Genomic DNA, 112874 nt, shown 5'->3' on the forward strand with positions numbered 1-112874 from the left:
CCCAGTCGACCCAGTCGACCCAGTCGACCCAGTCGACCCAGTCGACCCAGTCGACCCGGTCGACCCGGTCGACCCAGTCGACTCAGCCGGGGCGTCTGGGTCTGCCGGGTCAGCTGGATTGGCTGGACTGGCTGGGGCAGCTGGACTGGCTGGGTCAGCTGGATTGGCTGGGTTTGTGAGGTTCTCGATTGCCGTGCTGAAGGCGAGTTCGGCGCGGGTCGGCTGTTGGCGTTCGAGCTTCTCGGCGGTTGCGCGCCGTACGGGGAGATCGTTCGCCGCAGCCGACAACTCGGTCAACGTGTCGAGCAGGCCGACCGCGGTCTCGACCTCACCCGGATGATTCACCAACCACCAGACAGCTGCCGACCCGGGCGTCGCGAACACGTCATCCTTCAGGTACGCGCGTTTGTCCTGCTCCATCCGCCGTTCGAGCAGTGTCGTCTGCTCCCGTCGATGCAGAGCGGCCAGATGGTGCAAATGCTTCTGATCCGCGTCAGGCAACCGCAGCCGCACCTCGGTCGCCCAGCTCCGTACCTGACCCTTCTCATCCAGCGCAGGCTCACCAAGAATCGCGGCCAACCGGTGCTGGTTGAGCGACTCCTCGGTCACCTGCTGCCGGGCGGTCAACGATCGCGCCCGGTCAAGCAGCGCATCCACAGCCACCGCACCCAGATCCGCATGCCGCGACCCCGACAACACCGTCGACCACTGAACAATCGCCGAAAAACTGAACTGAAAGTCCGGCGACGCAGACGGCAACCGTACGTCGGCAACAGTCCGCGACGGCGGACCGGAGAACACCGGCTCCGGCTCAGGCAGTACGACGGACGGCGCCGGCTTCGGTGCCGGCCGCACCACGGGCCGAGGCACTTCCGGCTGCTGCCAAACCACGGCCAGCAACACGAGCAGTACGACGGCCATCACCACCGCGGCCCACGCGGGCAACCCAACTACCAGCGTCACCAGGTACAGCACCAGCACAATCCCAGCAGCCGCCAGGAGCGAATTCCGATGGAGCTTCATGGTGGCGTTCCTTACCGAGACCACAGACCACGCCACACGAGACGAGTCCAAGAAAAAGTCTCACATGCGCCACCGGAACCAGCCCTTGGAAGCGTGTCGGCTGGACAGCGGTGATGCGGCCGCCCGCGTCGGCTGTTTCCTCGCGAAAGCCACGCGGCGCAAACTTCGGGACGTCGCCGCGAATGAGGGTGCTGGTGGCGGGCGGCCGCATCACCGGTAAAGGGGTGGTCGAAAAGGTCGGTTACACACCTCCCGTACGGACTCGATGGTGATCTGGTTCGTCAGTCGGTCGCGGGCCGCGGAGGGCCTCGCTCACGGCTGTGAGGCCGCTGCCGCGGCGCACGACCGAGCCTGGTGCGATGCCGGGATGACCACCGCGACAGTGGCCGCGCCGCCCAGCCGCCGGCCGGCACGCACAGCCTGTCGCTGGGTGGCTCGCACGGCGATTCCCAGCCGGCGGCGATGAGCGCGTCGAACTCGGCCCGCATCAGGTCGTCGTCGGCGAGCACGAGGTCGACGAAAACCTCAGCCTCGGCAGCGATCTGCTGGTGGGTCGTGGTCATTCGATCTCACTCCATCGACAAGACTTCTCGTCGAGTGACGACTCCGGCCGCCGGTTCAGGCGTTGATCTGCTTGCGGCCGTCACCGGCGGTCGTGACCGAGATCTTGCGTGGCTTGGCCTGCTCGGCGATCGGGATCTTCAGCGTCAGCACGCCGGCCTCGTACCCGGCCTCGATCCGGTCGGCGTCGAGGGTGTCGCCGAGGAACAGTTGCCGCGAGAACACGCCGAGGGGCCGTTCGGAGACCTGCAGTTCCACGCCCTCACCGGTGTCGAGCGGGCGGCGTTCGGCCTTCACGGTGAGTACGTTGCGCTCGACATCCAGCTCGATGGCGTCCGGCGAAACCCCTGGCAGATCGAACGCAACCACGTACTCATCGCCTTGCCGGTAGGCATCCATCGGCATCGGCGTCGGACGGGTCCAGGTACCCGGCGTCTGGCTTCCGAAGAACTGCTGCGCGAACCGGTCCAGCTCGCGGAACGGATCAGTGCGCATCAACATCGTTCCTGCACCTCCTGTTGTCGTTTCACGGTGGTGTCAACACGCATCTCTGGTATAGCATGTCATCGAAACGATGACAAGAAGCTTGTGTCAACTAGCCGATGACACGAGCGCGGTTGAGAGGACGGAGGTGACCAATGGCAGCCGCAGACGTGCCGGAAGACCTGCCAAAAGCAGATCAGCCGGCTTCGGTCTCGGCGGTGTTCGCGGCCGTGGAGGAGACAGTTCGGCAGCTCACACCGCCCGTACCGGCCGACGCCGACCCGGCCCAGGACAGCTCGGGCAATGACAGCTCCGGCAATGACAGTTCGGCCCAGGACGGCTCGATGGAGGCCGGGTCGAGCGATTTGCTCGCCGCGCTGGCCGGACTGCGCCTCGTACAGGAGCGACTCGCTGCCTGGGAACCCTTGCTGATCGGTGCGGCCCGGACCCACGGCGCCAGCTGGGCCGCGATCGCCCCCGCGCTCGGCCTGGCCAGCCGGCAAGCCGCCGAACGGCGCTACCTGCGACTCAACTCGCACGCCACCGACCCCGAAGGGATGACCGGCGAGCAGCGAGTCCAAGCAGCCAGGAACCGGCGGGCCGGCGATCGCGCGGTCAACCAATGGGCGCGGGCCAACGCGGCCATGCTGCGCCAACTGGCCGCCCGGATCACTGCACTCGACGGCCTCGACCGGGCCAGTCAGCAAACCGTTGACCGGGTCCTGCTCGCGCTCGGCGACAACGACAGCGCCAAGCTCCTCTCCCCGCTCTCCGCAGCCGGAGCGGAACTCGAGGACACGCATCCGGCGCTGGCAGGCGAAGTCGCCGACATCAACACCACCACCGACCAGCTACGAACCGGGAACACTGCCCGGACACCATGAGCCCAGGTGTACGTGCGGCAGGCAGGCCCACCCGCCCCGACGTACCCGCGTGACGAGCTGCTCCTACCGGGCGATCAGCCAGCGCGGATCGGTTGGCCGACGCGGATCGGTTGCTCGACGCGGACCGGTCAGCCGGTCAAGGAGCGGAGGGCTCGGCGGGACGGGGTCAGGAGGACCGGTTTGTAGGGGCAGCGTTGGTCGGTGAGGGTTTCGTAGGCCCGGATGGCTCGGTTGGCGGCGTCCCAGCCTTGTTCGGCGGGGGTGCGGCCCAGGCCGCGGTTGCGGACCAGGGCGCCGTAGAACGCGGAGCAGAAGACGGTCGCCTCGTACCAACCGATGACCGTGCTGGTGCCGATGTACGTGATGTCGTCCTGGAGGCAGTCGCGGATGGCGCGTTGCCACTTGCCGATGCCGGTTTTGCAGCCGTCGGCGATCACGACGCCGCTGGAGATGCCCCACTGGCGGTCCAGGAACCACTCGGCCAGGGATTTGAGCGACACCTGGGTCTCGCCGTCGGTGGACAGAAAGGACGGCTCCTCACTGTGGTCACCGTGTGCCATCACGTGCAGGACGGTCGACGGGGTGGTGAGCGCGGAGAACGCGGTCTCGTGGTCGCGGGTCCGGACGAAGTTCACGTCGATGACGGGCTGGTCCCAGCCGGCGTTGATGTTGCCGGTGATGCCCTGGACGAACGTCATCGAGGCATCGAACGAGCTGTCCAGCCCGAGGTCCACCAGAGTGATCAGCCGGTTCTTCATTCGCCCACCCCTCCACCGCGATTCGTGCCCCGCTGGACCATGATGAACCACAGATCCGACAGTTCGCGCCCGGGTGGGCAGGCGATGAGACGTACACCGGCGGCCGTACAACGTACGCCGGACGCACCTCGGCCCCCGGGGGAAGTGGGAAGTTCCCGGGGGCCGTGGTGCTTTCAGTCGCGGCGGAGGCCGCCCTCCATCAGCTGCAGCCGGAGGTGCTGCCGCAGCCTTCGCAGACGTAGCAGGAGCCGCTCGGGCGCATCTTGGTGCCGCAGGTGAAGCAGAGCGGGGCGTCGACCGACGTGCCGGTGATCAGCTCCAGCATCTCCGCGGTGGTGTGCGCCTCGCCGCGGATCGGCTTGACCGACGCCGCCTCGACCGACTTGGCGCCGGTCTCGGTGCTCTCGGCCGGCTCGACCGTCTTCAGCGACTCGGCCTCGGAGACCTCCGGGACCGGCTCGTACGAGCCGGTGTCCAGCTGCCGGGACCGCTCCTCCGCGGAGTAGATGCCCAGCGCGGCCCGCTCGTCGAACGGCAGGTAGTCCAGCGCCAGCCGGCGGAAGATGTAGTCCATGATCGACTGCGCCATCCGGACGTCCGGGTCGTCGGTCAGACCGGCCGGCTCGAACTTCAGGTTGGTGAACTTCTGGACGTACGTCTCCAGCGGCACACCGTGCTGCAGCGCGATCGAGATCGCGATCGAGAAGGCGTCCATCACCCCGGCCAGGGTCGAACCCTGCTTGCCCATCTTCAGGAAGACCTCGCCCAGCCCGTCGTCCGGGTAGGAGCCGGCGGTCATGTAGCCCTCGGCGCCACCGACGGTGAACGAGGTGGTCCGCGACGGGCGCGACTTCGGCAGCCGCTGCCGGGTCGGCCGGTACTCGATCACCTTCTCGACGATCTTCTCCGCCGTCGCCGCCTCGGCCGCGACCGCGTCGGCGGCCTTCTTCGCCTTCGCGTCCGCCAGCGGCTGACCGACCTTGCAGTTGTCGCGGTACACCGCGAGCGCCTTCAGGCCGAGCTTCCAGCCCTGGAAGTAGACGTCGGCGATCTCTTCGACCGTCGCGGTCTCCGGCAGGTTCACCGTCTTCGAGATCGCGCCGGACAGGAACGGCTGCGCCGCGGCCATCATCCGGACGTGGCCCATCGGCTTGATCGCGCGCTCACCCATCGCGGTGTCGAAGATCTCGTAGTGCTCCGGCTTCAGGCCCGGGGCGTCGACGACGTGACCGTTCTCGGCGATGTACTCGACGATCGCCTCGATCGTCTCCTCGGTGTACCCGTACTGGCGCAGCGCCCGAGGGACGGTCTGGTTGACGATCTGCATCGAGCCGCCGCCGACCAGCTTCTTGAACTTGACCAGCGAGAAGTCCGGCTCGATCCCGGTGGTGTCGCAGTCCATCATGAAGCCGATGGTGCCGGTCGGCGCGAGCACCGAGGCCTGCGCGTTCCGCCAGCCGTTCTTGGCGCCGATCTTCAGTACGCCGTCCCAGGCCGCCGCCGCGTGCTGGTGCACGTCCTTGTCGATCTCGTGCATGGTCCGGATCGCGTCGTTGGCCGCGGCGTGCTTGCGCATCACCCGGGTGTGGGCGTCCTTGTTCCGCTCGAAACCGTCGTACGCGCCGACGATGCCGGCCAGCTCCGCGGAGCGCTTGTACGAGGTGCCGGTCATCAGCGAGGTGATAGCGCCCGCCAGTGCGCGACCACCGTCGGAGTCGTACGCGTGCCCGGTCGCCATCAGCAGCGCGCCGAGGTTCGCGTACCCGATGCCCAGCTGCCGGTACGCCCGCGTGGTGACGCCGATCGCCTCGGTCGGGAAGTCGGCGAAGCAGATCGAGATGTCCATCGCGGTGATGATCAGCTCGACGGCCTTGACGAACTTCTCCGAGTCGAACAGGTCGTCGTCGCGGAGGAACTTCAGCAGGTTCAGCGACGCCAGGTTGCAGGACGAGTTGTCCAGGTGCATGTACTCCGAGCACGGGTTGGACGCGGTGATCCGGCCCGTCTCCGGCGTGGTGTGCCAGTCGTTGATGGTGTCGTCGTACTGCAGGCCCGGGTCGGCGCAGGCCCACGCCGCCTGGGAGATCTTGTCGAACAGCTTCCGCGCGTCGACGGTCTCGATCACCGAGTTGTCCAGCCGCGCCCGCAGCCCGAACTCGCCCTTCTCCTCGACCGCGCGCATGAACTCGTCCGAGACCCGGACCGAGTTGTTCGCGTTCTGGTACTGCACCGAGGTGATGTCGCGACCGCCGAGGTCCATGTCGAAGCCCGCGTCCCGGAGGATGCGGATCTTCTCCTCCTCGCGCATCTTGGTGTCGACGAACTCCTCGATGTCCGGGTGGTCGATGTCCAGCACGACCATCTTCGCCGCCCGCCGGGTGGCGCCGCCGGACTTGATCGTGCCGGCCGACGCGTCCGCGCCGCGCATGAAGCTGACCGGGCCGGACGCGGTCCCGCCGGAGGACTGCAGCAGTTCCTTGGAGGAACGGATCCGGGACAGGTTCAGCCCGGCGCCGGAGCCGCCCTTGAAGATCAGGCCCTCTTCCTTGTACCAGTTCAGGATCGACTCCATCGAGTCGTCCACGGCGAGGATGAAGCAGGCCGACACCTGCTGCGGCGAGGACGTACCGACGTTGAACCAGACCGGCGAGTTGAAGCTGAAGTACTGGTGCAGCAGCAGCCAGGTGAGCTCCTGCTCGAAGACCTCGGCGTCGTGGGGCGAGGTGAAGTACCCGTGCTCCTCACCGGCCTTGCGGTACGTCTTCACCACCCGGTCGAGCAACTGCTTGAGGCTCCACTCCCGGTTGTCGTGGGCGAGCGCGCCACGGAAGTACTTGGTGGTGACGATGGTCGAGGCGTTCACGCTCCAGAAGTCGGGGAACTCGACTCCGCGCTGCTCGAAGACGGTCTCGCCGGTCTTCCAGTTCTGCTGCACGACGTCGCGACGCTCCCACGTCACCTCGTCGTACGGGTGTACTCCTTCGGTGCTGAAAACCCGCTCGATGGTGAGTCCCGCGGGCGCGTTCTTGCGCCCCCGGAACCCGGCCGCCGACCGCTTGGTCGACCCCGAGTGGCCGGTCACCGTCTCTGTCATGGCTGCTCCTCGCCCTGTGTCTGTACTGCTGCGGTCTGTCGGGACCGCCCCGTTGAGGTACCGCTTGCTGCGTTTTCTTCGAATTGCCACTACTTGGAACTTCCGTTCCCCCGGTTTACGTCTACTGGGTCGGCTTCAGCTGGCCCGGTTCGGTGCCGCGCGGCTCCTTCTCGGCGCGCAGCAGCGCGATCTCGGTCTCGAAGTCGTCGGCCGACTCGAACTGCCGGTACACGCTCGCGAACCGCAGGTACGCGACCTCGTCCAGCTCCCGCAGCGGCCCGAGGATCGCTAGTCCGACCTCGTGCGCGGGAATCTCCGGCGAGCCGCTGCCCTTCAGCGCGTCCTCGACCTTCTGCCCGAGCCGGGCGAGCTGGTCGGCGTTCACCGGCCGGCCCTTGCACGCCTTCCCGACCCCGCTGATGACCTTCTCCCGGCTGAACGGCTCGGTCGCGCCGGAGCGCTTCACCACGGTCAGCTGCATCTGCTCGACAGTGGTGAATCGCTTCTCGCAGACCGGGCACTGGCGCCGGCGGCGGATCGCTCCGCCGTCCTCGGCCACCCGGCTGTCGACCACTCGGGAGTCGGCGTGCCGGCAATACGGACAGTGCATGACGGATCACTCCTCCCGTGGCCGTCCGAGTGGACGGCTGTGGATCAGCCTGGGGACAACTTGTGTAGAACCTGTGGGCAACCAACCACAACCTGTGGAAAATTACACCCGTGTAACCACTACATCTAGCGATCCTAGAACTCTGCTCCCCCAGTTGCAAGAACGCCCCGATCTCCCGCGCGTGTCTGAAGTTTCAACATTCGCGCGGCCCGATGTACTCCCGCGTGGCGCCCTCCGGATGACCCTTTCGGGGCGCAAACTACGTCCTCGCCGCAGCCCCTGGGCGGTGGCCGAGCGGGGCCTCGGGCGGGTCGTCGCGGAGCTGTTCCGGGCCCTGACGCGGGGTGACTTCCGCGGGCCGGACCGGGTGTGCCGACCCGGAATCGGATAAGTGAGGATGTGCACATGAAGCCGGTGATTCTCGATGTCGACACGGGTCTCGACGACGCGTGCGCGCTGCTGCTGGCCGCCCAGCACCCCGAGCTCGATCTGAAGGCCGTGACGTGCGCCGGCGGCAACGTCGGGCTGGACGATGTGGTGATCAACACGCTCACCGTGCTGGATGCCGCGGGGCGTCCGGATGTGCCGGTCGCCGCGGGCGCCGCCGCGCCGCTGATCCAGGCCGTGCGGCCGGCGCCGCACATTCACGGCGTGGACGGGCTCGGCGATCTCGCTTGGCCGCGCTCGACCCGTACGACCGATCCGCGCCATGCCATCGAGCTGCTGCGGGACGTACTGCGTGCGGCCGCGGCGAGTGGTGAGCTGATCACGCTCATCCCGCTCGCACCGTTGACGAACATCGCGCTGCTGCTGCGTACGTACCCGGACGCGGCTGCCGGTTTGCGGGAGATCGTATTCATGGGCGGGTCGGCCGGAATCGGGAACGTGACTGCCGCCGCCGAGTTCAATACCTGGGCGGACCCGGAGGCGGCGGCGATTGTGCTGGCGGCTGCTGATGAGCTCGAGGTGCCGGTGACGATGTACGGGCTGGATGTGTTCTACGACGTGGTCGTGACACTCGAGCAGGCGCGTACGTTGGGCGGGTCGCAATCCGCCGATCTCGCGCGGGCCGTGATCGAGAAGCGGAGCGAGCTGTACCAGGCCGATGGGGCGACGATCGGCGACGGTGGTGCGGTCTGTGCGGTGATCGATCCGGCGGGGCTGGAGACGGAGTCGTACCCGGTGCGCATCGAGCTGTCCGGGAGCTGGTCGCGGGGACGGACGATCGTTGATACGCGAGTTCGGCCCGGGGATCTGAGCGGAGATCCGCTGGGGCAGGCGGCGAGGAGCGTGCAGGTCGCGACGGCGGTGGACGGCAAACGGTACGCCGAGCTGTGGCTCACGACAGTAGGGATGGGGTTATGAGTGGATTTCGTCCTGGGTATCCGTTGCGGACCGAGCGGTTGGAGTTGCGGCCGCATCGGAGGGACGACCTGGATGATCTGTTCGCGTTCCACTCGCTGCCCGAGGTGGTGCGGTACACGCCGTGGCCGGTGCGGGATCGGGAGCAGACGCGGGCCGCGCTGGAGAAGAAGCTCTCCCAGGGTGAGCTGACGGAGCCCGGCCAGTGGCTGGTACTCGCGATCGAACTGCGCGAGACGGGCACGGTGATCGGCGAGGTGCTGCTCAAGTGGGCGAGCGAGGCCGATCGTCAGGGCGAGATCGGGTTCGCGCTGCATTCGGCGTACCAGGGCAAGGGACTGGCGGCGGAGGCGGCTCGCGAGGCACTGCGGCTGGGCTTCGAGGAGCTCGGTCTGCATCGGATCGTGGCCGTGCTCGACGACCGGAATGCGGCCTCGGCGCAGCTGCTCGAACGCCTGGGGATGCGCCGGGAGGCACATCACCTCCACGCCTCGCAGTTCAAGGGCGAGTGGGCCAACGAGTACGTGTACGCGCTCCTGGACGACGAGTGGCGAGCTTCCAGGCCCTAATCGGCGGCCTGCTGGTCGGTTGGCGCGCGCGGAGCCGGCGGTGGGTGTGTCAGCCGACGCGTGGAGAGCTGACGCTGCGTTTGTCAGCCTGCGCGTGCGGAACTGACGGTGCGTTAGTCAGCCTGCGCGTGCGGAACTGACGGTGCGTTTGTCAGCCTGCGACGGGGATTTGGAGGGTTTGGCCGGGGGTGACGTCCGCGGGGGTGCGGAGGTTGTTCAGGTTGGCGATCTTCTCGACGACCACGGTCGGGTCCTGGCCGGGGTTGGTGTCCTGGGCGATCGACCACAGGCTCTGACCGGGGGCGACCTGGACCGGAACGGTGTGGGTGAAGCGCGGACCGGGCTCGAGCACGCCGCTGACCCGCAGGCCGAGCACGACGATCGCCGCCCCGAACACCAGCACGGACAGCGTCGTCACCAGCATCCGCCCACGCCGGGTCAACCGAAGCGCGACCGGTTCACTGTCAGTCAGCCGACGAGCGGTCGGCGCCGAACGGCCCAGCACCTCCCCCGAGCAACCCCGCACCGGCATCGGCTCGGTCGTCGCCCCATGAATCCGCTGGCGACGCACCGGAGCAACCGTCGGCGACGGAACCGACTCCACCCGCCGTGCAACCGGGACGGAAGCACCCTCCGCCGAGCGGCGAGTGGTCGGCGTGGGAACCACCCGGAGCAGGCGGCGTGCCGGGGATTGGGCAGGGGGTGTCGGCGGGTGGGGTTGGTGGTGCGGGGTGAGTGCGTCGGCCGTGAGAGCTGGTGTGCTCATCGGTTCCTCCAGACCTCGGTCAGTCCACGTCCTGCGGTGCTGGTTCCTGTCTACCGGCCGCCTCCGACAGTTTTCGGAGGGCGGCCCGTTCGATCAACCCGAACACCTGTTCGATCGAACGTCTGTACGAATGATTAACCGACAGCCGCCCGTCGCGCAACCATCTCCAACCAGGACACGCCCAGGAAATTCCCTGCCGCGGAAGCACCCCGCGTACGCCCTATAACCCGACACACGAACAAACGTGCGAACCGACACGCCTTCGAACAGATGTTTGAAGAATCTCAGAATTCGGTCTACGGTCATCACAGTCAGCAAGCTTCGGCCGGTGCGGTGATCGCCGGCCCGCACCCGAGGAGCACCAGCGATGGCCAGGACGCCGAGCGGTTCCAGCAAGGACGAGCGCACAGGCGTGGAGAAGGCGGCGGGCAAGGCAGCGGAGAAGTCTTCGGCCAAGTCCGCGGACCGGACCGTCAGCGAGCTGCCGGACGGGCCGGCCGACGCGACCGGGCTGACCCCGCGGCAGCGCCGCGTGCTGGACGTGATTCGGGACTCGGTGGACAGCCGCGGCTACCCGCCGTCGATGCGCGAGATCGGTGAGCGGGTCGGCCTGACCAGCTCCTCCTCGGTGTCGCACCAGCTCCGCGTGCTGGAGCAGAAGGGCCTGCTCCGCCGCGACCCGAACCGGCCCCGCGCGATCGAGGTCCGCTACCCGGGCGAGGTGGACGCCGCGGCCCGCCGGTCCGCGCTCGGCCCAGTTCGGCAGACTGCGTACGACGAGACCGGGGCCGGCGACGCGCACCCGGACGCGGCGTACGTGCCGGTGGTCGGCCGGATCGCCGCCGGTGGCCCGATCCTCGCCGAGCAGGAGATCGAGGAGGTCTTCCCGTTGCCGAAGGCAATGGTCGGCGAGGGCACGCTGTTCATGCTCCGGGTCAAAGGTGAGTCGATGATCGAGGCGGCCATCTGCGACGGCGACTGGGTGGTCGTCCGGCAGCAGCCGACCGCGGAGAACGGTGACATCGTGGCCGCGATGATCGACGGCGAGGCGACCGTGAAGACGTTCAAGAAGACCAAGACGGAGATCCTGCTGCTGCCGCACAACCCGGCTTTCGAGCCGATCGACGGCACCGACGCGACCATTCTCGGAAAGGTCGTTACAGTTCTGCGTCGCGTCTGACATGGGAGACGGCCTGCGAAGTCCGGCGGGTCATGTCAGCATTGAGTCATGACGACTGTCTATGACTTCAGCGCGGCGCGGATCGAAGGCAATGAACAGTCTCTTGCCGATTTCCGCGACCAGGTGCTCCTGGTGGTGAACACGGCGTCGCAGTGTGCCCAAACCCCGCAGTACACGGGGCTGCAGAAGCTCTACAAGACCTACCGTCGGCAGGGCTTCTCCGTGCTCGGGTTTCCCTGCGACCAGTTCGGCCATCAGGAGCCCGGTGACGAGAACGAGATCGCGAACTTCTGCTCGACGATCTACCACGTCACGTTCCCGATGTTCGCCAAGGTCGAGGTGAACGGTTCGCGGACGATTCCCTTGTACAACTGGCTGAAACGCGAGCAGGGCGGCCTGCTCGGCGGCCGGATCAAGTGGAACTTCACCAAGTTCCTGGTCGGCCGGGACGGCGCGGTGATCGCCCGGTACGCGCCGACCGCGACGCCGGAGAAACTGGCCGACAAGATCGAGGCCGCGCTGGCGGTGCCGGCGCCGTCGCGGGAAACGAACGACTGACCCAACCGGCGGTTTCGGGGCCGTGCGCAACTGTTGTCCGGCGCCAATTCTGCGACAACTGAACAGAAAGCGTCGCAGCGACGCAGCGCATTCACCTCGCATTCACCGCATTTCGAACACTTCTGCCGATGATCTGCATGTCGCGAATACCGGCAATTTCAGCTTTCCGGGCAGGTTCCCGGCCGGCGAAACACTCAGCCGGCGTCCACCAGGACCGATTCCGGGTCGATGTCGAGGCGTAAACCGCGCCAGACCGGATGCCGGAGCCGCCCGTCGCCGCCCCAGCCCGAGTACGTCACCTCGGCGACCAGGACCGGGTCCAGCCAGTGCGCCCGGCGCCGGTCGGTGGCCGGGATGCTCGCCGGGTCGAACGCTGGGCGGTCGATCTCCAGGCCCGCGAGCTCGGCGCTGAGCATTTCCAGCGTGGCGAAGTCGAGGCCCGATCCGACCTTGCCGATCAGTACCAGCGCGCCGCCCGGCTCGTCGTACGCGCCGCAGTAGAAGGAGCCGATCCGGCCTTCCCGGTTGCCCTCCCCCGGGTGCCAGCCGAGCAGCACTACGTCCCGGGTCCGGACCGGTTTGATCTTGATCCAGTCGGAGCTGCGCCGGCCCGGGAGGTACCTGGACTTGCGGCGTTTGGCGACCACGCCCTCGAGCCCCTGCGCCGCGGACAGGTCGAGCGCCTCGTGACCGTCCCGGAACGCCGGCGGGGTCTCCCAGAACGGGTCGCCGATGTCGAGCGATTCGAGCAGCCCACGCCGGTCGTCGTACGTTGCCTCAAGCAACCATTCGCCGTCGAACCGGAGCAGGTCGAAGAGCCGTACCGAGACCGGCACCTCGGTGATCAGATGCCGTAGCTGGCGCGGGTCGCGGACGTGCATCCGCCGCTGCAGCAGGCCGAACGACGGCGCGCCGTGTTCGTCCAGCGTGACGATCTCGCCGTCCAGCACGGCCGGCATCCGCAGGCCCGGCGCCTCGGCCAGGCCGATCAGCTCCGGGTACCCGCCGGACACGTCGTGGCTGTTCCGCGACCACAAGCGGCAGACACCCTCGTCGACTTCGGCGATCACGCGGATGCCGTCCCACTTCAGTTCGTACGACCAGCCCGCGCCCGAGGGCAGCTCACCCAGCGCCGCCATCATCGGCAGCACCGGCGGACCGGCCACCGGACTCATGTGGACTGCAACCGTTTCAGGGCACCAAGCACCTTCTCACGATCGGCTGTCGGCCACATCGGAGGCAAGGAGGCGCGCAGGAACGCGCCGTAGCGCTGGGTGACGATGCGCGGGTCGAGGATCGCGACCACCCCGCGGTCCGAGCTGCGGCGGATCAGCCGGCCGGTGCCCTGCGCGAGAAGCAGCCCGGCGTGGGTCGCGGCGACCGACATGAACCCGTTGCCGCCCGCTTCGTCGACCGCGCGCTGCCGGGCCGCCATCAGCGGCTCGTCCGGGCGCGGGAACGGAATCCGGTCGATGATCACCAGGTTGCAGGTCGAGCCGGGTACGTCGATGCCCTGCCACAGCGACAACGTCCCGAACAGGGATGTCTCGGGGTCGTCGACGAACTCGCGGGCCAGCTCGCCGAGCTGCGCGTCGCCCTGGCAGAGCACCTTGAGGTCGGTCCCCTCCCGAACCGCCGCGGTCGCCGCCTCCGCGGCCCGGCGGGACGAGAACAGCCCGAGCGTACGTCCACCGGCTGCCGTGATCAGGTCGATGATCTCCTCGAACTGCTTCTTGCCCAGACCATCGCGGTGCGGCGGCGGAAGGTGCTTCGCGACATAGAGGATCGCCTGCTTCTCGTACTCGAACGGGGAACCGACGTCGAGGCCGCGCCACGGCAGCGGGCCCTTCTCGGCGTCCGGGTCGAGCTCGGGCATCTCATCGTCGTCGTCGAGCTTGTCGGCGGGCCGGAGGCCGACCTGCCGGGCGATCGCGTCGAAGTCGCCGCCGAGGGTCAGTGTCGCGGAGGTGAGTACGGCCGTCCGGTCCCGGAGCACGAGCTCGCGGAGCAGGCCGGCCACGGTCAGCGGGGCGATCCGGAGCTCGCGGCCGAACCGGTCGCGGTCGATCATCCAGACCACGTCGGCGTCACTGAGCGCGGCGACCCGCTCGGCGACGTCGAAGATCTCCTTGACCGCGCCCTTGGATTGCCGCTTGGCGCCGTCCGGATCATCGTCCTTGTCGTCGGACTTCTTGTTCAGGTCGGAGTACAGCCCACGGGCCGCGTCCCGGATCAAGCCGGCCGCCTCCAGAACCGGGCCGTTGGACGGCTCGATCCGGCCCTCCCGGGTGGCGTCCAGGGCGGCGCGCAACGCGTCCGACGCGTCGATCAGGTCGTCGGCCTTGTCGTCGTCGACGAACCGGCGGGCCCGCTTGGCGGCGCGCTCGACCATCTGCGGCGAGAGCTCGTCACCGGCCGCGCCGGTGACCCGGGCGGGCAGCTCGTGCGCCTCGTCGACGATGATCACATCGTGCTCGGGCAGGACCGTACGGTTCTCGAAGGCGTCGATCGAGAGCAGCGCGTGGTTGGTGATCACGATGTCGGCCTTGCGGGCGTGCTCCTTGGCCTTCTCGGCGAAGCATTCCTCCCCGTACGGGCACTTCTGCGCGCCGAGGCATTCGCGCGCGGAGATCGCGATCTGCTGCCAGGCCTGGTACTGGTGCGAGGGCGCGTGGTCGCGGTCACCGGCCGCGCCGTCGGCGAGCTGCTGCTCGGCCCAGTCGCGGAGCTCGACGACCTGTCGGCCGACCTCACCCGCGGGCGGTACGTCGACGAGCATGCCGTCCTCGTCCGGCGCGCCCTCCCGGATCCGGTGCAGGCAGGCGTAGTTGTTCCGGCCCTTCTGGATCGCGTACTTCGGCCGGCGCGGCAGCAGCTTCTCGGTCGCGTCGAGCAAGGCCGGTACGTCGCGGTCGACGAGCTGGGATTGCAGCGCGAGCGTCGCGGTGGAGACGACGACCCGGCGGTCCTCGATCGCGTGCAGCAACGCGGGCACCAAGTACCCGAGAGATTTACCGGTACCAGTGCCGGCCTGGACCAGGAGATGCGAACCGTCATGCATCGCGGTGTCCACGGCCTGCGCCATCTCCACCTGCCCCGGCCGTGTCTGTCCCGCGATCCCGGCCACGGCCGCTTCCAGCAGCTCCCGCACATCAACACCCACCGCCATACCCTAGCCCGCGCGGCGGACAGTTTTCCGTCCGGCGGGCGAGGGTGTGGATAACTCGGCGGACTAGACGACCGCACCCCGGTCGGGTTGGGCGTCGCGGTCGACCTGGGCGCGCTTCGGGCGGGGCGGCGGCGCCGGGAAACGGCGTTCCAGCTCGAGCAGCAGCGGCGCCGCGGTCAGGTTCGACGAGTAGGTGCCGACGACGATGCCGAGCAGCAGCGCGAGCGCGAAGTCGGACAGCGAGTCGCCGCCCAGGAACAGCAGCGCGCTGAGGATGAACAGCGTCGAGATCCCGGTGTTGATGGTCCGTGGCAGTACGTTCACGATCGCCGTGTCGATGATCTTGCCGAGCCCGTCGGTGGCCCGGGCGTTCCGGGTCTCGCGGATCCGGTCGAAGACGACCACCGAGTCGTTCACCGTGTAACCGATGATGGTCAGGACCGCGGCCAGGAAGATGCCGTCGATCGGCTTCCCGGTCCAGGCGAACACGCCGACCACGACCGCGACGTTCTGCAGTAGTGCCAGGACCGCGCCGGCGCCGAACGTCCAGCGGAAGCGCGCGGCCAAGTACGCCAATTGGGCCAAGAGTGCGATTCCGAGTGCGATCAGGCCCTTGTTGCGGAGCTCCTCACCGAGCGACGGGCCGATGCTCTCGTTCCGCAGTACGTCGGTGTCGCCGCCGATCCGGGACAGCGATTCGCGGATCTTCTCCGCCTCGTCATCACTGATCGTCCCGGTCCGTACGGTGATGTCGTCGGTGCCGGACGCTTGCACGACGGCGGTCGGGTACCCGGCCTCGGCGACCGCGGCGCGGGCCTGGTCCGGCGTGATCGACTGCGCCGTACTCACCTCGAGCAGCCGGCCGCCGGTGAACTCGATCCCGAGGTTCAGCCCGCGTACGGCGACGCCCGCGACGCTGACGATGATCGCCACCGCCGTGATCACCAGCCAGCGCCGGCTGTGCTTCATCAACGCCGGCTGCCGCGACTCCAGCCAGATCCGGACCCGCCCGTGGCCGGCGATCCCGCTCAACTTCGGGCGACGCAGGACGAAACCACGTGACACCGCGAACTCCGCCAGCACCCGGGTCACGACCAGCGCGGACAGCATTGACGCGATCACACCGATCGACAGCGTGACGCCGAAGCCGCGGACCGGACCGGCGGCCAGGAAGAACAGCAGGCCGGCGGCGAGGATCGTGGTGATGTTCGAGTCGGCGATCGCGGACAGTGCGTTCTGGAAGCCGCTGCGCAGGGAGCGGCGCAGTCCGTCCGTACGCCCGGCGATGTAGTCCTCGCGGGCACGCTCGAAGACAAGGACGTTCGCGTCCACCGCCATCCCGATCGCCAGCACGAAGCCGGCCAGGCCAGGCAAGGTGAGGGTCGCTCCCAGGGCGGTCAGCGCGGCGTACGACATCGCGGCGTACCCGATCAGGCCGAGTACCGCCATCAGGCCGACCAGGCGGTAGACCATGATGATGAACAGCGCGGTCAGCGCGAGACCGATGATCGCGGCCAGCGCACTGGCCTGGATCGCGTCCTGGCCGAGCGACGGGCCGACCGTACGCTGATCGATCACCTCGACCGGCACCGGCAGCGCGCCACCCGAGATCAGCGCGGCCAGATCCTTCGCGCCCGCCTCGTCGAACGACCCGGAGATCGTCGTCGAACCGCCGGCGATACCGATGTTGCAGAGCTGATTGCCACCGTTCGGATCGACCTGCGGCGAGCTGATCACCTCGTTGTCGAGCACGATCGCGATCAGCCGCTGCGGCGTACCGACCGGCTGACAGGCCGCCTTGCCGGTGATGTTCGCCCAGATCTTGCCGCCGTCGCCCTTGAACTTCATCTCCACGAACCAGCCCTGCGCGACCTGCTGCGGATCGAGCAGGCCGTCGGCGCTGCTGACCAGCTCACCGGTCATCGCCGGCTTCGCCAGCCGCAGGAACCCCTGACCACCCTCGGGCGCGAGGTACGTCTCCCCCGCCGCGGGTTTGGCCGGTTTGGTCGCGACCTGGTCGAGGACCTCGTGGAAGGTGAGCTGCGCGGTCTTGCCGATCACCTTCGCGGCTTCGCGCGGATCCTGCACACCCGGCAGCTCGACGATGATCCGGTTCTCACCTTGGCGGGTGACGTTCGGCTCGCTCACTCCGAGCGCGTCGATCCGCCGGTGCAGCACCTGGGTCGCCTTGTCGGTGGTCTCCTTGGTCGCCTTCACCGTCGGCGAATCCTTCGCCTCCAAGACGATCTGCGTCCCCCCACGCAGGTCGAGACCAAGTTGGGGTTTCGCGGTCAACGTGACGTACGTCGACGCGGCGAGCACCAGAAGCGCGAGCAGAGCACGGACAAGGGACGACCGGTTCACCGAAGATCCTCCGGAGGTGGGCACCCAGCGTATGGGTGTCGTGACAGAGAGCATCCACAGACATGTGGAACGCACAGTGTACGGAGGCCATTCAACCGGTACCCCCACAACCGCACAAGCGACGGGGTCGCAGGGGTGGGGTGTACTGACGGTGATGGGGACTGTGCTTCGAACCGCCCTCGCGCGCTCCGCAGGCGCTACCTTCGTCACTCCACTCCTCAACCCACCCGCTACGCCCGCCCCACCCACCCCCAGCTCAGCGCTGCACACCCCTTCCCGGCTACCGCCCGAGGTCCGGGCGTACCGCCCGAGCGCTTGGCCGTCAACGTGATCCGCGGCCGGTGGCTGTGGGCTACTGTCCGGGGGGACCGCCCGGGCTCCGGGGCACCGCCGGGCTCCGGAGTAGCGCCACAGTTCCCGGGCTGTCGCTACCGCGTGGACCACCGCACTCGCCGGACGTTCCCGGTGCCGCCGGAGAGCCCGGCCTTCACCTGACGCCTCGTGGTGTCGCCGGAGGACGCTAGCGCTCCTCGTACTGCCTCTTCGCTGGCCTTATCCACTAGGTTGCCCCCTCAAGTGGAGGGTTGGCCCCTGGGATTTTCGTGGTGCAACCCTCCATTTTAGGGGCCAACCCCCGAGCGGGTCAGGGGGTGAGGGCTTACTCAGGTCGGGAAACCAACCAGCCGAGGAGGACCGTTCCGGCATGAGCGTTTCCAGCTGACACTGCCCCTCCCCGTACGGCGCGGTCCACGGCGAACTGCAGCATCTCTGCATCGTTACCCACGCTCTTGCCGTCGACGACGGCTTATCCACCCGTCTTGTGGGTTATCCGCCCTTACAACAGTGGAGAACCCACAACATCGGTGGATAACCAGACAGCAGCGGAAGAACATTGCCGGCGGCAAACATTTCCAGCTGGCGCCGTGGTCACGGACAGCGCGCACGGGCGGAGCCCGCTCGCTACGCCGGGGGCTCACAACACGGGCCGCCTGGAGTTCACAACACCGAACCCGTGGAGTTCAAGACACGCAGCAGCGTGGAGTCAACGGCAGGGAGCAGCGTGGAGTCAACGGCATGGAGCAGCGTGCAGCAGCGGCATGGAGCAGCGTGAACCCGTCATCACAGGTCGGCTGGGCGGGCGCCCGGATGGTGGAGGGCTGATCGCAGCGTGCAACAACTTGAACTATGGTACAAATAGTACTTTCGTTCAACTATTTGTGGTGAGGGCGGTGGGCATGGGACGGCGGGCTGGGTGGCGGGAGTGGGGTGGGCTTGGGTTGTTGGCGTTGCCGACGTTGTTGCTGGGGCTGGATGTGACGGCGCTTTATCTGGTCGCGCCGAGCTTGGCCGCCGAGCTGAATCCGAGTGCTGCCGAGATGCTCTGGATCATGGATGCCTACGGCTTCTTCATTGCGGGATTTCTGATCACGATGGGGACGCTGGGCGATCGGGTCGGGCGCCGGCGGTTGCTGATGATCGGGGTGACGGCGTTCGCGGCAGCCTCGGTGTTTGCGGCCTTCGCGCCGAGTGCGCTGTGGTTGATCGTGGCGCGGGCGCTGCTCGGGGTGGCCGGCGCGACGTTGATGCCCTCGACGTTGTCGTTGATCAGCAACATGTTCACCGACGTTCGGCAGCGGGCGTTGGCGATTGGCGTGTGGGCAACGATGTTCGCGCTGGGGATGGCTGCCGGGCCGGTCGTGGGTGGGGCGCTGGTTGCGGGTTTCTGGTGGGGTGCGGTCTTCCTGATCGCCGTGCCGGTCGCGGTGCTGGTACTGGCTGGTGCGCCGGCGCTGCTGCCGGAGTATCGGACGCCGGCCGGCCGTATCGATCTGCCGAGCGCCGCACTGTCGCTCGCCGCGTTGCTGCCGATCGTCTACGCGATCAAGCATGCGGCCGCCCACGGCGTCGATCTCCAGGCCTCCGCCGCCCTGCTCGTCGGTGGCGGCGCCGCGGTCGCGTTCGTACGTCGCCAATTGCGTCTCAGCGAACCGCTGCTGGACGTGAAACTCTTCGCGAGCCGGACGTTCTCCGCGGCGCTGTCCGTCTTGCTGATCGGCCTGGCCGGGTTTGGCGGCGTGATGTTCCTGGTCACTCAGTACCTGCAGCTTGTTGAGGGCCTGTCGCCTACGACAGCCGGGCTGTGGATGGGGCCGCCCGCGCTGGCCATGCTGATCGGAGCTATTGGAGCGCCGCTCCTGGCTGGTCGGGTGGCACCTGGTGTGGTCATGTCGGGCGCTTTGGCGTTGTCGCTGTCTGGGTACGTGCTGCTCGCGCTCGCGGGGACCGACAGCAAGGTGAGCGTGGTCGCTGGGTTCGCCTTCGTTTACCTCGGGCTTGGGGTCATCGCCGCACTCGGTACCGATATCGTTGTGGGAGCGGCGCCGGCAGAGAAGTCCGGATCGGCGGCCGCGCTCTCGGAAACCGTTCAAGAACTCGGTATCGCGGCAGGAGTCGCGCTCCTGGGCAGCCTCACCACCGTGATCTACCGGGGCAAGGCCGAGGCCCCGGCCAGGCTGTCCGCGGCTGCGGCCGATGCCTACCGTGACAGCCTCTCCGGAGCCGCGTCGCTCGCGCATCAGTTGCCCGCGCCGGCTCTCGAGCATGCACGAGTTGCGTTCACCAGTGGACTCAACACCGCCGCTGTGGTGGCCGGCATCGGCGTACTGGCTGCGGCGCTGACCTGCTTTACAACGCTGCGACACCTTCGGCCGCTCGGCGACGCCGACCGTGTGACAGAGCCGGTAGCCTCGACCAGCACGAGCGGCGACGACCGGTGAGCAGGAAGATGACAGCCAAACACGACCTTGCCAAGCAAGACGCCAAGGACTCTGACACAAAGCACCCTGGTGCAAAGGACTCTGGCGCAAAGCACGCTGGCGCAAAGCACGCTGGTACGCAGGACACTGGTTCACAGCACGCTGGTGCGCGGGACGGTGGTGATGGGCGCAGGTTGCGCGGTGAGCGGCGTCGGTTGCAGATCATTGAGGCGACGCTTGCGATCGTTCACCGGGACGGCGCCACCGGGGTCACCCACCGCACTGTCGCCAAGGAAGCGGGAATCACCACCAGTCTGACCCTGTACTACTTCGCCACCCTGGATGATCTGCTCGTCGCCGCCCTGACCAGCGTCACGGACGAGTACACCCGCCGTATCCGCGAGCTCATCGAGGCCGACGACGAGCCGCTCGACGGTCTCGCCCAGCTGATCGCCGAATCCGCCGGCCCGGGCCGGGAGCGGGCGCTTGCCGAGCGGGAACTGTCGACCTTGGCGGCCCGCCGCCCCGCCCTGCGCCCGATAGCGCGACGCTGGCGAGACAACGTCGCGGAGCTTGCCCGGACGCAGACCGACGACCCGGATGCGGTCCAAGCCGTCGTCGCCCTGTCAGACGGCCTGTGCACGGCCATCCTCCTGGACGACGAAGAAGCCGACCCCGCCCGCATCCGCGCAGTCCTCGCTAAAGCACTCCAGCGAACTCGCCCCTAGGTCCGGCACCGGGCCGCGCCTGATCGAGGTGTCGGTGGAGCCTTTTCCTGGAATAGCGCCAGAAAGGCTCCTGGGACGGTGCAGTGATGTGTTGTGGGCTGGAGGTGATATGCAGGTGGACTGGAGGTGTGGGTTGGGCGGGTAGTGCACTTGAGCGCGAACGCGTCGGGGGAACGTGACCTCGGGGAACCGTCGGGATGGGTGGTTCAGCAGGGGTTGTGGTTTGCCGCGCAGGGTCAGGTCGAAGAAGGCGCGTACGTACGCGCGGGTGATGTCCAGTGAACGAGCCCCAGGAAGCTGGCTCCCGAGGTCGACGTTGATCTGCTGGGTCAGCGTGTCGTAGTCGGTGAAGGATGCGTGCACCGCGCCGGTGACCGCGAGGCGTCGTTTCCAGCCGGTCAGGTGTTGCCAGTTGCGGTCCCAGCTGGGATCGGGCGCGTTCTGGCCGAGCATCAGGAACGGGCGCGACAGGCCGCTCGCCGGCAGGTCCTTGAACATGGTCCCGTCCAGGTTGATCCCAGCCCGTACGCGCGGATCGATCAGCATCGTCTCGCCGACGCTCGCACCACCGATCGACATCCCGGCCATCGCGATCCGGGACCGATCAATCAACGCCGGCCCGAGCAACGACCGCCAGCTTCGATCGGCTCGGCTAGCGCGTGGAGCGGTCAGTTCGCCGAGTACGAAGGAGACGTCGCGGGCGCGGCCCTCGATGACGGTTTGCTCGAAGTTGGGCAGGTCCTGGAAATCGCAGGCCGTACATCCCACGACTCGCCCGTCCGGGAAGGTCATGGCCGCGTTCTCGTAGGCATGGTCGATTGCCGCCACCACGTACCCCCAACTCGCGAGGTCCTCGGCCAGCGCGGTCAGCGAACTCCGCGGCCAGTTGAACCCCGGCGACAACACCACCAGCGGAAGGCGCCGTCCGGCCGCGCGCGCATCGGCGTACGCGTGGGTGCGCGTCTTGCTCAAAATGTCCAACGGGACGGTCGTGATCCCCGCGCTCTTCAGCAGCAGCTCGGACTCCTTGGCTGTCATGTACGGCGCGACGCGCGCACCGGGCAACCGAGCTGGATACCAGAGCGAAACCATCAGCTCCCGCGCCCCGGCCGATGGAACCCACGGATCCGGGCGCGACGCGTCCTTGAGATACAGCGACGTGGTGCCGACCGGATGCGGTCCAGTCGGCGCGGGCAGGTACGGCGTAGCGCGCTCCACCGCCGAGCTGCTGGACACGGCGACCGTACCGGAAACGAGCACGGCAAGAGCGACCAGTACGCACCGGAGCGCGAACGCCCTTCTGTACAAGGAGAATCGAGATGCCATAGCCCCGACCCTCTCACCGATCGCAACCGCCCAACACCGACCGAAAGACCTGTTCGCACCCGTACTTTCGACCCGTAGCCGGCCAACTGTGCCACCAGCTGATTCACGACTTGCAGAATTCTTCAATTCACTACATCATCAAGCTGACGGGGTTGCATCGAGGGCAGGAGTGCTGGTGGAGACAAGTGAGCTTGCCGCGGACCTGGACCGATGACGGCGCCGGTCCCGCTGTACCAGGCCAAGGCGGAGTTCTTCAGGCTGCTGGGTCATCCGGTCCGGATCCGCGTACTGGAGCTGCTCCAAGACGGCCCGCGACCAGTACGCGACCTGCTGGCCGAGATCGGCATCGAACCGTCCAGTCTGTCCCAGCAGCTGGCGGTCCTGCGCAGGTACGGCATCGTGACCTCGCGGCGTGAGGGATCGACCGTGGTGTACGAGCTCGCGGGCGGCGACGTCGCCGAACTGCTGCGGATCGCGCGCCGGATCCTGACCGAACTACTGACGGGCCAAAGCGAACTGCTCGCCGAACTGCGTGACGCCGAGTCGGCCAATCGGTGAGTGCCGGGTTCGGCGGCTGGCAACGGACGCGGTCACTGCTTCCCGCACGTACCGATCTCGCCGCGATGCTGCATCAGCCCCGCCGCGACCTGATCGCCGGGCTCACCGTGGCGATCGTCGCGCTTCCGCTAGCACTCGGATTCGGCATCTCGTCCGGACTCGGCGCGGCAGCCGGGCTCACCACGGCGGTGGTGGCCGGTGCGCTCGCGGCGGTCTTCGGCGGCTCCGGCCTGCAGGTGTCCGGGCCGACCGGCGCGATGACCGTTGTGCTCGTACCGATCACGCATGTACACGGCGCCGCCGGCGTGCTCGCGGTCGGTCTGATGGCCGGCGTCATCCTGATCGGCCTGGCGTACGCCCGCGCCGGGCGCTACATGGCATTCGTACCCGCGTCTGTCGTTGAAGGCTTCACGCTTGGTATCGCCTGCGTCATCGGCCTGCAGCAACTCCCCGCCGCGCTCGGCGTCGCGACACCGGACGGCGACCAGATCATCGTCGTCGCGGCCCGCTCGATCGCCAGTTTCGCGGCGCACCCGGACTGGACCGCCGTCATGATCGCCGTCGTCGTCGCGGCGAGCATCCTCGTCGGCGGTCGGCTGCGGCCGGTCGTACCCTTCTCGATCCTCGCCGTCGCGGCCGCGGCCGTTGTCGTCGAAGTCGCCGGTCTGAACGTCACCAGGATCGGAGCACTGCCCACCGGCCTCGCCGCGCCCTCCTTGTCGTTCATCGATCCCGCGACGCTCGGGTCGCTGACCGGCGCGGCGCTGGCGGTGGCGGCGCTCGCCGCGCTGGAGTCGCTGCTGTCCGCGGCCGTTGCCGACGGCATGGGAGTCAACCACCGGCACGACCCGGACCGCGAACTGTTCGGCCAAGGTCTGGCCAACCTCATCACACCGCTGTTCGGAGGCGTACCTGCCACCGGGGCGATCGCCCGGACCGCGGTCAACGTACGTTCCGGTGCAGGTTCGCGCCTTGCCGCGCTGGTCCACGCCGCTCTGCTCGCCGCGATCATCTACACCGCGGCGCCCCTGGTCGGGAAGATCCCGCTCGCGGCACTCGCCGGGGTCCTGCTCGCCACCTCGGTACGGATGGTGGAGGTCGGCTCCATTCGCGCCATGACCCGCGCCACCCGATCAGACGCGATCGTCCTGACCCTCACCGCGGTCGCTACCCTCGCGCTGGACCTGGTCAAGGCCGTACTCCTCGGTCTTGTCGTCGCCGGAGCGCTCGCGCTCCGAGCCGTCGCCCGGAGTGCCCGCATTCGGCAGATGCCACTTCACCCCGACCTGCCTGGCGATCATTCGGCGGAAGAGCGGGAGCTGCTGGACGAGCACATCGTCGCGTACCGGATCGACGGGCCGCTGCTGTTCGCGGCGCACCGGTTCCTGCTGGAACTGTCCGAGGTCGCGAATGTCTCGATTGTCATCCTGCGCATGTCAGTCGTCAGCGCGATCGACGCCAGCGGCGCACTCGTCCTCAAAGACGCCATCGAGAAACTCCAGCATCGCGGCATCACCGTCTTCATGTCCGGCATCCGCCCCGGCCATCACCGCACCCTCGACGCCCTCGACGCCATCAACAACCTCCGCCTCGCCGGGCATGTCTTCCCCAGTACGCCAGAGGCAATCGCCGCCGCCCGATCCCATCTCCACCACACCGGCGTCCTCCAGCCCACTACACCCCCAGCCACCGACAAGACTCCGCCGGTCGCGTAGCTCCTCCCCCCAACGCTGCGGCCTGGTTGTTCGTCTAGAACGCAAGTGGCGTACTCCAAGGACCTGCCCGTGACTGCAAAGCCTGCCGAGCCTGGCTGCACGTACACGCCACCCAGCTCGTTGTGAACCTCAGCATCTCCGAGGAGACCACCTGATGACGGACAACCGCAGCAGACGCACCTACACTCCGCCCAAGGCGCAGCTCAACCTTGTTATCCGCAGCAGGCGATTGGCTGCAGGAGGAGCAGCCCTCGCCACTGCCACAGCTTTAGCCGGCTGCACCTGGTCGCTGCACCTCACCCACAACCAACCCCCAACAGCCAGCAGCGCGCCACCCGCAACCGTGATAGCAACCGGTGCCACCCCGCGGATCGTCAGGTCGGACTCAGCCAGCCCAAGCGGAGCAGAAGCCGCTCTGACCACCACCCTGACAACCGACCCAAACGGCTGCGTCCAGGCAGCCAACGGCAAGATCACCCTGATCTGGCCCCGCACCTATTCCATCCAGGGAACCCCCGACTCCTTCAAGATCCTGGACGCGGATGACCATGTCGTAGCACGCTCCGGCACACCCCTCACCATCGGCGGCGGCGGCGCAACCACCATCAACCCCACCTGGACAACCCAATCCTGCCCAACAGCCACCCAACTCTGGCTAGTCGGAACCATCACTCCCACCCGCTGAACATCAATCACACGTCGACTCGCAACTCCCGGCGGCAGCCGGAAGACCATGCGATAGCTGCAGAGGATGCTCCGACGCTGGGCCGGGGGTGGGTAACGCGCGGAGCACGCGAGGGGTACGGGTCACCTCAGTTCGCTGGTCGCGGGCGTTGGGTTGGTGGTCGCCCGCGCGATGAGCGCGGAACCGCGGGTGGCAGCCCGCAGCACCTGGCGCGAGCCGGAAGATCCGGCGACAGCCCGGAGGACCCCGGCGACAGCCAGAAGATCCCGCGGCAGCCGGGAAGATCCAGCGATAGCTGGGAAGGGTGTTCCGGCGCTTAGCCGGGGTCGGTGGGTAGCGGGCGGAGGGGGCGCGTTGAGGAGCGGAGCGACGAAGGGAGCGGTCGAGGAGCTCGCGAGGGGTTACCCGTACGCGCGCGGTCGAAGTAGCTAGTTGGTTGTGTCCAGGCCGTTTTCTATGGCATAGCGGACCAGTTCGGCTCTGTTGTGGAGTTGGAGTTTTCGGAGGGTGTTTTGGACGTGGTTTTCTACTGTGCGGTGGGAGAGGACGAGGCGGGTGGCTATTTGTTTGGCGGTCAGGCCTCGGGCTACCAGGCGGAGGATTTCGGTTTCGCGGGTGGTGAGGTGGGGGACTTCGGGGCCGGGGCCTAGGCGGTGGTATTCGCCGAGGAGGAGGCCGGCGAGGCCTGGGGTGAAGACGGCGTCGCCTTCGGCGGTGCGGCGGACGGCGTCGTCGAACTCGTCCAGGGAGGCGGATTTGACCAGGTAGCCGGAGGCGCCGTTCTTGACGGCGGCCAGTACGTCTTCTTGTTCGGCGCTGGCGGACAGTACGAGGACGCGGGTGTCGGGCAGTGCGGCCGTGATCTCGCGGGTCGCTTCCACACCTGAACCTGTGCCCAGCTGGAGGTCCATGATGATGACGTCGGGCTGGGTGGCGAGGGCTATTTTGACGGCGCTCGGGGCGTCGGCGGCGGTTGCGCAGACGTCGTAGCCGCGGGTGGTGAGGTCTCGGGCTACGCCTTCGCGCCACATGGGGTGGTCGTCGACGATCATGACGCGGGTCATCTGCTGATCACCAGTTCCCATTCGGTTCCTTCGCCGGGTGCGGTGCGTACGGTGACGGTGCCGCCGAGGTCCGTGATGCGGCCGCGGATGGACTGGCTGGCGCCGAGGTGGCCGTCGGTGTGGGCCTGTTCGAGGCGGGCGGGTGTTGTACCGACTCCGTCGTCGCGGACCGACAGTACGATCTCCGCGCCGATGTCCTCGACGGTCACCCAGCTCCGCGCGTCCGGGCCGGCGTGCTTCGAGACGTTGCTCAGGGCTTCCTTGACCGCGGCAACCAGTTCGAGAGCGGTGGATGCGGGCAGCAGGACCTGGGTGGCGGGTACGACGACGTCGACCCGGGTCGTGGCCAACGGCAACAACAGGCTGCACAGGTCGACCTGGTTGTCTTCGGCAACGGCTGGGCGGGTCGACATCAGGGTGCGTAGGGCAACTTCCTGTTCGGCGGCGAGGGCGGCGAGTTCGGTTGCTTCGCCGCCGATCGCGGTGCCGCGGCGTTGGACCTGGGCGAGTACTTGGAGTACGCCGTCGTGGATCGAACGGCTCAAGCGCAGGCGCTCCGCGGTCGCGCTCTCGGTGGCGATCGCCTCGCGCAAGCGCGCGCCTGCTTGGCGCATGGTCGTCGCCGCGTACCCGACGACCAGACCGGCTACCAGGAGCAGCTGCACGTTGCTGAGGATCTTGGATGGATGTTCGAGGCCGCGCAGGGACAGGAGGGCGAGACTGATCGTTGCCGCGCCGACCAGGCCGCCGTCGCGGCCGCGGGCGATCGCCAGCGCGAGGACCGGGCCGGCTGCCCAGACTGAGGTGAGTACGGAGGCGCCGGCGCGGATGTCGAGGAGGGGCTGGGCCCAGAGGGTGGCGTACATGCAGGCGGCCGTGATGACGAGATCGGCGAGTGCGAGGCGGGTGTTCCGGCGGCCCCAGCGGCGGCTGTAGCCGTAGGACGAGATCAGGGTCCAGACTCCCATCACCGCCATTTGGGCGACCGCGCCCGACGGGTGGGCGATGCCGGTCCAGCGCGTCCAGACGCCGACGCAGGCGAACGCCCAGGTGATCGCGCGGAACGCGACCAGCGCCCGCCACAACGGCTGCAACAGGTCGACGTCATCACGCTCCACCCGGGACAGTCTGCCAAGGACCGGCCCGGGGCGGCGTGAGCACTTCTACTCAGTCGACAGCTCGACAGTACGTATACGTCCACTGCAAGAGCGCGCGAGCGGGATTACGGCTGGCGGACGGGAGCAGTGGCCACATACGTACAGTCGAGCCGCCGCTGAACAGGGCGGCGGAGGTGATTACTGGGCGGTAGCTACCTGGTAGGGGGTCAGGTCGCCGGCTAGGTCGGGGTGGACGTGGGCGGTGATGCGGGTGCCTTCGGCCGTGTGTTCGAGTTGGTCGACGGCGCCTTCGGAGTGGATCCGGGAGACCAGGTCGCCGCGCTCGTACGGCAGCAGGACGTCCAGCGCCACGTGCGGCTGCGGCAGGGCGCCCTCGAGCAGTTCGCGGAGCTTGTCGATGCCTTCGCCGGTGCGGGCCGAGACGACGATCGCGGTCGGCTCGCGGTGCAGGATCGGGGCCAGTGCGAGCGGGTCGGCGGCGTCGGCCTTGTTGATCACGATGATCTCGGGGACGTCACTCGCCTCGATCTCGGCCAGTACCTCGCGGACGGCCTGGATCTGCGCCATCGGGTCGGGGTGTGAACCGTCGACCACGTGCAGCAGCAGGTCCGCGTCCGCGACCTCCTCCAGCGTGGAACGGAACGCCTCGACGATGTCGTGCGGCAGGTGCCGGACGAAACCGACGGTGTCGGTCAGCGTGTACACGCGGCCGTCCGCGGTCGTGGTCCGCCGGGTGGTCGGGTCCAGGGTCGCGAACAGCGCGTCCTCGACCAGCACGCCGGCACCGGTGATCCGGTTCAGCAGGGACGACTTGCCGGCGTTGGTGTACCCGGCGATCGCCACTGACGGAACCGCGTTCCGGCGGCGTTCCTGGCGCATGGTCGAGCGGGTGCTCTTCATCGCCTTCAGCTCGCGGCGGAGCTTGGAGATCTTGGTGTTGATCCGGCGCCGGTCAGTCTCGATCTTGGTTTCACCGGGACCACGGCCACCGATACCGCCACCGGCCGCACCGACCCGGCCACCGGCCTGGCGGGACAGGTTCCCACCCCAACCACGCAGCCGCTGCTTCATGTACTGCAGCTGGGCCAGCTCGACCTGCGCCTTGCCTTCCTTGCTCTTCGCGTGCTGCGCGAAGATGTCCAGGATCAGCGCGGTCCGGTCGACCACCTTCACCTTGAGGCGGTCCTCGAGGTTACGCAGTTGCGCGGGCGCCAGCTCGCCGTCCGCGATCACCGTGTCGGCGCCGAGCGACGCGACCAGGTTGCGCAGGTCGGTGACCTTTCCGGAGCCGATGAAGGTCGCCGGGTCCGGCTTCTTCCGGCGCTGGATGACGCCGTCCAGGACCTCGGAACCGGCGGTCTCGGCGAGCAGCTTCAGCTCGGCCAGCGAGTTCTCCGCGTCTTCGGCGCTGCCCTCGGTCCAGACGCCGACCAGCAGCACCCGCTCGAGCAGCAGCTTGCGGTACTCGACCTCGCTGATGTCGGTCAGCTCGGTCGACATGCCGACGATCCGGCGGAGCGCCTGGCGCTCTTCCAGCTCGAGGCCTTCGGTGGTCTGTTCGGCGGCGTACGTGTCGTGACCCGTCAACGAAGCGCCGGAGTCATCGCCCTCGATGAGGTCGGTTTCGACGTCGGTGGTCTCGTCGTAAGCATGTGATTGGGTCGTCATATACCTTCCATGGTGGCACGGGCCTCAAGTACAAGCGACCCGTTTACGTACGTCAACGCCCTGGGCCATCAACGGATTCCCAGCCACGCTCGATCGAACTCACCCCGCGCGTGCAGTACGGCAGGCCCGGTCAGCTCCAGGTGGTTGTCCGTACGCCAGGTCACCTGCACTTCACCGCCCGGAACCCCCACGCGATACGTCACCGGCAACTCGTCCCGGGCCGCCCGCGCCGCCGCGACCGTCACCGCGCACGTACCGGTCCCACACGACCGCGTCTCGCCGGAACCACGTTCGTGAACCCGCATCTGCACATCCCGCGGACCGCGCCGGACGACGAACTCCACGTTCACGCCGTGCGGAAACGCCTCGTCCGGTGACCAGGTCGGCTGATCGCACAGGTTGCCCGGCTCGTCCAGGCTGTCGACGAACGCGACCGCATGCGGGTTCCCCATGTCGACGTGTACGGCCGGCCACTGGTGACCGTTGGCCTCGACCACGATCCCGGCCGGACCGGGCAGCGCCGGCTCGCCCATGTCGACGGTCAGTGAGCCGTCGTCGTTCTGGGCGACTTCCTTGATCCCGGCGCGCGTACCGACCCGGACCGGTTTGCCGTCGATCAGCCCCGCGTCGGCGAGGTACTTCACGAAGACCCGCACCCCGTTGCCGCACATCTCGGCGATCGAACCGTCCGCGTTCCGGTAGTCCATGAACCAGTCGCCGCCATCCTCGACGTACGCCTGTTTGCCGCCCTGGATGACCCGCAGCACACCGTCGGCGCCGAGGCCCGCGTGCCGGTCGCAGAGGAACCGCACCAGCGACGCGTCCAGCTCGCCGTGCACCGAACCGTCCGGGTCGGGCAGGATCACGAAGTCGTTCTCCGTCCCATGCCCCTTCAACCAGGGAAACAGACTCATCCACGTCCTCGCTTCGCTCCGGGCGCGGATGAGGCACAAGGTACACAGTGTTCGATGATGAACTCGCTCCGCTCGCTCATAGGCACAGCGTACGGTGTGCGCATGGAGTTGATCGCCTACTTCTGGGAGCAGGAGGATGCGGACGCCGTCGCCGCGGAACTGGGCGGCGAGGTACGGCGGGGGCGCTTCCACGGCGAGGACGACGACGAGGACCACCCGTGGACCGTGCTGCTCCACGACGTCGATCAGGTACGAGCCGAAAGGCTGATCGCACAACACGACGGCTGGCTCGAAACCGAGGCCGACGAGCCGGTCAACGCTCCTCCCCCACTCCCAACCGCCCCGAAGCGCTTCAAGCGATAACCCGGCCCGGCCGCAGCCCAGTCGGTACGCCGTCCGTCAGCACCCGCTGACCAGCCACCAAAACGTGCTCGACCCCCACCGACAACTGCCAAGGATCCGCGTACGTAGACCTGTCCGCGACCCGCCCCGGATCGAACACCACCACATCCGCGATCGCACCCGCCTTGATCACCCCACGATCGGCAAACCCGAGCCGGGACGCCGGAAGCGCGGTCATCCGCCGAACCGCATCCCCCAGACTCAGTACGCCAAGATCCCGCGCGTACCGGCCGAGCACGCGCGGAAACGTACCGAAGTTGCGCGGATGCGGATGCCCCGGCCCGCTCGCGGCCAGGATCCAGCCGTCACTGGCAACCGCTGTCCGCGGATCTTCGAGGACCGCCGCCACGTCCTCCTCGCGCATCGCGTGATTGACCACGCTGACCGCGGCCTCATGATTCTCCAGAATCCGGAGCACTATCTCGGCGGCGTCCACGCCGTCAGCGCGGGCAATCTCGGCCAGGCTGAGCCCGCGACTGTCCTGGTACCGTCCGGGCGGCAGCGACGCGATCACCACCGAGTCCGGCGAGAGCAGCGTGTCGGCACGGAGCGCCGAGGCGATCCGGGCGCGCTCGGCCGAGTCTCCGAGCCGGTCGAGCAGCGCGCCGCCGGCCAGCGCCCAGGTCGGCAGGCGGGTGGTCAGGGTCGTGCTGGTCGCGGTGTACGGGTACGCGTCCCACCCGAGATCGACGTCATCGACCGTGCCGAGCTGTTCCAGCGCGGCGGCGGCCAAACCATGATTTGCCTTGCCGACTGCTTTGAGATGCGAGATCTCCAGCCGCGCGCCGCCCGCACGTGCCGCCGTGATCGCCTCGTCCAGCGCGGCGAGCAGGCCGGCGCCTTCGTTGCGGATGTGCGTCGAGTACAACAGTCCGCATTCGGCAGCGGTCGCGACCAAGGCGGCGACCTCCTCCGGCGACGCGTATGCACCGGGCGCGTAGATCAGTCCGGTCGAGAAGCCGACCGCGCCCTGGTCGGCGGCCGTACGCAGCAGGTCCTGCATCCGGCGCAGCTCCGCAGGCGTCGGCCGGCGTTGCGCGCTTCCCATCGCGGCGATCCGCAAGGTGCAGTGGCCGACTTGGAGAGCCACGTTCACAGCAGGTTCCAACGTTGCAGCGAAGCCGGTGAGGTCGGTCCAGGACCAGTCGAGCCGCGAGTCGAGGAACGCGGTGCCGGCGCGCAGAGTCTCCAGGTCGGAGACCGGGAACGGCGACCAGCCGCAGTTGCCGGTGACGAGCGTGGTGACGCCCTGCGCCAATTGGGTTTCCGCGGCCGGAGTCGAGCCGAGACTGAAATCCGCGTGCGAGTGCAGATCGATGAATCCCGGTGCGACAATGTTGCCTGTGGCATCGATAACCTCGGCTCCGGCGAGCACGTCTTCGGAAACCGCACCCGGAAGTACGCCGCTGATGCGGTCGTCGTCGATCAGTACGGTGCCGGGGACCGGGTCCGCGCCGGTGCCGTCGGCGATCAGGCCGCCGGTGAGTGCGATCCGCATCGAGTCACTCCTGTTCTGGCCGGAGGGTCAGCTCAACGTCTCGGAGAGTCAGCTCGGCGACCGTCCGCGCCTTGATCCACTCCCGGTCCACGACAGCCCCGAGACCGGTTGCCGTGGGCACCTGAACGATCCCCCCGACCGCCACCACGGCGGGTACGACGACGTCCCGGGCGTAGTACTTCTCCGAGCCGGACACATCCGATGGGAGGGTGAACCCGGTGAGACTGGAGAGCGCGACATTCGCCAGCCGGCCCACACCGAACTCGTGCATCCCCCCGCACCAGACCCCGAGCCCGGCCTCCTGCGCCCGATCGTGCGCCGCGCGCGCCGCGCTCAGACCGCCCATCCGGGACACCTTGATATTGAGGATCTGCAGCGCTTCTAGCGCGATCGCGGTCTCCAGCTCGGCCAGCGTCTCCACGCTCTCGTCAAGACAGACCGGCGTACGGATCGTCCGCTGCAACTCCGCATGAGGCAGCAGCTCCCGCGGACCGAACGGCTGCTCGATCATCGTCAGCCCGAACTCGTCCAGCTGTTGCAGGTGCTTCACGTCCCCGGCGGTATAGATGCCGTTGGCATCGACATGCAGATCGAGCTTCGGGTACGCGGCGCGCACCGCCCGCACCGGCTCGATGTCCCAGCCCGGCGCGATCTTCAGCTTGACCCGCGGGTACCCGGCGTCAACCTGGCGCTGCACTTCGACGAGCAACGCGTCGATCGTCGGCTCGATACCGAGTGAAACGCCGGCCACCACTTCGGTACGCGTTCCGCCCAAGGTTGTTGCCAACGGCAGCGATTCGGCTTCGGCATGAAGTACCCATGCCGCCATGTCGACACCGGCCTTGGCAAAATAGTTGCCGCGTACCTTCGACCACACGCTCTGCAGCTGATCCGGATGAGTCCAGGATCGGCCCAGTACGGCAGGCAGCAGGTACTGCGAGGCGATGTGCCAGCACGATTCGACTGTCTCGGGCGCGTAGTACGGGTCCGAGGACGACGCGATCTCGCCCCAGCCGACCGCACCGGACGCGTCCTCGAGTTCGACCAGGATGTGATCCAGGAACGCCTTGCGATGCGAGCTGGTCTGGAACGCGTGCACCAGCGGCATCCGCACCCGGTGCAGCCGGGCCGCGACGATCTTCAGTTCAGTTGACATACATCCCCAGCTCCGTGTTCAACCGGTCCCGCTCGATCAGCCGCCGGCGCGCGCCCTTCGCGCTCGCGGTCGTCAACGTCGCGAGGACGTGCAGCACCGAGGCGACGACGGTCGGCGAGTCGACGTACGACGCGCTGCCGGTCGCCACGTAGATGCTCTGATCCGCGATCTTCGCCAGCGGGGCGTCCTCGAAGTCCGTCACCGCAACCAATTCACCACCGGCTTCGACGAATCGGCGCGCGATGTCGACGGTGTCCCGCCGATAGCGGCGGAACGAGAACGCGACCATCAGATCGTTCGCCCGGACGTCGGCGAGGACGTCGATGCCACGCACCACGGTCCCGTCGACCAGCGTCACCTGGGACAGCCCGGCGCCCAGATCGAACGCCAGCAAGGACGCGTACGAGTACGACTTGGCCGAGCCGATGATGAAACGCCGGCGCGCCGCGACGATCCGGGCCGCCGCCTGCGCGATCGACTCGTCGGTCAGGATCTGATCCAGCGCCTCGTCGATCGAGGCGCGCTCTTGCTCGACCACCCGGCGCTGCAGCAGGGTCGACGAACGACGTTGCAGGCGGGCGTCGTACCGCTCCTGCGGGCTCGCGAGCTCACGGTTGCGCGGATCGTCAGGCATCGTCGACCGGCCCGAAGTAGTAGGCGCCGGTCCCGTCCGCGAGCCGCCGGCAGGACACCGCGGCCAAACCCTGGCCCAGCAGCTCTTCGAACGCACTCCGGAGCTCAGCCGGATCGGTTGGTACCACCAACTGTGTCAATGCCGTTTCGTCAAGCGCGGCGGGCTGTTCGCGGGTCAGGTCCCACTCGACCACGACCCGGTCGGTGCCCGGACCGTACATGTCCGGGGCGTACCAGCGGCCGCGCGCGCCGAGCACGTCCAGGTTGAAGTGCGCGTTCCGAATCTGCGTCGGGTCGTAGGTCCAGCGCATCCGGGACATTCCGTGGCTGAGGGCAACTTCCTTCTGGGCGTGCTTGAGCATCCGGCCGAGGCCGCGGCCCTGCTGCTCGGCGGCCACCACGGCGGACTGCGAGTAGTGGTAGAACCCGCGCCGATCGGTGCCACAGAAGCCGTACGCGAATGCGACCAGCTGATCGCTCTCGTCGAGGATGCCGACCACCGAACCGCCGTTGCTCGCCAGCGCGCCGAGCAGCCGCGGATTCAGCCCGTACACCGGGTCGAGGTAGCCGAAGACCGCGCGGTACAGCTCGGACGCCTCGGCGAACCGGGACGCCGTGGTGAGCGAGACAGCGCGGAAGCTCACCTCAGAGATACGATTCATATCCTGATGCTATCCGCATTGTTCAGCGCTGGCCATTCGTCGGCCGGATGATGATACGTTGACTATCCATGATCATCGAGCGACTTCGGGAGTACGTCGGCGCGGAGACCCCGACCGGCGACGCGGCCGCGCTGAACGCGTTCGCGGACCGGCTCGCGGCCCGGTACGCCGAGCTCGGCGCGACCGTCCGCCGGGAGGCGGCGCCAACCGGCGACCACCTGGTCGCGGACTTCCCCGGGCGCGGGCCGCGGGCCGCCGATGCGCCGCTGCTCTTCCTCGCGCACCACGACACGGTCTGGCCGGTCGGGCAGCTCGCGGACGCGATGCCGTGGCGCGAGGCGGACGGCGTGATCCACGGTCCCGGCGTGTTCGACATGAAGGGCGGGCTGGTCATTCTCGAGACCGCGCTGGAGCGGGTCGCCGAGCGTGACCATCGGCCCGTGCGCGTTGTCGTGGTCGCGGACGAGGAGATCGGCTCGCCGTCCGCGCGCGCACTGGTGACCGCCGCGTCGGCCGGGGTGTACGCGGCGTTCGGTCTGGAACCGCCGCATCCGAATGGGGATCTGAAGACGTCGCGCTGGGGCAGTACTCGGGTTCGCATCGAGGTCACCGGTCGCGAGGCGCATGCCGCGCTCGATCCGGCGAGTGGGATCTCGGCGATTGATGAACTCGTCGACCAGTTGATCGCGGTCCGGGAGTTGGTCGCGGGGTACGGCAACGTGTTGTGCAATGTCGGCACGATCACGGGCGGTGGGCGGACGAATGTCGTACCAGGATCGGCGGCGGCGGACATCGGGTTCCGCTTTGTCGATCCGGAGACAGAGCGGGCCGTACTGGACGCGGTTGCTGGGCTGACGGCGGTGCGTACGGGGGCTGAGCTTGACGTACGGGTGATGTCGAACCGTCCGGCTTGGCAGCCGTCGCCGGCGACTGACGCGCTGCTGGTGCAGGTCGCGGCGGCTGGGCGGTCTGTTGGTCAGACGGTTGGTGGTGCGGCTGCGTCGGGGGCCGCGGATACCAATCTGACGGGTTGGCTTGGGGTGCCGACGTTGGACGGGTTGGGGCCGGTGGGGAAGGGCGCGCACGCTGTGCACGAACAGGTGATCGCGGCGACCCTGGCCGAACGAGTCGACCTGGTCGCCGCGATCATCACCGCGCTCTAAGAGCTCCGTCTGGCTCAGCGCGGTGGTTTCAGCGTGAAAGCGACGCCGGCTGCTCCCCCACCCCGGCGGGCCGGTTCGGCGGCGGCGAGGATTGCTCCACCTGGCAAGAACTCCAGTGCCGCGACCGCACCGATCTCGGCCGCCGAGCTCCCCGGCGCACCCGCCGGTGTGAACGTGTGACCGTACTTCCCCAACGCCGCGCCGTACTTGTCGATGAACGCCTGCTCCGCCGTCACCGACGCGGTGTTGCGCTGCGACGCCCGCGGTGCCGCGATGGCTGCCGGCAGCGTCATGCCCCGATCAAGCCGGTTCGTCAACGTCTGCAGCACCGTCGTGATGATCGTCGACCCACCCGGCGACCCGAGCGCGAGGTACGGCTTGTTGCCGCGCAGCACGATCGTCGGCGACATGGAGGACCGCGGCCGCTTCCCGGCCTCGATGATGTTCGGGTCCTTCGGGTCAGGCACCGCCGAGAAGTCGGTCAGCTCGTTGTTCAGCAGGAAGCCACGACCCGGCACGGTGATCCCGCTCCCGCCGGTCTGCTCGATGGTCAGCGTGTACGACACCACGTTGCCCCACTTGTCCGCGGCAACCAGATGCGTCGTCGAACGGCCCTCGGTATCCGGCCGCTGCTCCACCGCACTGCCCTTCCCGCAGCGCGAGTACTTGCCGTCCGGTGAACCAGCAGGCACCGGCTTGGTCGCCGCGTGCTTCGGATCGATCAAGCACGACCGCTCCGCGCCGAATCCCTTCGAGAGCAGTTCCTTCAGCGGTACGTCAACGTACGCCGGGTCGCCGACGTACGCGCCGCGGTCCGCGAAGGCCAGTGCGGACGCCTCGAGGTACGTGTGCAGTGCCTGCGTGGTGGACATCCGGTCGATGTGCTGCGGCTGCAGGATGTTCAGCGCCTCGCCGACCGTGCTTCCACCGGAAGACGACGGCGGCATCCCGTACACGTCCAGTCCGTCGTAGCGGACCTTGGTGGGTTTGCGATCGATCGCCTTGTACGCGGCGAGGTCGCTTGCCTGCAGGTACCCCGGGAAGAACGGCAGCGTCGCACCAGGCGTCTTCGGTGGGTTCTTAGCGGCCGCAGCCATCTCACCGGCTAGCGGACCGCGGTAGAACGCCGACGGGCCCTGCTGGCCGAGCAGCTTGTACGTAGCGGCCAGGTCAGGGTTCTTGAACAGCGAGCCGACCTGTGGCGCATCACCGTTCGGCAAGAACAGCTTGGCAGTCGGTACGACCTGCGCAAACCGGTCCTTGTTCTCCAACGTCTGCAAGCGGAACGTCGGGTCCACGACGAAACCACGCTCCGCCAGCGCGGCAGCAGGCTGCAGCGCTCCGCCCAAGGACAGCGAGCCCCACTGCTTCAGTGCACTGTCCCAGGTCGCCAGCGTGCCTGGCACACCGATCGACACGCCGGATGTCACCAACTGGGCGAACGGGTACGGCTGTCCGGTCTTCGGGTCCATGAACGCGTTCGACGGCATCGTCGCCGGTGCGGTCTCCCGGCCGTCGATCGTGTACACCTTGTGCTTCTTGGCGTTGTAGTACACGAAGTAGCCACCACCGCCGACACCGGCCGAGTACGGCTCGGTGACGCCCAGTGCGGCCGCTGTGGCGACTGCCGCGTCAACAGCGTTGCCGCCACGGCGCAGGACGTCCAGGCCGATGTTCGTCGCATCCGGGTCGACCGAGGAGACCGCACCGCCGTACCCGATCGCTGTGGGCGTCCGGTCCGGTGCTTTGACCTGTGGTCGGGCAACTGCTGTGGATAGGGCAGTCGAACTGGCACCTGACAGGACCAGGGCACCAGCGGACAGTGCTGCAACCAGCTTCTTCACGTAGCTCCCCCACACGGGCTCGGCGGGACAAGGGACATGCCCCTGCCTATCTCACCCGAGCGGTGGGCGCCAGTTCTGGCGTGTGGCTACTTCGCAGTGCAGGAGGCAAGGAACCGCTGCAAGATGTCATCGGACCACTCGACCGTGCCGGTGGGGAGCTCAACCAACAACCACTTGCCGGCAACGTGTACCTGACCGGTCAGCCGACCGTTCAGTGTGCCGATCCGGAAGGACTTGCCGTCCACCTGACTGACCCGGGGCTTCGACAGGGTGATGGCCTCCGGAGCTGTCTGCAGCACCACCTTCGTTGCCGTGTCAGCGGTCCGCATCTCTGGCTGGGACAACACCACCCGGTTCGCGGCGATGGGGGTCTCAGGCGTCAGGCCGCGCGGCGTCAGGCCGCAGGAGATGGTCCGCCAGGCCTGCTTGTTCGCGACCAGCTCGACCACCGGTGCGCCGAAGTTCGAGATCGTCTCCTTGCTCCGCGGCGTGGCCGAGGCGGCCGCGGGCTTCGAAGGCTCGGACGCCACCTGCGGTGTGGCCGTGGTGCTCGCGACGTTGGTGCCGCCGCTCCCCCACCACTTCACCTGGTTGCCGACCACAAGCACCAGCGCCGACGCGGCGGCAACGCACAGCACCCCGGTGGTCCGGCGGCGGCGCTTGATCCGGCGCAACGCGACCCGTCCGCGGGTCACATCCGCCTCGATGTCCGGGTCCGGCAACCCATCGGCGGCGCGGTCCGCGAACCCCTCCAACAACCTCTTGACGTCGTCCATCGGCGTTCTCAGCTACTCCCCGTCTTTCTGTCCATCTCCTCGGTCATCAGGTCCTTCAGCCGCTTCAGCGCCTTCGCCGTCTGACTCTTCACTGTTCCTTCGGTGCAGGCCAGGATCCGCGCGCAGGTGGCGACGTCGAGATCCTGGAAGTACCGCAGCACCAGCACGGCCCGTTGCCGCGGCGCGAGCTCCAGCAGCGCGTCCCGTACCGCGAGCGTGTCCGCCTGGTCCGGCACGTCGGTCAGCCGCGGCTCGACGGTCTCCGCGGTGACCACCTCCGGATGGCGGCCGGCCCGGCGGCGTTCGTCCAGGAACGCGTTCACCAGAATGCGATGCGCGTACGGTCCGGCGCCTTCGTGCTTGATCCGGTGCCAGTGCACGTACACCCGGGTGCAGGCGGTCTGAACCAGGTCCTCGGCGGTGTGTGCGTCCCCGGCGGTCAGCAGCAGCGCCGTCCTCATCAGCCTGGTGCGGTCCGCGAGCAAGTACTCACGGAACTCGGCCTCACGGTCACCCCCTCGCATCGACAGCCCCTGAGTGGTGTCCGGGGCCTTCCACCTCGACTACGCCGCCGGCGGCGTCACGGTTGCCTTCAACTATCACTTGGAGTGCTTTCTCCACCAGATCGGGGGCGTCGTAGCTCAGCCAGCTGATCCGGTCGTCCTTCCGGAACCACGAATCCTGCCGGCGCGCGAACCGGCGGGTGGCCTGAGCGGTCCGGTCCCGGGCCTGCGCCTCGTCGAGCTCACCGTTCAGCAACGCGATCACCTGCGAGTATCCGAGCGCGCGGTTGGCTGTCTTACCCTCAATCAAACCCTTGTTCAGCAGACCTCGCACCTCGGCGACGAATCCCGCGTCGAACATCCGGTCCACCCGGCGGTCGATCCGCTCGTCCAGTACGGGCCGCGGCACGTCCAGCCCGAGCTGCACCGCGCCGGGGTACACGTACCGATGCTCGGGCAAGGTCGCGACGTACGCGCCGCCGGTGATCTCGATGACCTCCAGCGCCCGGACGATCCGCCGGCCGTTGCTCGGCAGGATCTGCTCCGCCGCCTTCGGGTCCTTCGCGGCCAGCTGCTGATGCAGTACGCCGGACCCGTGCCGCTCCAGCTCCGCCTCGAGCCGGGCGCGGACGACCGGATCGGTCCCCGGGAAGACGAAGTCGTCGAGGATCGCGCGGACGTACAACGCGGAGCCCCCGGCCAGCACCGGCACCACGCCGCGCCCGAGGCAGTCGTCGATCGCGGCGCGGGCCAGCTCCTGGAACTCGGCGACGGTCGCGGTCTCGGTGACGTCCAGGAGGTCGAGCAGATGGTGGCGTACGCCCTGGCGCTCCGGCTCGGTGATCTTCGCGGTCCCGATGTCCATCCCGCGGTACACCTGCATGGCGTCCACGTTCACGACTTCGCCGCCCAGCCGCAGGGACAGGGCGACGGCGAGATCGGATTTGCCGGCCGCGGTGGGACCCACGACCGCGACGACGAGTGGAGCAGGCATCGCTCCAGTTTGGCAGCTCGGCTCTGAAGACTTCGCCAAGAGGTCTCTACCAGCCTTGTGGTTGACCCGGAATGTTCGGTAGGAACCTGGGAGTTGGTAACAAAGCTACGGGAGGAACCAAGTGACGAATTCGTTCGAGGAAGAGTCCGCCGCCGCCAAGGACGCGGCCGGACTGGGGGAAGGCACCGAGGACGTCGCGGCCGCGAAGAAGAGCGGTGGGGACGTGGAGGCGCGCCGCAGCGGCGGTGACGTGGAGGCGAAGAGCGGCGGCGACGTCGAGTCCGGTGGTGACGTCGAATCCGGCGGCGGCAGCACCGACGGCAGCGGCGGCGACGTAGAGTCGGGTCCGAAGGACGGCGTCTGAGCCACGGTTCGGACGGCCCGTCGCTGAGCGTTTCAGCATGGCGCTCGCGGAGATCCCACAGTTCCGGCGTTGCAGGTGCGAAGATCACCGCTAGCTGTCTGTAAGCACTCAACTACGCAGGAATGGGAGCCCCGAGATGGGCATCTTCGACAAGTTCAAGGGCACGGCCGAGAACCTGAAGGACAAGGCCACCGACCTGGTCAACGAGCACGGCGACAAGGTCGGCGAGGGTCTTGACAAGGCCGGCGACTTCGTCGACGAGAAAACGGGCGGCAAGTACGGCGACAAGATCGACACCGGTGTCGAGAAGGCCAAGGACGGGTTGGACAACCTGGACGGCCAGAACGACGACATCCCGGACAAGCCGAACCAGTCCGCCTGATCGAACCCCCGAAGGGCCGCAAGCATCCAGCTTGCGGCCCTTTGTCATGCCTGTTGTCATGCCTGTTGTCATGCCTGTTGTCATGCCTGTTGTCATGTCTGTTGTCATGTCTGGTCCGGCAGTGCTCCGGCCGCGCCTGGTCCTGCCGGTTCGTAGGATCGCCGGTGTGAGTGATGGAGCTTTGCGGCTGACAGTGCTCGGCTGCGCGACGCCGTACCCGGCGGTGGACAACCCCTGTTCCGGGTACCTGGTGACGTCCGGTGACACCAAGATCTGGGTCGATGCCGGTACCGGCACGCTCGGACCGCTGCAGCGTCATGCACGGCTCGACGAGCTGGACGCGATCTGGATCTCGCATCTGCACGCTGATCACGCCGCTGACCTACTGACGGCGTACTACGGCGCGCTGTACGCGGATGTCAGTTTGGCCGCACCGATCTCGCTGTACGGTCCGCCGGGCATTGCTGATCGGCTAGCCGGCTTCCTGACGAACACGGCGACCCGCAGCCCGATCGAGTCCGCTTTTGCCGTCACTGAATTGCACGACAAGCACGAGGCGGCTGTCGGCTCCATCGACCTGACAACGCGGGCCGTGGAGCACGGTATGGCTGCGTTTGCGGTGCGCATGTCGTCCGGTGGTCGGTCACTGGTGTACTCGGGTGACACAGCGCCCTGCGAAAACCTCACTGCTCTGGCGGCTGATTGCGACGTACTGCTCTGTGAAGCGGATGTAGTTGACGGCTCCGACGTACACCACACAGCTGAACAGGCTGGTGACACCGCAGCAGCGGCCCAGGCCGGTCGACTGATCGTCACGCATGTTGGCCGGGCACTGACGTTTGCTGAGGCTGCTGGGCGCGCAGCGACGCGGTTCGATGGTGAGGTGGACTACGCGTCGCCCGGGACCACGTACGTGATCTGACGGTTGTCGGTCCGGTTGTCTAGGGTTCCGGGTATGGATCGGTTTCGGGTGGTGCCTGCGGCTTACGTGTTGGTTCGGCGGGGCAATGAGGTGTTGTTGTTGCTGCGGGCCAATACCGGGTACATGGACGGGCACTGGGCGATGCCGGCGGGTCATGTCGAGCAGGGTGAGTCCGCGATCGCTGCGGCGGTGCGTGAATTGCGCGAAGAGGTCGGGCTGGAGGTGCAGCCCGCTGATCTCGTACCCCTGACGGCCATGCACCGGACGGGCGGGAACGGCGAGCCGATCGATGAGCGGGTGGACTTCTTCTTCGAGGTGTCGACGTGGAGCGGTGAGCCGCGGTTGATGGAGCCCGAGAAGGCGGCCGGGCTGGAGTGGTACGCGCTCGATGCCCTGCCGGAGCCGTTGGTCGTGCAGGAGGCCCGAGTACTCGAGGCGCTGGCGAAAGGCGAGGAGCTTCCCGCGGTGATCGTCCAGGGTTTCGCGTGAGTTCACCGTCCTTTCCCCCGGCCCGCTCTACTGTTCGCTGCGGTGTCAGCGAGCTTGGGAGCGTGGGGCAATGGACGAGCGGCATGACGGAACCAGCCGGCGGCGGCTGCTGCAGACGGGAGTCGGCGCCGGTGCGGTGATCGCCTCCGGGGCACTCGGCGCCGGGACCGCCGACGCCACAACCGGCACGGCTGGGGTCGCTGCGACGGGCCGGCACGGCGGGCGGGTCGACACCGAGCATCCGCGGTTCACGCTGGCCGTGGTGCCGGACACGCAGTACCAGTTCGACCAGGACCGGGGCGACGCGGCGCCGTTGACCGCCACCTTCAAGTGGCTGATCGACCAGCGTGGCGCGGAGAACATCGTCTTCGTCGCGCATCTCGGCGACGTGGTGGAGAACGGGCTGGCGATGGAGTTCGCCCAGGCCGATCCGGTGTTCAAGCTCCTCGACCGGGCGCGCTTCCCGTACTCGGTGCTGGCCGGGAATCACGACATCGACGGCTCGAAGGACGACACCCGCGGCGCGTCCGCGTACCTGGACACGTTCAATCCGCGCCGGTTCCGGTGGATGCCGACGTACGGCGGGTCGACGCCGAACGGGTACAACTCGTACCACGTGTTCCGCGCGGCCGGCCGGCAATGGTTGCTGCTGGCAATGGACTGGCGGCCGTCGGACGCGAGCTTCGCCTGGGCGCGCGGCGTGATCGCGGCGCACCCGAAGCTGCCGGTCATCCTCACCACGCACGAACTGGTCAACGCCGACGCCGGCAACCCGGTCGCGTACCTGACCGATCATGGCAATCGGGTGTGGGATCAGTTGGTCGACGGCAACGACCAGATCTTCCTGACTTTGAACGGTCACTACTGGCCGCCGGGGCGGGTCACCCGGAAGAACGCCGCCGGCAACGACGTACACCTCCACATCACGAACTACCAGGACCGCTACTACGGCGGCTCCGGGATGGTCCGGCTGTATCACTTCGATCTGGCCCGGAACACGATCGACGTCGAGACCGTCGCGCCGTGGATTCTCGGGCAGGACCCCGGCCGGCGCAGTGAGCTGGCGGCGGCCGAGGTCGAGCTGACCGATGACACCAACCGGTTCAGCATCCCGGTCGACTTCGCCAAGCGGTTCGCCGGGTTCGCGCCGGAGCCCGTACGCCCGGCCCGTCCGGCGAAGCAGCTCGTGATTCCGGGGACGGCGGCGTACTGGCGCTTCGATGGACCGGTCGGTGGCACGGTGGTCGATCAGTCGGGGAACGGGAACGAGCTGACGCGGGTGCAGCTCAGTGGTGATGTACCGACGGCGTCAGCGGAGTACCACGCGGATCAGCCGGGGCATGGGAGCTGGCTGTTTCCGGGCGGTAAGAATCCGGCGCGTGGGGCGTACCTGAAGACGGCCGATGGTGCGCCGCTGAACGCGATGACGTTCACCGACGGGTACACGATCGAGGCGTTCGTGAAGCTTGCGGATGACGGGCAGGATCACTCGTGGGAGGGTCTGCTCGCGCGGCTCGGCACCGGACGCGACGCCGGGAAGACCGGGAGCGACCCGGACGAGCCGGTGGTCAAGCTCGGCTTTTCGGGCGGGTTGCAGGTGCAGTGGGCGGTTTATCCGCTGGACCGCAACGACACCTTCACCAACTGGGGCCATGAACAGCGCGCCGGCGAATGGTTCCACCTCGCGATCGTCAACGACGGCCGGCACAGCATCGTGTACGTCAACTCGTCGGAGCTGCTCCGCAACCCTTCCACCCGGTCAAACGGCCTGGCCACAGCCGGCAAACCCTGGCTGGTCGGCGCCGGTCACTACGCCAACACCATCGACCAGTCCTTCGCAGGCCACCTCGGCGAACTCCGCATCGTCACCCGCCCCCTCAAACCCTCCCAATTCCTCACCGCCTGACCCGGTACCGAAGAACGGGTAGTGGTCCCCCGTCGGCGGCCGGACCTGGGTGCTGCACGCTCAGCATCCGGCGAAGTCGGCTAGGACTACCCGTCCTTCGGTACCCAATGCGGTGGGTGGGGCAGTCGGCGGGCGCGGCGTTGAGGGCGGGCGCGTGACGAACGCGGGGGATGTCCCGATCGGCTCATAAAGCGGCTGTTAGCCACCCCAAACCGGTTTGGGGTAGTTGTCTACGTGGTGCGGGGAGGGTGGTACTCCTCGAATGGAGGGCAAAGCACCCCAAACCGGTTTGGGGTGCTTTGCGGCAGAGGGGGTAGTGGGCTAGAGGAGGGAGCGGATCAGGGCTTCTTGGGTGGGGAGGAGGGCTTTTTCGGCCTGGGTGAGGGTGGGGTTGTTGGCCCGGGTGTGGAGGGCGGCGGGGAGTTGGGGGGTGGGGTCGATCGAGTTGGCGAGGTAGACGGCCAGGGCTTCGCGGAGGATGGGGGATGCTTCGGCCCACTCGGGGTCCAGGGCGATCTGGGCGAAGATGATCGCGGTTTTGGCGATGTCCAGCTCGGCGGGGGCTTCGGAGGCGTCGCGCCAGTCGATGACTGTCAGGCCGTTGGCGGACGAGATCACGTTCTGCGGGTGCAGGTCGCCGTGGACGACGGTCAGACCTGGAGTGCCGCTGGGGGCGGGGATGGCGTGCAGGCGGTGGTGCAGGTCGGCGTGCAGCTCGCCTAGCTGTGTAGCGCTGAGGTCACCAGCGATGGCTGCTTCGGCGAGAGTTGGGCCGGTGATCCGTTGCATCACCAGGTCCGGCCCGCTGATCTCGCGAACCGCGGGCACGGGGTAGCCGTAGCTGGCGACGTGCCGCATGTAGTCGGCCTCGTCGCGGACCGGATGCCCGTCCCGGTACCGCCGCAACACCCAGTCCTCGTCGATCGCGAAAACATCCGCATCCCGCCCCGCCGCAAACGGCTCAGCACCCGCAGGCAGCAGCGCGGACAACCCGACAGCTTCCGCCCCGGAGGGGACTGGTGCGCCCGAGGCAGCGCCGGGTGGTGCGGGCGGAGCGACGGTGCCTGGTGTGGTTGGGAGCTCGGTCATCCGGCTTGGCAGCCGCCGGTGGTTGGTTCCAGGGGCTTGGCGCCGAGGGTGGGCATGCCGAGCATCACGCCGGGCGTGGCGGCCGGCGCGTCCTGCGTACGGGCCCAGGCGTCGCCGGCGCGCGTCCGGCGAAGATCACCGAACGTGTCGGCGACCAGGTGATGCGGCGCGGCGTACGTGACCTCGACCGTCGCCAGGTCACCCGGCCGCGGCGTCTCCACCCCTTCGGGCACCGCGAAGTGTACGAGGCGGTTGTCCCGCGCCCGGCCGCTCAGCCGCCGGGTACTGGCGTCCTTCCGCCCCTCGCCCTCCGCGACGAGCACCTCGACGGACCGCCCGACGAGCTGCTTGTTCTCCGCCCAGGCCATGTCGTCCTGCAGCGCGACCAACCGCTCGTACCGCTCCTGGACGACCTCGCGCGGTACCTGGTTCTCCATCGTCTCGGCCGGCGTACCAGGACGCTTCGAGTACTGGAACGTGAACGCCCCGGCGAACCGTGCCTGCCGGACCACGTCGAGCGTGCCCTGGAAGTCCTCCTCGGTCTCCCCCGGGAACCCGACGATGATGTCGGTGGTGATCGCCGCATCGGGCATCGCGGCGCGTACGTCCTCGATGATCCGCAGATACCGATCCCGCCGGTACGAGCGGCGCATCGCCTTCAGCACGGCGTCCGACCCGGACTGCAGCGGCATGTGCAGCGAAGGCATCACGTTCGGCGTCTCGGCCATCGCCTCGATCACGTCCGCGGTGAAGTCGCGGGGATGCGGCGACGTGAACCGGACCCGCTCCAGACCTTCCACGGAACCGCATGCGCGGAGCAGCTTCGAGAACGCGTACCGGTCGCCGAACTCGACGCCGTACGAGTTCACGTTCTGCCCGAGCAGCGTCACCTCGAGGACACCCTCGGCGGCCAGCGCCTCGACCTCGGCCAGGATCTCCCCCGGCCGCCGGTCCTTCTCCCGGCCGCGCAGCGCAGGCACGATGCAGAACGTGCAGGTGTTGTTGCACCCGACACTGACCGAAACCCAGGCCGAGTACGGCGACTCGCGCCGGGTCGGGAGTGTGGACGGGAACACGTCCAGCGACTCGAGGATCTCGACCTGCGACTCCTGCTCGACCCGGGCACGCTCCAGCAGCACCGGCAGCGAACCGATGTTGTGGGTGCCGAAGACCACGTCCACCCACGGAGCCTTGCGGGTGATCGACGCCTTGTCCTTCTGCGCCAGGCACCCGCCGACGGCGATCTGCATGCCGGGTTTGCGGGCCTTCACCGGCGCCAGGTGACCGAGGTTGCCGTACAGCTTGTTGTCGGCGTTCTCGCGGACCGCGCAGGTGTTGAAGACGACCACGTCGGCGTCACCCTCGGGCGCGCGGACATAACCCGCGTCCTCCAGCAGCCCGCGCAGGCGCTCGGAGTCGTGGACATTCATTTGACACCCGTAGGTGCGGACCTCATAAGTACGCATGACAGCCACCAAGAGTACGTGCCGGGGTAGACAAAGACCTACCTGGCTCTGGCGGCTTGCGACCCCTGACCGGAGTGGCCGCGCAGACAATAGTGATGGGTATGAACAGTTCTCGCCGTCAGTTTCTCGCCCGTACCGCCGCCGGTGCCGCCGTGCTCGCGGGTGGGACCTTCGCGACCACGACCGCCGCCGCCGGCCCCGCACTCGCCTCCCGGAGAATCACCGCGCTCACCAACGTGACCGTGATCGACGTCCACACCGGCCGCCGCGACCGGAACCAGACGGTACTGATCAGCGACGACCGGATCATCGGCGTCGGCCGCATCCCGGTCCCCCGCGGCGCCGTCGAGCTCGACCTGACCGGCAAGTACGTGATCCCCGGCCTGGCCGACATGCACGTCCACAGCCTCGGCGACGAGCGCGTATCGCCACCGCTCTACCTGGCGAACGGCCTGACCACGGTCCGCGAAATGTCCGGCACCGACCCGAACCTCTACAACTGGCGGGACCGGATCGCCGCCGGCAAGCTGCTCGGCCCGCGGATGATCGTCGCCAGCAACATCCTGGACGGCGACCCGACGCTCTGGGACCCGAACCTGATCAAGGTGATCGTCGTCGACGACCCCGCCGCGGCCCGGGCCGCGGTCCGCCGGGTGAAGGGTGAGGGCGCGGACTTCGTCAAGGTGTACTCCCGGCTGAGCCGCGAGTCGTGGCGCGCGGTGATCGACGAGGCCCGCAGAGTCGGCCTGACCGTGCACGGCCACGGCCCGGACGAGGTCCCGATCAAGGAAGTCAGCAAGGCCGGTCAGCGCAGCATCGAGCACATCCACTCGCTCGGCCTGTCGGTCTCCACCCGGGAGGCCGAGGTACGGCGGATGCTGCTCGCGATCAAGGTCAAGAACGGTGACTACAACGCGTGGTTCCGGCAACTGCACCCGATCGAGTGGATCGCCGCGAACACGTACAGCCCGGCCCGCGCCGCCGATGTGTTCGGCACGCTCCGCCGGAACCGCACTCGCGTCACGCCGACGCTGACCATGCACTACGTACTCGACCAGATCGACTACACACGCCTCGACCCGGCGCTGGCGAAGTACCTGAGTGAAGACTCGATCGGCACGTACGACTACGTCATCCAGACCATGTACGCGGCCAATCGCACCGCCGAGGAGATCTCCCATCAGCGCCAGATGTGGGCGTGGCGCCAGCGGTTCGTCCGCGAACTGATCGAGCACGACGTCCCGTTGATGGCCGGTACGGACACCGGCACGCCGTACTCGGTCCCGGGATTCGCGCTGCACGACGAGCTGGAGCACCTCGTGAACGCCGGTGCGAGTACGCGGCAGGCGCTGTACGCGGCGACGGTCGAGCCGGCCAAGTTCCTCGGGATGGACGCCGACCTGGGCGCGGTCGCGGCCCGGAAGATCGCCGACCTGGTCGTACTGGACGCCGATCCGCTGACCGATATCCGGAACACGCGGAAAATCCACTCCGTCGTCACCCGCGGCAGGGTGATCTCCCCCACTGACCGGCAGCGGCTGCTGGCCGGGGTCGAGGCCGCGGTCAAGGAACCGCCGACGGCCGCAAGCATCGCCGCTGGTGGCTGCTGCGGCACGGGGCCGCGCGCCCACTGAGGCAAACGAACACTGAAGCGCAATCCAGAGCGGGCTGTGATCAACCGATCACAGTCCGCTCGAGTTTATTGCAGATCGTTACCACGGTGGAACCACCCGGGCCTGCGACCGCACCCCGCCCTCCGCTAGGTTCTGGCCATGAGCGATTCCGGCACCCTGGCACAGGACACACGGAAAGCGGCCGGACTGGTGACGCTGACCGGTGTGAACAAGCACTTCGGCGAACTGCACGTTCTCAAGGACATCAACCTGTCCATCGACGAGGGCGAGGTCGTGGTCGTGATCGGCCCGTCCGGGTCCGGCAAGTCGACGCTCTGCCGCGCGATCAACCGGCTGGAGCCGATCGACTCCGGCACCATCACGCTGGACAGCCAGCCGCTGCCGAGCGAGGGCAAGGCGCTGGCCAAGCTGCGGGCCGACGTCGGCATGGTGTTCCAGTCGTTCAACCTGTTCGCGCACAAGACGATCCTGCAGAACGTCACCCTCGGCCCGTGCAAGGTCCGGAAGGCGGACCCGAAGAAGGCCGAGCAGCGGGCGATGGAGCTGCTGGAGCGGGTCGGGGTGGCGACCCAGGCGCAGAAGTACCCGGCCCAGCTGTCCGGTGGGCAGCAGCAGCGGGTCGCGATCGCCCGGGCGCTGGCCATGGACCCGAAGGTGATCCTCTTCGACGAGCCCACCTCGGCGCTCGACCCGGAGATGATCCAGGAGGTCCTCGAGGTGATGGTCGACCTGGCCAAGCAGGGCATGACGATGGTCGTCGTCACGCACGAGATGGGCTTCGCCCGGACCGCGGCGAACCGGGTGGTGTTCATGGCCGACGGCGAGATCGTCGAGCAGGCCGACCCGGAGACCTTCTTCACCAACCCGTCCTCCCGGCGGGCCCAGGACTTCCTCGGCAAGATCCTGAAGCACTGAGCTCCCGCCCGCAGCAGTACCCAGTAACGAAACGAAGGGGAATCCTGATCATGAGAATGCGCAACCTCGTCGAAGTCGGAGGCCAAGCGGTCTTAGGAAGACAACTCACAAGACCAACTCCTTGGCTCACAGAACGACATGGCTACGATCCGACTTAGGCGTCCGACTCCTGTGGCGAGCTGCACAAGTTCACCACCGCGACCGGCGTCGACGTGGCCGGCAGCCCGGCCTTCACCAAGGCGAAGGCCCGCGGCAACGTGGTCGTCGGCGTCAAGGCCGACCAGCCGAACCTCGGGTACAAGGACGCCAGCGGCAAGCGCTGCGGGTTCGACATCGAGATCGCCCGGATGGTCTCGGCCGGCCTGGGCCTCGACCCGGACAAGATCGAGTACAAGGAGATCCCGTCCGCGAACCGCGAGACGGCGATCGCCGGTGGTGAGATCGACTACTACGTCGGCACCTACTCGATCACCGACAAGCGCAAGAAGCAGGTCTCGTTCGCGGGCCCGTACTTCATCGCCGGCCAGGACCTGCTGGTCCGCAAGAGCGACAGCTCGATGGACGCCGGCAAGACCGCGCTGAAGGGCAAGAAGGTCTGCTCGGCGACCGGCTCGACCCCGATCCAGCGGGTCAAGGACGAGCAGCTGACCGAGGCCAGCAACATCTCCGAGTTCAAGACCTACTCGGAGTGCGTCTCCCAGCTGCTGGACAAGAAGACCGACGCCGTCACCACCGACGACGCGATCCTGAAGGGCTACGCGGCGAACGCGCCGGAGGACCTGAAGGTCGTCGGCAAGCCGTTCAGCGTGGAGAAGTACGGCATCGGCCTGCCGCTGGCCGACAAGGCGCTCCGGGACAAGGTGAACGCGATCCTGGCGGCCGGCGAGGCCGACGGCACCTGGAAGGCGCTCTACGACGAGACGCTCGGCAAGTCGGGTTCGGACTCGACCCCGCCGCCGCTCGAGAAGTACTGATCCACCACCCGGCCGCGGCGGCTGTGCAAGATCTTGGCGCGCAGCCGCCGCGGCCGAGCCGTGGCAACGGCTGGATCTTGACGAGATCCACAGAAGGGCAAGAGGAAGGTCGCGATGTTCTCGGTCCTCACCGACAACTGGGATCTGTTCGGACAAGGCTTCTGGACCACGATCAAGTTGTTCCTGATCTCCGGCGTACTCAGCCTGGTGATCGGCACTCTGCTGGGCACGTTCCGGGTCTCCCCGGTACCGGCCCTGCGCGGCGTCGGCACCGGGTACGTGAACGTACTCCGGAACACCCCATTGACCCTGGTGTTCGCGTTCCTGGTCTTCGGTGCGCCGAAGATGAACATCGAGCTGCCGTCGTTCTTCTGGTCCGCGGTGGTCGCGCTGACGATCTACACGTCGGCGTTCATCTGCGAGGTGGTCCGGTCCGGCATCAACACGGTCCCGCCCGGGCAGACCGAGGCGGGTCGCGCGGTCGGCATGTCGTTCGTCCAGGTACTGACCGTGATCGTGCTGCCGCAGGCGTTCCGGGTGGTCGTACCGCCGCTGATGAGCGTGCTGATCGCGTTGCTGAAGAACACCACCATCGCGGCCGGCTTCTCGGTCGCGGAGGCGGGCGCGATTCCGGCGGCGATGTCCGAGCGCGGTGAGAACCAGCTGCTGACGCTGACCTGGATCGCGATCGGCTTCCTGATCCTGATCGTGCCGCTGATGTTCCTGCAGCGGTGGGCCGAGCGACGGACGGCGGTGGCCTGATGAGCGCCTTGTACGACGTACCGGGACCGCGGGCGAAGGTCCGCAACCGGACGCTCAACGTAGTGGTCCTGCTGCTGGTGATCGGCGCGGTTGCCTGGGTCATCTACCGGCTGAACGCGACCGGTCAGTTCGAGAGCCGGCGCTGGATTCAGTTCCAGTACACGTCGATCCAGAACCAGCTGCTGGACGGTCTGCTCGCCACCCTCAAGGCGGCCGGGCTGGCGGCGGTGCTCGCGCTGGTGTTCGGCTCGGTGTTCGCCGCGGCGCGGATCAGTGACCACAAGTGGGTACGGACACCGGCGACCTTCGTCGTCGAGCTGTTCCGGGCCGTACCGCTGCTGATCCTGATGTTCTTCTTCTACTACGGCAGCCTGCAGTTCCAGCTCGGCCTGACGCCGTTCTGGGCGGTCGTACTCGGTCTGACATTGTACAACGGCTCGGTGCTCGCGGAGATCTTCCGCGCCGGCATCGCCGCTGTACCGAAGGGTCAGCGGGAGGCCTCGTACGCGCTCGGTCTGCGGAAGAACCAGGTGGTACGGCTCGTGCTGCTGCCGCAGGCGATCAGTGCGATGCTGCCCGCGATCGTCAGCCAGCTGGTCGTCCTGCTCAAGGACACCGCGCTCGGGTTCATCATCACGTACCCGGAGCTGCTCTACGTCGGCAAGCAGATGGGTGGCCGGCTGAACTACGGCTTCCCGTACATCCCGACGTACATCGTGATCGCGATCATCTACATCGGACTGTGTTCGCTGCTGTCCGTGCTGGCCCGGTACCTCGAGGGCCGTTCGCGGCGCCGCCGCAAGATCACCGGCGCACCGCCGGCCTCAGCGGCCGAGTCCGCCACCTCAGTGGAAGCTCCACTCTGACAGCCAGTAGGCCCCTCTCCGGAGGGGCCTACTGCTTTTCCGGGCCGGTCGTAGCGCTGATCCCGGCCAGGATGACGTGCAGGCCGTACTCGAACTCCGCGTCGTTGTCGGACCCGAACACCGTGCCGACCATCTCAGCCGTGAGCGGATAGCGCGCGGCATCCACCGCCGCACTCAGCCGGTCCACCGTGTACGGGTTCCCGTCCGGGTACTCCACGCCGGATCGTGCTTGTTCCTCGATCACGAAGCCGATCGTGTAGTGCAGCAGGATCGGGAACACCCGTACCGCATCGGCTGCCGAGAAGCCGGCGTCCTCCAACGTACGCAGCGTCAGCTCGGTCACCCGCCACAGTGACTCCCCCGCCACGTTCGTGCCGGCCAGGACGCGGGCGCCGTCGCGGTGCCGCAGCAGCGTCGACCGCAGGCGTCCGGCCAGGTCCAGGAGCCAGTCCTGCCAGCCGGTATCCCGGCGCGGCGCCTCGATGCCGTCGACTGCGCTGACGAACAGCGCGTTCGCCATCACGTCGAGCAGCTCGCGCTTGTTCTTCACGTGCCAGTAGAGCGCCGGCGCCTGGACGCCGAGCCCCGCGGCCACCTTGCGCATGGTCAGGCCGTCGATCCCGCCGTCGTCGAGCAGCCGCAGCGCCGCCGCGGCGATGCTCGCGGTCTCCACCTTCGTTCCGGTCTCCGGCTTCATGTTGACAACCTTAACAGCGTTCTGTTCTCCTTAACATCGTTAAAGAGGATCAAACATCGTTAAGGAGCAGAGCTGATGGAAACCACCCAGGTAGTGATCGCCGGGGCCGGGCCGACCGGGCTGATGCTGACCGCCGAGCTGCGGCTGGCCGGCATCGACGTCGTGCTGCTGGACGCGCTGCCGGCCCGCAGTGGCGAGTCCCGGGCCGGCGGCGTGCACGCCCGGACGATGGAGCTGTTCGATCAGCGCGGTCTGCTGGACCGGATGCTCGAACGCGGGCGGCCGATCCAGGCCGGCCATTTCGCGGGCATCAAACTCGACTGTGCCGACTTCCCGACGCGCTTTCCGTACACACTGGCGATCGTGCAGGCGGAGATCGAGCGCGAGCTGGACGCGTACGCAGCGACGCTCGGCGTAGCGGTGCGTTGGGGTTCGCCGGTGTGCGGCATCCGGCCGGATGCGGATGGCATCGAGGTGGAGATCGGCGACGGGAACCGGATTCGGTGTGAGTACCTGGTTGGTTGCGACGGGGGCCGCAGCACCGTACGCAAGCTGACCGGTATCGCCTTCGACGGGACCGAGTCGACTATGCAGGGGATGATTGCCGACGTGGAGCTGGCCGAGCCGCCGGCAGGTCCGGTCTTCTCGGTGCGCCGCGGGCCGGGCGACTACTCGGCGCTGAACTTCCAGCCCGGTTGGTACCGCTTGCTGGTGCAGCGGCATGACCGGGTCATCGACCGCACTGCCGAGCCGACCTTCGAGGACTTCCGGGAGTCGTTCCGCGAGGTCGCGGGCACTGACTACGGGATGCACAGTCCGCGCTGGGTCTCCCAGTACGGCGACGCTGCCCGGCAGGCCGACCGCTACCGCGCGGGACGCGTTCTGCTGGCTGGAGACGCGGCGCACATCCACTACCCGGCTGGTGGGCAAGGATTGAACACTGGCGTGCAGGACGCGGTGAATCTGGGCTGGAAGCTCGCCGCGGTGCTCCGGGGCGAGGCGCCCGACCTGCTACTCGACACCTACGAGAGCGAGCGGCACCCCGTCGCGGCCCGGGTGCTGCAGAACACCCGGGCACAGACCGCGCTCGCCCGTCCCGGCGCGCACAGCGACGCACTGCGCGAAACCTTCACCGGGCTGGTGGAGATCGACGAAGTACGCCGGCGGCTCGGTCTGATGATCACCGGGCTCGACATCACGTACGACCTGCCGGGCGACCATCCGCTGCTCGGCCGGCGGGTTCCCGACGCGGAGCTGTCGACGACGCGCGTACATCAACTGCTCCGCTCGGGCCGACCGATCCTGCTGTCCTTGAACGGCTCTGAGGCGCCGGCGATCGCGGACAGCTGGGCTGACCGGCTGGACTGCGTCGCCGCCGACACCGTCGCCCAGGAGTGGACGGTTCCTGGTGCCGGCGACGTCCGCGTACCCGCCACGGTCCTGATCCGTCCGGACGGTCACGTCGCCTGGGCGACGGATGGACAGACGGAGACAGGACTCGAGGAGGCGCTCACGACCTGGTTTGGACCGGCCGCGGTCAGCGCAGGGTGCCGAACGAGTCTCGGATGATCTCCAGGGCCTCGGTGGCCTCCTCCTCGGTCAGCGTCATCGGCGGCGCCATCCGGAGTACGTTGCCGTAGAGACCGCCCTTGCCGACCAGGAGACCACGGTTCTTGGTCTCCTGCTGGAGCTTGGTGGTCGTTGCCGGGTCCGGGCTGTTGTCGTCCGGCTTGACGATCTCCGCGGCCAGCATCAGGCCTTTGCCGCGGACGTCGCCCAGCTCCGGGTACTCGTCGGAGATGCCCCGCAGACCGTCGACCAGCTGGGCGCCGCGCTTGGCCGCGTTCGCCTGCAGGTCCTTGTCCAGCAGGTAGTCGATCGTCGCCTTCGCCGCGGTGGTCGAGATCGGGTTGCCGCCGAAGGTGGACAGCGAGTTCGCCTTGATGCTGTCCATCAACTCGGCCGTCGCGACCACGCCACCGATCGCGAACCCGTTGCCGAGCCCCTTCGCGAACGTCATCGCGTCCGGTACGACACCGTGCGCCTGGATGCCCCAGAAGTGATCACCGGTCCGGCCCCATCCGGTCTGCACCTCGTCGGAGATGAACAGGATGCCGTACTCGTCCAGCACCTCCTTGAAGGCGGCGTACAACCCGTCCGGCGGCGACGAGAAGCCACCGACGCCCTGGATCGGCTCCGCGATCAGACAGGCGACATCACCCGAGGTCGTGGTCTCGATGACGTTGCGCAGGTCGTCGACGCACACCTTCACGTACTCCGCGTCCGGCAGATCGCGGAACGGGCTGCGATACCGGTACGCGCCTTGCAGGTACTGCACGTTCACCGGCGACAGGCTGCTCGCGGACCAGCCGCGGTTGCCGGTGATCGCCACCGTGCCGAACGCGCGGCCGTGGTACGAGTTGCGCATCGCCAGCACCTGGTTGGAGCGGCGGGCCTGGGTGGCCAGCAGGAGAGCCGTCTCGTTCGCCTCGGTGCCGGAGTTGGCGAAGAACACCTTGGCGTCGGGAATCCCGGACAGCTCGGCGATCTGCTCGGCCAGCTCGATCTGCTTCCGGATCAAGTACACCGTCGAGGTGTGCGCGATCCCGGAGCCGAGCTGCTCGCGGACCGCATCGGAGATCTCCGCGATGTCGTAGCCGATCGCGTTCGTCAGGATGCCGGCGAAGAAGTCCAGGTAGGTCGTCCCCTCGCCGTCGGTCACCCGGCGGCCGGACCCCTGCACGATCTCGATCGGCTCTTCGTAGTACAACGCGAGCCAAGCCGGCATGACTGCCTTGTGACGTTCCCAGAGCTCCGCATGTGTCATGTGCCAACCATTACCCGAACTCGTGGTGTGCGTCTATTACCGTTCTGTCCCGTGACGTTGCCGAGCATCCCGCATGTGGACATCGAGTCCTTGGAACACTTCGACCGGCTGCTGGCGGCGGGAGCCAGCGCGATGGCCGGGTGGCGGGTGCAGTCCGTCGACCTGACCGGGCGTACGGCGGAACTGCTCGGGCTGCAGCCGACCGGATCGGTGTTCCTGGGCTGCGCGTTGGAGGAGAAGGCGGACACCTGGGTACGCGAAGGTGGCGGGCTGGTCTTTCCGACGATCCCGGCACTGCCGTTCGACGCGTACCGCGGGCGGTTGTACGACGCCGACGAACTGTTCGCCGGGCTCGAAGGCGGCTACGACGCGACTCCGGACGCCCAGATCTACGCGTGGTCACGGCAACATGACGAGAAGGGCGACACCAGCCGTACGCTGGCCGCCGCGCTGCACGACCACGCGATCGCGGACGCGCTGACCGAACTGCCTGACGACAAACCGTGGGTCGGCGTCATGGGTGGTCATGGCGTACTGCGGGACTCGGCGGACTATCGCGCGGCGGTTCTGTTGGGGCGTACGCTCGCTCGGCGGGACCGGGTGGTGGTCACGGGCGGCGGTCCGGGCGCGATGGAGGCGGCCAACTTGGGCGCTTCGCTCGCTTCGTACGACGATGCCGCTCTCGAAGCCGTGCTGACCGAGCTGGGTGCCGTGCCGTCGTTCCGGCCGTCCATTGGTGCCTGGGCGGCGGCGGGGCTCAGTGTGCGTTCGCGGTTCCCTGGCGACGGTGGCGTGTCGGTTCCGACCTGGTTCTACGGGCACGAGCCGCCGAACGTGTTTGCATCAGCGATCGCGAAGTACTTCTCCAATGCGCAGCGTGAGGACGTGCTGCTCGGGCGTGCCCGCGGCGGGATCATCTATCTTCCGGGCGCCGCGGGCACTGTGCAGGAGGTGTTCCAGGCGGTGACACCCAACTACTACGGCGACGCGGCTACGCAGATCCCACTCGTCCTCGTGGACGTCAACCACTGGACTGTGGAGCTGCCGGTCTGGCCGCTGCTGCAGTCGCTGGCTGCGGACCGGCCCATGCAAACATCGATCCGCTTGGTCGACACAATCGACGAGGCGGCTGGGCTGGTGGGTTAGCCGACCTTGGTCGGGGTGAACTGCATCCGCGGGTTGGCGTACGCCTCCTGCGACTCGACCAGCTGCAACTCGCGCTCCCCCGACTCGTGGGTGCGCGTCAGCAGGTCGAACACGCTCGACGTCGTACGAGCCAGTGCCTCCGCAAGATCGCCCGTACGCCGGTAATGCGCCGTGAAGAGCGCGGCCGTCACGTCGCCGGAACCGTTCGCCTTCATCGGGATGTACGGCGTCTGCACGAGCCACGCACCGCTGTCGTCGACGGCCAGCATCTCGATCGTCCCGTCCTCGCGGTCGGGGCGCTCGACGCTGGTGACAAGCACCGTACGCGGACCGGTCGCGCGGACCAGCTTCACCGACTCCAGCGTGGACTCCAGTGTGTCCGGCTCGGTGTTGGTCAGGAAGCCCAGCTCGAACTGGTTGGGCGTGATGATGTCGGCCGCCGGCACCACCCGATCGCGCAGCAGCACCGGAATCGCGGGCGCCACGAAGCAGCCGGACTTCGCGTTCCCCATCACCGGGTCACACGAGTACACCGCCGCCGGATTGGCCGCCTTCACCCGCTGCACGGTCTCGAGAATCACGTCCGCGATCCCCTCACCGCCCTGATACCCGGACAGCACCACGTCGATCTGCGAAAGCACGCCCCGATCCTCGATCCCGAGCAGCACCTCGCGTACGTCGTCCGGACTGATCATCGGCCCGCGCCACGCCCCGTACCCGGTGTGATTGGAGAAGTTCACCGTGTACACGGGAAGCACTTCCACCCCGATACGCTGCAGCGGAAAGACAGCCGCCGAGTTCCCCACATGCCCGTACGCAACCGCAGACTGAATCGAAAGAATCTTCACTGCCCGATCATCCCATCCAGCCGGGCGGCGGCTTCGTCGAGGAACTGGTCGACCTCGGTGATGTCGTAGCCCTCGGTCAGGCGGACGGTCCGGAACTGGGTGTTCAGGATCTCTTGTGCGGTCACCGGCCGGTCCACCGGCAGCCCGTTGACCGTCGCCAGGACCCGATCGACCAAGGCGTCCACCTCGTCCTGCGCATAACCTTCGCGCAGACGCACGCGCGCGAAGCTCGGCTGTGTCAGCCCACCCTGGACCACACTTTGCTGAGCCACTGTCCGGCCGGCCGCGCTGTGGGGACCGGTCAGCAGCCGCTCCGCCTCTGCCAGGAAGTTGTCGACTTCCTCGACCGCGTAGCCAGGCCCGAACATCGGCGTCCGGAACTGCGCCGTGCGGAGGTCGGCCACGGTCAGGTCCGGACCGACGGAGCGGCGCTCGACCGTCGCGACGAGGCGCTCCACCAGCGCGTCGACCGCCTCGCAGTCGTACCGCTGGCCGGACCGGCGCACGGTGAAACTGGCTTCCAGCATCAGGACTCGCTGGCGGCGAGTTGGCCGCAGGCGCCGTCGATCTCCTGGCCGCGGGTGTCGCGAACGGTCACCGGAATGCCACCGGCCTCCAAGCGGCGCACGAACTCGCGCTCGTCGGCCGGGTCGGACGCGGTCCACTTCGAGCCGGGTGTCGGGTTCAGCGGGATCAGGTTGACGTGCACCCAGCCCCAGTCGCCGCGCGCGGACAGCTTCTCCGCGAGCAGATCGGCCCGCCAGGCGTGATCGTTGATGTCGCGGATCATCGCGTACTCGATCGAGACCCGGCGCTTGGTCTGGCGCGCGTACTCCCACGCGGCGTCCAGCACCTCGTCGACCTTCCAGCGGTTGTTGATCGGGACCAGCTCGTCGCGCAGCTCGTCGTCCGGCGCGTGCAGCGACAGCGCCAGCGTGACCGGGATGCCCTCGGTCGCGAGCTGGTTGATCCGCGGCACCAGACCGACCGTCGACACGGTCACGCCGCGCGCGGAGATGCCCAGACCCTCCGGCGACGGATCGGTGAACCGGCGGACCGCGCCGATCACCGCCTTGTAGTTCGCCATCGGCTCGCCCATGCCCATGAACACGATGTTCGAGACCCGGCCCGGACCGCCGGCGATCTCACCGCGAGCCAGCGCGCGGGCACCGTCGACTACCTGCTCGACGATCTCCGCGGTGGTCATGTTCCTGGTCAGACCACCTTGGCCGGTCGCACAGAACGGGCACGCCATCCCACAGCCGGCCTGGGAGGACACGCACATCGTCACGCGGCCCGGGTAGCGCATCAGCACCGACTCGACCAGCGAGCCGTCGAGCAGCTTCCACAGCGTCTTCCGGGTCTCGCCGTTGTCGCACTCCAGATCCCGGACCCGGGTCAGCAGCGGCGGCATCAGGTCGGCGACCAGCTTGTCGCGGGACGCGGCCGGCAGATCGGTCATCTCGGCCGGGTCGGACACCAGCCGGGAGAAGTAGTGATTGGACAGCTGGTTGGCGCGGAACGCCGGCTCACCCAGCGCGGCCACCGCCGTACGCCGCTCCTCCCCGGAGAGATCGGCGAGGTGCCGCGGCGGCTTCTTGGCACGGCGCGGCTCATCGAAGACAAGGGGAAGCGAGGTAGTCATAACCGGCCTATTGTCGCAAGCCGCCCGGACGATTCACAAATTCACATCCCATGACCCTCGTCACCGCTTGGTTCCGAGCGCCTGGCCACGGCGACATCCGGGTCGCCGTGGCCAGGGCCTGGTTCACGCCGAGTAGCCCTTGGGCGGAATCAGCGTGGCCAACTGGTTGAAGGTCAGCCAGTACGTGGCGGTCGGGGCGAAACCGGCCGGGTCGGCGATGAGTACGGTCTGGTCGCTCGCGTCGTACCCGATCACCGTGAAGTAGTGGTAGATGGTGTAGTTCGGGTAGCCCGGCGGGTGGTTGTTGGCCGGGGCAACGATGTTCGCGACGATCGGATAGTTGTTGTCGATGTCGAGGACGATGTCCCGCCAGAGCAGATCCCGCTGCGCCTGGGTGGGCGGGTCGTTGGGCATCTCCTTCGTCTCGTACCAGCCGGTGCCGACGTGGTTGTTGAGGACCCGGGTCACCTGGCCGATCCAGTCGGTGCCGTTCGTGGTGGTCGGCAGCTCATTGGCCAGCTGCTGCTGACTCGGCGGCGAGATCCTTGCCGACAAGGCGATCCGGGTAGCGGCCGGGCCGCACCAGTAGCTGGTCTGCTGGTACTGGAAGTCGATCGCCAGCGTCTTTGCGGACTGCGTCGAGTACCCGAGCTTGGGCACCGGCTTGGACGTCGCGACCGCTTCGGCTGAGCTCTCTGGTGCCGAAATACCGGCTGGGGCGGCGGCAGCGCCGGCGGCGGGGGCGGCCGCCATCGGAACCGCCGCGGCGGCGATCAGGGCGAGACCACCGAGGGCGGCCTTGAATTTCGTCGTGGGGGTCATGTCAGCTCCTCACACGCGATGGACGACCGGGGCGGATCGTCCTGCGTTTGATACTGACACAACAAGTTCAGTTGCGGTGAAAAAATCACCGGAGGCTTCGATCTGGGTGGAAAGGCCGGGAATCAGGCCGGTGCCGAGCCCGTTGAACTGACACATGCGCCCCGTTCCGCTGTCAGTTCTGGACCGTTCCCGGACGCGTACCGGCGAGACGGAAGCCGAGACGCTCCGCGCGACTGTCGAGCTCGCGCGGCAGGTGGAAGAGCTTGGCTACAAGCGGTTCTGGGTGTCGGAGCACCACAGCGTGCCCGGGGTTGTCGGTTCGGCGCCGACCGTGCTGGCGGCAGCTGTCGGCGCCCGCACCGAGAAGATCCGGGTCGGTACGGGCGGGGTGATGCTGCCGAACCACAAACCGCTTGTCGTCGCGGAGCAGTTCGGCGTCCTGGAATCGCTGTATCCGGGCCGGATCGACATGGGTCTGGGGCGATCGGTCGGCTTCACGAACGGCGTCCGCCGGGCGCTCGGGGTGGAGAAGGACGCGGCTGACGACTTCGCTGCTCAGGTGCGGGAACTCCTCGGGTACTTGAGCGGCGACTACGACGTTCATGCCCGGCCCGGCGAAGGGCTGCGCATCCCGCCGTTCATCCTGGCGGTCGGCGAAGGGGCCGCGATCGCCGCGTCCCTGGGGCTGCCGGTGGTGCTCGCCGCACGTTCCGATTCAGCGGCGCTGGTGGAGCAGTATCGCGAGGCGTTTCGGCCGTCGGTGTGGGCGCCAGAGCCGTACGTCATCCTCGCCGTCACCGCGGCGGTGGCTGATTCCACCGAGGCGGCGCGGGAGCTCTTGCTGCCCGAGGCCTGGGCGAGTGCGTACTCGCGGACCCGTGGCGTGTTTCCACCGCTCCAGCCGGCTGTGCCGGACGAGCTGACAGCGCGCGAGCGGGAGTTCTTCGACAACGCCCTGCGCGGGCAGATCTACGGCACGGCTGACGAAGTCGATGCGGCACTGGGCGAGCTGGTCGACCGTACCGAGGCCGACGAAATCCTGATCACCACGAACACGTACGATCGCGCCGCGCTGCTGGCGTCGTACGCTGCGCTGGCGAAGCTCACCGGCTGATTCGGTCCTCGAGCCGCTTTCGTACGTCCGGCCATTCATCGGCCAGGATCGAGAACACCACCGTGTCGCGGAACGATCCGTCCGCCTGGCGCATATGCCGGCGCAGTACGCCCTCACGCGTCGCCCCGAGTTTCGCGATCGCGGCCTGGGAGCGCGTGTTCTTCGTACCCGTCTGGATCTTGACCCGGCCGAACCCACAGACCTCGAAGGCATGCTCGAGGAGCAGCAGCTTGGTCGCGGGATTCACCGCAGTCCCCCACACCGCTGGCGTGTAGCCGGTGAAGCCGACGTGGGCTCGCTCGTTCGGTACGTCGATGTCGGCGAGGCTGGACGTACCGACCACGGTGCCGGCTGTACCGAGCGGTCCGTCGGAGGCCAGGCGTACCACGTACGCGAACCGTTTCGCCGCCGCGGGGATCCACGACGTACGCATCGCGTCCGCACTCGCGGGCAATGCGGCGGGACCACCGCCGAACCCGCCCGCGTACACCTCCGGCCGGGCGATCGCCGCGTACAACTCGTCGATGTCGGACTCCTGCAGGCGATCCAGGCGTACGACCTCGCCGACCAGCGAGCGCCCGTCCGGAGCCGTCGTCATGCCTTCACCAGCAAGTGCAGCAGCAGCCAGACCACCGGTGCGGTCGCCAGCAGCGAGTCCAGCCGGTCCATCACGCCGCCGTGGCCGGGCAGCAGGTTCGACATGTCCTTGATGCCCAGGTCGCGCTTGATCATCGACTCGCCCAGGTCACCGACCGTCGCGGTCAGCACCGCGACCGCACCGACGATCGCGCCGACCCACCAGTTGCCGTCCAGCAACAGGACGACGGAACCGATGCCGGCCCCGATACAGGCCAGCGCGGAGCCGGTGAAGCCCTCCCAGGACTTCTTCGGGCTGATCGTCGGCGCCATCGGATGCTTGCCGAACAGCACCCCCGCGACGTACCCGCCGACGTCACTCGCGACCACGACCAGGAAGAACGTCACCACTCGCCCAGGCCCGTCCGCGTCCGGCTGCACCAGCAGGATCGCGAACCCGGCCAGCAACGGGACGTAGCCGATCAGGAACACCCCGGCGCTGACGTCCCGGACGAACCCGACCGAGCCGCCCGGCATCCGCCAGAAGATCGTGCCCAGAACGGTGACGCCCAACGCCACCAGCAAGGCCATCGGGCCACCGAAGTACGCCGCCGCCAGCATCGCTGTCGTACCGACGAACAACGGGATCCGCGGAATCTCCGCCCCACCGGTCCGCAGCGCCTTCATCATCTCGTCGACCGCCACCACCACGACGACCAGGACGAGAACGACGAAAAGGACCTTCTCCCAGTACAGCGATCCGAGGATCAGCGCGCCCAGCCCCACCCCGACCGCGATCGCCGCGGGCAGGTTCCGCCCGGCGCGGCTCGGGCTGGGACTCGGCGCGGGCGTACTCTCGACGCCCATCACACCTCGAGCAGTTCGGCTTCCTTGTGCTTGAGGAGGTCGTCGATCGCGTCGACGAACTTCTTCGTCAACCCGTCGAGCCGCTTCTCAGCACTCTTGCCCTCGTCCTCACCGGCGTCGCCGTCCTTGACCGTCTTGTGGACCTGGTCCATGGCGTGCCGGCGGATGTTGCGGACCGAGACCCGAGCTTCCTCGGCCTTGGTCTTCGCGACCTTGATGTACTCCTTGCGGCGCTCCTCGGTGAGCGCCGGCAGCACCACCCGGATCACCGCGCCGTCGTTGCCCGGGTTAACCCCCAGGTCCGAGTCGCGGATCGCCTTCTCGATCGCCACCATCGCACCCTTGTCGTAGGGCGAGATCAGCACCGTCCGGGGCTCCGGGACCTGGAACCCGGCCAGCTGCTGCAGCGGCGTCGGGCTGCCGTAGTAGTCGGCCAGGATGCCCGCGAACATCTGCGGGTGCGCGCGGCCGGTGCGGATCGCGGCGAAGTCGTCCTTCGCAACCTCCACGGCCTTGGCCATCTTCTGCTCGGCATCGCGGAGAGCTTCGTCGATCACGACATTCCTCGCTTCCTCTGGGCCACCTCGGCGCGGCCGCTTCTACCGTACGAACGCGCGGCTGTCAGCTGACGGACATCCACCCGTGTCTTGATCCTAGTGGTACGCCCTCGGTGCCGCCTACGCCGGGTTCCGCCAGTGTTACTGCCCGCGGGAGACGACCGTACCGATCTTCTCGCCGTGCACGACCCGGGCGATGTTGCCCTCCTCCAGACCGAAGATCACGATCGGCAGCGCGTTGTCGCGGGCCAGGCTGATCGCGGTCGCGTCGGCGACCCGCAGACCGCGGGCCAGGAAGTCGTCGTACGACAGCTGGTCGAACTTGACCGCGTCCGGGTTCTTCTTCGGATCGGAGTCGTAGACACCGTCCACGCCCTGCTTGCCCATCAGCAGCGCCTCGGCGCCGACCTCGAGGGCCCGCTGCGCGGCGACGGTGTCGGTGGAGAAGTACGGCATGCCGGAACCGGCGCCGAAGATGACCACGCGGCCCTTCTCCAGGTGCCGCTCGGCCTTCCGCGGGATGTACGGCTCGGCGACCTGACCCATCGTGATCGCGGTCTGCACCCGGGTCTCGATGCCGAGCTTCTCCAGGAAGTCCTGCAGCGCCAGGCAGTTCATCACCGTGCCGAGCATGCCCATGTAGTCGGCGCGATTGCGCTCCATCCCGCGCTGCTGCAGCTCGGCGCCGCGGAAGAAGTTGCCGCCACCGACCACGATGGCGACCTGGACACCGGCCCGGGCCACCTCGGCGATCTGCTTGGCGATCGAGTTCACCACGTCGGGGTCGACGCCGAGCTTGCCGCCGCCGAACACCTCACCCGAGAGTTTCAGCAGCACCCGGTGATAGGCCGCGGAGAACGGCGAAGAGGCCGGACTCGTCTCGGTACCCAGGGTTTCCGTCACGATTCCGGCCTCCTCGTTCGTTGCTGTCCGCTCAGATCCTTCGCCGGATCAGGCGCCGACCTCGAAGCGGGCGAACCGCTTCACGGTCACGCCGGCCTCGTCGAGTACCGCCTTCACGGTCTTCTTGTTCTCCGTGACCGACGGCTGCTCGAGCAGTACGACGTCCTTGAAGAAGCCGTTCACCCGGCCCTCGACGATCTTCGGCAGCGCGCCTTCCGGCTTGCCCTCCTCGCGGGCGGTCGCCTCGGCGATCCGCTTCTCGTTCTCGACCGTCTCGGCCGGAACCTCGTCGCGGGTGGTGAACAGCGGGCGCATCGCGGCGGCCTGCATGGCGGCACCGCGGGCGGCCTCGACGTTGTCGCCCTCGAACTCGACCAGCACCCCGACCTGAGCCGGCAGGTCGGCGGCACGCTTGTGCATGTACGCGGTGACCTTGCCGTCGAAGACGGCGACCTTGCCGAGCTCCAGCTTCTCACCGATCACGGAGGCCAGCGCCTCGATGTTCTCGGCCACCGACTTGCCGTCGGTCAGCTTCTCGGACAGCAGGCCCTCGATGTCGCCGACCTTGCTCGCCGAAGCGTGCGCGACGATGTCGGCCGCGAGCTGCTGGAACTGCTCGTTCTTGGCGACGAAGTCGGTCTCGCAGTTCAGCTGGACCAGCGCGTTCTCCGCCGCGGCCACCAGGCCGTTGGTGGCGGACCGCTCGGCGCCACGCTTGGCGGCCTTGGCCGCGCCCTTGATGCGCAGTTCCTCGATCGCCTTGTCGAAGTCGCCGTCGGTCGCCTCGAGCGCCTTCTTCGCGTCCATCATGCCCGCGCCGGTGGCGTCGCGGAGCTTCTTCACGTCAGCGGCGGTGTAGTTCGCCATTCCTCGTTCTCTCGTCTTGTCGATGCGGCTGGATGAGCGGAGCTTGGTTCGGTCCCCGCGGCTCAGGGCCTTGTTGCGTACTTTCGCCCGAGCCGATGTGGTGTCCGCAGCGGTGGTGCCGTCCGGCGGTGAACCGGACGGCACCCGTGGCTGTCAGGCCTCGTCGGCCTTCGGCGCCTCGGCGGCCGGGGTCTCCTCGGCCTTCACCTCGGCAGCCGGAGCCTCGGCGGCCGGAGCCTCGGCGGCGGGGGCCTCGGTGGCCTCAGCGGCCGGGGCGGCCTCGGCAGCAGCCTCAGCGGCCGGAGCCTCGTCGGCCTTCGCCTCGGCAGGCTTGGCCTCGGCGGCCTTGCCCTCGGTGGCGCCGTTCTGGCTCTCCAGCAGCTCGCGCTCCCAGGCGGCCAGCGGCTCCTCCTGGCCCAGCTCCTCGCCGGCGGCGGCCGAGCCCCCACCGGAGCGGCCCATCAGGCCGTCGGCGACGGCGTCCGCGACGACCCGGGTGAGCAGGCCGACCGAGCGGATCGCGTCGTCGTTCCCCGGAATCGGGTAGTCGACCTCGTCCGGGTCGCAGTTGGTGTCCAGGATGCCGATGATCGGCAGCTTCAGCTTGCGCGCCTCGTCGACCGCGAGGTGCTCCTTCTTGGTGTCCACGATCCACACGGCGGCCGGAACCCGGGCCATGTCGCGGATACCGCCGAGGGTCTTGAGCAGCTTGTCGTGCTCGCGACGCTTCTGCAGCAGCTCCTTCTTGGTGACACCGGAGGCGGCGACGTCGTCGAAGTCGATCAGCTCGAGCTCCTTCAGACGCTGGAGCCGCTTGTTCACGGTCTGGAAGTTGGTCAGCATGCCGCCCAGCCAGCGCTGGTTCACGTACGGCATACCCACCCGGGTCGCCTGCTCGGCGATCGCTTCCTGGGCCTGCTTCTTGGTACCGACGAACAGGATCGCCCCGCCCGACGCGACCGTGCTGCGGACGAACTCGTACGCGCGGTCGATGTAGGACAGCGACTGCTGCAGGTCGATGATGTAGATGCCGTTGCGCTCGGTGAGGATGTAGCGCTTCATCTTCGGGTTCCAGCGCCGGGTCTGGTGCCCGAAGTGCACGCCGCTCTCGAGCAGCTGCTTCATGGTGACTACGGCCATGACTGTGTAGGTCTCCTGTCACGCTTCCCCGGGTCGCTCGTTCCGGGTTCGCGCGTCTCTCGGTTGTCTCACGGGGCACCGGGTGGTGCGCCGCGCCTGATGCCCGTCGTACGGCTCCGCCCGGATCACTCCGGGACCGCTGGAACCGCACACTTGTGCGAGCATGCGAAGTCGCCCCAATCACAGGGGGCGCCACCGGAAGTGTACGTGACGACCGCCGCCCAACGCGAACCGACCGCGGCCACCCGGCTCTTGTGATTGAGACATGGGTCCAATGGAGGCCGGGCGTCTCCGGGGTGCCGCCGGCGACCTGTCCGAACAGACCGGGTAACGCGTCGCCCGGCGATTCTGTCCACAGCCGGCAGGAGCGCGGTCCGTCACGTTGGTGCACTTCGGGTGTTGGTGGAGCTTTTTCCTGAAATAGCGCCAGAACGGCTCCTACCCGGTGCGGAAATGGCTCCTGCGACGATGCAGTGACGGCGCGGTGGGGTGGGCGCGGTGGGTTGTGGGGGTGGTGGTGTGCGGGTGGACAGGAGGTGTGGGTGGATGGGTAGTGCACCGGAGCGTGAACGGGTCGAGGCGTACGGCGTCTCGGGGATGCACTACCCGTCGAACTGCCGACTGTCCGACCTGCACATCAATCACAACAGCCGGTTATCCACAATCGCGCCGTAGGCAGCCCAGACCCGCCCACGACAACGGCATCTTCTCCGGCATGACCCTCGCCCTGCTCTCCCTCGCCACCCTGCCCCTCACCCCATTGACCCAGCACGCTCCCCCCGCCCCCATTGCCCCTTCCCCTTTCGCCGCCACCGCTCCTGCCGCCGCCCCGTTTCCCGCTGCCCCCGCCGCTCCTGCCGCCGCCCTGTTTCCCACTGGCCAAGCAGCTTCGGACTGGCCGCTGAGACCGCGTCCCGAGATCGTGCGCGGCTTCGAGCCGCCCGCGAAACCCTGGCTCCCCGGCCACCGCGGCGTCGACCTGTCCGGCCAACCAGGACAACCAGTCCTCGCCGCCACCTCCGGCACGATCACGTACGCGGGCACCCTCGCGGGCCGCGGCATCATCACCCTCACCACCGGCCCACGCCGCACCACCTACGAGCCGGTCGTCCCCATCGTCACGGTCGGCACCACCGTCACCACCGGCACCGTCATCGGCCACCTCTCAGCCGCCGGCTCCCACTGCCCACCCACAACCTGCCTCCACTGGGGCCTCCTCCAAGGCAAGCAGTACCTCAACCCCCTGACCCTGACCCCCAACCACCCAATCCGCCTACTCCCCCTCACCCACCAGGCACCCGCCAGCCCCCTTCCACCCGCACCCCAGCACACCCCACCCTCCACACCACCGCCGCCGACCCCTCCGACGGCAACGGACCGCGCCGCACCGCCCGCCGCCCCGGACGCACTCGTCGCACGGGAAGGCGGCGACCGTACGGCCGGGGTCGTCGTTGGTGTGACCGCGGGGCTCACGCTGAGCGCGGGTCTGCTGATCAGACGCGAGTAACCGTCACGCCGGCAGGTTGAGCTGCCACGACACCCCGAACTGGTCGTTCACCCAGCCGAACTTCTTGCTGAACCCGTAGTCGCCGAGCGGCATCAGCGCCTGGCGACCCCCGCCGAGCGCCTCGTACAGCCGCTCCAGCTCGGCCTCGTCCGCACAGTCCACGAACATCGACACCGAAGGCGTGAAGGTGAATCCATGGTGCTGAAAGCTGTCACTGCACATGAACTGCTGCCCGGCCAGCTGGAACACGGCGACCATCACCGAACCTTCCGGCCCCGGCCCCTCGGCGCCGTACCGGGTGATCGACATGACCTCCGCGTCCTCGAACAGCGACAGGTAGAAGTTCATCGCCTTCTCCGCGCCGCCCTCGAACATCAGGAACGTCTTGATCTTCTGCTCGGCCATCATCCATCTCCTTCAGTAGTGGCTTATATAAGCCGCGACTGTAGCAGATCGTCAGCTGCCCGGCACCCGCGCCTGCCACGCGTCCTCGTCCCGGGACCGGCGCTCGACCCCGGCCGGCAACTTGTTCTTGGCAAGGTCGGTCAGCGTGGTCTGCTCGAGTACGTCCCGCAGACTCGCCCGGGCCGCGATCCAGACCCGTTGCAGGACGACCGCCTGCTCGTTGTAGCTGACGCTCTCCGGGCGAACACCCGAGATGCTCACGATCGGCCCGTCGACCGCACGCATCACGTCCGCGACCGAGATCTCGTTCGGGTCGACGGCCAGCCGCCATCCACCCGACTGCCCACGCTGGCTGGCCAGCACACCGGCCCGCCGCAGGTCGGCCAGGATGCCCTGGAGGAACCCGTGCGGAATGCCCTGGGCCCGGCTGAGTTCCTCGGCCGACACCACCGAGGGATTGTCCGCGACCCATCGCTGGGTGATCTCGATCAGCGCTCGCAACGCATAGTCAGACTTCGCCGAAACCCGCATGTCCCGCAGTCTGCCGCATTCCGCCGCTCCCGTGCCGCATCACCCGCAGACAGACCCGGCTCCGAACGCCGCGATCAGGCAAGCATCGCGCCGGCAATCGTTGCGCGTTCCACCAAGCTGCCGACCGAGCTTGCAATCGAGCTTGCAATCGAGCTTCCGATCGAACTAACGCTGTCAGGCGCGCGGATGTGCCTGCTGGAAGGCCTGCCGGAGCCGGTCGCTGGAGACATGCGTGTAAACCTGGGTGGTTGCCAGCGATGCGTGACCGAGCAGTTCCTGCACGCTGCGCAGATCCGCACCACCTTCGAGGAGATGGGTGGCCGCCGTATGCCGCAGACCGTGTGGCCCGAGGTCCGGTGCATCGACAGCCCCGACGCGCTCATGCACCATCCGCCGGACCGTGCGCTGATCGATCCGGCCACCACGAGCACCGAGAAAGACCGCCGGGCCACTGCCTTCCCTGACCAGTTTCGGTCGCGCCTCGGCCAGCCACCGCTCGAGTACCCGGCCGGCCGGAACCCCGTACGGGACCGATCGTTCTTTGCGTCCCTTGCCGAAGACCCGGATCACTCGGCGTGCCTGGTCGATGTCGTCGACGTCGAGCGAGCACAGCTCACCCACCCGGATACCCGTTGCATAGAGCAACTCCATGATCGCGAGATCGCGCAACCCGACCGGGCTTCCGTCGTCCGCTGCCACCGCCGCCGCGTCCAGGACGGCGCGAGTATCTGCCTGACCCAGCACGCCCGGCAGGCTCTTGTGCGCACGTGGGCTGGCCAGCAACGCCCCCGGATCGGTGCTGATCCGCCCAGTCCGCTGCGCCCATGACGTGAACACCCGGGCCGCGGTCGCGCGACGGGCCATCGTGCTGCGCGACTTTCCCAGGCTTTGCTGTTTCGCCAGCCAGGACCGCAGCCCCCGGATGTCCAGACCGTCCAGTCCATCGTGACCAAGCCGAATCAAATGTTCGAGTAAATTCTGGACGTCCCCGATGTACGCTCTGACGGAGTGAGTGCTGAGGTCTCTTTCCGCCGTCAGATGCCGTTCGTAGTCAGCCAGTAACACAGCGAAACCCTCCGGCCAGGAGGCGTTTCCACTGACATCGTCCGGCGTCATGTCATGACGATGCGTGAGGCGGCGCGGCATCGCAAGCCACCGCGCGGGGGCCACGAAAAGGAGGTCTGGTCGATAGCCCAACGGTCGACTACTGTTCGGCCCGATTGCCCTAGTAGCAACGGAGGCACCCCTGACCATGGCCCCCTCAGCGAACGGACAGACCGTAGGCCGGCGTTTGCCGGTCGAGTCGGCGTTCACTCGAGTCGAGGACGCGCGGCACCGGCTGCCGCGTTTGTTCGGCCGTCGCGACCTGGTTGTACTCGGCCTGGGCGTGATGATCGGCTCCGGCATCTTCAAAATCAGCGGCGTCCAGGCGGCCAATGTCTCCGGTCCGGCCGTGATCCTGTCGTTCGTCATCGCCGCGATCGTCTGCTTGCTGGCCGCGGCGTGCTACGCCGAGCTGTCTTCCACGATCCCGGTCTCCGGAAGCGCGTACACCTTCAGCTACGTCACCTTCGGCGAGGCCTGGGCCTGGCTGGTCGGCTGGGCGCTGGTCCTCGAACTCGTCACCGCGGCGGCGATCGTCGCGCGCATCTGGTCGGAGTACTTCCTGGCCACCCTGAACGGATTCGGGATCACCTTGCCCAGCACGGTGGCGCAATTCTTCGACCCGCATGCCAAGCTGAACCTCGTTGCCCCGCTGCTCCTGCTGATCCTCACCGCGTTGATCGTGACCGGCACCAAGCTGTCCGCGCGCGTACTCACCGTCGTGGTGATCGCCAAGGTGGCGGTGATCCTGCTGGTGGTGATCGTCGGCGCGATGCACGTGAAGGCGGAGAACTACCAGCCGTTCGTGCCGCCGGCCCGGGCCGCGCCCGCGACCGCCAGCCCGACCGTCATCGGCTGGATCATGGATTCCTCGTTCGGGACGTTCGGGACGATGGGCATCTTCACGGCGGCCAGCACGATCGTGTTCGCCTACATCGGCTTCGACCTGATCGCGACCGCGTCCGAGGACGCCCGCAGCCCGCGAAAGACCGTGCCGCAAGGCATGCTGCTCGGCGTCGGCGCGGTGACGATCCTGTACATCGCGGTGACGGTCGTGCTGGTCGGCATGCGCCCTTACGGCCGGCTCGGTGGGGGCGCACCGGTTTCCGAGGCGCTCGCCGCGGTAGGGGTCGGCTGGGCCGCGAAGGTGGTCAATGTCGGTGCTTTGCTCGCGTTGATGACAGTGATCATGGTGGTTCTGATCGCCCAGAGCCGGGTGCTGTTCAACATGGGCCGTGACGGTCTGCTGCCGAAGAGCCTGGGCCGGGTCAGCCGGGTGTATTCCTCGCCCGCGCGGGCTGCGGCCGTCGCCGGCATCGCGGCCGCGCTGCTCACGCTCTACCCGAAGGTGCTGGATCTCGAGGAGCTCCTGGTCATCGGCGCGCTGTTCTGCTTCGCGTTCTGCGCGGTCGGCGTGCTGCGCCTGCGCCGCTCCGAGCCCAACCTGGAGCGCGGGTTCCGGGTGCCGATGGTGCCGTTGATCCCGCTGCTGTCGCTGGCCGCGACCGTGTGGCTGATGCTCAACCTGAAGACCAGCACCTGGGCCAAGTTCGGCGTCTGGATGGCCATCGGGATCGCGATCTACGCGCTGTACGGACGCTGGCACAGCCGCCTGGCGAACGAGGACAGCTGGGACTTCGACCTCGGCGACACCGACCCCGGAACCGGCGGCCTGCATGCGATCCGCGCCGATCAGGGCCGTCCGCCGGAGCTGCGCGCGATTCGTACGCCGCCCGAGCAGCAAGGCCAGAAGCCGCCGCGCGGCAAGCACATGCGCAACTAGCTGTATGCCCCTTGCGTACTGCCAGTTGTCCACAGGCGGCGAAGTGGGGACAAAATCATGGCCTGATCCCGGCATGTTCTTTGCCGGAGGTGGTCATCGATGCGGACCAGGACAGCAGTCGGGCAGTACGGCGAAGAGCTCGCCGCGAGATATCTGACCAGCAACGGCTTCGCCGTACTCGAACGCAATTGGCGGTGTGAGTTCGGCGAGATCGACATCGTCGCCCGCGAAGGCGATGTGCTCGTCGTGTGTGAGGTGAAAACCCGCCGCGGGCTGAACTACGGAAGCCCGCTGGAAGCCATCACCTACAAGAAGCTGACCACACTGCGCAGGCTGGCCGGCCGCTGGCTGCAGACCCATCAGGTCCGGCCGGCCGAGATCCGGATCGACATCATCGCGATCCTTTTCGACCGGCAGACGCCGCCCAGCGTGGAACATGTCCGGGGCGCAGTCTGATGGCGCTCGCTCGGACCTGGTCGGTCGCGCTGGTCGGCCTGGAAGGTCACCTGGTCGAGGTCGAGGCCGACATCTCGCAGGGGTTGCCGAAGACAACCTTGATCGGTCTGCCGGACGCGTCATTGACCGAGGCCCGCGATCGCGTTCGTGCCGCGGTCGTCAACAGCGGTGAGCGATTCCCCGACCGCAAAGTCACCATTGGCCTCTCCCCTGCCACCCTGCCGAAGGCGGGTTCGCATTACGACGTTGCCATTGCGGTCAGTTTGCTCACCGCGGCCGGTGCGGTTGAGCCTCGGTCGCTGCGGCAGACGGCGATCATCGGTGAGCTCGGCCTGGACGGCCGCATCCGCGAGGTGCGCGGCGCGCTCGCGATGACGCTGGCCGCGCGAGCTTCGAGCGCATCGTCATCCCCGACCTGAACGAGAACGAAGCGCGACTGGTGCCGGGCATCGAGGTGTTCGGAGTCCGCTCGCTCCGGCAGGTGCTGGCACTCCTGCGTGGCAGTGAGATTCCGGACGAGGATGCTCCGCGCGCCGAGCCCCGCTTGCTGTCCGATTCGCTGACTCGCGTGCCCGACGTCGACCTCGACGAGGTGATCGGTCACCGGGAAGGCCGGCTGGCGATCGAGACCGCGGCCGCCGGCGGTCATCACCTGTTCCTGCATGGCCCGCCGGGATCGGGAAAGACGATGCTGGCAGAGCGTCTCGGTGGGCTGCTGCCTGACCTGTCGACCGACGATTCGCTCGAAGTCTCCGCGGTGCATTCCTTGGCCGGACTGCTGACGAGTGATGCCGAGTTGGTGGTGCGACCACCGTTCATCGCGCCGCATCACACCGCTTCCCTGGCCAGTCTGGTCGGCGGCGGTTCGGGCATGCCCCGGCCCGGCGCGATCAGCTGCGCGCACCGAGGCATTTTGTTCATAGATGAAGCTCCCGAAATGCATCCCCTGACCTTGGACACGCTGCGCCAGCCGCTGGAGTCAGGCCACATCGAAGTGCACCGGGCCGCGGCGGTAGCCAAGTTTCCGGCGCGATTCATGCTCGTACTGGCCGCGAATCCCTGTCCCTGTGGGCTTTCCGGGACCAGACAAGGCGACTGCACGTGTACGCCGCAGGTGCTGATGCGCTACCGACAGCGGATCAGCGGCCCGATCAAGGACCGACTGGACATCCAGCGCCAGATCCTCCCGGCGGCTCGAACCATCGTCGACGGCGAGGAACCGGAATCGACCGCCGTCGTAGCAGCCCGCGTCCAAGCTGCCCGGGATCGCCAGACACATCGGTACCAAAACACTCCCTGGATCTTGAACAGTGAGGTCCCCGGCCCGGTGCTCCGCCGCGATCACCCACTCGACGCGGCCGCTCAGCGCCTCCTCGAAGACCTCTACTCCGCCGGCCAACTCACCGCCCGCGGCCTGGACCGAGTGGTCCGCGTCGCCTGGACGCTCGCCGATCTCGAAGGCCTCACCCGACCCACCATCACCCAAGCTCACCAGGCCTACCAACTGAGGGCCGGCCATCCCCTGACCACCCCCGCCGACATCCGCCCTCTCAAAGGAGTCCCCCGATGACCCTTCAACAGATCCAGCCACCCTTGCTGCATGCGGAGTGTGCAGTGACAGGCGGCTCCAGTGCCCCCAGCTACGGCTCCACCGGCCACGGATATGGCGCGACCGGACGTGATGGTGCCGGTGGAGACAGCGGCGGGGGTGGTGGGCGGATTGCCACCGGATTGGCCGGGAGCAGCGACGGGGACTTGGAGCGGCTGGCGCGGGTTGGGTTGTCTCGAGTGGTGGAGCCGGGCGATCTGAAGGCGCTCCAGGCATTCGACGGGGTGCCGGCGACGGAGGTCTGGGAAATGCTGCAGCGAAGGACCCCAGGCACCGAGCGATGGTCCACCCGTCTCGCCGAGGCCAACCCCAAGCGGGACCTGGAGCAAGCAGCCGCGATCGGCGCTCGGTTCGTGATCCCCGGCGACGACGAATGGCCGGAACACATCGAAGTCCTGGCCGAAGCCGGCCAGCTGACCAGACGGGGCGGCGTGCCGTACGGCCTGTGGCTCCGGGGCCCCGCGCATCTGCGTCGGGCACTCGAACAATCGGTCGCGGTAGTGGGCGCACGCGCCAGCTCCGCGTACGGCGAGCACGTCGCCGCCGAGTTTTCAGCAGGAGTCGCCGACAACGGCTACACCGTGGTGTCCGGCGGCGCCTTCGGGATCGATGCGGCGGCCCACCGCGGCGCGCTGGCGGCGTCCGGCGTCACTGTCGCCGTTCTCGCATCCGGCGTCGACATCTTGTACCCGCGGCGGAACTCGGCGCTGTTGAGCCGGATTGCCGAGCAAGGACTGATAGTCAGCGAACTCCCACCCGGCTGTCGGCCCACGCGCCTCAGATTCCTGTCGCGCAACCGCCTGATCGCCGCCGGCACCCTTGGCGTTGTCGTCGTCGAGGCCGCCGTTCGCAGCGGAGCCCTCAACAGCGCCGGCTGGGCCGAACAGTGCGGCCGAGCCGTACTCGCCGTACCAGGGCCGATCACCTCCCGGATGTCCGAAGGCAGCCACCTCCTGGTCCGCGAACGCGGCGCGGTCCTGGTCACCAACGTCATGGAAGTCATCGAGGCCCTCTCACCCCTGGGCACCCGCCTCACCGCGTACCCCATGGCTCCCAAAGCCCCGCACGACGGCCTCGACTACGACCTCCGCCGCACCCTGGACGCCGTCCCCGTCCAAGCCCCAGCCCCCACCGACCAGATAGCCACCGCCGCAGGCCTGGACCTGACCACCACCCAAGAATGCCTACTAACCCTCACCGACCTCGCCCTCATAGAACAAGACGGCTCCGGCTGGCGCCTACCACCCACAACCCCACCACCCGCACCCCCACCCACCTAACCCCGGACGCCCCCGGCCGCCCCACAAGCCACCCACCCACCCACCCACAAGCTCACCCACCCACGGCCCGCACCTACACAGCCAGCCACGTAGACATGCACGCGACAAACGCTCGACCGTGTGCACCCCGGTGATCCGTCCCGTGGTGTGCCCACACCCGACGACCTCGCCGGCACACGCCGCACCAACCGTGGACGCCCGGACAGGCTCCACAAGCAGCCGTCCGCGTACGAGACGCACGCCCACACTAGAACGCTCGGAAGCGGCGCATGCATCCGGTGAAGTACAACCACCAGCTCCGCGAGCACGAATCGCCTCTGCCTGCAGCTGCTTCGCATCGACGTACTGGGCGCCGAGGTGACCCGGGGACGGGCGCACACGTGTGTACGTGGCGGATGCGAGGCTTTGGCTGACGAAAGGCGGTGGGTGCCCACCCTGCCGAGCGACGTACCCCCGCCGGCTGCACGACGTCCACGCACGTATGCACGCGCGGTGTAACCCTCGCGCCGGCGCTACACGCATGCGGCTGCGTACGAGATGCGCGCCCACCGTCGAGTTCCTGAGGCTGATGCCGGCGGCCGGTGAGGTGCGGCCGCTGGCTCGGCAGGTGCGCGCGGTGGGAACCTGCCTGACTTCTCAGGTAAGTGAGTGTGTACATGCGCCGCAGCTCCGCATGACCCTGTGCTCCCTCCGCGCGATGTGCACGCCGCCCGCACGACCTCCGTGGGTCAGCGGCCGAAGTCGGAGTCTTTGGGGACTTCCAGATCGGATTTGGCGAGTTCTTCGATGTTGACGTCGCGGAAGGTCACTACCTTGGCGTTCTTGACGAAGCGGGCGGAACGGTAGACGTCCCAGACCCAGGCGTCGGCCATCGTCACCTCGAAGTACACGTCGCCGCCTTCGGTGCGGACCTTCAGGTCTACCGCGTTGCACAGGTAGAAGCGTCGTTCGGTCTCGACGACGTACTTGAAGATCCCGACGACGTCCTTGTACTCCCGATAGAGCTGCAGCTCCATGTCGGTTTCGTACTTCTCAAGGTCGTCAGCACTCATGCCATCACCTCATTACGCTCGGCTCGGACATAAGGGCAGAGGGGCGCTGCGTGGTTGCTACGCTCTCTCACAGGCTCTCCACTCCGGTGGGACTGGTCACATTCTGTCCCATTTCGGGCCGCAGACTGCGACGGACATTCTCAAACCGCCGTCGATGTTGTGGGCACGGTCCGAATTCGTCCAGTGCCGCCTGGTGTTCGGGGGTGCAGTACCCCTTGTGGATCTTGAAGCCGTACTCCGGGTAGACCGAGTCCCAGTGCTCCATCACCCGGTCGCGGGTGACCTTGGCGATCACGGAGGCGGCCGAGATACAGGCGGCGACCCGGTCGCCCTTCCACATCGCCAGGCCCGGTACGCCGAGGCCGTCGACGCCGAAGCCGTCGGTCAGCACGTACGACGGGCGGACGTCCAGCCGGAACAGCGCCCGGCGGAGCGCTTCCACGTTGGCGACGTGCATGCCGAGCCGGTCGCACTCGGGTGCCTCGATGGACACCACCGACCAGGCCAGCGCCCGGTTGCGGATTTCGTCGTAGCAGCGCTCGCGGGCCTTCGCGGTCAGCAGCTTCGAGTCGGCCAGGCCGGGTATCTGGCCGCGCTTGCCCTCCGGCAGGATCACCGCGGCCGCGACCAGCGGGCCGGCGCACGGGCCGCGGCCGGCCTCGTCGACGCCGGCGATCGGGTCCAGGCCGACGCGGCGCAGGGCGCGCTCGTACCCGTACAGGCCCGCGTCCCGTCGTACTGTGCTTCCGCGCGGAAGCGCGCTCATTCAGCCCTCCAGATCACAGAACCAAGCCTAGACAAGAGCGCCGACGATACTCAGCCGGAGGTCTTGGGTGGTGGTGTGAGGGAGATCGAAGGTTTGTCCGGTGCCGGTCCGGGGGCGGGCACCGCCTTGAAGGTGTCGGGGACGCCGAGCTTGGCCCAGCGGCCCGCGGGCCAGACGATCATGATCGCCCGGCCGGTGACCTTGTCCAGGGGGACGAAGGCCGCGTCGCCCTGGTTGCCGCCGTTCGCGTCGACCTCCTGCAGGTGGACGCGGGAGTCGCCGGAGGCGGACCGGTGGTCGCCCATCACGAAGATCCGGCCGGCCGGGACGGTGACCTGGAACTCCATCTGGGACGGGGCATCCCCGGGATAGAGGTAACCGGTCTCGTCCAGTGGCTGGCCGTTCACCAGCATCCGGCCCTTGGAGTCGCAGCAGGCGACCTTGTCGCCGGGCATGCCGATGATGCGCTTGATCAGGTGGCCATGGCTGGAGTCCGGCAGCAGGCCGACGATCTCGAAGAACCGGCCGATCGAGCCGCGCTTCTGGCCGCTCTCCTCGGCGCCGAGCCAGCCGCCCGGGTCCTCGAACACGACCACGTCGCCGCGCTTCACGTCGGTGATCTTCTCGACCACGACCCGGTCACCGACCAGCAGGGTGTTCTGCATCGACTCGCTCGGGATGATGAACATCTGCCCGACGAACGCCCGCAGGATCGAGGAGACGATCAGCGCACCGACCACGATCAGCACGAACTCGCGGGTGGCTGCCGCGAAGCCCGAGCGGTGGGCGGGTTTGGCGTCCGGTTTGGTCGGTGTATCGGTCACTTCTTCAGCCCCGGCTTCTTGAAGGTATCCGGAGGACGCAGCATCGTCATCCGGTCAGATGGCCAGATTACGCAACAGGCCCGGCCAACCACGTTCTCGACCGGTACGAAGCCGCCGCCGGGGCCACCCATATGGGCACGGGAGTCGGCCGAGTCGGCCCGGTTGTCACCCATCACCCAGAGGTGTCCGGGGGGTACGAGGACGTTGAACGGCACTTCGGACGGTTTGGCGTCCTTCAGCAGGTACTCACGTTCGTCCAGCGGGATGCCGTTGACGGTGATCAGGCCCTGTTTGTTGCAGCAGATCACCCGGTCGCCGCCGATCCCGATCACCCGCTTCACCAGGTGACCCTCGCCGGTACGCGGCAGGATGCCGACGAACTCACCGATCCGCCGCAGCGTGCCCGGCTGGGCCTCGGCCTCGTTCAGCCAGTTGTCCGGGTCCTTGAACACGATGATGTCACCGCGGTCGACGTCCCGGTGCAGGTAGCTGATCTTCTCGGCGAGAATCCGGTCGTCCTTCGTCAGGGTGTCGTACATCGACTCCGACGGGACGTAGAACGCCTCCGCGACGAACAGCCGCAGCACCACCGTGATGACGAGCGCGAGCACCGTGACGGTGCTCATCTCGACCAGCAGGCTGAGCAGCGGATTCCGCTGCTTCAGCCTGCGGTGACGTCCCTTGCTGCGACGTGCCCTCCTGGCGACCGGGCGAGGGCGAGCGCGAGTCGCGGTGCTCGGCGCCATAGGTGACCGTCGTCGTTACGCGGCGTCAGGAGGCCGGAACTTCGCGCTTCTCCTTGATCTTCGCCGCCTTACCGCGCAGCTCGCGCAGGTAGTACAGCTTGGCGCGGCGGACGTCGCCGCGGGTGACGATCTCGATCTTGTCGACGATCGGGGTGTGCAGCGGGAAGGTCCGCTCGACGCCGACACCGAAGCTGACCTTGCGGACCGTGAAGGTCTCCTGCAGGCCGCCACCCTGGCGCCGGATCACAACTCCCTGGAACACCTGGACGCGGGACCGGTTGCCCTCGACGACCTTCACGTGCACCTTGACGGTGTCACCGGGGCGAATGTTCGGAATGTCGTCGCGCTTGCTCGCGTTGTCGAGCTCGTTCAGCACGTTGCTCATCAGGTGTCTCTTTCTCGCGCGTGCCACAGGTCACCCACGAATCTCGGTGGTGAAAGTCATCGAAAGGCTGCCGGTCGGTGGTCACCCCCTGTGGCAGGAGCACCGAAGGGCAGCAACAGGCAATCTTGCCACACCAGCCATACGGTGACGAAATCCGCCACCGGCCGCTGCGCAGGGTGAGCATCGTCCTAGCGCCGGCTCCGGCGTCGTTTGGCCAGCCGGACCAGCGTGACTTTCGGCGCCTGCTGCTCCCGGCCGGTCTCGCGGTAGCCCGCTTTGGCGTACAGCGCCAGGTTGCGCGCGCTCAAATCACCGGTGTCCAGCTGGTACGAGGTGACCTCGGCCGGCGCCAGCTTCTCGGCGGCCTGGAGGAGGCGTACGCCAAGCCCGCGCCCTTGCCAATCCGGAGCGACTACCAGCCGCTCGATCTGCCCTACCGAGCCGTCGACGACCAACTGCACCGAGCCGACGATGCGCGTACCCGCAACCGCCTTCAGGACGATGCCCCGCTGCAGCCGAGCCGTGGTCGCCGCAACGTCATCGGTCAACGGCGGGATCGTGTAGTCGTCGTAGAGGCGTGCTTCGGACAAGAAGGCGGCCAGCTGCAGTACGTGCAGCTCCCCTGCGTCAGCGGCCGTGGCGGGGAGCAGGCGTACCGCTGCCGCCGCATCGTCCTGCTGCGCCAAGGTGTCGCCCCATGCAGCCAGCAAGTCCGGTCGGCGCTCGGCCGTACGCCGCACTGACTCGTCGTGCCGCCAGGAGGCGATGGCACCGTGATTGCCGGACAGGAGGATCTCGGGTACGTCGTGGCCCCGCCAGGACGGCGGCTTGGTGTACACCGGGTACTCCAGCAGGCCGTCGCCGGAATGTGATTCCTCGGCCAGGGACTCCGGGTTGCCGATCACGCCGGGCAGCAGGCGGGCGATCGCCTCGACCATGACCAGGACGGCAACCTCGCCGCCGTTCAGTACGTAGTCGCCGATCGACACCTCGTCGACGCGCATCCGCTCCCCGGCGTACGCCGCTACGCGCGCGTCGATGCCCTCGTACCGCCCGCAGGCGAACGCGAGCCAGGGCTCGGCGGCCAACTCGTACGCGAGCTCCTGAGTGAACGGGCGACCGGCCGGCGTCGGCACGATCAATCGCGGCTGCGCGGAATCATCCGCTGGGGCGATGGTGTCCAGCGCCTCGCCCCAGGGTTCCGGCTTCATCACCATGCCGGCGCCGCCGCCGTACGGGGTGTCGTCGACGGTCCGGTGCCGGTCGTACGTCCACTGCCGCAGGTCGTGCAGACGGACGTCCAGGAGACCGCTCTTGGCCGCCTTGCCGACCAGTGAGACGTCCAGCGCGGCCAGGTACTCCGGAAAGATCGTGACGACGTCCAGCCGCATGTCAGTCCGCGTCCGCCTCGGTCGGAACCACGTCGGCGCCGTCAGGGTCGAGCAGACCAGGACGGTCGGCCACGACCACGTACCGCTTGTCCACGTCGATCTCCGGGACGAGCTCCTCCACCAGGGGCACCAGCACCAGGTTGCCCGCGGTACGGCGGATCTCCAGCAGGTCCTGCGCCGGCAGGTGGACCACGTCTACGACTTCACCGACCTCGGCGCCGTCGGTGGTACGGACCGCGAGACCGACCAGGTCGCGGTCGTAGTACTCCTCCGGATCCTCCGGGCGGGCGTCGTCGTCCACCTCGGCCTGGACGAACAGGTTGCGCAGCTGCTCCGCCGCCGTCCGGTCCGGTACCTCGGCGAACTTCACCAGCAACCGCCCGCTGTGCCACCGGCTGGACGCGACTGTCAGTGTCCGGGACACCTTGGCCTCGGTCACCAGCGTGGCGCCGTCGGCGAACCGCCGGTCCGGCTCGTCGGTCCGGACGTCGATGCCGACCTCGCCCCTGATCCCGTGCGCCCGGCCGATCCGCCCGACTGTCACCAACACCTGCGCGAACCCTTCTGTCGTGTCCCACCGAACGAATGTCCAGTCAGAGTGTGCACCCAAAGATGACGAAAGGGCCGCACCCGAGACCGGGGCGGCCCTTCGCTGTGAACTGCCCAGCGCCGTGAACTGCCTGAGCGCTGTGAACTGCCGAGCTCAGCGGCGCGGGCGCCGGTTGAACTCGTCGACGAAGTCGATGCGCAGCGAGGACTCGGAGCTGAGGGCGCCGACGACGGTGCGGATCGCGGTGGCGGTCCGGCCGTTGCGGCCGATCACCTTGCCGATGTCGTCGGGGTGGACGTGCACCTCGAGGGTGCGGCCACGCCGCAGGTTCCGGGCCCGGACGCTGACGTCGTCAGGGTTGTCGACGATGCCCCGGACCAGATGCTCCAGCGCCTCGGTCTCCATCACCGTCAGGCCTCGGCGGTCTCGGCGGCGGGCGCCTCGTCGGCCTTCGGCTCGGCGGCCTTCTCCTCGGCCTTCGGCTCAGCCTTCTCCTCGGCCTTGGCCTCGGCGGCGTCGTCCTTCTTCTCGGCCTTCTTCGCCGTCTTCTTGGCGGTGACGGCCTCGGTCTTCAGCGAGCCGTGGGCCTCGGCCAGCGCCTCGTTGAAGATCTCCTGCTTGTCCCGCTTCGGCTCGGCGACGCGCAGCGGCGCCGGGGCCTCCAGGCCCTTGAACTTCTGCCAGTCGCCGGAAGCCTTGAAGATCGCCTCGACGGCCTCGCTCGGCTGCGCGCCGACGCCCAGCCAGTACTGCGCCCGCTCCGACTCGACGCGGATGAACGACGGCTCGGTCTTCGGGTTGTAGATCCCGATCTCCTCGATCGCCCGGCCGTCGCGCTTGGCGCGGGCGTCCATCACGACGATGCGGTAGTGCGGGGTGCGCTTCTTGCCGATGCGCTTCAAACGGATCTTGACTGCCACGCTTGTGGGGTCTCCCTCGGAATACATGTCTGGTGAGCAGCACGACGCGTCGTGGGGACAACGGGGTGACCACTCGATGGGCCGTTCCAGGACGTGGAGTTAGAGGGCTGCACGGACCTGGACGGACTCAGCCGAACATTCTGCCAGATCTGCCCCGCGCAACCAATTCCCGGGCTCTGGGAGCCAACTCACAGCCAAAACATACAGACATTCATGTATGTTTTGGATCATGAACACCCAAGCCGAGCGGCGGGCCCGCTCCCGGACCGCCCTGCTGGAGTCGGCGGCGGTCGGCATCTCCCGGTCCGGCTACGGCAACCTCGCCCTGGAGCAGGTGGCCCGGGACGCCGGATACAGCCGGGGCGCGCTCTACCACCAGTTCCGCGACAAGCAGGAGCTCACCCTCGCGGTGCTGGAGTGGATTCAGCAGGCCTGGGCCGACGAGGTCGGCGCGCTGGTCGATCAGGAGACCGACCCGGCCGCGGCGCTGCTCGCGATGGCTCGCGGGCACGCGGTCTTCTGCCGGCGTGACTTCGCCCGGGTCGCGCTCGCGCTGCGAGTCGAGTTCGCCGGCCAGGAGCATCCGGTCGGTGCCGCGGTCGAGGCGGCGTACGCCGTGCTGACCCAGATCTGCGCAGGGCACATCGCCGCCGCGCGGGCCGCCGGATCGGTCCCGCCCGGTCCGTCCGAAGAGGTCCTCGCCCGCGCGTTCATCGGCGCGCTCGAAGGCACCGTGGTCGCGCTGGCGGGGACGGCGCCGTACGACGCGGAGCTCGCCGCTCGCGCGGTCGCCGGAGTGCTTGGTCTGCCCAACGAAGGAAAGGACGTGTCATGAACCTTCCGAAGTCAGCACACACTGATCTGCCGTGGCGGATCCACGAGCTGACCCCTGACTTCCAGGTGTACGACGTGTGGGCACTGCCGACGCCTGGAGCGGCCGACGACTTCCAGTTGCTGATCGACCTGTTCGCCGGCGGTGACACGGCCTCGAACCCGTCTCCGATCGCACGGCTGCTGTTCTCGATCCGCTGGAAGCTCGGAGAGCTGTTCGGCTGGGACAAGGCCAGTGCGGGCGTTGGTACCCGCGTCCAATCGTTGCGCGATCGACTGCCCGCCGATCTACCAGCGAGCGGACCGGAGTTCACCCAGCTGCCGTTCAACTCTGTCTACCTGACCGGCAACGAGTGGGCGGCGGAGATGGCGAACCGGACAGTGCATGCGGTGATGCATCTGAGTTGGGTGCCCGGCAGCTCCGGCGGGTACCGCGGGCAGATGGCTGTACTGGTACGGCCCAATGGCTGGTGGGGACGCGCGTACATGGGTCTGATCGGACCGTTCCGCCACCTGCTCGTCTACCCGCCGTTGATGCGCGGCATCGCGGCCGAGTGGCGCGAACGCCTCAATGCTTGAACTGTCCGAGCCCAGGAAGCTCAGCGGCGTACGTGTCCAGCAGCCGATGCGCAACGGTCACCGAATCGACAAGTGGATGCCAGGCGAACGCCCGCACCGCGGCCGACCGTGAACCAGTAGCGGCTGCCTCGATCGTGGACCGTTCGACTGCCTTCACCGCACAGACCAGACCGGCTTGGTGGTCGGTCAACTGAGACACCGTGAGCGGCACTGCGCCGTTGGCGTCAACAGTGCAGGGGATCTCGATGACCGCGTCGTCGTCCAGCTGGTGCAGTACACCGCGGTTGCGGACGTTGAGGATCAGGGACGCGCGTTCGTTGTGGGCGATCGCTCGCATCAAGGACAGTGCGACTTGCTCGTACCCGCCGGCCGCCATGTCGCGCTCGTCGCGCTCCCCCGCGTCCGCGACCGCACGGCTCTCCACCATGTACGTCGACTCGCGTTCGGCGCGCGTCTGCTGCCAAAGCTCGAGTGCTTGGTCCGGCTGCTGTCCTGTCCGCGCATAGAACGCGGACTGCTGCTCCAGGAGGAAGGTGCCGCGCGTCTGCGGCACAGCTTGTACGGCGGCCAGCGTCTCGCGCGCGAAGTAGTAATAGTGCAAGTACTCGTTCGGAATGGAGCCGAGCGACCGGAGCCACTCCACACCGAACAGACGCCCCTCCTCGAAGGATGCCAAAGCATCAGTGGACTCGAGCAGCTCCGGCAGCCGGTCCACCCCACCGGACCGCAGTCCACGCAACCAGCCGAGGTGATTCAGCCCTGCGTAGTCATAGAACGCAGTAGCCGGATCCACTCCAAGTGCCAACGCGGCACGACGACCCAGACCGGACGGTGAGTCACAGATCCCGATCACGCGATCGCCCAAGTACGGGATCATCGCCTCGGTCACCATGCCGGCCGGATTGGTGAAGTTGATGACCCACGCCTCCGGGGCGACCGCGGCGATCCGCTGAGCCACCTGTACGGCGACCGGCAGCGTCCGTAGTCCATAGGCGATCCCACCGGCGCCGACTGTCTCCTGCCCGAGTACGCCGAGGTCCAGCGCCACGCGCTCGTCCACGGTCCGTCCTTCGAGGCCGCCGACGCGGATGGCCGAGAACACGAAGTCGGCACCGCGCAGCGCCTCGTCCAGGTCAGTCGTCGCCGTGACGACCGGGGCGTCGACGGCATCAGCAGCCTGCTGCCGCAGCACGGCTGTGATCGCGGACAGCCGGGTGGTGTCGGTGTCGTACAAGACCACGTCGGTGATCCGTCCGGAACCACGGTCGCCGAGCAGTGCGTGGTACACCAGCGGAACGCGGAAGCCGCCTCCGCCAAGGATCGTCAGCCTCACCCCAACACCCCCTCGACGCTCACGCCAGCACCACCTGTACTCCTGCCTCGATCAGTTGCGTTCTGGTTGCCTCGTCGGCGTCGGGCTCGGTCACCACCACCGACAGCTCACTCGGCTCACAGACGCGGGCCACACCATGCCCAGGGAACTTGGTCCCGTCAGCCAGCAGCACCACCCGGTCAGCGGCTTTGATCATTGCCCGTTTGACCGGTACCTCGATCATCGTGCTGTCCATCACCCGACCGTCAGGGCGGACTCCACTCGTACCCAGGAACAGCCAGTCGACGTGGATCTGCCGCAGACTCTCCTCGGTCAGGTACCCAACCAGTGAGCGGTAACTGCGCCGGACGAAGCCGCCGAGCACGATCAGCTCGATCTGCTCGTCGTTCTCCAGCTCCTCCAGTACTGCGAGGTTGCTGGTCACCACAGTCACCGAACGGCCGTGCAAGTGCTGCGCGACCCGGACCGCTGTCGTACCGATGTCCAGCAGGACCGACTCGCCGTCACTCACCAACTCGGCAGCGCGGCGGGCGATCCGGTCCTTCTCCTCGGCATTGACCGCGTTGACCTCCGCGAACGGTTCGTCACCACCATCGACGGCGAGCGCACCGCCGTACACCCTGGTCAACCGGCCCTCGGCGTGCAGTTGTTCGAGGTCACGGCGAATCGTGGCCTCACTCACGCCCAGCTTCCCGGCCAGCACCTTGACGCCGCCGGCTCCGTCGGCCCGCAGGGCCCGGACGATCTGATCCTGTCGCTGCTTCGGCAACACAGCACAGACGGTATCACGCAAACTTTGTCACTTTCAGTCAAAGTCGTGAGTAGGTCTTGCACATCCTGCGCAACAGTTTCAAGATTCATGCACGAGTTTGATCGACCCTGCAGGAGTGTGCTGCGTTATGGAGCTCGACGTCGTCGTTTCGGGCCTGGTCTTCCAGGACCTGGTGCTCGGCCTGCCGTCCGCGCCACGGCCCGGAACCGAGGTCTGGGCGACCGAATCGCAGGAGAGCCCGGGTGGCATCGCGAACTTCGCGGTCGCGCTGGCCCGGCTCGGACTGCGCACCGGAATGGCCGCCGCCTTCGGCGCGGACCGCGAGGGTGACCGGGTCTGGACCGACCTGACCGCGGAAGGCATCGACCTGACGTTGTCGCGCCGGCTGCCGGACTGGCCCACCCCGCTCACCGTGGCGCTTGCCTACGACAACGACCGGGCGCTGGTCACTCGCGGCACTACTCCCCCACTGTCGGCCGACGACTTGATCAGTACGCCACCAAGCGCCCGCGCAGTGGCAGCGCACATTGGTCCCTGGCCGAACGAGTGGCTGGCCAAAGCGAAGTCCGCGGGCAGTCTGGTCTTCGCGGATGTCGGCTGGGACCCGAGCGAGCAGTGGGAGACCGCAGTACTCGACCAGCTCGAGTACTGCGATGTGTTCCTGCCCAACGCCGAAGAGGCGATGCACTACACGCGTACTGACACTCCGGAGCAGGCGCTGCGCAAGCTGGCCGAGCGGGTGCCGCTGGTCGTGGTGTCCAACGGTGCGGCCGGTGCACTCGCTCTTGATGCGCGGACCGGCGAAGAGGTCGCCGTACCCGCCTTCCCAGTCACGGCGGCGGACACCACCGGGGCGGGTGATGTGTTCGCCGCCGGCTTCATCGCAGCGACCCTCTGGGAGCTGCCACTCCAGCAGCGGGTGCGCTTCGCCGCCCTTGCCGCTGCCTTGTCGGTCACCCGGCTCGGTGGCGCGGACGCCGCACCGCGCTGGTCCGACCTCGTTGCCTGGCAGGCCGGACTGGCCGAGCAGGACCCCCAGGACCACCACCTCCACGCGCTGATCAGCGCACACTCAGGAAGGTAGAACCATGGCGCTCACACGTCGGACGTTGCTCGGGGGCTTCGCGGCCGTGGCCGGCGGCGCACTCGTCGGCTGCTCGTCGGGGATGGACACCGGGACCACCAAGAAGAACACCGCCACCGAGCTGACCATGTGGTGCTGGCCGGGCGGCCTGGGCAAGTCGGTCCTCGACGACACCATCGCGCACTTCCCGGATCCGAAGATCAAGTACTCCGAGGTCGGCGGTGACTTCAAGCAGAAGCTGGTCACCACCTTCAACGGCGGTACGTCGATCCCGGACATCACCGGCCTGAAGGGCGAGGACATCGCGTCCCTGCTCCCGCAGGCGGAGCGGTTCGTGGACCTGAAGACCGTCGGCGCCGACTCGGTCCTGGGTGACTACCTGGACTGGAAGGTCAAGCAGGCGACCACGCTGGACGGCAAGGTGATCGGGCTGCCGATCGACGTCGGCCCGACCGCGCTGTACTACCGCGAGGACGTCTTCGCGGCCGCCGGCCTGCCGAGCGATCCGGCCAAGGTGGCCGAGCAGCTGAAGACCTGGGACGACTTCTTCGCCGCCGGTGTCCAGCTGAAGAAGGCGAACCCGAAGGCGCCGATGGTGTGGGACGCCACCGACCTGTACGACATGGTGGTCGGCCAGGACACCGAGCGGTACATCTCCAAGGACAACAAGTTCATCGGCGACCAGGACCACATCCGCAAGGCCTGGGACACGTCGGTGAAGGCGATGACGCTGCAGATCGACGGCCGGACGCCGAGCGGCAAACCGGACTGGAACGCCGGACTGGACCTCGGCACGATCCCGGCGCACATCGGTGCGGCCTGGGTCGCACTGGACATCAAGTCGGCAGTGAAGAAGAGCGCCGGCAAGTGGCGGCTGGCACCGACCCCCGGCGGCCCGGCGAACTTCGGCGGCTCGTTCCTGGCGATCACCAAGAACGCCGCCGATCCGCAGAAGGCCTTCGATGTGATCAAGTACATGCTCAGCCCCGACAACGAGGCGAAGGCGTTCGCGGACGCGCAGATCTTCCCGTCCACCCCGGCCGCGTACGACAAGCCGCAGCTCAAGGCGGCGGACAGCTTCTTCGGTGGGCAGGTGCCGATCGACATCTTCGGCCCGGCCGCGAAGGCGATCCCGGTCGCGTACCAGAGCCCCTTCGACGACGCGGTCGCCGGTCCGTTCCACGACGAGCTGAAGACCGTACAGACCGGCGCCAAGACTTCGGACGCTGCCTGGTCGGCCGCGGTCTCGAAGGCGAAGGCGATCGCCAAACGGCAAGGAGTGCAGTGAGCGCTACCGCCGCGGTGCGTACCCGGGCCGTCGCCGGAGCACCCGCCCGGCGGCGGGTCTGGTCGTACTGGCGGTTCTACCTGGCACTGTCGCCGTTCTACGTGCTGTTCGCCGTGTTCGGGCTGTACCCGATGCTGTCCACGATCGTGCTGGCCTTTCAGCGCTGGGACGGCCTGAGCGCCCGTAAGTTCACCGGGCTGGACAACTTCGCGTTCCTGGTCCGCGACCCCACGTTCTGGCAGGCACTGGAGAACACGGTCGTGCTGTTCCTGATGTCCACGGTGCCGACGCTGGTGATCGCACTGCTGCTCGCGGTGATGCTGCAGTCCGCCGTACGGTTCACCAGCGTCTACCGGATCGCGTACTTCATCCCGAACGTCACGTCCCTGGTGGCGATGGCGATCTTCTTCAGCTCGATCTTCAGCACCAACTTCGGACTGGTGAACGCCGCCCTGCGGTCACTGGGCATTCCGCAGCAGGACTGGCTCGGACAGCCCTGGGGTATCAAGATCGCGATCTCCACGATGATCGTGTGGCAGTGGGTCGGGTACAACACACTGATCTACCTGGCCGGTCTGCAGGCGATACCGAAGGAACAGTACGAGGCGGCGAAGGTGGACGGCGCCGGTCCGGTCCGGACGCTCTTCTCGATCACGCTGCCGCAACTGCGTCCGGTCATCCTGTTCACCGTCATCATGTCGACGATCGGTGGCCTGCAGACGTTCACCGAGCCGCAGGTGATGGTCGGCAACAGCGGCGGCACCGGTCAGAGCGGGATGACCGTGGTGCTGTTTTTCTACCGCGCCGCCTTCCTGGACAACGACTACGGGTACGCCGCCGCGATCGCGCTGAGCATCTTCCTGCTCGTGCTGTTGTTCACGGCAATCAACTGGCGGGTCTTCCGCGGACGGGGTGAGGACCGATGATGCGTTTCCGGTGGCGGGGCCTCGCGCTGCACGCCGTCCTCGTACTTGCCCTGCTGGTCTTCCTGTTCCCGTTCGTGTGGACGATCATCATGGCCACGAACACGACTGCCGACATCTACCGGTTCCCGCCCAAGTTCAGCTTCGGCGGTCACTTCTTCGACAACGTCCGGCACGTACTGGACAACGTGGCGTTCTTCCAGTCGATGGCGAACACTGCGGTCGTCGCGATCTCGACCACACTGCTGGTGCTGTTCTTCGATTCGCTCGCGGCGTTCACGTTCGCCAAGTTCCGGTTTCCGGGACGGAACGCGTTGTTCGTGATCCTGCTGGCGACGATGCTGCTCCCGGCGCAGCTGGCTGCCGTACCGCAGTTCCAGACGATGGCGCTGCTCGGTTGGGTCGGTTCGCTCAAGGCGCTGATCATCCCCGGTGCCGCCAACGCGTTCGGGATCTTCTGGATGCGGCAGTACTTCCGCAGCTCGATCCACGACGAACTGGTCGAGGCGGCGACGCTGGACGGCTGTGGCTTCTTCGGTACCTACTGGCATGTGGCGCTGCCGTCAGCCCGGCCGGCGCTGGCGTTCCTGGGCATCTTCACCTTCGTCGGTTCGTGGAACGACTACATGTGGCCGCTGATCGTGCTGACCAATCCGGACCACGTCACGCTGCAGGTCGCGCTGTCCACCTTGAACCGTGCGCACGGTGTCGACTACAGCATGGTGATGACCGGCGCGCTGCTGGCGATGATCCCGCTGGTGATCGTGTTCGCGGTCTTCGCGCGGCAGTTCATCAAGGGCGCGACGGAGGGCGCCGTCCGCGGCTGAACCTTCGGCAGGCCTTCCGGGTAAGCTGCGGAACCCAGAGCAGCAGCGGTACGTCGGAGGGGCACCATGGTAGGCAAGCGGGGGCGGGTGATCGGCCGGATCGCACCCGGGATCGTCGGCGAGGTGATGCTGCCGGTGCGGGGCGCCACCGAAGCCTTCTACGCTTACCCGGCGACCGACGAGGTGATCGAGGTGGGTACGCAGGTGGTCGTGGTCGACTTCGACCCGCCGCGCACCGTGTACGTCGCTCGCGCCATCTAACTTTTGTCCCTGGAGGGGAAATGCTCTGGACGTACCTGGCCATCGCGGCGATCGCGGTGGTCGTGCTTCTGATCCTGTTCCGGATGGTCTGGCGGGTGGCCGAGCCGAACGAGGCGCTGATCATCTCCGGCCTCGGCGCGCACTCCAGCCAGGAACAGGTCAACGAGACCCTCGGCTTCAAGATCGTGGTCGGCCGCGGCACCGCGGTGCTGCCGGGTTTCCAGACCGTTCGCCGGCTGCCGCTGGACATCCGGGCCACGCCGCTGACCGTGACGTGTGTGTCCAGCCAGGGCATCCCGCTGCACATCAAGGGCGTCACCGCGTACAAGGTCGGTGACGACTACGGCTCGATCGCGAACGCGGCCCGGCGCTTCCTGGAGCAGAGCGACGAGCAGGTGATGGGGACCATCCACGAGCTGTTCGCCGGTCACCTGCGGGCGATCGTCGGTTCCACCACGGTCGAGGAGATGCTGCACGACCGGGAGACGCTGACCACGAACATCCGCGGCTCGCTGGCCGGCGACATGGAGAAGCTCGGCCTGGTCGTCGACTCGCTGCAGATCCAGGAGATCGACGACGAGTCCGGCTACATCAAGAACCTGGGCCGCCCGCAGGCCGCGGCGGTCGAGGCCGCGGCCCGGATCGCGCAGGCCGAACGGGACCGGGAGGCGACCGAGCGCGAGCAGGCCGCCGCCGCGCAGAAGGCCGCGGCCGTCCGGCAGAGCTCGATCGCCCAGGCCGGCTACCAGGCCGAGGTCGACCAGGCGAAGTCGAAGGCGTCGCAGTCCGGTCCGCTGGCCGAGGCGCTGGCGCGGCAGGAGGTCGTGGTCGCCGAGACCGAGACCGCGAAACTGAACGCGTCGCTGGCCGAGAAGCAGCTGGAGTCGTCGGTGCTGAAGCCGGCCGACGCCGAGGCGTACCGGCAGCGCACGCTGGCCAGCGCCGCCCGGGATGCCCAGATCGCGGCCGCCGAGGCGAACGCGCGGGAAGTCCAGCTCCGTGGTGAGGCCGAGGCGAAGGCGACCGAGCTGACCGGTAAGGCCGAGGCGTCGGCGGTGCAGGCGAAGGCGATGGCGGAGGCCGCCGGTATCAAGGCGCGCGCCGAGGCGCTGGCCACCAACACCGAGGCGGTCGTCGCGCAGCAGCTCGCCGAGGCGTACCCGGAGATCGTCACCGCAGCCGCGAGCTCGTTCGAGAAGGTCGGCAACATGGTCGTCCTGAACGGCGCGCAGGGCATCGAGGACACCCTGGTGAAGACCATCACCATGGGCGGTTCGGGCTTCGCGCTGGCCAAGCAGCTGATCGACTCGCTCGCCACCAAGAAGGACGAGAAGCCCACCCTGGAGCCGGTGCCGGACGAGTCGGCCTGAGCATTAACCAGCAACCGAAACGGTTGCCTGCCGGTGGGTGACTGCCGACACTGAGCGCATGCCGCCCAGAAGAATCCTCGCAGTACTCGCCGCGCTCCTGCTCGGTGCCGCCACTCTGGTGGTGGCACCGACGCAGGCGCAGGCCGCGCCGAACTTCAAGGCCCCGTTCCCATGTGGCCAAAAGTAGGCCCAGTGGTGCCGGCAACTACATCGCTATCGAGCACGGTGGTGGCTGGAAGACCTACTACTTCCACCTGTCCGCGTACTCGGTGGCCGATGGGCAGCAGGTCTCGCAGGGACAGCAGATCGGGGTCACGGGCAGTACGGGCAACTCCACCGGTCCGCACATCCATTACGAGCAGCTGCTCAACGGTGTCGGTCAGAACATCGTCATCAACGGGTCAGCGCTCGCGTACCCGGCTGAGTACGGCTCGTACCACCTGACGAGCGACAACGGCTGCTCCGGGCCGGGGAAGAACTACATGACCTGGGGCTCCGGAGTGAACGTACGCTCCGATGCGCGACTCGCCGCACCCGTCGTGACCACGCTGTCCGGTCCGACTTCGGTGTGGGTGCTCTGCCAGAAGCAGGGCGACACGGTCAACGCCGAGGGGTACACCAACAACTGGTGGTCCAAGCTGCGCGACCAGAACGGGTTCATCAGCAACATCTACATCCAGGACCCGAACTCGCAACTACCCGGCGTACCACTCTGCTAGAGGCCCAAGTAGGCCAAGACAGCCAGGACCCGGCGGTGGCCGGAGTCGGTCGGGGGGAGGTCCAGCTTGAGGAAGACGTTGCCTACGTGTTTGTGGACGGCGCCGTCGGAGATGACCAGCTTTTCGCCGATGGCGGCGTTGCCGAGCCCTTCGGCCATCAGGGCCAGGACTTCGCGTTCGCGAGGGGTCAGCCGGTCGAGCGGGCTGCTCCGCTTGACCATCAGCTGACTGACCACCTCGGGGTCGAGGACGGTACCGCCGGCCGCCACCCGGCGGACCGCCTCGAGGAACTCGTCGACGCGGGACACCCGGTCCTTCAGCAAGTACCCGACGCCTTCGCTGCCCGCGGCGAGCAGCTCCGCCGCGTACACCTCCTCGACGTACTGGGAGAACACCAGCACCGGCAGTCCCGGCCGGACCCGGCGCGCCTCGATCGCCGCGCGCAGGCCCTCGTCGGTGAAGGTGGGTGGCAGCCGTACGTCGACCACCGCGATGTCCACCTCGTGCTCGTCGATCGCCTTCGCGAACTCGTCCGCGTCGGTGGCGACCGCGGCCACCACGAACCCGGAGTTGTTCAGCAGCAGGCCGAGGCCTTCGGCGAGGATCGGGTTGTCCTCGAGGATGATCACCCGCACGGAAGGATCACCTCAACGGTGGTCGGCCCACCGATCGGACTCCGCAACTCCATCTGGCCATCGATCGCCTGCACCCGATGGAGCATGCCATGCAGGCCACTCCCCCGGCCCAGCAGGTCGGCCTGTTCGCTGATCCGCGCTCCACCGATCCCATCGTCTACGACCGACAAGAACAGCTCTTGACCACGCCGTTCGAGCTGTACGTCCACATGCCCGGCAGCACTGTGCTTTGTCACGTTGGTGAGGGACTCCGCGACGACGAAGTACGCAGCAGCTTCTACTGCGGCCGGGACCTCGCCCAGCTCACCTATGCGCAGCTGGACGGGCAGTGGGCACCGTGCGGCCAGTGCGGACACGGCACCGACCAGTCCGCGGTCAGCGAGGATCGGCGGGTACATGGTGCGCAGTACGCCGCGCAGCTCCGTCATCGCCTGCTCTGCACCGTCACGGGCATCGTCCAGTAGCTTGGCGGCCTTCTCGGGGTCATCGGCCATGGTCTGCTTGGCGATGCCGATCCGCATGGCCAGCGACACCAGCTGGGCTTGCGTACCGTCGTGCAGGTCCCGCTCGATCCGGCGCAGCTCGGCACCGTGCGAGTCCACAGCACCCGCGCGGCTCTTGGTGAGCTCCTCGACGCGCTGCTCCAGCCGGGTGGTTTCCAGCTGTTCCGGAGTCGGTGCGAGCAGGCTGAGCACCGTACCGGCGTGCGCACGGGCCACTGCAGGCAGTACCCAGTACAGGAGCGCCAGACTGGTCAGTATCTGTGCCAGACCGTTCGTCAGCGCTTCCGTCCAGCTGTCCACGCCGACGCCCATCAGCGAGAACTGGCCTGGCTGGATCGGCCACAGCACCATGCCGAGGATGGCGGCGGGCGCCCCGATCACCGCGATCGCGGTGAGGGCCAGCTCGGGCACCATCACCAACGGCATCAGCAAACAGCGCAGGCTGAGCTTGAACGACTGGTCGCGGAACAGTGTCACCACGTCGCCCGGCAGCCGGCGCTGCGCCGGTGGCAGCAGGTCGGGTTCGCCCCTGCCGAGGTACTTCGCCGCACGGTACCGCTCGCTGTTCGCGAGCCGCACCAGGCCGGCCGTCGCGCCGGGGATGATCCAGCCGAGCAGCAGACTGATCGGGATTGCCGCCAGCAACGTGATCGACTTGAGAACGCGGATGGCCAGGTAGCCGGCCGCCGGTCCACCGCGGGACAGGATCTTCGTGAGCATGTCCACCATCTTCCGGCACACCGGCAGCCCCAGTCGGTACAGCAGACTCCACCATTCGCTCGGCAGCTCACCGGATCGTACCCGCGCGCCGCACTCCATAGCGTCAGGTCACATGACTAAGACGCTCCGTAGAACCCGCCACGACCTCCCGGCGTACATCGGTCTCGCCTTTGGAGGCATCTGGCTGGCTATGTCGCCGCTGCTCCTCAGTGGCTTCCACCGCGACTCCAACGACCTCGGCATGGGCACGCTGCAGCTCGTCTGCGTGTACGCCGCCATGCTCGCTCCCGCACTCTCCGCGCTGATCGTGATGCGGGGGCGCGTACCCAACCTACGCAAGGCACTTGGCCTGGAACTGCCCAACCGGCTGATGGACTGCGTACTGACGATCGTCGTACCGCTGGGACTCACCGTGGCGTCACTGGTCATCGCTTGGCTGGCTGGTGCGTACGAGTTCGACCTGGGCAACCTGTCCGGCTTTGCCGGCTGGATCGCACCGCTGGCCCTGCAGTACGTGCTGTCGCTGCCGTTCTTCTTCGGCGAGGAGCTGGGCTGGCAGGGCTACCTGCTGCCGCGTCTCATGCAGTACGGCCGCCTGGTCGGCTACCTGGGTACTGCGGTGATCTTCGCGCTGTGGCACCTGCCGACGCTGATCATGGGCGGCCAGTACCCGGGCCACTCGCTGGCGGCGTCGATCGCTGCCCTGGTCGTCTCGTGTCTGCTCGTCGTACCGATCTTCAGCTGGCTGCGGCAGCGGTCCAACTCGGTGCTTCCCGCCGTACTAGCACATGCGGTGGTCAGCAGCCTGGCGATGCGGACGGTCTTCTTCCTCAGTGCGCCCGGCCAGGACCTGGACCCGATGAGTGTGGGTCTGCAGGCCTGGCCGGGATGGGTCGTGATGGCTCTGTTCGTTGGCTGGCTGGTTAAGACCAAGCGGATCTGACTAGCAGTCCGGTACTCCAGGCAGCTTGGTGTTGGGATCGTCGATGTAGATGTTGGTCATGTAGCCGTTCTGATCCCGGAGCTTCGCCCACCAGTTGTTGGTGTAGCCACCGGCGGTGACGGTGTCGCCCTGGACCTGGCACTCGACGAACACCTGGGTCGGGCCGGCCAGCGACGTGACCACAGACGCGGACAGCTTCGGCGCCGAGCGGACGTTGACGCCGTTGCCCCAAGTGGTGAAGTTGTACTGCGGCGGGTTCGGGCTGCCGCCGTTCACCAGCTGCATGTAGTAGTTCCAGTTCCAGTTCGGCCCCGGGTCGGTGTGGTCGTTGTTCGGCATCTCGCTGTGGCCCTTGATGTGCGCCCGGTCCTTCGGGATGCCGCGCCGGTCGGCGATGTTGCGGGTCAGCGCGGCCGACGACCGGTACATCGCGTCGGTGAACCACGACGGCTGGTCCACGTACCCCTCGTGCTCGATGCCGATGGTGTACGGGTTCTCGGTGCGTACGTGCCAGGCGGTGTCCTTCTCGGCCACCATCTGCGTCACCTGACCGTCACTCGACCGGACCACGTAGTGCGCGCTCACCTGCGCCGCCGGGTCCTTGAACCAGCTGATCGTGCCCGCGTACGAGCCTTGCGTCACGTGGATCACGATCGTGGTGATCGCCGCGGTCCGGCCGGCGCGGTAGTTGCTGGTGCTGGCCGCGTTCCAGATCGCGCCCGGGTAGTCGACGGCCTGCACCGACGAGGCGCTCCGGGTACCGAGCGGTGCGACCTTCGCGTACGCGCCGAGGTCGGGCCGGACGGTACGCGGCAGGGTGGTGACGCCGGCCGCCTGTACGCCGGTGCCGATGATCCGGAAGACCTCGTCGGTGTACAGCCGGGCGGTCGGCGCGTCAGCGGCATGGGAGTACTTGGCGACGACGCTGTACCACTTGCCCGGGTCCTTGCGGGCGGCACCGGTCAGCCCGGCCTGGTCGGCGTACGCGTCCAGCACTGCTGCCGCGCCGAGGATGTTCGACCGATCGTCCTTGGAGAGCTTCGCCACCGGCAGCCCGGTGAGTTTGCTTGCCTCCGACATCGTCTTGTTCACGTTGTTGCTGGCCAGCTGCATCACGCCGTAGCCGTTCGCCTGGCTGGGCGCACCGTTGTGGCCGTCGAGGTGCGTCTCGGCGAAACCGACGCCGACCAGTACCTCGCGCGGTACGTCGTACTTCGCCGCGGCGTCCTGGAACGCGGGCGCCAGGCCCGCGTCGGAGGGTTGAGCCGGTTCGGCGGCGTTGCTCGGCAGCGCACTCAATCCGAGCGCTGCGACCGCCAGAGCGACGGCCAGTTTGGGTACTCGGGCGGTCAACAAAGAATTGACAGAACCCATGGGCGGAGTCCTTCCCTCAATGGTCCGCCGAGGGGCGTCGGCGGTCCCAGGAGCCACCGTAAGGGAAAATCTTCCGTCCAGACCAGCGGTTGGGTGAATTTTCTCCGGTTACCGACGGAATACCACCTTGCCACGGAGCGCGATCAGCCGCGGATGCGTCAGGACAGCCGGCTGCGTTCGCGGATCCTCGTCGTACACGACCAGGTCGGCGGGATCGCCCGGCCGCAGCTCGCTCGGCGCCCCCAGCCACGCGCGCGCCGCCCACGACCCGGCGGCCAGCGCCTGCTCCCCCGACATCCCGATCTCGGTCAGCGCCTGGATCTCCTGCGCGACCAGCCCATGACCGAGTACGCCACCCGCGTCGGTGCCCGCGTAGACAGGGACTCCGGCTTCGAACGCGTCCCGGAGGCGGTGCAGCCGGCGCTCGTACAGGTCGCGCATGTGAGCCGAGTACACCGGGAACTTGCCGGCGGCCTGCTCGGCGTACTCCGGGAAGTTCTCCAGCTGGATCAGCGTCGGGACGATCGCCACCTGCCGCTCGACCAGCTGCGCGAGCAGCTCCGGTTCGACGCCGGTGCCGTGCTCGAGGCAATCGATGCCGGCGGCAAGCAGATCCGGCAGCGCGTGCTCGCCGAACACATGCGCGGTTACCCGGGCGCCGAGCTCATGCGCGCGGGCGATCGCGGCGTTCAGCGCCTCGGCCGGCCAGCACGGCGTCAGATCGCCTGCCTCGCGGTCGATCCAGTCACCGACCAGCTTGACCCAGCCGTCACCGCGAAGGGCCTCCTGCTCGACGTACGCGACCAACTCCTCCGGCTCGATCTCCCAGCCGTAGTTCCGGATGTACCGCTTGGAGCGCGCGATGTGCCGCCCGGCCCGGATGATCTTCGGCAGGTCCGCCCGGTCGTCGATCCAGCGCGTATCCGCGGCCGACCCGGCGTCTCGTACCAGCAAGGCGCCGGCGTCCCGATCCAGCACCGCCTGCTCTTCCTGTACGTCGCGCTCGACCGCACCGTGCTTGTCGAGGCCGATGTGGCAATGCGCGTCGACCAGGCCCGGCACGATCCAGCCGCCGGTGTGCACCGTCGTGACGTCAGCAGCGGTGGGCCGGTCGACGACCAGCCCACCGCTGAGGTGGATCTCCTGCTGCTCACCGGCCGGCAACACCGTGCCGACCAGCTTCAGTACGCCGGACCCGATCAACTCCGTCATGCGTCGACCGTATCCGGCCCGGTGTCAGCCGTGCGAGCCGCCGCCCGGCGTACACGTCGGGGTGGTGGGCTCGTTGCCCGCGCACGGCGTTCCGGTCGGGGTCTCGGTCGGCGTCTCGGTCGGAGTGTCCGTCGGCGTCGGCGTGGGGGTCGGAGTCGGCGTCTTGGTCGGGGTCTTGGTGGGCGACTTCGTCGGCGTCCTGGTCGGCGTCACCGTCGGGTGGTGCGTCGGCGTGTCGGTCGGCGTGTCCACCGGCTTCGGCAGCGTCGGCTTGCCCCAGTCGGTCGGCGCCGGAGTCGACGGGTCGGTCGGCTGCGCGGTGGTCTGCACCGGCGTCGGGGTCGGCGTCGGCGTCTTGGTGTCGTCCGGCACGTCCGGCACCTGGCGCGGGTCGACCTTGCGGTCGGCGTTGCCGTTCGTCTTCGCGGCCGCGATGTTGCCGGTCGCGTTCGGCACCAGGACGGCGTTCTTGCTGTACACCCGCATCCACTTCAGCACGGTCGCGACGAAGTCCTTGGAGTGCTGGTAGCGCAGCAGCGACGCGACCAGGTCCTGCGGCCGCTTCAGGTCGTCACCCTCGGAGCAGAGCACGACGGCGACCGTGGTGACCGCGTCGTACACGTTGTTCGGGTTGCGGTAGCCGTCACCGTTGCCGTCGGCCCCGAACTCGTCCCACACCTGCGGGATGATCTGCATCGGCCCGACCGCGCGGTCCCAGGTCTGATCCGCGTCGTACTTGCCTTTGTCGGTGTCGGTGATCCGGGCGTTGCCGTGCCGGCCGTTCAGCACCGGGCCGAGAATCCGGCCGCGGGTGGTGCCGGCCACGTCCACCCGGCCGCCGGCCGCGTGGTCGGACTCGACCTTGCCGATCCCGGCCAGCAACGGCCAGGTGAGCCCACAGTTCGGCCGGACGACCGCGAGGTTCGCGGTGGCGCGGCGGTAGGCGGGGAAGACCCCGCGGGGAATACCGTTCACGGCTCCCGGCCGCCCGGGCCGGACCACCGACCGGCCGTCGGTCGCCCCTTGCACGGGGACGTCGGCGCGGGCGGGTTTGTCGGAACCGAGCCGGCCGTCCACTCCAGGACGCTGCGGCACGATCATCGTCAGCTCGTCGAACTCACCGCTGTTCAGCCCGGCCCCAGGCGATGGGGCGACCGGGCTGCCCGCCGCGAGCTGGCCGGTGGCACCGGCTCCGCCCGAGGCAACGGTCACGATGGCCCCGACCAGGAGCGGGGCCGTACACAGTGAAGCGATGATTATTTTGACCCGACGATTACCACTACGGGTTAGGCGCATAGCCCCTTCAACGAGCCAGGGGCCAGAAAGTTACATCAAGACGACGCAAAGTTACGGGCGCCGGGAACTCACGGAAAACCACCACCGAGGTAACGAACGACGCTACCTGGAAGTGACGGGCTTTCAGTTCACAGCCGCGGTGTCAGCTCACCGGCCGTGGATCGTTCACCTGCTGCGGACGGTTCGCCGGCGCTTCCTGCGACAGTCCGGCTTCTCGCCGGTTGTGGGTCAGTTCGCCGGTTGCGGGCCCGGTCCGGGGGTGACGGCGGTTTTGGTCGGGTCCGATTCCGGGCCGGTCGAGGTGCAGGGCGACGGCGTGGTGGTCGGCGAACCCGACGGGGCCGTCGTCGGGGACTCGCTCGGGTCCGGCGTCGGGGTTGGCGTCGGCGTCGGCGTGGGGGTCGGCGTCGGCGTGCAGGTCGGGTCGCCCGGCGTCGGGGTCGTCGTCGGCGTACTCGGCGGGGTCGGCGTCGGTGTGTACGGCGGCTTCGTCGGCTTCGTCGGCGAGGTCGGCGGCTTGGTCACCGTTCCACCCGGCGTCTTGGTCGGCGTCGGGGTCGGCGTCGGCTTCACCGAGCTCGGCCGGGACGGACGCGGCGTGCTCGGGGCAGTGGTCGGGGCCGTCGTCGGAGCGGTGGTCGGAGCGGTGGTCGCCGGGGCGGTTGTCGGCGTACTCGGCGGAGGTGTCGTCTCGGTCTTGCCCTTGCCGTCGGCATTGCCGTTGTCGTCCGGGGTGTCGATCGAACCCGGCTTGTCCGGCACGGTCACCGTGTCCTTGCTGTACGACTGCATCCAGCGCAGCACGGTCGACACGTAGTCCATCGAGTGGTTGTAGCGCAGCACCGCCTGGACCAGGCCCTGCGGGTCGGACAGGTTCGCACCGTTGGTACACAGGTAGTCCCCGGCCGCGCGGGCCGCGTCGAACACGTTGTGCGGGTCCTTGACGCCGTCACCGTTGCCGTCCGCGCCGTACGTCTTCCAGGTACTCGGGATGAACTGCATCGGGCCGACCGCGCGGTCCCAGGTGGTGTTCCCGTCGTACACACCCTGGTCGGTGTCGGCGATCGCGGCCATCCCGGGCCCGCCGTCGAGGACCGGACCGAGGATCTTGCCGCGGGTGTTGCCGTTCGGGTCCACCTTGCCGCCATTGGCGTGGTCGGACTCGACCTTGCCGATCCCGGCCAGCAGCGGCCAGGTGATGTGACACCCGGGCATCGACATGGCCAGGTCACTGGCTGCCTTCTGGTACGCCGCGAGGACCGTGCCGGGAATGCCGGAGGTGTCGCCGATGGCACCGGGGATCGGCTTCACGGTGCCGTCGGTCGTGCCGGTCAGCGGGACCTGGATGGTCGACTTCTCCTGCGACGGCAGGCTGCCGTCGGCGCCCGGCTGGGACGGTACGTTCGCGGCCAGGTCGTCGAAGACGGAGTCCTGGCGCGGGGCGGTCAGCGCGTGCGCGTCCACGATGAACGTGTTCGAGGTGACGCCGCCGACCACGAACACGGCGACCAGCGCGGTCGGCGGAGCCAGGCAGACCCAGGTGGCGGTCAGCTTTCCCCGCCAGGTGTCCAGGTTCCTGAACTGCTGCCTCATCCGAACCGTCCTCGACGCATTCCGCAGGTGGTGTGTCTCTCGGGCGTAGGCACGATCTTAGTCGTCCCGGGGTCGCCGACAACCGGCGTCGGTGCGCCGCAGCCGGGCCCACCCGCCGGCACCACCGGTAGTTCAGCCGGCCTTCCCCACGCGTTCACTCCCCCACGCACCAAACCACCGTAGGCAGAAGCGCGCGGCGTACGCAGCAGATCGCGGATGACAGTTTCGTCATCCGCGATCGCGAAACACTGCCCGTTCAGGCAAGAGCTCAGGCAGACAGGGCTCGAGCCGGCAGGGCTCAGGCCGGCAAGCTCAGTTGCCGCCGAGCATCTTCTTCAGGTCGTCCGGCAGCTCGAAGTCGCCGCCGTCCTTGCCGCCGCCGAACGCGGCCGGCAGCTGACCGGGCTGGCCGGGCTGCGGCGCCGCCGGCGGCTGGTTCGCCTGGTTGGCGCGCTTGGCCGGGTTGCCGGAGCCGCGCTTCTTGCCCTTCTTCTGCTGCGGCTTCGCCTTCTTGCCGCCGCCCATCCCGGGCATGCCCGGCATCCCGGGCATCCCCGGCAGGCCCTTGCCGGACGCCATCGCGGACATCATCTTGCGGGCCTCGAAGAACCGCTCGACCAGGCCGCTGACGGTCGCCACCTCGGTCCCGGAACCCTTCGCGATCCGGGCCCGGCGGGAGCCGTTGATGATGTGCGGGTCGGCCCGCTCGGCCGGCGTCATCGAGTGGATGACCGCCTCGATCCGGTCGATCTCGCGCTCGTCGAAGTTCTCCAGCTGGTCCTTGAACTGGTTCGCGCCGGGCAGCATGCCGAAGATCTTGGTCAGCGGGCCCATCTTCCGGACCGACTGCATCTGGGCGAGGAAGTCGTCCAGGGTGAACTCCTTGCCACCCTTCTTCTGCAGCTTGGCCGCGGTCTTGGCGGCCTCCTCGGCGTCGAACGAGCGCTCGGCCTGCTCGATCAGGCTCATCACGTCGCCCATGCCGAGGATCCGGGACGCCATCCGGTCCGGGTGGAAGACGTCGAAGTCCTCGAGCTTCTCGCCGTTGCTGGCGAACATCACCTGGCGGCCGGTGACCTGCGCGATCGACAGCGCGGCACCACCGCGGGCGTCACCGTCGAGCTTGGACAGCACCACGCCGTCGAAGCCGACGCCGTCCAGGAAGGCCTGCGCGGTGGTGACCGCGTCCTGGCCGATCATCGCGTCGACGACGAACAGGATCTCGTCCGGGCTGACCGCGTCGCGGATGTCCGCGGCCTGCTTCATCAGCACCTCGTCGACACCCAGCCGGCCGGCGGTGTCGACGATCACGACGCTGTGCTGCTTGGTCCGGGCCTCGTCCATCGCCCGCCGGGCGACCTCGACCGGGTCACCGACGCCGTTGCCAGGTTCGGGCGCGTACACCGGCACGCCGGCCCGGTCGCCGACCACCTGGAGCTGGGTGACCGCGTTCGGCCGCTGCAGGTCGGCGGCGACCAGCATCGGCGTCTGGTGCTTGGTCTCCTTCAGCCACTTGGCGAGCTTGCCGGCCAGGGTGGTCTTACCGGCACCCTGCAGACCGGCGAGCATGATCACCGTCGGCGGCCGCTTCGCCATCCGCAGCTCACGGGTCTCGCCACCGAGGATGTTGACCAGTTCCTCGTTGACGATCTTGATCACCTGTTGCGCCGGGTTCAGCCCGCCGCGCACCTCGGCCCCGCTGGCGCGTTCGCGCACCGCCGCGATGAACTCCCGTACCACCGGCAGCGCGACATCCGCCTCCAGCAACGCGATCCGGATCTCCCGGGTGGTCGCGTCGATGTCGGCGTCGGTCAGCTTGCCCTTGCCCCGCAGATTCTTGAACGCGGTGGAGAGCCGATCGGAAAGCGTGTCGAACACGAGAAACAGTCCGTTTCCTCGAAGCGATGAACTCCCCGAGTCTACCGGCCGCCCAACCGGCGGATGACTCCGGCGGCCGGAGCGGTACCCGGAGCGGCCGGACGATTGACAGGCGCCCGGCGCCGCCACCAGGATCTAACCCATTCCTGGACGGCTAATGGTTAGGGGACGCGGGTGGCGCGGACGCGGGTCGTGGTGGACGGTCCTTCCAATCTGGGGTTGCGGCCGCCGGTGGAAGGGACCGTGCCGGGGTGCTACAAGCTGGCCGGGGCGGTGCGGGATCTGGGGTTCGTGGGGCGGATCGGGGCGGAGGACGGTGGGTACGTGACGCCGCCGCGGTACGACCGGGGTGGATGGAAGCCGGGCGACGGGGTGTTCAACGCGGGCGCGATCGCCACGTACACGACTCGGCTGGCGGATCGGATCGAGCGGTTCGTGGAGCAAGGGCAGTTCGTGGTGGTGCTGGGTGGGGAGTGCAGCAACCTGCTGGCGCCGGCGGTCGCGCTGAAGCGGCGCGGGCGGTACGGGGCGGTGTACCTGGACGGGCACTCGGACTTCCGGACGGTGGACAACTCGCCGTACGTCGGTGCGGCCGGCGGTGAGGCGCTGGCGCTGGTGACCGGGCGGGGTCAGGCGGATCTGACTGATCTCGAGGGGCTGCGGCCGTACGTGCGGGACAGCGACGCGGTGCTGCTGGGGATCCGGGCGGACGACGACTACGCGGAAGAAGTGCGGGGCGTCGGGATTCCGGTGTGGACGGCGGCGCAGGTCGCGGCTGATCCGGAGGCGGCGGCGCGCGGGACTCTGGAGCACCTCAGCGGCGGCGGGACCGCCGAGACCGGCAGCACTGAGCAGGGCGGGCTTGATGGGTATTGGGTGCATCTGGATGTGGACATTCTGGATGCGGCGCTGATGCCTGCCGTGGACAGTCCGGATCCGGGTGGGATCGACCACGAGCAGTTGCGGGCGCTGCTGCGGCCGCTGCTGCAGGCGCCGGGGTGCATGGGGATCGACATCGGCATCTTCGACCCGGACCTCGACCCGGACGGCAAGTACGCGGTTGAACTCACCGACACTCTGGTCGCCGCACTCAGCTGAGCGCCGCGGTCCAGACCAGTGCCTGTCCGTGCGGTGCGGCGCGACCCAGTACGCGGCGTTTGCCGCCCGGCCAGGTCTGGAGGTCCACCAAGTACTCCCAGCCCTCAGGTCCTTGGCGGTGCGGCTCCAGTCGCAGGTGGGCCAGCGGAGCGGACGCAGTGGCCCGGGCGCCCAGTGCGGTCAGTGCAGCGTCGACAGCATCCCGGTCCGGATGGCTGAGGTACTGCCACATGATGGAGTGCCACACCACAGTCAAATGGCCTTCCGACAGTTCCAGTGCGCGTACGAAGGACACCGCGTCCTCCCGGCGTACGTCAGCAGGTACCCGCCGCGCCACCACGATCGCCCCGCGAAGCCGCTCCAGCCGCTCGGTCATGTCAGGCCACACGTACGACGTAAGCGCGATCTGCCCTTCCGGTGTCAACGGATCGATCGGAGTGATGTCACAGCCGACCCGCTCCGCGATGCGCAGTTCCGCTGACGGCACCTGACCTGTCCACGCTGGATCGAACACGACAGGGCTGTCCGCCGGGCCGTACAGCGCTCCATCGGCGACGTACCGGAAGTGGTCCGCCCGTAGGTTCAGTCCACCGCTCGCACCGATCTCGAACAGGCGTACCGGCAAGGGCAGCTGGTCGACCAGGTGCAGCAGGCCGCCGTACAGCGCACCGGCTCGGCCTACCTCGTTCGTCTGTGGCGGCTGGGTCAGCAGTGAGCGCACCTCGCCGATCCGCGACCGCAGCACCTGTTCGAAGGCCTCCCAGCCGAGTACTGCGTCCCACGTACCGCCGACGCTTGGATAGAACGCCGCCAGTTCGGGTGCCGTACCAGCCAGCACCAGACCGTGTACGGCGCCCAGGAGCCGCAGCCCGATCGCCTCCCCGAACGACCGGTCCTCGTACCCGACCAGCACCTGCACCGACACGCCACCGACCTCATAGTCGTCCACGAGCAACCGGAGCAGCTCGGCGTACATGGGCGACCCGAGGTCTTCGCAGGCGATCGCTTGGCGCTGGAGAGCTGAGACGACATCCACGAAGCGAGACTAGAAGGTCAGGCGATCCAGGACCGACTTTGCCGTGGTCCGCGCGTCCTCCGGCTCCAGCGGTGCGCCGTGGCGATCAGTGAGGTAGAAGACGTCGACGCACTCCGCACCGAGCGTTCCGACATGTGCGGACCGGATATCCGCACCGGTCGCAGCTATCGCCGCAGTCACGTCGTACAGCAGCCCCGGCCGGTCGTGTGCGCGTACCTGCAGGACAGTCGCGGTCTCCGACGCCTCGGGCAGCAGGTCGACGCGGCTGGCTACGCGTGCGCGTGCGGCGTCCCGAGCGGTCAACCGGCGTACGACATCCGTCGAGTCCCGCAATGCAACAGCAAGCCGGTCACGCAGCCGTACCGGATCGGGACGCGAGCCCGCGACGGTCCACTGCGAGATGCCCAGTCCCTCAACCGACGTGATCACCGCGGACCGGACCGCCAACCGCTCCAGCGCAAGTACGGCCGCCACGGTCGACAGCGTCCCGACCTGATCGGGTACTGCGACGTTCACCCGCAGATCACCGTGATGATCGGTCACCGTGACGCCCAACCGCCCCACACCGACCACCTGGTGCAGTACTGGCACCGGAACCGGCGGTACCTCGTTCCACATGCCTTCACCGCCACCGGCGAGCTCACCACGCACTCGACGGCACAGCTCACCGACGAGCCGCATCCGCCACGGCGATGACGCCGCTGGGCCGGCCGCACGCGCATCGGCGTACGTCAACGCCTCCAGCAGATCCAGCGTCTCGGTAGTACGTACGATCCCGGCGACCATGTCCACTGTCATCGGATCGTCCAGATCACGCCGGGTAGCTACCTGCGCGAGCATCAGGTGCTGCCGGACCAGCACAGTGATGGTGTCCGCATCCGCTTCGTTGAAGCCGATCCGCCGCGCTACCTTCGCCGCAATGCCCGCACCGGTGACGCTGTGGTCGCCGTCGAGCGCCTTCCCGAGGTCATGGATCAGTGCGGCCACCAGTAGCAAGTCCGGTCGGCGTACGTCGCGCACCATCGACGACGCCTCGACGCAGGTCTCCAGCAGGTGCCTGTCCACAGTGAAGCGGTGGATCGCAGACTGCGGTGGCCGGAAGCGCACCGAGTCCCACTCGGGCAGGAGGCGCGACACGTACCCGGCCTGGTCCAGCCCCTCCCACACCTCCAGCAGTCCGCTGCCAGCACCCAGCAGTGCGCAAAGCAACCGCCGCGCCTCCCCCGGCCACGGGTCCGGCAGGTCAGCGGCCGATGCAGCCAGCCGGGCGCAGACAGCTGGAGAGAGTACGAGTTCACGATCCGCTGCGACCGCGGCAGCTCGCAGACCGAGTACTGGGTCGCGCTCCGGTCGCGCGTCCGGCATCAGCACGACCTCACCTTCGTGCTGGCCGACTCCCTCATCCAGGGCGAGCAGCAACGGCCCACCGGTGCGGTGACGCCGCCTGGATCGTGGCGGCTTGGTCATCAGGCTCTCGACGCGCCGCCAAGACACATCGCACACATGCGCGAGCGTGCGCCCCGTCGCGTACACATGGCGCAGCAGCTCGTCTCGCCCCGACAAGCCGAGTTCAGCAGCGACTTCACCCGCTAGATCGGCTACAAGTCGGTCGGTCGCGCGGCCGGACACTTCGTGCAGTACGTCGCGGATCTCCAGCAGATCGCGCCGCGCCCGCTCCACCACCGGATGCGGTACGTCGATCAACCAGGACGCCACCAACGCACGTAGTACAACGGCATCGCGCAAACCGCCGTACGCCTCTTTGAGATCGGGCTCAGCGAGATGTGCGAGCTCTCCGACCGTTGTGGCTCGCTCACGGCACGCCTGCGCCAGACCGGGCAGCCGGGAACGTGCAGTACGCCGCCAGTCCGCCATCAGTACGGAACGGAGCTGCAGCGTCAGGTGGGTGTCGCCGGCGACGTGCCGTGCGTCGAGCAGCCCTAGCGCGACCCGGTCGTCGGCAGCCGCCGCCTCCTGTGCCTGCACGAGCGTACGGACGCTGTGATCCAGCTTTGTCCGCGAATCCCACAGCGGGTACCAGATCTGGGCAGCCAGCTCGTCGATCCGCGGGTACCCCTCGGCATGCACGAGCATCACGTCCAGGTCGCTGTACGGCGACAGCTCCTCCCGCCCGTAACCGCCCACCGCGACCAGCGCGACGCCCTCGGCGGGTACACCGAGAGCGTCACAAGCCTTCGCGAGCAGCAGTTGCAGCAGCGCGTCGGCCTCACCGGCCCGGGCGCGCCGCTGCTCTGCCCGATCGATCATCTAGAGAGCGTCTCCGTCCAGTTCGCCGGTTCGGACCCGGACGATGGTTTCGACCGGGGTCACCCAGACCTTGCCGTCACCGATCTTGCCGGTCTGGGCCGCCTTGACGATCACGTCCACCACGTCAGCGCCGTCACCGTCCTCGACGACCACCTCGAGCCGGACCTTCGGTACCAGGTCCACCTCGTACTCGGCGCCGCGGTACACCTCGGTGTGGCCCTTCTGCCGACCGTAGCCGCTCGCCTCGGTCACCGTCATCCCGGTGACGCCGAACGTCTCCAGCGCGGCCCGGACGTCCTCCAGCTTGTGCGGCTTGACCACAGCGGTGATCAGCTTCATGCCTTGACCCCTTCCTTCTCCGACGCCTCGGACCCGTCACCGGACTCGTCAGCGGTCTCGGCTTCAGGCTCGGGTTCCGGCTGGACCGGGGCCTGCACCGGACGGGCGGACAGTACACCGCGCAGGCCGGCGGCGCTCAAGTAGTCGTACGCCGTCTCCGCGTGCTCGACCTGGTCGACACCGGTGACCTCGTCGTCCTCCTTCAGCCGGAAGCCGATCGTCTTGTCGATCACCTTGGCCAGGACGAACGCGATCCCGAACGAGTAGAGCCCGACCACCACGTTGGCCAGCGCCTGCCGGCCGAGCTGGCCGACCCCGCCGCCGTAGAACAGGCCGTTCACCCCGGACGGTGCCGCCGCCGAGCCGAGCAGACCGATCGCCAGCGAACCGAACAGACCGCCGACAAGGTGGACGCCGACCACGTCGAGCGAGTCGTCGAAGCCGAGCTTGTACTTGAGCGACACGGCGAAGGCACAGATGCCACCGGCGAACAGGCCGAGGACGATCGCGCCGACCGGCGTCACCGCACCACAGGACGGGGTGATCGCAACCAGACCGGCAACCGCACCGGACGCCATCCCCAGCGTGGTGGCCTTGCCGTGCGTGAGACGCTCGATGATCAGCCAGCCGATCACCGCGGCCGCCGTGGCCACCTGCGTGTTCACGAAGGTGATGGCGGCGGTACTGCCCGCGCTCAGCGCCGAGCCGGCGTTGAAACCGAACCAGCCGAACCACAGCAGCGCGGCACCGAGCAGCACCAGCGGCAGGCTGTGCGGCCGCATCGGGTCCTTCTTCCAGCCGATCCGCTTGCCCAGCACGATCGCCAGCGCCAGGGCGGCGGCACCGGCGTTCACATGCACCGCCGTACCACCGGCGAAGTCGATCGCCTTCAGCTTGTCGCCGATCCAGCCGCCGTTGCCGTCGTCCAGGAACCAGACCGAGTGCGCGACCGGGAAGTACACCAGGCAGGTCCAGCCGACCACGAACACGATCCAGCCGCGGAAGGTGGCCCGGTCGGCGATCGCGCCCGAGATCAGCGCCGGGGTGATGATCGCGAACATCATCTGGAAGGCGACGAACGCGAGCGTGGGCGTCGTCCCGCTCACCGCCTCCGGCGCGAGCAGGCCCTTCAGGCCGACTTCGGAGAAGTTCCCGATCACGTGCCCACTGTCACCGCCGAACGTCAGCGAGTAACCGACCACCACCCAGAGGATGGTGACGACGGCGATGGTGATGAAGCTCATCATCATCATGTTCAGCACGCTCTTCACGCGCACCATGCCGCCGTAGAAAAAGGCCAGGCCCGGGGTCATCAGCATCACCAGGGCGGCACTGACCAGCACCCAGGCGGTATCGCCGGCGTTGATCTCCATCAACGTCATCCCTTCCATCGAACGGGGGTGGCCGGCGTCCTCAGTCGGGGAGGTCTCCACAACGCCGGGGAGCCCGCCGCGCGGCCACACCGACACCGTGTCGGCGCGCGGTTTCAGCCGATCGGTCGGTTTGTTTCAGGGATGTGACAAAGCAGGCTCCCAGGTGACATCGGGGTGACATTGCTCGCAACCGGCGAAGTTATGGCACTCTGGCCTGGACCACACGGGCCGCGGACGCGCCACCGCACCCGTCTGAGCTGGGGACGACGAATGGAGCCGAACCACGGGGTGAGGCCGCGCCGCGGCCGGCCACGCGACCCGGAGGCGGAACCGCGAATCCGCCGCTACGCCGTGCAGTTGCTGCTGGAGCGGGGCTTCGACGGCATGACGGTGGACGACGTCGCCGAGGCCGCCGGGGTGGGCAAAGCGACGATCTACCGCCGCTGGGCCAGCAAGGAACTGCTCGCCAACGACGCGCTGGCCGACCTCTTCGACCTGGAGATCCCGGACCCGGACACCGGCTCGATCGCCGGTGACCTGCGCCAGGTGTACCGGGTCGCGCTGGCCTTCGTGAACACCGAGCAGGGCCGCGCGATGATCCGGCTCGCCGTCTCGGAGGCGAACCGCGACGAGCGGTCCGCGCGGATCTACCGCAAGCTGCTGGAACACCGGATCGCGCAGACCCGGGACACCCTGGAGCGCGCCCGGGCCCGGGGCGAACCGGTCAAGGACACCGCCGACCCGGTACTGATGGTGGAGTGGCTGGCCGGTGTCTTCGTGGTCCGGGCCCTGACCGGTCAGCCGATGCCGGCCCCGGACGAGGCCGACCGGCTGGCCGAGGTCACACTGCGCGCGATCATGGACTAGCTGATCTCGATCAGCACGGACGTCAGGATCGCGAGGGCGATCACGGTCAGTACGCAGATCAGGACAATGCGTCGATGGGTCCGGCGGAGCGCCAGACCGCCGGCCCAGGCCGCATCCGCCAGGTTCGGGTCCGGGAGCAGGTCTGCTGCCTCCAGGAGCAGTGGCTGCACGTCCTCACGTCTCATGGGGCCTCCCGCCGATCACCTTCGCCCAGCGCCGTACGGAACAACCCGAACGCGGCCATGCCGTGCGCATGCACCGCTTGGTGCGACAGCCCGAGCAGATCGGCCACCTCGAACTCGGTGAGCTCCTCCACGTGCAGCAGCACGAACACAGTGCGCTGTACGGGCGTCAGCTCGCCCAGTGCGCGCTGCACCTGGTTCTCCGTGTCCAGGAACGCCTTCGCGCGGTTCCACGGTTTCAGCGCCGGCTGGTAGAGCATGCGCTGGACGAACTCGTCCGGATCGTCCACCCGGGGCCAGCGCATCGACAACCGCGCGAAGGCATGCAGCAGTACCTGCTCTGCTCGTTCCAGATCGCCGTACACGAGGTACGTCGTACGAAGCCATCTGACTTGCCGCGCATCCACAAACGAGGCGAAGTCGGGGTCGATCGTGTCGCGCATCCACCCTCCCGGCCCCTATTGAACTCCTCAACTACTGCGCACTGCTACTGCCTGACGGGTCTCTTCGTTGATCAGATCGAAGTTGATGCCACCAGCAGCCATCAGACCGGCGGCAGCGGACGGTACGACTTGAGCCATCGGATTGGTCACGTTGCCGGCCGCGAACACCCCAGGGACCTGAGTAGCGCCCATGCCGTCGACCTGTACCGCTGTACCGATCTCCACGCCGTTCGACTCCACCAGAGTGGCTTCGAGCCCCAGATCCGCCAGGAAGTCCGCCCGCGCGCGTACGGTGCTCTGGATCGACAGTGCCTGTCGTGGCACGACTACACCGCCCTCCAGCCGTACGCCCGCCAGCTTGCCGTTCGCCAGCTCCAGCTGCTCAACCTTGCCTTGTACGACGGCAATACCGCGCGCAGCCAGCTGCTCCCACTGCTCCTCGGTCGGTTCAGGTGCTGTGTGCAGGAACAGCGTCACGTCGTCACTCAGCTGCCGGAAGAGCTGTACCTGGTGCATCGCCATCGAGCTGGTCGCCAGTACGCCGATGGCCTGGTCCCGTACCTCCCAGCCGTGGCAGTACGGGCAGTGGATCACGTCCTTGCCCCACCGTTCGGCCAGGCCCGGTACGTCAGGCAGTACGTCGGTCAGGCCGGTCGTCACCAGCAGTCGCCGGGCGCAGTACGTCGTACCGTCCGCCAGCTCCACTGTGAAGCCGTCCTCGTCCCGCCGGGCTGCTGTCACGGTGCCTTCGGCGATCTCACCGCCGTACCCGGTGACCTCCTGCCGGCCGAGCGCGTACAGCTCCCCCGGTGGTACGCCGTCGCGGGTCAGGAAGTTGTGTACGCCGTCGGCCGGCGCGTTGCGCGGTGTGCCGTCGTCGATCACCAGCACCGAACGGCGGAACCGGGCCAGCGCCAGCGCACCGCTCAGTCCGGCGGCGCCGCCACCGATCACGATCACGTCGTACTTCGTCATCTCCGAAACTCCTCTGCTCAGGTGACCTCCACGATCCGTCGTGATTTTCATTTTCGACAAGTAAAGTTGCCGGTATGGCAAACACCTTCGAGGAAGTGCTCGAGTCCGTCGGAGCCCGGTTGCGTTCGCTGCGGGTCGAACGCGGCACGACACTGGCGCAGCTCTCCGAGGCGACCGGGATCTCGGTCAGCACCCTGTCCCGGCTGGAGTCCGGCCAGCGGCGGCCGACGCTGGAGCTGCTGCTGCCGCTCGCCCGGGCGCACCAGGTGCAGCTGGACGAGCTGGTGGACGCGCCGCCGACCGGCGACCCGCGGATCTACGCCAAGCCGATCAAGCGCCACGGCACCGTACACATCCCGCTCAGCCGCCGGCCGGGCGGTCTGCAGGCGTTCAAGCAGATCCTGCCAGAGGGCTTTCCGGGGAACGACGTCGAGCAGAAGACCCACGAGGGCTACGACTGGTTCTACGTGCTGTCCGGCCGGATCAGGCTGCGGCTGGGCGATCAGGACTTCATCGTCAAAGAGGGCGAGGTGGCCGAGTTCGACTGCCGCGTACCGCACTGGTTCTCCAACCCGGGACCTGGACCGACCGAGGTGCTATGTCTTTACGGCCCGCAGGGGGAGCGGATGCATGTGAGAGCCCGGACCCGATAAAGGAGACACCCCCGTGAGCGTCGCGTTGTTCACCCTGGGCGGCACGATTTCGATGGCCGGCAACCACCGGCTCACCGGCGACGACCTGACCGCCGCCGTGCCCGGCCTGGACGGGCTCGGCCACCAGGTCGAGATCCAGGACGTCGAGAAGGTCCCGAGCGGCGACCTGACCGCCAGCCGCATGCTCGAGGTGGTCGACGCCGCCTCGAAGGCGGTCACCGCCGGCGCCGCGGGCGTCGTCGTCACCCAGGGCTCCGACACGCTCGAGGAGAGCGCCTTCCTCGCCGACCTGGTCTGGCCGCACCCGCAGCCGCTGGTGTTCACCGGCGCGATGCGCAACCCGACCCTGGCCGGACCTGACGGTCCCGCCAACCTGCTGGCGGCGCTGCGGGTCGCCTGCTCCCCCGCCGCCCGCGACCTCGGTGTACTCGTCGTCTTCCAGGAGGAGATCCACGCGGCCCGCTGGGTCCGCAAGACGCACAGTACGAGCACCGCGACCTTCGTCTCCCCGAACACCGGCCCGATCGGCCACCTGGTCGAGGACCGGGTCCGCGTGCTGACCCGCCCGCCGCGGCTGGACGGCGTCCAGGGCAGCGCCGAGCCCGCCGAGCTGGCGGACGTCCGGGTCGCGCTCTACACGGTCACGATGGACGACGACGGCCTCCTGCTGCGTGGCCTGGCCGACACGCACCAGGGCCTGGTCGTCGCCGGGTTCGGTGCCGGTCATGTACCGGCCGCGCTCGCGCCGGTGCTCGGCGAGCTTGCGGCCAAGATCCCGGTCGTGCTCACGTCGCGGACCGGCGGCGGATCGGTACTGCGCGGTACGTACCACGCGCCCGGATCGGAAACCGATCTGTTGCGGCGCGGTCTGATCGATGCCGGATTCCTCGATCCGTACAAGGCCCGCGTGCTGCTTCGGTTGCTGCTGGCAACCGATGACGACGTCGCCACCGCGATTGGGCAATACGTTTGATTATTGCCTTGAGCAACTTTCTTTCCGGTATCTGTTCTACCCCCGGAGCGGGACCTCAAACCGGGTGGCACGATGATCGGACGGAATTACGGAAATTGCCGGTTCCGGCTTGACCCGGACACCCGGGAGTGCTCGGATCGTCACCGCTCGGGGACCGAATTTCGAGGGTTTGGAGATGGTTGCGCCGTGGTCGAGCAGACACAGGCCGGCACGACGGGGGACAGTGACTACGACGCGGTCGGGGGTGGTCCGGCGATCGCCTCGGTGGTGGAGCTGTTCTACCGCAACGTCCTCGCCGATCCGGAGCTGTCCGGATACTTCGCGAACAGCGATCTGACCAAGCTGAAGCGGCACCAGGTGCAGCTGGTCTCGCAGGTGATGGGCGGACCGGTGACGTACGAGGGCCAGGCGCTGGCCGACGCGCACAAGGGCCGCGGGATCACCGGCGGCGACTTCGGCCGGGTGGTCGTGCACCTGGTCGGCGCGCTGGAGGCACACCAGGTGCCGGACGACATCATCGGCCGGGTGGTGAAGGCGCTGGGCGCGACCCAGGGCGACATCGTCACCGCCAGCTGATCCGGGGATGGACCCGGACGCACTGAAGAACAGCTGGGCCCTGGTCGCGAAGGCCGGCGACGAGGTGCCGCTGTTCTTCTACTCCCATCTGTTCCTGTCCCACCCCGAGGTCCGGGAGATGTTCCCGGTCTCGATGGCCGCGCAGCGGGACAAGCTGGTCGGTGCCCTCGGCGCCGTGGTCAGCAACGCCACGCAGCTCGACCAGGTGGTTCCGTTCCTGCAGCAGCTCGGTCGCGACCATCGGAGGTTCGGTGCCGTGGCCGAGCACTACTCGGCGGTCGGTGCCTCGCTGCTGGCGACCCTGCAGCACTTCCTCGGTGCCGCCTGGACCCAGGAGCTGGCCGCCGACTGGGCCGAGGCGTACGGCCTGGTGTCGACTGTGATGGTGCAGGCGGCCGAGGAGTCGGCCGAGGACGAGGCGCCGGCCTGGTGGTCCGGTGAGGTACTCGGGGTGGATCGCCGCACGATGGACGTGACCGTCGTGCAGATCCACCCGGAGCAGCCGCTGGACTACCGGCCAGGGCAGTCGGTGGCGATGGAGATCCCGTACCGGCCGCGGCGCTGGCGCTACTACAGCCCGGCGAACGCTCCACGGCCGGACGGGTCCATCGAGCTGCACATCGGCCTGGTACCGGGCGGTCAGGTCAGTGGACCGGCCGTACGGTCGCTCAAGCGTGGCGACGCGGTGCGGATCGGTGCACCGGTCGGTGAGTCGCTGAAGCTGCCGGAGGACCCCGGCCGCACCGTGGTGATGATCGCCGGCGGTACCGGCCTGGCACCATTCCGCGCCATGCTGGAGCAGCTCGACCGGCAGTCGTCGACTCACCAGGTGCCACGCGTGCACCTGTTCCACGGCGCCCGGATGCCGTGGAACCTCTACGAGCACAAGCAGCTGAGCAACCTCACCCAGCGGCCGTGGTTCAGCTATACACCGGTGGTGTCGGACGACACGTCGTACCCAGGGCAACGTGGCCTGGTGGGCGCTGTCGCCGCCGCCCAGGGCTCGTGGGCAGGGCACACCGCGATGGTGTGCGGTTCGCCCGCGATGGTCCGGCACACGGTCGCGGAGCTCACCGCGGCCGGTCTGCCGGCCACCGACATCCACACCGAATCCTTGGGGATCACGACCTCGGCAGGGAGTCAGCAGTGACGCGCCAAGACCCGTTCAGCCGGCGACCGGCACAGTCGCCGTACGCGGTCCGGAACAAGCTGTTCGCCATTCGCCGGAAGGGCTACGACACCGCGGAGGTGTCGGAGTTCCTGGCGGAGCTGGCCGAACAGGTCGAGTACGCCGACGCGGACCGGGCCGAGCTGCGCGC

General features: G+C 68.0%; 113 protein-coding genes and 1 pseudogene (1 of these 114 cut by a window edge). 49 read left to right on the forward strand and 65 right to left on the reverse strand.

The window, feature by feature from the left end:
• The 3 genes from ABD260_RS05675 to ABD260_RS05685 all read right to left on the reverse strand — a co-directional run.
• Positions 1-1023, reverse strand: a 1023-nt coding sequence (locus ABD260_RS05675; protein ID WP_344232265.1) for a hypothetical protein, incomplete at its 3' end; no start/stop codon positions are given.
• A gap of 281 nt (positions 1024-1304) precedes the next feature.
• Entirely contained in the window at positions 1305-1586 is a 282-nt protein-coding gene (locus ABD260_RS05680) for a hypothetical protein (protein WP_344232267.1), read from the reverse strand.
• A gap of 55 nt (positions 1587-1641) precedes the next feature.
• Complete coding sequence (locus ABD260_RS05685; RefSeq protein WP_344232269.1) at positions 1642-2085, reverse strand: Hsp20/alpha crystallin family protein; 444 nt, start codon at positions 2083-2085, stop codon at positions 1642-1644.
• Positions 2086-2222: 137 nt separating this feature from the next.
• Here ABD260_RS05685 and ABD260_RS05690 point away from each other — a divergent pair, with 137 nt between their 5' ends.
• Positions 2223-2951 (forward strand): hypothetical protein, encoded by a 729-nt coding sequence (locus ABD260_RS05690; RefSeq protein ID WP_344232270.1) that lies wholly within the window; start codon positions 2223-2225, stop codon positions 2949-2951.
• A gap of 128 nt (positions 2952-3079) precedes the next feature.
• Here ABD260_RS05690 and ABD260_RS05695 read toward each other — a convergent pair whose 3' ends face one another.
• The 3 genes from ABD260_RS05695 to nrdR form a co-directional block, all read right to left on the reverse strand.
• A complete protein-coding gene (locus ABD260_RS05695) occupies positions 3080-3709 on the reverse strand; it encodes a hypothetical protein (protein ID WP_184830934.1) in 630 nt (209 codons plus the stop codon).
• Positions 3710-3908: 199 nt separating this feature from the next.
• The gene (locus ABD260_RS05700) at positions 3909-6803 is read right to left on the reverse strand and encodes a vitamin B12-dependent ribonucleotide reductase (protein ID WP_344232271.1); all 2895 of its coding nucleotides are present in this window, start codon (positions 6801-6803) and stop codon (positions 3909-3911) included.
• A 121-nt stretch (positions 6804-6924) separates the two neighbouring features.
• Positions 6925-7413: a transcriptional regulator NrdR gene (gene nrdR / locus ABD260_RS05705; protein WP_344232272.1), complete on the reverse strand. Its 489-nt coding sequence runs from the start codon at positions 7411-7413 to the stop codon at positions 6925-6927.
• Between the two features lie 405 nt (positions 7414-7818).
• On the opposite strand from nrdR, the gene ABD260_RS05710 reads away from it, so the two are divergent.
• Entirely contained in the window at positions 7819-8778 is a 960-nt protein-coding gene (locus ABD260_RS05710) for a nucleoside hydrolase (protein ID WP_344232273.1), read from the forward strand.
• On the forward strand, positions 8775-9344 hold the full coding sequence (locus tag ABD260_RS05715) for a GNAT family N-acetyltransferase (protein WP_344232274.1): 570 nt from the start codon (positions 8775-8777) through the stop codon (positions 9342-9344). The genes ABD260_RS05710 and ABD260_RS05715 overlap by 4 nt, the downstream gene beginning before the upstream one ends.
• 151 nt (positions 9345-9495) lie before the next feature.
• Here ABD260_RS05715 and ABD260_RS05720 read toward each other — a convergent pair whose 3' ends face one another.
• Positions 9496-9915 (reverse strand): LysM peptidoglycan-binding domain-containing protein, encoded by a 420-nt coding sequence (locus ABD260_RS05720; RefSeq protein ID WP_344232275.1) that lies wholly within the window; start codon positions 9913-9915, stop codon positions 9496-9498.
• A 562-nt stretch (positions 9916-10477) separates the two neighbouring features.
• Here ABD260_RS05720 and lexA point away from each other — a divergent pair.
• Both lexA and ABD260_RS05730 read left to right on the forward strand, forming a co-directional pair.
• Positions 10478-11290 carry a transcriptional repressor LexA gene (lexA, locus tag ABD260_RS05725; RefSeq protein WP_344232276.1) on the forward strand — a complete coding sequence of 271 codons (813 nt, stop codon included), beginning with the start codon at positions 10478-10480 and terminating at the stop codon, positions 11288-11290.
• 48 nt (positions 11291-11338) lie between these two features.
• Complete coding sequence (locus ABD260_RS05730; RefSeq protein ID WP_344232277.1) at positions 11339-11848, forward strand: glutathione peroxidase; 510 nt, start codon at positions 11339-11341, stop codon at positions 11846-11848.
• A gap of 194 nt (positions 11849-12042) precedes the next feature.
• On the opposite strand, the gene ligD is transcribed toward ABD260_RS05730, so the two are convergent.
• From ligD to secD, 3 genes are all read right to left on the reverse strand, one after another.
• Complete coding sequence (gene ligD / locus ABD260_RS05735) at positions 12043-13023, reverse strand: non-homologous end-joining DNA ligase (protein ID WP_344232278.1); 981 nt, start codon at positions 13021-13023, stop codon at positions 12043-12045.
• A complete protein-coding gene (locus ABD260_RS05740) occupies positions 13020-15017 on the reverse strand; it encodes an ATP-dependent DNA helicase (RefSeq protein WP_344232279.1) in 1998 nt (665 codons plus the stop codon). The genes ligD and ABD260_RS05740 overlap by 4 nt, the downstream gene beginning before the upstream one ends.
• A 63-nt stretch (positions 15018-15080) precedes the next feature.
• Positions 15081-17381, reverse strand: coding sequence for a protein translocase subunit SecD (gene secD, locus ABD260_RS05745; protein ID WP_344232280.1), 2301 nt, complete (start codon positions 17379-17381; stop codon positions 15081-15083).
• Positions 17382-18667: 1286 nt separating this feature from the next.
• Between secD and ABD260_RS05750 the strand changes: the two genes are divergently transcribed.
• Positions 18668-20158, forward strand: a complete 1491-nt coding sequence (locus ABD260_RS05750; RefSeq protein WP_344232281.1) for an MFS transporter — start codon at positions 18668-18670, stop codon at positions 20156-20158.
• 194 nt (positions 20159-20352) lie between these two features.
• Positions 20353-20865, forward strand: a complete 513-nt coding sequence (locus ABD260_RS05755) for a TetR/AcrR family transcriptional regulator (protein ID WP_344232282.1) — start codon at positions 20353-20355, stop codon at positions 20863-20865.
• On the opposite strand, the gene ABD260_RS05760 is transcribed toward ABD260_RS05755, so the two are convergent.
• The gene (locus ABD260_RS05760; RefSeq protein ID WP_344232283.1) at positions 20764-22191 is read right to left on the reverse strand and encodes an alpha/beta hydrolase family protein; all 1428 of its coding nucleotides are present in this window, start codon (positions 22189-22191) and stop codon (positions 20764-20766) included. The genes ABD260_RS05755 and ABD260_RS05760 overlap by 102 nt on opposite strands.
• A 210-nt stretch (positions 22192-22401) precedes the next feature.
• Here ABD260_RS05760 and ABD260_RS05765 point away from each other — a divergent pair, with 210 nt between their 5' ends.
• The 3 genes from ABD260_RS05765 (at position 22402) to ABD260_RS05775 (ending at position 25149) form a co-directional block, all read left to right on the forward strand.
• The gene (locus tag ABD260_RS05765) at positions 22402-22749 is read left to right on the forward strand and encodes an ArsR/SmtB family transcription factor (RefSeq protein WP_344232284.1); all 348 of its coding nucleotides are present in this window, start codon (positions 22402-22404) and stop codon (positions 22747-22749) included.
• Positions 22746-24464, forward strand: a complete 1719-nt coding sequence (locus ABD260_RS05770) for a SulP family inorganic anion transporter (protein ID WP_344232285.1) — start codon at positions 22746-22748, stop codon at positions 24462-24464. The genes ABD260_RS05765 and ABD260_RS05770 overlap by 4 nt, the downstream gene beginning before the upstream one ends.
• 154 nt (positions 24465-24618) lie before the next feature.
• Complete coding sequence (locus ABD260_RS05775) at positions 24619-25149, forward strand: hypothetical protein (protein WP_344232286.1); 531 nt, start codon at positions 24619-24621, stop codon at positions 25147-25149.
• Positions 25150-25577: 428 nt separating this feature from the next.
• Here ABD260_RS05775 and ABD260_RS05780 read toward each other — a convergent pair whose 3' ends face one another.
• The 4 genes from ABD260_RS05780 to dapF form a co-directional block, all read right to left on the reverse strand.
• Complete coding sequence (locus ABD260_RS05780; protein WP_344232499.1) at positions 25578-26213, reverse strand: response regulator; 636 nt, start codon at positions 26211-26213, stop codon at positions 25578-25580.
• Positions 26210-27331 carry a MacS family sensor histidine kinase gene (gene macS / locus ABD260_RS05785; protein ID WP_344232287.1) on the reverse strand — a complete coding sequence of 374 codons (1122 nt, stop codon included), beginning with the start codon at positions 27329-27331 and terminating at the stop codon, positions 26210-26212. Before macS ends, ABD260_RS05780 begins: the two co-directional genes overlap by 4 nt.
• A 177-nt stretch (positions 27332-27508) precedes the next feature.
• Entirely contained in the window at positions 27509-28999 is a 1491-nt protein-coding gene (hflX, locus tag ABD260_RS05790; protein ID WP_344232288.1) for a GTPase HflX, read from the reverse strand.
• A gap of 68 nt (positions 29000-29067) precedes the next feature.
• On the reverse strand, positions 29068-29907 hold the full coding sequence (dapF, locus tag ABD260_RS05795; RefSeq protein ID WP_425553295.1) for a diaminopimelate epimerase: 840 nt from the start codon (positions 29905-29907) through the stop codon (positions 29068-29070).
• Between the two features lie 108 nt (positions 29908-30015).
• Between dapF and ABD260_RS05800 the strand changes: the two genes are divergently transcribed.
• Positions 30016-30276, forward strand: a complete 261-nt coding sequence (locus ABD260_RS05800; RefSeq protein ID WP_344232290.1) for a hypothetical protein — start codon at positions 30016-30018, stop codon at positions 30274-30276.
• On the opposite strand, the gene ABD260_RS05805 is transcribed toward ABD260_RS05800, so the two are convergent.
• From ABD260_RS05805 to ABD260_RS05820, 4 genes are read right to left on the reverse strand one after another with little or no spacing between them, the layout of a single operon-like run.
• Positions 30266-31813, reverse strand: coding sequence for an N-acyl-D-amino-acid deacylase family protein (locus tag ABD260_RS05805; RefSeq protein WP_344232291.1), 1548 nt, complete (start codon positions 31811-31813; stop codon positions 30266-30268). The two genes, ABD260_RS05800 and ABD260_RS05805, sit on opposite strands and share 11 nt — an antisense overlap.
• Before the next feature lie 4 nt (positions 31814-31817).
• A complete protein-coding gene (gene menC, locus ABD260_RS05810; RefSeq protein WP_344232292.1) occupies positions 31818-32969 on the reverse strand; it encodes an o-succinylbenzoate synthase in 1152 nt (383 codons plus the stop codon).
• On the reverse strand, positions 32959-33603 hold the full coding sequence (locus ABD260_RS05815; RefSeq protein ID WP_344232293.1) for a MurR/RpiR family transcriptional regulator: 645 nt from the start codon (positions 33601-33603) through the stop codon (positions 32959-32961). The genes menC and ABD260_RS05815 overlap by 11 nt, the downstream gene beginning before the upstream one ends.
• Positions 33596-34264, reverse strand: a complete 669-nt coding sequence (locus tag ABD260_RS05820; protein WP_344232294.1) for a GNAT family N-acetyltransferase — start codon at positions 34262-34264, stop codon at positions 33596-33598. Before ABD260_RS05820 ends, ABD260_RS05815 begins: the two co-directional genes overlap by 8 nt.
• A gap of 68 nt (positions 34265-34332) precedes the next feature.
• On the opposite strand from ABD260_RS05820, the gene ABD260_RS05825 reads away from it, so the two are divergent.
• Complete coding sequence (locus ABD260_RS05825; RefSeq protein WP_344232295.1) at positions 34333-35427, forward strand: M20/M25/M40 family metallo-hydrolase; 1095 nt, start codon at positions 34333-34335, stop codon at positions 35425-35427.
• Positions 35428-35441: 14 nt separating this feature from the next.
• On the opposite strand, the gene ggt is transcribed toward ABD260_RS05825, so the two are convergent.
• The 4 genes from ggt to miaA all read right to left on the reverse strand — a co-directional run bounded on the left by ggt (position 35442) and on the right by miaA (position 39544).
• Positions 35442-37271 (reverse strand): gamma-glutamyltransferase, encoded by a 1830-nt coding sequence (gene ggt / locus ABD260_RS05830; RefSeq protein WP_344232296.1) that lies wholly within the window; start codon positions 37269-37271, stop codon positions 35442-35444.
• An 86-nt stretch (positions 37272-37357) separates the two neighbouring features.
• Positions 37358-38047 carry a hypothetical protein gene (locus ABD260_RS05835; RefSeq protein WP_344232297.1) on the reverse strand — a complete coding sequence of 230 codons (690 nt, stop codon included), beginning with the start codon at positions 38045-38047 and terminating at the stop codon, positions 37358-37360.
• An 8-nt stretch (positions 38048-38055) separates the two neighbouring features.
• Entirely contained in the window at positions 38056-38571 is a 516-nt protein-coding gene (locus ABD260_RS05840) for a SigE family RNA polymerase sigma factor (RefSeq protein WP_344232298.1), read from the reverse strand.
• Positions 38558-39544, reverse strand: a complete 987-nt coding sequence (miaA, locus tag ABD260_RS05845) for a tRNA (adenosine(37)-N6)-dimethylallyltransferase MiaA (RefSeq protein ID WP_344232299.1) — start codon at positions 39542-39544, stop codon at positions 38558-38560. Before miaA ends, ABD260_RS05840 begins: the two co-directional genes overlap by 14 nt.
• A 121-nt stretch (positions 39545-39665) precedes the next feature.
• On the opposite strand from miaA, the gene ABD260_RS05850 reads away from it, so the two are divergent.
• The 5 genes from ABD260_RS05850 to ABD260_RS05870 all read left to right on the forward strand — a co-directional run bounded on the left by ABD260_RS05850 (position 39666) and on the right by ABD260_RS05870 (position 43607).
• Positions 39666-39908, forward strand: coding sequence for a hypothetical protein (locus ABD260_RS05850; protein WP_344232300.1), 243 nt, complete (start codon positions 39666-39668; stop codon positions 39906-39908).
• Between the two features lie 136 nt (positions 39909-40044).
• A complete protein-coding gene (locus tag ABD260_RS05855) occupies positions 40045-40290 on the forward strand; it encodes an antitoxin (RefSeq protein WP_344232301.1) in 246 nt (81 codons plus the stop codon).
• Between the two features lie 166 nt (positions 40291-40456).
• Positions 40457-41212 (forward strand): MBL fold metallo-hydrolase, encoded by a 756-nt coding sequence (locus ABD260_RS05860; RefSeq protein ID WP_344232302.1) that lies wholly within the window; start codon positions 40457-40459, stop codon positions 41210-41212.
• A 33-nt stretch (positions 41213-41245) separates the two neighbouring features.
• The gene (locus tag ABD260_RS05865; RefSeq protein ID WP_344232303.1) at positions 41246-41701 is read left to right on the forward strand and encodes an NUDIX hydrolase; all 456 of its coding nucleotides are present in this window, start codon (positions 41246-41248) and stop codon (positions 41699-41701) included.
• A 70-nt stretch (positions 41702-41771) separates the two neighbouring features.
• Complete coding sequence (locus ABD260_RS05870; protein ID WP_344232304.1) at positions 41772-43607, forward strand: LamG-like jellyroll fold domain-containing protein; 1836 nt, start codon at positions 41772-41774, stop codon at positions 43605-43607.
• Positions 43608-43928: 321 nt separating this feature from the next.
• Here ABD260_RS05870 and ABD260_RS05875 read toward each other — a convergent pair whose 3' ends face one another.
• Entirely contained in the window at positions 43929-44597 is a 669-nt protein-coding gene (locus tag ABD260_RS05875) for a phosphotransferase (RefSeq protein ID WP_344232305.1), read from the reverse strand.
• 95 nt (positions 44598-44692) lie between these two features.
• A complete protein-coding gene (gene miaB / locus ABD260_RS05880; protein WP_344232306.1) occupies positions 44693-46162 on the reverse strand; it encodes a tRNA (N6-isopentenyl adenosine(37)-C2)-methylthiotransferase MiaB in 1470 nt (489 codons plus the stop codon).
• Between the two features lie 101 nt (positions 46163-46263).
• On the opposite strand from miaB, the gene ABD260_RS05885 reads away from it, so the two are divergent.
• The 5 genes from ABD260_RS05885 (at position 46264) to ABD260_RS05905 (ending at position 51313) form a co-directional block, all read left to right on the forward strand.
• Positions 46264-47796: an amidohydrolase family protein gene (locus ABD260_RS05885; protein ID WP_344232307.1), complete on the forward strand. Its 1533-nt coding sequence runs from the start codon at positions 46264-46266 to the stop codon at positions 47794-47796.
• A 186-nt stretch (positions 47797-47982) separates the two neighbouring features.
• On the forward strand, positions 47983-48711 hold the full coding sequence (locus ABD260_RS05890) for an amino acid ABC transporter ATP-binding protein (protein ID WP_344232501.1): 729 nt from the start codon (positions 47983-47985) through the stop codon (positions 48709-48711).
• 212 nt (positions 48712-48923) lie between these two features.
• Positions 48924-49685 carry a glutamate ABC transporter substrate-binding protein gene (locus tag ABD260_RS05895; protein WP_344232308.1) on the forward strand — a complete coding sequence of 254 codons (762 nt, stop codon included), beginning with the start codon at positions 48924-48926 and terminating at the stop codon, positions 49683-49685.
• A gap of 114 nt (positions 49686-49799) precedes the next feature.
• On the forward strand, positions 49800-50447 hold the full coding sequence (locus tag ABD260_RS05900; protein ID WP_344232309.1) for an amino acid ABC transporter permease: 648 nt from the start codon (positions 49800-49802) through the stop codon (positions 50445-50447).
• Positions 50447-51313, forward strand: a complete 867-nt coding sequence (locus ABD260_RS05905; protein WP_344232310.1) for an amino acid ABC transporter permease — start codon at positions 50447-50449, stop codon at positions 51311-51313. Before ABD260_RS05900 ends, ABD260_RS05905 begins: the two co-directional genes overlap by 1 nt.
• 28 nt (positions 51314-51341) lie before the next feature.
• Here the strand turns inward: ABD260_RS05905 and ABD260_RS05910 are convergent, their stop codons facing one another.
• A complete protein-coding gene (locus ABD260_RS05910; RefSeq protein WP_344232311.1) occupies positions 51342-52010 on the reverse strand; it encodes a TetR/AcrR family transcriptional regulator C-terminal domain-containing protein in 669 nt (222 codons plus the stop codon).
• Between the two features lie 75 nt (positions 52011-52085).
• Here ABD260_RS05910 and ABD260_RS05915 point away from each other — a divergent pair, with 75 nt between their 5' ends.
• Complete coding sequence (locus ABD260_RS05915; protein ID WP_344232312.1) at positions 52086-53579, forward strand: FAD-dependent monooxygenase; 1494 nt, start codon at positions 52086-52088, stop codon at positions 53577-53579.
• Here ABD260_RS05915 and ABD260_RS05920 read toward each other — a convergent pair.
• Positions 53548-54837 (reverse strand): aspartate aminotransferase family protein, encoded by a 1290-nt coding sequence (locus ABD260_RS05920; protein ID WP_344232313.1) that lies wholly within the window; start codon positions 54835-54837, stop codon positions 53548-53550. The genes ABD260_RS05915 and ABD260_RS05920 overlap by 32 nt on opposite strands.
• A 51-nt stretch (positions 54838-54888) precedes the next feature.
• On the opposite strand from ABD260_RS05920, the gene ABD260_RS05925 reads away from it, so the two are divergent.
• A complete protein-coding gene (locus tag ABD260_RS05925) occupies positions 54889-55983 on the forward strand; it encodes an LOG family protein (protein WP_344232314.1) in 1095 nt (364 codons plus the stop codon).
• Here ABD260_RS05925 and pdxY read toward each other — a convergent pair.
• From pdxY to ABD260_RS05945, 4 genes are all read right to left on the reverse strand, one after another.
• A complete protein-coding gene (gene pdxY / locus ABD260_RS05930; protein ID WP_344232315.1) occupies positions 55980-56831 on the reverse strand; it encodes a pyridoxal kinase PdxY in 852 nt (283 codons plus the stop codon). The genes ABD260_RS05925 and pdxY overlap by 4 nt on opposite strands.
• Entirely contained in the window at positions 56828-57358 is a 531-nt protein-coding gene (locus ABD260_RS05935) for a DivIVA domain-containing protein (RefSeq protein ID WP_344232316.1), read from the reverse strand. Before ABD260_RS05935 ends, pdxY begins: the two co-directional genes overlap by 4 nt.
• Entirely contained in the window at positions 57358-58476 is a 1119-nt protein-coding gene (gene rlmN / locus ABD260_RS05940) for a dual-specificity RNA methyltransferase RlmN (RefSeq protein WP_344232317.1), read from the reverse strand. Before rlmN ends, ABD260_RS05935 begins: the two co-directional genes overlap by 1 nt.
• 123 nt (positions 58477-58599) lie before the next feature.
• Positions 58600-59298, reverse strand: a complete 699-nt coding sequence (locus ABD260_RS05945; RefSeq protein ID WP_344232318.1) for a C39 family peptidase — start codon at positions 59296-59298, stop codon at positions 58600-58602.
• 154 nt (positions 59299-59452) lie between these two features.
• On the opposite strand from ABD260_RS05945, the gene ABD260_RS05950 reads away from it, so the two are divergent.
• A complete protein-coding gene (locus tag ABD260_RS05950) occupies positions 59453-60412 on the forward strand; it encodes an LLM class flavin-dependent oxidoreductase (protein WP_344232319.1) in 960 nt (319 codons plus the stop codon).
• Here ABD260_RS05950 and ABD260_RS05955 read toward each other — a convergent pair.
• The 6 genes from ABD260_RS05955 to rpsB all read right to left on the reverse strand — a co-directional run bounded on the left by ABD260_RS05955 (position 60402) and on the right by rpsB (position 65322).
• On the reverse strand, positions 60402-61010 hold the full coding sequence (locus ABD260_RS05955; protein WP_344232320.1) for a GNAT family N-acetyltransferase: 609 nt from the start codon (positions 61008-61010) through the stop codon (positions 60402-60404). The genes ABD260_RS05950 and ABD260_RS05955 overlap by 11 nt on opposite strands.
• On the reverse strand, positions 61007-61855 hold the full coding sequence (locus tag ABD260_RS05960; protein WP_344232321.1) for a phosphatidate cytidylyltransferase: 849 nt from the start codon (positions 61853-61855) through the stop codon (positions 61007-61009). Before ABD260_RS05960 ends, ABD260_RS05955 begins: the two co-directional genes overlap by 4 nt.
• On the reverse strand, positions 61855-62409 hold the full coding sequence (gene frr, locus ABD260_RS05965; RefSeq protein WP_344232502.1) for a ribosome recycling factor: 555 nt from the start codon (positions 62407-62409) through the stop codon (positions 61855-61857). The genes ABD260_RS05960 and frr overlap by 1 nt, the downstream gene beginning before the upstream one ends.
• Before the next feature lie 144 nt (positions 62410-62553).
• On the reverse strand, positions 62554-63315 hold the full coding sequence (gene pyrH, locus ABD260_RS05970) for a UMP kinase (protein ID WP_344232322.1): 762 nt from the start codon (positions 63313-63315) through the stop codon (positions 62554-62556).
• A 48-nt stretch (positions 63316-63363) separates the two neighbouring features.
• On the reverse strand, positions 63364-64182 hold the full coding sequence (gene tsf, locus ABD260_RS05975; protein WP_344232323.1) for a translation elongation factor Ts: 819 nt from the start codon (positions 64180-64182) through the stop codon (positions 63364-63366).
• 153 nt (positions 64183-64335) lie between these two features.
• Positions 64336-65322, reverse strand: a complete 987-nt coding sequence (gene rpsB, locus ABD260_RS05980) for a 30S ribosomal protein S2 (protein ID WP_344232324.1) — start codon at positions 65320-65322, stop codon at positions 64336-64338.
• A gap of 546 nt (positions 65323-65868) precedes the next feature.
• Between rpsB and ABD260_RS05985 the strand changes: the two genes are divergently transcribed.
• On the forward strand, positions 65869-65997 hold the full coding sequence (locus ABD260_RS05985) for a hypothetical protein (protein WP_344232325.1): 129 nt from the start codon (positions 65869-65871) through the stop codon (positions 65995-65997).
• Between the two features lie 247 nt (positions 65998-66244).
• The gene (locus ABD260_RS05990; protein ID WP_344232326.1) at positions 66245-66829 is read left to right on the forward strand and encodes a peptidoglycan DD-metalloendopeptidase family protein; all 585 of its coding nucleotides are present in this window, start codon (positions 66245-66247) and stop codon (positions 66827-66829) included.
• Positions 66830-66832: 3 nt separating this feature from the next.
• Here ABD260_RS05990 and ABD260_RS05995 read toward each other — a convergent pair whose 3' ends face one another.
• From ABD260_RS05995 to ABD260_RS06005, 3 genes are all read right to left on the reverse strand, one after another.
• Complete coding sequence (locus ABD260_RS05995) at positions 66833-67234, reverse strand: VOC family protein (RefSeq protein WP_344232327.1); 402 nt, start codon at positions 67232-67234, stop codon at positions 66833-66835.
• Positions 67235-67285: 51 nt separating this feature from the next.
• The gene (locus ABD260_RS06000) at positions 67286-67765 is read right to left on the reverse strand and encodes an RrF2 family transcriptional regulator (protein ID WP_344232328.1); all 480 of its coding nucleotides are present in this window, start codon (positions 67763-67765) and stop codon (positions 67286-67288) included.
• Positions 67766-67939: 174 nt separating this feature from the next.
• On the reverse strand, positions 67940-68881 hold the full coding sequence (locus ABD260_RS06005; RefSeq protein WP_344232329.1) for a tyrosine recombinase XerC: 942 nt from the start codon (positions 68879-68881) through the stop codon (positions 67940-67942).
• A 136-nt stretch (positions 68882-69017) separates the two neighbouring features.
• Between ABD260_RS06005 and ABD260_RS06010 the strand changes: the two genes are divergently transcribed.
• The 4 genes and pseudogenes from ABD260_RS06010 to dprA all read left to right on the forward strand — a co-directional run bounded on the left by ABD260_RS06010 (position 69018) and on the right by dprA (position 73997).
• Complete coding sequence (locus ABD260_RS06010; protein ID WP_344232330.1) at positions 69018-70652, forward strand: APC family permease; 1635 nt, start codon at positions 69018-69020, stop codon at positions 70650-70652.
• 99 nt (positions 70653-70751) lie between these two features.
• Entirely contained in the window at positions 70752-71108 is a 357-nt protein-coding gene (locus ABD260_RS06015) for a YraN family protein (protein WP_344232331.1), read from the forward strand.
• Positions 71108-72678 (forward strand): annotated as a pseudogene (locus ABD260_RS06025) (YifB family Mg chelatase-like AAA ATPase). The gene ABD260_RS06015 and the pseudogene ABD260_RS06025 overlap by 1 nt, the downstream one beginning before the upstream one ends.
• Entirely contained in the window at positions 72675-73997 is a 1323-nt protein-coding gene (dprA, locus tag ABD260_RS06030; RefSeq protein WP_344232334.1) for a DNA-processing protein DprA, read from the forward strand. The pseudogene ABD260_RS06025 and the gene dprA overlap by 4 nt, the downstream one beginning before the upstream one ends.
• Before the next feature lie 728 nt (positions 73998-74725).
• Here the strand turns inward: dprA and ABD260_RS06035 are convergent.
• The 9 genes from ABD260_RS06035 to rpsP form a co-directional block, all read right to left on the reverse strand.
• The gene (locus tag ABD260_RS06035) at positions 74726-75049 is read right to left on the reverse strand and encodes a DUF2469 domain-containing protein (protein WP_012922325.1); all 324 of its coding nucleotides are present in this window, start codon (positions 75047-75049) and stop codon (positions 74726-74728) included.
• A 67-nt stretch (positions 75050-75116) separates the two neighbouring features.
• Complete coding sequence (locus ABD260_RS06040; protein WP_344232335.1) at positions 75117-75815, reverse strand: ribonuclease HII; 699 nt, start codon at positions 75813-75815, stop codon at positions 75117-75119.
• A gap of 50 nt (positions 75816-75865) precedes the next feature.
• The gene (gene lepB / locus ABD260_RS06045; protein WP_344232336.1) at positions 75866-76639 is read right to left on the reverse strand and encodes a signal peptidase I; all 774 of its coding nucleotides are present in this window, start codon (positions 76637-76639) and stop codon (positions 75866-75868) included.
• Positions 76636-77265, reverse strand: a complete 630-nt coding sequence (lepB, locus tag ABD260_RS06050) for a signal peptidase I (RefSeq protein ID WP_344232338.1) — start codon at positions 77263-77265, stop codon at positions 76636-76638. The genes lepB (ABD260_RS06045) and lepB (ABD260_RS06050) overlap by 4 nt, the downstream gene beginning before the upstream one ends.
• Positions 77266-77410: 145 nt before the next feature.
• Positions 77411-77770: a 50S ribosomal protein L19 gene (gene rplS / locus ABD260_RS06055; RefSeq protein WP_344232339.1), complete on the reverse strand. Its 360-nt coding sequence runs from the start codon at positions 77768-77770 to the stop codon at positions 77411-77413.
• A 188-nt stretch (positions 77771-77958) separates the two neighbouring features.
• On the reverse strand, positions 77959-79161 hold the full coding sequence (trmD, locus tag ABD260_RS06060) for a tRNA (guanosine(37)-N1)-methyltransferase TrmD (protein WP_344232340.1): 1203 nt from the start codon (positions 79159-79161) through the stop codon (positions 77959-77961).
• 1 nt (position 79162) lies between these two features.
• Complete coding sequence (gene rimM, locus ABD260_RS06065) at positions 79163-79711, reverse strand: ribosome maturation factor RimM (protein WP_344232341.1); 549 nt, start codon at positions 79709-79711, stop codon at positions 79163-79165.
• A 153-nt stretch (positions 79712-79864) separates the two neighbouring features.
• Positions 79865-80116, reverse strand: a complete 252-nt coding sequence (locus ABD260_RS06070) for an RNA-binding protein (protein WP_131292053.1) — start codon at positions 80114-80116, stop codon at positions 79865-79867.
• 5 nt (positions 80117-80121) lie between these two features.
• Complete coding sequence (gene rpsP, locus ABD260_RS06075) at positions 80122-80631, reverse strand: 30S ribosomal protein S16 (RefSeq protein ID WP_344232342.1); 510 nt, start codon at positions 80629-80631, stop codon at positions 80122-80124.
• 229 nt (positions 80632-80860) lie between these two features.
• Here rpsP and ABD260_RS06080 point away from each other — a divergent pair, with 229 nt between their 5' ends.
• Both ABD260_RS06080 and ABD260_RS06085 read left to right on the forward strand, forming a co-directional pair.
• Complete coding sequence (locus ABD260_RS06080) at positions 80861-81466, forward strand: TetR/AcrR family transcriptional regulator (RefSeq protein ID WP_344232343.1); 606 nt, start codon at positions 80861-80863, stop codon at positions 81464-81466.
• Positions 81463-82041, forward strand: coding sequence for a DUF2867 domain-containing protein (locus tag ABD260_RS06085; protein WP_344232344.1), 579 nt, complete (start codon positions 81463-81465; stop codon positions 82039-82041). The genes ABD260_RS06080 and ABD260_RS06085 overlap by 4 nt, the downstream gene beginning before the upstream one ends.
• On the opposite strand, the gene ABD260_RS06090 is transcribed toward ABD260_RS06085, so the two are convergent.
• Together ABD260_RS06090 and ABD260_RS06095 are read right to left on the reverse strand one after the other, a co-directional pair.
• Positions 82031-83374 (reverse strand): 6-phospho-beta-glucosidase, encoded by a 1344-nt coding sequence (locus ABD260_RS06090; protein ID WP_344232345.1) that lies wholly within the window; start codon positions 83372-83374, stop codon positions 82031-82033. The genes ABD260_RS06085 and ABD260_RS06090 overlap by 11 nt on opposite strands.
• Positions 83375-83393: 19 nt before the next feature.
• A complete protein-coding gene (locus ABD260_RS06095) occupies positions 83394-84146 on the reverse strand; it encodes a DeoR/GlpR family DNA-binding transcription regulator (protein ID WP_344232346.1) in 753 nt (250 codons plus the stop codon).
• Positions 84147-84273: 127 nt separating this feature from the next.
• On the opposite strand from ABD260_RS06095, the gene ABD260_RS06100 reads away from it, so the two are divergent.
• The 8 genes from ABD260_RS06100 to ABD260_RS06135 all read left to right on the forward strand — a co-directional run bounded on the left by ABD260_RS06100 (position 84274) and on the right by ABD260_RS06135 (position 90618).
• Complete coding sequence (locus ABD260_RS06100; protein WP_344232347.1) at positions 84274-85230, forward strand: carbohydrate kinase family protein; 957 nt, start codon at positions 84274-84276, stop codon at positions 85228-85230.
• 4 nt (positions 85231-85234) lie between these two features.
• Positions 85235-86518, forward strand: coding sequence for an ABC transporter substrate-binding protein (locus ABD260_RS06105; protein WP_344232348.1), 1284 nt, complete (start codon positions 85235-85237; stop codon positions 86516-86518).
• Positions 86515-87444: a carbohydrate ABC transporter permease gene (locus ABD260_RS06110; RefSeq protein ID WP_344232349.1), complete on the forward strand. Its 930-nt coding sequence runs from the start codon at positions 86515-86517 to the stop codon at positions 87442-87444. Before ABD260_RS06105 ends, ABD260_RS06110 begins: the two co-directional genes overlap by 4 nt.
• On the forward strand, positions 87444-88268 hold the full coding sequence (locus ABD260_RS06115) for a carbohydrate ABC transporter permease (RefSeq protein ID WP_425553296.1): 825 nt from the start codon (positions 87444-87446) through the stop codon (positions 88266-88268). The genes ABD260_RS06110 and ABD260_RS06115 overlap by 1 nt, the downstream gene beginning before the upstream one ends.
• Before the next feature lie 66 nt (positions 88269-88334).
• A complete protein-coding gene (locus ABD260_RS06120) occupies positions 88335-88529 on the forward strand; it encodes a hypothetical protein (protein ID WP_184830799.1) in 195 nt (64 codons plus the stop codon).
• A 20-nt stretch (positions 88530-88549) separates the two neighbouring features.
• Entirely contained in the window at positions 88550-89899 is a 1350-nt protein-coding gene (locus tag ABD260_RS06125) for a flotillin family protein (protein WP_344232351.1), read from the forward strand.
• Between the two features lie 58 nt (positions 89900-89957).
• Positions 89958-90086: a hypothetical protein gene (locus tag ABD260_RS06130; protein WP_344232352.1), complete on the forward strand. Its 129-nt coding sequence runs from the start codon at positions 89958-89960 to the stop codon at positions 90084-90086.
• Complete coding sequence (locus ABD260_RS06135) at positions 90073-90618, forward strand: peptidoglycan DD-metalloendopeptidase family protein (protein WP_344232353.1); 546 nt, start codon at positions 90073-90075, stop codon at positions 90616-90618. Before ABD260_RS06130 ends, ABD260_RS06135 begins: the two co-directional genes overlap by 14 nt.
• On the opposite strand, the gene ABD260_RS06140 is transcribed toward ABD260_RS06135, so the two are convergent.
• Both ABD260_RS06140 and ABD260_RS06145 read right to left on the reverse strand, forming a co-directional pair.
• A complete protein-coding gene (locus tag ABD260_RS06140) occupies positions 90615-91253 on the reverse strand; it encodes a response regulator (protein ID WP_344232354.1) in 639 nt (212 codons plus the stop codon). The two genes, ABD260_RS06135 and ABD260_RS06140, sit on opposite strands and share 4 nt — an antisense overlap.
• Positions 91244-92476 carry a sensor histidine kinase gene (locus ABD260_RS06145; RefSeq protein ID WP_344232355.1) on the reverse strand — a complete coding sequence of 411 codons (1233 nt, stop codon included), beginning with the start codon at positions 92474-92476 and terminating at the stop codon, positions 91244-91246. The genes ABD260_RS06140 and ABD260_RS06145 overlap by 10 nt, the downstream gene beginning before the upstream one ends.
• A 112-nt stretch (positions 92477-92588) precedes the next feature.
• On the opposite strand from ABD260_RS06145, the gene ABD260_RS06150 reads away from it, so the two are divergent.
• On the forward strand, positions 92589-93419 hold the full coding sequence (locus tag ABD260_RS06150) for a CPBP family intramembrane glutamic endopeptidase (RefSeq protein WP_344232356.1): 831 nt from the start codon (positions 92589-92591) through the stop codon (positions 93417-93419).
• Here the strand turns inward: ABD260_RS06150 and ABD260_RS06155 are convergent, their stop codons facing one another.
• The 5 genes from ABD260_RS06155 to ffh all read right to left on the reverse strand — a co-directional run bounded on the left by ABD260_RS06155 (position 93420) and on the right by ffh (position 100772).
• Positions 93420-94793, reverse strand: coding sequence for an N-acetylmuramoyl-L-alanine amidase (locus ABD260_RS06155; protein ID WP_344232357.1), 1374 nt, complete (start codon positions 94791-94793; stop codon positions 93420-93422). It abuts the gene before it with no gap.
• A gap of 108 nt (positions 94794-94901) precedes the next feature.
• Entirely contained in the window at positions 94902-96005 is a 1104-nt protein-coding gene (locus ABD260_RS06160; RefSeq protein ID WP_344232358.1) for an amidohydrolase family protein, read from the reverse strand.
• Between the two features lie 24 nt (positions 96006-96029).
• Complete coding sequence (locus tag ABD260_RS06165; protein WP_344232359.1) at positions 96030-97217, reverse strand: lytic transglycosylase domain-containing protein; 1188 nt, start codon at positions 97215-97217, stop codon at positions 96030-96032.
• Between the two features lie 312 nt (positions 97218-97529).
• Complete coding sequence (locus ABD260_RS06170) at positions 97530-98894, reverse strand: lytic transglycosylase domain-containing protein (RefSeq protein WP_344232360.1); 1365 nt, start codon at positions 98892-98894, stop codon at positions 97530-97532.
• Positions 98895-99206: 312 nt separating this feature from the next.
• Positions 99207-100772, reverse strand: coding sequence for a signal recognition particle protein (gene ffh / locus ABD260_RS06175; RefSeq protein ID WP_344232361.1), 1566 nt, complete (start codon positions 100770-100772; stop codon positions 99207-99209).
• A gap of 174 nt (positions 100773-100946) precedes the next feature.
• On the opposite strand from ffh, the gene ABD260_RS06180 reads away from it, so the two are divergent.
• A complete protein-coding gene (locus ABD260_RS06180; RefSeq protein WP_344232362.1) occupies positions 100947-101870 on the forward strand; it encodes an arginase family protein in 924 nt (307 codons plus the stop codon).
• Here the strand turns inward: ABD260_RS06180 and ABD260_RS06185 are convergent.
• Genes ABD260_RS06185 through ABD260_RS06200 form a run of 4 tightly spaced genes read right to left on the reverse strand, consistent with a single transcriptional unit; the run spans position 101863 to position 106895 of the window.
• Positions 101863-102906 (reverse strand): DUF2332 domain-containing protein, encoded by a 1044-nt coding sequence (locus ABD260_RS06185; RefSeq protein WP_344232363.1) that lies wholly within the window; start codon positions 102904-102906, stop codon positions 101863-101865. The genes ABD260_RS06180 and ABD260_RS06185 overlap by 8 nt on opposite strands.
• A 9-nt stretch (positions 102907-102915) precedes the next feature.
• Positions 102916-105174: a [protein-PII] uridylyltransferase gene (locus tag ABD260_RS06190; protein WP_344232364.1), complete on the reverse strand. Its 2259-nt coding sequence runs from the start codon at positions 105172-105174 to the stop codon at positions 102916-102918.
• On the reverse strand, positions 105175-105513 hold the full coding sequence (locus tag ABD260_RS06195; RefSeq protein WP_325036050.1) for a P-II family nitrogen regulator: 339 nt from the start codon (positions 105511-105513) through the stop codon (positions 105175-105177).
• Complete coding sequence (locus ABD260_RS06200) at positions 105510-106895, reverse strand: ammonium transporter (protein WP_344232365.1); 1386 nt, start codon at positions 106893-106895, stop codon at positions 105510-105512. The genes ABD260_RS06195 and ABD260_RS06200 overlap by 4 nt, the downstream gene beginning before the upstream one ends.
• Positions 106896-107156: 261 nt before the next feature.
• On the opposite strand from ABD260_RS06200, the gene ABD260_RS06205 reads away from it, so the two are divergent.
• Complete coding sequence (locus tag ABD260_RS06205; RefSeq protein WP_344232366.1) at positions 107157-107753, forward strand: TetR/AcrR family transcriptional regulator; 597 nt, start codon at positions 107157-107159, stop codon at positions 107751-107753.
• Here ABD260_RS06205 and ABD260_RS06210 read toward each other — a convergent pair.
• From ABD260_RS06210 to ABD260_RS06220, 3 genes are read right to left on the reverse strand one after another with little or no spacing between them, the layout of a single operon-like run.
• Positions 107750-107938, reverse strand: coding sequence for a hypothetical protein (locus tag ABD260_RS06210; RefSeq protein WP_344232367.1), 189 nt, complete (start codon positions 107936-107938; stop codon positions 107750-107752). The genes ABD260_RS06205 and ABD260_RS06210 overlap by 4 nt on opposite strands.
• A complete protein-coding gene (locus ABD260_RS06215) occupies positions 107935-108378 on the reverse strand; it encodes an RNA polymerase sigma factor (RefSeq protein ID WP_344232368.1) in 444 nt (147 codons plus the stop codon). Before ABD260_RS06215 ends, ABD260_RS06210 begins: the two co-directional genes overlap by 4 nt.
• 27 nt (positions 108379-108405) lie before the next feature.
• A complete protein-coding gene (locus ABD260_RS06220) occupies positions 108406-109353 on the reverse strand; it encodes an NAD(P)/FAD-dependent oxidoreductase (RefSeq protein WP_344232370.1) in 948 nt (315 codons plus the stop codon).
• Positions 109354-109427: 74 nt separating this feature from the next.
• On the opposite strand from ABD260_RS06220, the gene ABD260_RS06225 reads away from it, so the two are divergent.
• The 5 genes from ABD260_RS06225 to ABD260_RS06245 form a co-directional block, all read left to right on the forward strand.
• On the forward strand, positions 109428-110006 hold the full coding sequence (locus tag ABD260_RS06225; protein WP_344232371.1) for a helix-turn-helix domain-containing protein: 579 nt from the start codon (positions 109428-109430) through the stop codon (positions 110004-110006).
• Between the two features lie 13 nt (positions 110007-110019).
• Positions 110020-110979, forward strand: coding sequence for an asparaginase (locus tag ABD260_RS06230; RefSeq protein WP_344232372.1), 960 nt, complete (start codon positions 110020-110022; stop codon positions 110977-110979).
• 186 nt (positions 110980-111165) lie between these two features.
• Positions 111166-111555, forward strand: a complete 390-nt coding sequence (locus tag ABD260_RS06235) for a group I truncated hemoglobin (protein ID WP_344232374.1) — start codon at positions 111166-111168, stop codon at positions 111553-111555.
• 7 nt (positions 111556-111562) lie between these two features.
• A complete protein-coding gene (locus ABD260_RS06240; RefSeq protein WP_344232375.1) occupies positions 111563-112705 on the forward strand; it encodes a globin domain-containing protein in 1143 nt (380 codons plus the stop codon).
• On the forward strand, positions 112702-112874 hold the beginning of the coding sequence (locus ABD260_RS06245; protein WP_344232376.1) for a DivIVA domain-containing protein. Its footprint extends 478 nt past the window's final position; the window shows 173 of its 651 coding nt (coding positions 1-173); the start codon lies at positions 112702-112704; its stop codon lies off the right edge, out of view. The genes ABD260_RS06240 and ABD260_RS06245 overlap by 4 nt, the downstream gene beginning before the upstream one ends.

This window comes from Kribbella hippodromi, assembly GCF_039531045.1.
Classification (GTDB): domain Bacteria; phylum Actinomycetota; class Actinomycetes; order Propionibacteriales; family Kribbellaceae; genus Kribbella; species Kribbella hippodromi.

Coding starts and splice junctions, on each gene's coding strand:
- ABD260_RS05680 (WP_344232267.1), bottom strand. CDS start 1,586: ATGACCACGACCCACCAGCAGATCGCTGCCGAGGCTGAGGTTTTCGTC.
- ABD260_RS05685 (WP_344232269.1), bottom strand. CDS start 2,085: ATGTTGATGCGCACTGATCCGTTCCGCGAGCTGGACCGGTTCGCGCAG.
- ABD260_RS05690 (WP_344232270.1), top strand. CDS start 2,223: ATGGCAGCCGCAGACGTGCCGGAAGACCTGCCAAAAGCAGATCAGCCG.
- ABD260_RS05695 (WP_184830934.1), bottom strand. CDS start 3,709: ATGAAGAACCGGCTGATCACTCTGGTGGACCTCGGGCTGGACAGCTCG.
- ABD260_RS05700 (WP_344232271.1), bottom strand. CDS start 6,803: ATGACAGAGACGGTGACCGGCCACTCGGGGTCGACCAAGCGGTCGGCG.
- nrdR (WP_344232272.1), bottom strand. CDS start 7,413: ATGCACTGTCCGTATTGCCGGCACGCCGACTCCCGAGTGGTCGACAGC.
- ABD260_RS05710 (WP_344232273.1), top strand. CDS start 7,819: ATGAAGCCGGTGATTCTCGATGTCGACACGGGTCTCGACGACGCGTGC.
- ABD260_RS05715 (WP_344232274.1), top strand. CDS start 8,775: ATGAGTGGATTTCGTCCTGGGTATCCGTTGCGGACCGAGCGGTTGGAG.
- lexA (WP_344232276.1), top strand. CDS start 10,478: ATGGCCAGGACGCCGAGCGGTTCCAGCAAGGACGAGCGCACAGGCGTG.
- ABD260_RS05730 (WP_344232277.1), top strand. CDS start 11,339: ATGACGACTGTCTATGACTTCAGCGCGGCGCGGATCGAAGGCAATGAA.
- ligD (WP_344232278.1), bottom strand. CDS start 13,023: ATGAGTCCGGTGGCCGGTCCGCCGGTGCTGCCGATGATGGCGGCGCTG.
- ABD260_RS05740 (WP_344232279.1), bottom strand. CDS start 15,017: ATGGCGGTGGGTGTTGATGTGCGGGAGCTGCTGGAAGCGGCCGTGGCC.
- ABD260_RS05760 (WP_344232283.1), bottom strand. CDS start 22,191: ATGGCATCTCGATTCTCCTTGTACAGAAGGGCGTTCGCGCTCCGGTGC.
- ABD260_RS05765 (WP_344232284.1), top strand. CDS start 22,402: ATGACGGCGCCGGTCCCGCTGTACCAGGCCAAGGCGGAGTTCTTCAGG.
- ABD260_RS05775 (WP_344232286.1), top strand. CDS start 24,619: ATGACGGACAACCGCAGCAGACGCACCTACACTCCGCCCAAGGCGCAG.
- ABD260_RS05780 (WP_344232499.1), bottom strand. CDS start 26,213: ATGACCCGCGTCATGATCGTCGACGACCACCCCATGTGGCGCGAAGGC.
- hflX (WP_344232288.1), bottom strand. CDS start 28,999: ATGACGACCCAATCACATGCTTACGACGAGACCACCGACGTCGAAACC.
- ABD260_RS05800 (WP_344232290.1), top strand. CDS start 30,016: ATGGAGTTGATCGCCTACTTCTGGGAGCAGGAGGATGCGGACGCCGTC.
- ABD260_RS05805 (WP_344232291.1), bottom strand. CDS start 31,813: ATGCGGATCGCACTCACCGGCGGCCTGATCGCCGACGGCACCGGCGCG.
- menC (WP_344232292.1), bottom strand. CDS start 32,969: ATGTCAACTGAACTGAAGATCGTCGCGGCCCGGCTGCACCGGGTGCGG.
- ABD260_RS05815 (WP_344232293.1), bottom strand. CDS start 33,603: ATGCCTGACGATCCGCGCAACCGTGAGCTCGCGAGCCCGCAGGAGCGG.
- ABD260_RS05820 (WP_344232294.1), bottom strand. CDS start 34,264: ATGAATCGTATCTCTGAGGTGAGCTTCCGCGCTGTCTCGCTCACCACG.
- ABD260_RS05825 (WP_344232295.1), top strand. CDS start 34,333: ATGATCATCGAGCGACTTCGGGAGTACGTCGGCGCGGAGACCCCGACC.
- ABD260_RS05835 (WP_344232297.1), bottom strand. CDS start 38,047: ATGGACGACGTCAAGAGGTTGTTGGAGGGGTTCGCGGACCGCGCCGCC.
- ABD260_RS05840 (WP_344232298.1), bottom strand. CDS start 38,571: ATGCGAGGGGGTGACCGTGAGGCCGAGTTCCGTGAGTACTTGCTCGCG.
- miaA (WP_344232299.1), bottom strand. CDS start 39,544: ATGCCTGCTCCACTCGTCGTCGCGGTCGTGGGTCCCACCGCGGCCGGC.
- ABD260_RS05855 (WP_344232301.1), top strand. CDS start 40,045: ATGGGCATCTTCGACAAGTTCAAGGGCACGGCCGAGAACCTGAAGGAC.
- ABD260_RS05865 (WP_344232303.1), top strand. CDS start 41,246: ATGGATCGGTTTCGGGTGGTGCCTGCGGCTTACGTGTTGGTTCGGCGG.
- ABD260_RS05870 (WP_344232304.1), top strand. CDS start 41,772: ATGGACGAGCGGCATGACGGAACCAGCCGGCGGCGGCTGCTGCAGACG.
- miaB (WP_344232306.1), bottom strand. CDS start 46,162: ATGCGTACTTATGAGGTCCGCACCTACGGGTGTCAAATGAATGTCCAC.
- ABD260_RS05885 (WP_344232307.1), top strand. CDS start 46,264: ATGAACAGTTCTCGCCGTCAGTTTCTCGCCCGTACCGCCGCCGGTGCC.
- ABD260_RS05900 (WP_344232309.1), top strand. CDS start 49,800: ATGTTCTCGGTCCTCACCGACAACTGGGATCTGTTCGGACAAGGCTTC.
- ABD260_RS05905 (WP_344232310.1), top strand. CDS start 50,447: ATGAGCGCCTTGTACGACGTACCGGGACCGCGGGCGAAGGTCCGCAAC.
- ABD260_RS05910 (WP_344232311.1), bottom strand. CDS start 52,010: ATGAAGCCGGAGACCGGAACGAAGGTGGAGACCGCGAGCATCGCCGCG.
- ABD260_RS05915 (WP_344232312.1), top strand. CDS start 52,086: ATGGAAACCACCCAGGTAGTGATCGCCGGGGCCGGGCCGACCGGGCTG.
- ABD260_RS05920 (WP_344232313.1), bottom strand. CDS start 54,837: ATGACACATGCGGAGCTCTGGGAACGTCACAAGGCAGTCATGCCGGCT.
- ABD260_RS05935 (WP_344232316.1), bottom strand. CDS start 57,358: ATGCTGGAAGCCAGTTTCACCGTGCGCCGGTCCGGCCAGCGGTACGAC.
- rlmN (WP_344232317.1), bottom strand. CDS start 58,476: ATGACTACCTCGCTTCCCCTTGTCTTCGATGAGCCGCGCCGTGCCAAG.
- ABD260_RS05945 (WP_344232318.1), bottom strand. CDS start 59,298: ATGACCCCCACGACGAAATTCAAGGCCGCCCTCGGTGGTCTCGCCCTG.
- ABD260_RS05950 (WP_344232319.1), top strand. CDS start 59,453: ATGCGCCCCGTTCCGCTGTCAGTTCTGGACCGTTCCCGGACGCGTACC.
- ABD260_RS05955 (WP_344232320.1), bottom strand. CDS start 61,010: ATGACGACGGCTCCGGACGGGCGCTCGCTGGTCGGCGAGGTCGTACGC.
- ABD260_RS05960 (WP_344232321.1), bottom strand. CDS start 61,855: ATGGGCGTCGAGAGTACGCCCGCGCCGAGTCCCAGCCCGAGCCGCGCC.
- tsf (WP_344232323.1), bottom strand. CDS start 64,182: ATGGCGAACTACACCGCCGCTGACGTGAAGAAGCTCCGCGACGCCACC.
- rpsB (WP_344232324.1), bottom strand. CDS start 65,322: ATGGCCGTAGTCACCATGAAGCAGCTGCTCGAGAGCGGCGTGCACTTC.
- ABD260_RS05985 (WP_344232325.1), top strand. CDS start 65,869: ATGGGTAGTGCACCGGAGCGTGAACGGGTCGAGGCGTACGGCGTCTCG.
- ABD260_RS05995 (WP_344232327.1), bottom strand. CDS start 67,234: ATGGCCGAGCAGAAGATCAAGACGTTCCTGATGTTCGAGGGCGGCGCG.
- ABD260_RS06000 (WP_344232328.1), bottom strand. CDS start 67,765: ATGCGGGTTTCGGCGAAGTCTGACTATGCGTTGCGAGCGCTGATCGAG.
- ABD260_RS06005 (WP_344232329.1), bottom strand. CDS start 68,881: ATGACGCCGGACGATGTCAGTGGAAACGCCTCCTGGCCGGAGGGTTTC.
- ABD260_RS06010 (WP_344232330.1), top strand. CDS start 69,018: ATGGCCCCCTCAGCGAACGGACAGACCGTAGGCCGGCGTTTGCCGGTC.
- ABD260_RS06015 (WP_344232331.1), top strand. CDS start 70,752: ATGCGGACCAGGACAGCAGTCGGGCAGTACGGCGAAGAGCTCGCCGCG.
- dprA (WP_344232334.1), top strand. CDS start 72,675: ATGACCCTTCAACAGATCCAGCCACCCTTGCTGCATGCGGAGTGTGCA.
- ABD260_RS06035 (WP_012922325.1), bottom strand. CDS start 75,049: ATGAGTGCTGACGACCTTGAGAAGTACGAAACCGACATGGAGCTGCAG.
- ABD260_RS06040 (WP_344232335.1), bottom strand. CDS start 75,815: ATGAGCGCGCTTCCGCGCGGAAGCACAGTACGACGGGACGCGGGCCTG.
- lepB (WP_344232338.1), bottom strand. CDS start 77,265: ATGAGCACCGTCACGGTGCTCGCGCTCGTCATCACGGTGGTGCTGCGG.
- rplS (WP_344232339.1), bottom strand. CDS start 77,770: ATGAGCAACGTGCTGAACGAGCTCGACAACGCGAGCAAGCGCGACGAC.
- trmD (WP_344232340.1), bottom strand. CDS start 79,161: ATGCGGCTGGACGTCGTCACGATCTTTCCGGAGTACCTGGCCGCGCTG.
- ABD260_RS06070 (WP_131292053.1), bottom strand. CDS start 80,116: ATGGAGACCGAGGCGCTGGAGCATCTGGTCCGGGGCATCGTCGACAAC.
- ABD260_RS06080 (WP_344232343.1), top strand. CDS start 80,861: ATGAACACCCAAGCCGAGCGGCGGGCCCGCTCCCGGACCGCCCTGCTG.
- ABD260_RS06085 (WP_344232344.1), top strand. CDS start 81,463: ATGAACCTTCCGAAGTCAGCACACACTGATCTGCCGTGGCGGATCCAC.
- ABD260_RS06100 (WP_344232347.1), top strand. CDS start 84,274: ATGGAGCTCGACGTCGTCGTTTCGGGCCTGGTCTTCCAGGACCTGGTG.
- ABD260_RS06105 (WP_344232348.1), top strand. CDS start 85,235: ATGGCGCTCACACGTCGGACGTTGCTCGGGGGCTTCGCGGCCGTGGCC.
- ABD260_RS06115 (WP_425553296.1), top strand. CDS start 87,444: ATGCGTTTCCGGTGGCGGGGCCTCGCGCTGCACGCCGTCCTCGTACTT.
- ABD260_RS06120 (WP_184830799.1), top strand. CDS start 88,335: ATGGTAGGCAAGCGGGGGCGGGTGATCGGCCGGATCGCACCCGGGATC.
- ABD260_RS06125 (WP_344232351.1), top strand. CDS start 88,550: ATGCTCTGGACGTACCTGGCCATCGCGGCGATCGCGGTGGTCGTGCTT.
- ABD260_RS06130 (WP_344232352.1), top strand. CDS start 89,958: ATGCCGCCCAGAAGAATCCTCGCAGTACTCGCCGCGCTCCTGCTCGGT.
- ABD260_RS06145 (WP_344232355.1), bottom strand. CDS start 92,476: ATGCTCACGAAGATCCTGTCCCGCGGTGGACCGGCGGCCGGCTACCTG.
- ABD260_RS06150 (WP_344232356.1), top strand. CDS start 92,589: ATGACTAAGACGCTCCGTAGAACCCGCCACGACCTCCCGGCGTACATC.
- ABD260_RS06155 (WP_344232357.1), bottom strand. CDS start 94,793: ATGGGTTCTGTCAATTCTTTGTTGACCGCCCGAGTACCCAAACTGGCC.
- ABD260_RS06160 (WP_344232358.1), bottom strand. CDS start 96,005: ATGACGGAGTTGATCGGGTCCGGCGTACTGAAGCTGGTCGGCACGGTG.
- ABD260_RS06170 (WP_344232360.1), bottom strand. CDS start 98,894: ATGAGGCAGCAGTTCAGGAACCTGGACACCTGGCGGGGAAAGCTGACC.
- ABD260_RS06190 (WP_344232364.1), bottom strand. CDS start 105,174: ATGATCGATCGGGCAGAGCAGCGGCGCGCCCGGGCCGGTGAGGCCGAC.
- ABD260_RS06195 (WP_325036050.1), bottom strand. CDS start 105,513: ATGAAGCTGATCACCGCTGTGGTCAAGCCGCACAAGCTGGAGGACGTC.
- ABD260_RS06200 (WP_344232365.1), bottom strand. CDS start 106,895: ATGACGTTGATGGAGATCAACGCCGGCGATACCGCCTGGGTGCTGGTC.
- ABD260_RS06205 (WP_344232366.1), top strand. CDS start 107,157: ATGGAGCCGAACCACGGGGTGAGGCCGCGCCGCGGCCGGCCACGCGAC.
- ABD260_RS06210 (WP_344232367.1), bottom strand. CDS start 107,938: ATGAGACGTGAGGACGTGCAGCCACTGCTCCTGGAGGCAGCAGACCTG.
- ABD260_RS06215 (WP_344232368.1), bottom strand. CDS start 108,378: ATGCGCGACACGATCGACCCCGACTTCGCCTCGTTTGTGGATGCGCGG.
- ABD260_RS06220 (WP_344232370.1), bottom strand. CDS start 109,353: ATGACGAAGTACGACGTGATCGTGATCGGTGGCGGCGCCGCCGGACTG.
- ABD260_RS06225 (WP_344232371.1), top strand. CDS start 109,428: ATGGCAAACACCTTCGAGGAAGTGCTCGAGTCCGTCGGAGCCCGGTTG.
- ABD260_RS06240 (WP_344232375.1), top strand. CDS start 111,563: ATGGACCCGGACGCACTGAAGAACAGCTGGGCCCTGGTCGCGAAGGCC.